Origin of the sequence: Mesorhizobium helmanticense (assembly GCF_003034915.1) — a bacterium.
Lineage (GTDB): Bacteria > Pseudomonadota > Alphaproteobacteria > Rhizobiales > Rhizobiaceae > Mesorhizobium > Mesorhizobium helmanticense.
This window is the reverse complement of sequence record NZ_PZJX01000039.1, coordinates 1-110,097: the sequence shown is the minus strand read 5'-3', so window position 1 is coordinate 110,097 and position 110,097 is coordinate 1. Positions and strand designations below refer to the sequence as shown.

The window sequence follows — 110,097 nt, the reverse complement described above, 5'->3', positions numbered from 1 at the left end:
GGGCAAGAGACGCACGGCGAACACCGCCGGGCGCGCTCATAGGAGGCTAATATGGATATCACCACAATACTGGTCATCGTTCTTATAGTTATACTGCTGGGCGGCGGCGGCTTCTACGGCCGGGGACGCTGGTACTAGCGCATCGGCCCGAAAATGGAATCGATTTTCGGAAAGCACGATGCATAGATTCAAAGTGCTAGAGCGTACTTGTGCGTCCGAATGGACGCACGTCGCTCTGAACGGCGTCGATAACCCATCAACTTGGCGCTGAGCGCCGGCCCATCCGAATCCCCATAGCTGCACTTCAGGATCGGCGCTTGTTTTAGCACCCGAAAGAGGCGGGTGGCATGCCGACCATACCCAAGATCGAGAAGGTCCGCATTTTCACGCCTTCCGAGATAAGGCTTTTTGGACGCGTGTTCGAGCGGGCGAAGCGGAAAGGCGAAACTGAAGCTCATCGAGAAGCACTGGCGTCGCGAATCGTCGCCAACTACATGGCCGGAATCACCGACGAGGCTGAACTTCTAGCGGTGTCGCGGCAGCCGCGTGGGCATTTCGATGCATCACATTAACCAACGCCAAGACTTCATGCATCGGGGCTCAAAAAACGCAAGCAGTCCAGTCTATCGAATAATTTTGTTTCGACTGGAACCAACCCTTCGATGCTATGTTAAATGACATACCGAACATCCCAAGCGTTCGGTCGTTAAAAGGCCCGCTTCCCGATCCCCCCTCCGGAATGCGGGTTTTTTGCGCGTTTCGCCCGGGACAGGTACGTCATTTGACATATGATGTTGGGCGGTACCCGGCTATAGGATCTATCGGAAAGCCTGCCGTCCGGAAATCGTCTCGATCCTGATCTGGTAGAACAGAGCGGGCGCCTTCAGCAGGTCCTTGAAGATGCCGTCAACAACGACGCTCGTCCATGATTGATCGCACCGACAGTCTGGCCTTCGCTGCGTCGGCGTTCTTCCACGCGGTGCGCTATTTCTGGACGTGAAAACGAACTACAGCCTTATTTTGCAGCCGCAAGCGGCGCTTTCTTGCGAGCCGGCGGCCGGCGGCGAATGCGGCGCTTGGCAGCGGCTTTCAGCGGGACCGGCGGATCGCTGGACAAGGCGCCCAGCACGGCATCGACCATGCCATAGGCCACAAAATCGGCATTGATGTCATTGGCCAATTTGGCGGCTGTTTCCTTGTTGGCGGTACCGTTTTCCGACCAGAACACGATGCCGACCCGCAGCGCCGTTTTGACACGTTTCAGCCGGCGGACCAGGAAACGGGCGTGTTTGACGGAGTCGCGGTTGAGGAATCCGACCACAACGGTGTCGACAGCGTCGAGTTCGAGCCGGCGAATGCTCGCCGGATCCATGTCGGCAAAGCTTGCCTTCGATATCGTTGCGCCCTGGACTTCGAGCACCTGCGCCAGCATGGCGGCGGCGGCATCATCGAGTTCACCGCGTCCGCCGGCACACAGCACCGCCATGTCCGTGCCATCAGGCAACTCGACATCGTCCTCACCCTCCCCCTCAGCCTCCTTGTTCTTGCGCGAGCCGGCTTCCTCGGCGGCAGCTGGATCTTCCTCCTCTGCTTCTTCCTGTGCGCTGTCGTCCAGGTTCGCCACCAGAGTCTGCGCACTGGCCGCCACCTGCCGTCTTTGCTCATCGCCCATCACACCCCGCATGCGGTCCTGCTCGCCGAGCAGAAGTGCGGGAATGGCGACCTTGTCGTAGAATTCGACCAGATATTTTTCTTCCAGAATCTCCTCGGCATGATCCGTGGCTTCATCGGGGTCGCCGGCCAGCAGCCTTTGGTAGAGCCGGGCATGCGGTTCGAGTACGGGTTCGTTGCCGAACAGGACGTCGAGGAATTCGAACTGCGGCACGTGCCTGCCGAGTACGACGAGACAGACCGTGAGCGGCGTCGACAGAACCAGACCCAGCGGGCCCCACAGCCAGGTCCAGAAGATCGCCGCGACAATGATGGCCAAAGGTGAAAGCCCGGTGCGCGAGCCGTAGAGCCAAGGTTCGACGACGTTGCCGGTGATCATTTCCATGACCACGAACAGCCCGGCGGTCCACAGCACAAGCGACCAGCCCGGCGCCACGGCCAGCGCCAGAAACAAAGGCAGCAGCGCGCCAATGACCGGGCCGATATAGGGAACGAATCGCAGTGCAAGCGCCAGCAATCCCCACAGCAGTGCGTTGGGTATGCCCAGAACCCAAAGCCCGAACGCAATCGGCACGGCATAGACGATGTTCACTACCAATTGCATGAGCAGATATCTGCCGACCCGCTTGCCGGCATCCTGGAGCGCCTCAGTGGTTCGATGAAGATCGCCATACCCGACGAGGCGTATGAAACGATCGCGCAGGTCCTCGCGCTCGAGCAGCATGAAGATGACGACGACGATGATCAGGCCGGCCGAAGCCAGCGGGCTGATCAGCGGGCCGATCAGGTTCTGGAGGACCTGGAGCGGTCTTTCACGCGCGACAATCTCGACAGGCACCGGCACGCGCTCGGGCTCATCCGCGGTGGGCTGTGAGGCTTCCTGCCTGTCGAGTTCCTGGCCAACGCGTTCGATCACCCCGCTCAGCCTGGCAATGATGCCGCCGCCGACGCCGGTTTCCTTCAGGGACCTGACCTTGGTCAGGATATTCGACTGGTAGAGCGGGATGTTCTGGGCCAGTTCGCTGACCTGCGTGGCGACAATGAAGGAGAACAGCGCAAGAACCGTGAATGCACCCAGCACGCTGGCGATGACCGCAGGAAGACGGGGAATGCCCACTCGTTTGAGCGCCGAAACCATGGGGGCAAGCGCAAAGGTGAGCAGCAGGGCGATTGCGATCGGCAGGAAAACCTCGCGCCCGAAATACAGGGCGGCGACCGCCGCCACGATTGTCGCGACGGTGGGCAACGACATGCGCGGATGGGCCGTAGCCGCTGACAGAATGCCCCCCAGCCCCGGATCTGAAGGGTGCGCACCGTTTCGACGATCAGCCGTCACTTTATGTCTCCACCCTGCCAACCGTCATGATCAGGCATATTTAGCTGGCGTGCAACTTCAGCACCTTCGCGCATCCGGAACCTTCGCCCGTCGCCGAAGGTTGATGTACCAGATTGGCGCGAAATCAGCCGAGCCGATCCGTCATGCGAGGCACAAATGGCTTACACGAACGGAGTGGAGGGCAAACCCCAAGACGAGCCTTACGGAGCAATCTACTTCGCAAAGAAGTACGGCTTCACGCTGAGAGACGCCAAGTTCATCATTGCTGCGAATGGACCATCGCGAAGGATGTGTGATGCAGCAGCTGCCGCTTTCGTGAGGAATAAAGCCGCGCGGTTCAAAAAATGGCTGCGCTGATATGCCAAGATCAGAGCACCGGCTTTGGCCGCCTTCCAAGTCCTTTCCGGTTTCAGAAACCAGCTATTCCTTCGGTGTCGAAGAAACAGATGTTGGCGGACGCTCATGCAAGAGGGATGTGCCGGTGAGGGCCAAGTTCAGATCTTGGGCAGCAGTGTCGCACCTGATCCGGGAAGGGCCAAAGTCCTTGGTGATCCGTCGCGCCTGGGCCTGTGTTATCCCGTGCTTCCTGGCGAAATAGGCGGCTTCATAGGGATTTTGCATCGGTACCTCGCTTCGCTCTTAACAAGCCGTGTGGCATACGGTGCTTGCCGCGATGGGTGAGAATCTGGACGGTCAAAATGATCTCTTCATGTAAGAGGCAGTCAGTTGGCAAGGGTGAGCCGGAACGTGCCGGTTGGCAGCGTGGGTGGCAACTGGTGTGCTGAAAGCTCGGTCCGTTCTGAGCAATCGGTTACCGTCGTCGCTACCCGGCCACCGGACCTACCGGAACGCCTGCCGTCCGGAAATTGTCTCGATCTTGATCTGGTAAAACAGATGGCTGTCAGCATTGACCGGCGTTCCGCCCAGATTGAACGAGCCGGGCTCCCACCAGTTGGCGTGCTTCTGCAGCAGCGACCAGGCAAATTCACGCTCATAGTCCGACACGGCCTGCTGGTCGATGGCCGGGGCCGTCGGATTCAGAGCGGGCGCCTTCGGCAGATCCTCGAAGACGCCGTCGACGACGACGCTCTTCCAGCCATGGACGCCTCCGACATCGTCGACCTGCAGGCAGACGCGCGGGTTGACCCGCATCCACTCGACCTTCTTGCCGAGCAGCGAGAAGCTGAAAATGAAATTGTCGCCGAAGGCAAAATGAATCGGCACCACGTAAGGCCGGCTGTTTCTGACACAGCCGAGGCGGCCAAGCCTGGCCGACTTCAACATGGCAGTGCATTCCTGTCGCGTCATCTCCCTGATGTTCATTGTGATTGTTCTTTCCGTTGGTATTCGTTTCCACCCAGTCAGGCATCCCGATGGAGTCGGGCACCCTGGTCGAGCCGCCGGATGGCCAGAACGGCCTCCATTTCGGCGACGCCGATCAGCGCATCGATGGCCTGAATCGTCTCGATATGACCACGGCTTGCCACCGTCTTGCGCAGGGCATGCAGGTCATCACGAATGTTGCAGAGCGTGGTTCGGACTGTGAGGGGCATGGGCCGCCTTCCTGCGACACAACAACCTGGGATGGTGATAGGTTCCGTTAGAGCTTCTCCGGCATGGATTGGACCATTCGCGACGAACCAACACTCTTGTGATAGCCGGTCACAGCGGTCTCGATCGAAATGAGTCGCTAAATTCTACCCCATAGCGTAGGAAGCCGAGGTCGCCGGCCACGTCTCGGGCACCGGCGCTTGAGAGCGTAGATCGTACTCCCGCCCTGCGGGAAAGCCATACGATGCAAGACGACACCAGCCCGGACGCTTTCATATCCGCTCTCGATCTCGACATCCTTAGAAATGCGTTCAGGTCATCGGTGGCCGAAGGGCTTATCGGTGAATCGCACTGGATTCAGCACGCCAAGGATCTGGTCCGCGAACTCACCGGGCGTGTAGATGCCGACGAAACCATCATCAGCAAGATCATCGGAAGATAGCTGGCAAGTTGCCGTCTGTGCCGATGTTCACATCATGGAATTACCTTTTTATTCCTGCCAAATTCATGACAGTCCTGCCTGGCACTGCCACCCTCGCCTCAACCGACCCTGACGACGAAGTGCTTGGTTACCGGCTCGATGATCTTCCACGTTCCCCTGAAATCGGCTTCGACTACAAAGGCATCGCCAGGACCGACTTCGACGGGCGTGCCGCCATCGGGCGTGATGACGATGCGGCCCGAGATCATGTGCACGAATTCGTAATCGGTATAGGTCGCGTGATAGGTGCCGGGGGTGGCCTGCCAGGTTCCCGACATGACCTTGCCGTCGGCTGTCGTATGCTGGACGGCGGTCTTCATTGTCGGCTTGCCCTCGACCACCACCCAGCCCGCCAGGTCGCCGGCCTCGGCGTTTTCGACGGCGCCGAATTTGAGGATGGTCATCTCTGTCATGATCGGGCTCCATTTGAACTCGCCGGCATTGGCTGCCGGTCAATAGCCGATGCCCCGGACATCGGCAACGCGGATGCCCTGCCCCTTCGCACTGGCGGCGGTCCGCTTGACTTTGCCGCCATCAGCGGGATAGGCCGCACGATCGACCCCAGCATTACCCACCGGCCCGATGGAAGACGTGACATGACAGACGCAATCGTCAAAGACAGCAATGGCACGCAGCTGAAGGAGGGCGATTCCGTCACCCTGATCAAGGATCTGAAGGTCAAGGGCACATCGGAGACGATCAAGCGCGGCACGCTGGTGAAGAACATCCGTCTCAATGGCAATCCCGGCGAGATCGAGTGCAACACCAGGCAGGTGAAAGGCCTTGTGCTGAAAACCGAGTTCCTGAAAAAGGCGTGATCGCGGAAGTTTTTGGCCCGATTCGCTTGGGCTTTGTCGACGCCGGGGGCACCTTCTTGAAGGCCGGTTGAAGCGTAATTACATCGATAGTTAAGCGTGCATTTGCACGCGAATATCGTGCTTTGTTCAAGCTTCATCTGTGGAGGTTGTCATGGCAAACCTGATGGAAGGAAAGAAGGCCCAGGATTGGATCAACCTGGTCCTTGCGATCTGCCTGTTCATCTCACCCTGGATCATCGGCTTCGTCACGGAAGCCAATCCTGCGTGGAACGCCTGGATTTCCGGCATTGTGCTGGGTGCCCTGGCGCTCGCCGCGCTCTCGGCGTTCGCCGAGTGGGAAGAGTGGCTGAACCTTGTTGTAGGGCTCTGGCTGATCGTCTCGCCCTGGTTGCTCGGCTTCGCCGCGAGCGCCAATGCAATGGGGACCCATGTGGTCCTCGGCGTGCTGGTCGTCGCCGCCTCGGCCTGGGCAGTCTGGGACTACCGTCACCCGCACGCGCACGCGTGATGGTGCGGGCCAAGGAGGAGCCCGGCGCGCGAGCGACTGGCTCCTCTAAGAGGCCGGACAGATATGCAGGTTGCGTCGGCCGGCGCTGCCCGAACTTCCCTTTATGTTGCACTGCGTTAGATTTGTTGCATTGCGGTATCGACACATAGAGTCGAGGTTCTGCAACGGGTGGGCTGTCAACGACCAACACGGGGGTTCGTCGTGTCAGCATCGTTCCGGCCTGATATCGAAGGGCTGCGGGCGCTCGCGGTATCGGGCGTCGTCGCGTTCCATTTCGGTCTGTCGGAGCTGCCGGGCGGCTTCACCGGCGTCGACATCTTCTTCGTCATCTCCGGCTATCTGATCACCGGCCAGTTGCTGCGGGAGATCGACGACACCGGCAGGCTGGACCTGTGGCGCTTCTATGCCCGGCGTGCCCGGCGCCTGCTGCCGGCCTCGCTGTTCGTCATCCTGGCCACGCTCGTCGCCGGCTATTTCATCCTGGCGCCGGAGGAACAGTCGCTCTATTCGAAAGGCGCTATGTTCGCGTCGGCCTATGCGATCAATTTCTGGCTGATTCGCTGGTCGTTCGACTATTTCGCCCCGGATGCGGCGAACAACCCCTTCATCCACTTCTGGTCGCTCTCGGTCGAGGAGCAGTTCTATCTCGCCTGGCCAGCGCTGCTGCTGCTTGCCGCATGGCTGCGCCCTGGCAGGCGCGCGGCGATCATGGTGATCGGCATCGCCGGCGCGGTGTCTTTCGCCGTCTGCGCCTGGCTGACTACGGTCTCGCAGCCCTGGGCCTTCTATTTCTCGCCGCTCAGGGCCTGGGAATTCGCGGCCGGCGGCCTGGCGACGATGGCGCCGGCAGGATTCTGGCGGCAGCGCCCGCAACTTGGCGCGGCAAGCGGATGGCTTGGCCTGGCGCTGATCGCCGGCGCCTATCTGACCTTCAGCGAGGACGCCCCCTTCCCCGGCGTGATGGCGCTGGTGCCTGTGGCCGGCGCCGTGCTGTTGCTGCTGAGCGGCTCCGGCAATATGCAAAAAGGGCCGAGCGCCGTGCTGTCGCTGCCGCCTCTGCAGTGGCTGGGAAGGCTGTCCTATTCGCTCTATCTCTGGCACTGGCCGGTCATCGTCTATGCCGCGATGATGGTTCCGGAGCTGTCGCTTGCCGATCGGCTCGGCTGCCTGGCGCTGACGCTGGTGCTGTCGATCTTCACCTATAATTTCATCGAGAACCCGATCCGCCGCAATGGCTGGCTGATGGCCAATGCGGCGCGGGCGCTGGTGCCGGCCGTCCTCCTGACCGGCACCGGCGTCGCAGCCGCTTACGCCAACGCGCGCCTAGCCGTGCACGATATCGCCCCCGAACAGCGCATCATCGCCGAAAGCGCCGCACTGCCCTCCACGGCGCGTGCCGGAGGCTGCATTATCGACTTCGAGGATGTCACGCCAAAACACTGCGTGTTCGGCGCCAAAAACGCCGAAGGCTCGATCGCGCTGTTCGGCGATTCGCATGCCGACCACTGGTCGACGCCGCTGATCGAGGCGGCGCAGAAGCACGACTACCGGGTCCTCACCTGGCTCAAATCCTCCTGCCGGGCCTCTCAATTGACGATCTGGGTCACCAAGCTGAAGCGCGACTACACCGAGTGCGACCTATGGCGCGCGCAGTCGATCAAGGAGATCATCGCCGCACGACCGAGCCTGGTGGTGATTTCGGAGATTGCGCTGGCGAGCTCGCGCAAGATGTCGCCCGACGCCAAAGTATCCGACAGCCAGGATGCGGAATGGCGCGCCGGCCTGCGCGCGACGATCGAGGCTTTCAGCCGGGCCGGGTTGAAGGTCGCCTTCATCCGCGACGTGCCCTTCAACGACGAGCAGGTCGACACCTGCGTGGCGCGCGCGCTGTGGCGAGGGCAGACACCGTCGCTGTGCGACCAGACGCGGGCCTACGCCGCCAACGACGCCGCTGCCGCGGTGGAGCGCGACATCGTGCGCTCGATACCGAACGCCACCTATGTCGACATGACCGACCAGTTCTGCGACGCCCAGACCTGCCATGTCTTCATCGGCGGCAGGCTGGCCTATCGCGACCGCCACCATTTGGCGACGCCCTTTGCGCAGACGCTTGAACGGCCTCTCGAGCGCGCGCTGTTCTCAACCGGGATGACCGCGGCCCTGAAGTGACCCAGGCGCCCCGCCGCCGCGGCAGGCTTTCTACGGCAGGTCTTCGTCGTCCGGCGTCTCGAGCAGCTCGATCAGCGCCGCCACCCTTGCCGAGGGCAGTTGTCGGCCTTCGTTCACCAGCGCCTCGTCGGCCCCGATCCAGGCAAAGGCCTCGCGCAGTTCCTCGATCGTCGCGCCGGTCGAGACGATGTCGGCGATGACGGCCTCGTCGACCGGCCCCAATACCGAAATGATGTCGTCGCGTGTCATGCTCACCTCCATGTGGGTCACCTCCACGGGACAGTGCCGGGAACCGGCATCCTGCAAGCTGGCAACACATGGAATCTGGGCCTGACGGCGCGGCTGGCAATAAGCGGAGCGAAATTGCCGGGCGGCGTGAGCGGATCGGCCAGAGGCTCGGCGGCGCGAACTGACCTCTGCTTGCCGAATTGCCGGACGGAAAATGGCGGAGCGAAGGCCCGCCATCTTCCGTGCCGGACCAGGCAGCAAACCGAAATCTGCGGGCACACACTTCACCGAATTGACGATCCCTGCTACGGGCGGCTTCCCGTTGTGGCCTGGAAATTCGCATGAAGCCTTTCAAATATCTGCTTGTGGCCTGTCTGCTGGCGCCGCCGGTTGCCCAGGCGCAGACGGCACAATGGAAGCCGGTCGAAAAGGTCGAGACCTACGCCATCTCGGGGCAGACCGGACCGGAACTCTATGCCTCGATCGGTGAGCGCGGCCCCACGATCGGCAAGAGCAAGCACCGCGTCATCGCGCATACCAATTTCAAGCTGACCTGGGTGAGGGACTATCAGCCGCGCGGCGGTGCCTGCGTGCTGGCTTCGGCACGGCCGAAGCTCATCATCACCTACACCTTGCCGAAGCCCTCCAAGCCGCTGTCGGCCGCGGTCCAGAAGAGCTGGAAGGTTTTCGCCGCCGGCATCGCAGCCCACGAAAGGGTGCATGGCGCCGCAATCGCCGACATGGTGCGCCAGATCGAGGCCGTGAGCGTCGGGCTGACCGTGGCCGCAGACCCCGGCTGCAAGAAAATCAGGACCGAGCTGACCAGCCGGCTCTCCGAACTCTCCCAGGCCCAGCGCCAGGCAAGCCGCGACTTCGACCGCGTCGAATTCGGCCAAGGCGGCAACATGCAGCGGCTGATCGTCGGGCTGCTGATGGGAAGGTAGTGGGGATGGAAACCGCAGCAAAGCTGGCGAAGGCGTTGATGACAGCCGATCTCCCCCCTTGTGGGGGAGATGTCCGGCAGGACAGAGGGGGGTGGGAAGGATCGCCGACTTTCGATTCCAAGCTTTCTGGAAGGAAACCGGTTTGAGGGCGTGGCTGCGATTGACTGACAGGCTGGAGGGACAGCACCCCCCTCTGCCTTGCCAGGCATCTCCCCCGCAAGGGGGGAGATCGGCCGTCACCACGATCTTCGCTAATCTCCAGCGTGGGGCTGTTTGATGGGTCACGATCTCGTTCCGAGGCGTCAGCGCAAGAACGCAAAATCCATGCGTCGCGTGATGACCGACGCCGAGTTGAAGCTGTGGAACGAGCTACGCGCGCATCGGCTAATGGGATTGAGCTTCCGCCGACAGGTACCAATAGGACCCTACATCGTCGACTTCGCCTGCCCGACCCATCGCCTGATCGTAGAGGTTGATGGCAGCCAGCACGCGTATGCCGAACAAGTTGAGCGCGACGCCGAACGGAGCGCTTATTTGAAAAGCAGCGGCTGGACCATCCTGCGCTTCTGGAACGACGATGTCCTGCGCGACATCGACAATGTCTGCCAGCACATAATCATCGAGGCCGGCGCCGACAGATGCTGATTTTTCACTCCGCCACCGGCGTCCACATCACATCCTCCACCTTGCCCGCCCCCGTCGCCAGCATCACCAGCCGGTCGAAACCGAGCGCCGAACCGCTGGCCTGCGGCATGATGGCCAAGGCGGCGAGGAAATCCTCGTCGATCGGATAGCGCTCGCCATAGATGCGCTGCTTCTCGTCCATCTCGATCTGGAAACGCCGGCGCTGCTCGGCGGCGTCGGTCAGTTCGCCGAAAGCGTTGGCGAGCTCGACGCCGCAGCAATAGAGCTCGAAGCGCTCGGCCACCCTTGCATCCTCCGCGCTCGGCCGGGCAAGGGCTGCCTCGGAGATCGGGTAGCCGTAAAGGATGGTGGCCCGCCCCTGCCCCAGCATCGGCTCGATCTTCTCCACCATCACCCGGCTGAACAGATCGGCCCAATTGTCGTCGGGCGCCGTGCGCAAGCCCGCCTCGACCAGCGCAGCACGCAGAGCCTCGCGATCGGTGCCGCCATCCGCCCCCACCGTCGCCAGCAGGTCGATGCCGGCATGGCGCGAAAAGGCCTCGGTGACGCTCAACCGTTCCGGCTCGGCGAACGGATCGGCCTCGCGGCCGCGAAAGGCAAAACGCCTGGCGCCCGCCTGCTCCGCGGCAAGAGCGACCAGCCCGGCGCAATCCGCCATCAGGCTCTCATAGGTCTCATCGGCCCGGTACCATTCGAGCATGGTGAAGGACGGATGGTGCAAGGGGCCGCGCTCGCGGTTGCGATAGACGGCGCCGAGGCTGAACAGCCGCTTCTCGCCTGCTGCGAGCAGCTTCTTGCAGGCGAATTCCGGCGAGGTGTGGAGATAGAGCGGCTGGCGGGCGCCATCCGGCCCGATCGCCTCGGTGGCGAAGGCCGACAGATGCGCCTCATTGCCGGGCGAGACCTGCAGGGCCGCCGCCTCCACCTCGACGAAATCGCGCCGCGCAAACCAGTCGCGCATGGCAGCCGTGATCAGGTTGCGCAGGATCAGCCGCGGCCGCCGATCGGCATGAACGTGCGGCGTCCACCAGGGCGAAGCGCCGGTCATGCGAGCCGGAATTGCACAGAAGGCTGGCGGTTCAAGCCAAGATGCGCTAGGGCGACGGCTCGCGCGGCCGATTTGCGCCGATCAACCGTTTCAGGCCGGCAAGGCCAACCAACCAGTGCAGGATTGAAAATCGTGGTGAAGGTCATCGCCAGTTCCCTACGCAAAGGCAACGTCGTCGATAAGGACGGCAAGCTTTATGTGATCCTCTTTGCCGAAAACATCCACCCTGGCAAGGGCACGCCGGTGACCCAGCTCGACATGCGCCGCATCGCCGACGGGGTGAAGGTTTCGGAGCGCTACCGCACCACCGAACAGGTCGAGCGCGCCTATGTCGAGGAGCGCGAGCACACCTTCCTTTACAGCGACGCCGAAGGCTTCCATTTCATGAACCCGGAAACCTACGACCAGGTGGCGGTGCCCGAAAGCGTGGTCGGCGACATGGCGCCCTATCTCTCCGAAGGCATGGCCGTGCAGGTCTCGCAGCACAATGGCATCGCCATCTCGCTGGTGCTGCCGCAGCGCGCCACCTTCGAAGTGGTCGAGACCGAGCCGGTGACCAAGGGCCAGACGGCATCTTCGTCCTACAAGCCCGCGCTACTCTCCAACGGCGTCCGCACCGCGGTGCCGCCGCACATCTCAGCCGGCACGCGGGTTGTGGTGATGACGGCGGATGGAGCTTATGTGGAGCGGGCGAAGGATTGACGTAGCGCGTAGTGCACCATTCGATATTACTCTTACCGACCCCAGCCAGTGCGGAGCTGCCCTTCAAGGAAGTGGCTATAGCCCTGCGGCCTTGCGCAGCGCTTCATTCATGCGCGACTGCCAACCAGGCCCGGCAGCCTTGAAGCGCTCGACAATATCGGCATCGAGACGCAGCGGCACATGCAGCTTCGGTCGAGGGCTTTTCGGGCGACCGCGCCTAGGCAAGGCATCAGTCAAAGGCTGCGCGTCGGGATCGGCTCTGGCGGCGGCAGCGATCGCCGCATCCTCCTCGTCGGTGATCGCTTCCAGCGCCGCCAAGGCGCGGCGGCGGGCGTCCGCCCTGTCAGAGATTTTCGACATATCTTCTGATCTCCTGTCTGGTTGCATAGCGTAGCGAAATGACACGAACGGCCTCGCCGCGTTCAGTATAAGCCATGGTGTAGACCCGGTCGCCGATTAGGCCGACAGCGACGAAGCGCACTTCACCGATGGCGTCCCGATCTTCATATTCGAGCGCGGTGGCAAACTCGAATTTTTCGGCCAGGTCGAACGATACGCCATGCTTGGCCCAGTTCGCCCTAGCCTTTTCGCCGTCCCATTCAAACGTCATTCCCTAGCCCCTCAACAATTATTGTGTACACAAAAATTCAGAAACGTCAACAATTATTGTGGATACAAAAAATAGATGAGCCTGTTAATGGGGACGATCGCCGTTCGTCCTTCCTACCCCACCCTCCGCGCCAGCATCATCCCGTAATGCACCGCCAACAAATCCAGCCCCACCTTCAGCAGCTTCGTCACCACATCCCTGCCCTCACCGGTCTCCTCGGCCACGCTTTTCACCGACTCACCCATGCAGCACACTTTCTGCACCACGCCGGCCACCTCCCAGTGCACCAGCGCCTTGCTGGCATTGGCGTGGGCGCGGCCGGCTGAGAGGATGCGGTCGGCGACACCGCCGCCGGTGCGGCCGCCATCGACACGCTCGGTCCAGGTCGTCGCCTTGACGCCATCCTGCTGCGAGATGCGGAAATCCTCGCGGTAGCGCAGGCCCGCCTCGCGCTGCTGATGCGTCAGCGAGGTGATGCCGGTGAGCGGGTCGATAGTGCGCACCCGCACGATGCCGCCGGTCGAGGTGTAGCCGTCGTTGGAGACCTCGTAGACGCGCCGCGCCTCGGCCGTGCCCGCCGCCAGCCGCTTGCGGCCGAACCTGTCGTCCTTCAGCGCAAAATCATGGCCGACTTCCTTGCGGATGCGCACCTGTTCGGCCTCGTCCCTGGGCAGCTTCGGCGGCTTGACCTTGGCCTTCTGGGCGGTCTTCTTGCTCATGGATTTTGTCCTCGTTGGATTTGCTGGATTGCAGAATCTGGATTCCTCGCCCCACGAAGTGGGGAGAGGTGGCTCGGCGAAGCCGAGACGGAGAGGGGAGCCACGCTGCGGCTGGCGGTCCCATTTGTTGAAAGGGCGGCCAACAGCGGTGAATTCGCGCGGTGTTCCTCATCCGGCTTTGGCTTCACGAAGGCCCCCTCTCCGTCTCGGCTTCGCCGAGCCACCTCTCCCCCGCAAAAGCGGGGGCGAGGAACCCAGGTTCTGCAAAGCCGCGCGCCTGGCGATCAGCTTGCACAGCGGGTGTCGATGCCGCGTCCGCCAGCAGCGTGCGGCGATGGTCGTGAAAACGCGCGGCGTGATGGGGGCAGTAGCTCTTCAGCGCCCGCGTGCGCAGGCCGCAGCACAGCATCTCGGTTCCCGGCCGGGCGCCGGGTGCGTCGTTTTCGGGGTCTTCCTCCAGCGTCAGGTCGAGCGGCGCGCGGCAGCGGTTGAACAGGCAATCGATGAAACGCATGGCCGCGACATGCGGCTGGGGCCCGGCGGGGCGCGGCGTCGGCGGCTTGACGGCGCCACTCCTCTGCGCCGGGTTGTCCCGCCCGCAGCGCTGCGGCAACCAAACCGGCGGCGCCAAGCGAACCGACTTGACGTGGCTTGCCGGCTTCAACGGCCTGACCGCTGTAAGCCCGCACTGTTCAGGCAGCTTTGCTTGCCCCGGCAGCTCCGCTTGCCCTCCGGACCTGGCTTGCTTTGCCGACTGGCCCGGCTTTGCCGCGTTCTTTCTCGGCCGCCCGCCGGACCTGCCGCCACCGGGATTGGCAAAGCCGATGGCACTTAGCGAGGCGTCGCGATGGACGATGCCGATGACGGCATTGCGCGAAACCGCGCTGCCGCGCAGGGCGCTCAGCCGGTCGGAGATCTTCAAGGCCGACAGCCCGTCCTTCAGCCAGCCGGCGATCGCTTCCAGTTCGGTGTCGGTATAGGAGGCCATTGTCTTGATCCGTGCAGCGTGTTGGACAGCCTCCGGCCAAGCCGGGAGACGCTCGAAAGGTTTGGTCATTCAGATCCGGCTAGAGGCCGTCAGAGGCGCCGACCGGAAGCGGTCAGCCTTCGGCCGGCGGGGCCGTGCTGGCCTGGCTGCCGATGCGGCCAAGCTTCGCCTCGGCCGCATCGCGGCTGGCGCCGGACACCGCCCTGCCCGTCCGCCGGTCCAGGGACGGTGCCGTCCTCGGTGCGGATGCACGATTTGCCTCCCGCATCGCGGATCGGCGAGCCGGCCCGCCCGTCGCGGAAATGCGTGGCCGGAGGCACGAGGCCTCCGGCCGTTCCGGTCGCCGGGGGAGACGGCGCCGGATCCGAGGCGTCAGCCTCGGGCTTCGTCCCGGCCGGGGAGGAGGACAGCCGGGACGGATGCGAAAGCGAAAGCGGTTGGTGCGACTTGTGCATGGCCATATAAAAGCATAACTCAAAAACTTATGCAAGTCATTCTTGCATGGACGAAACCGATTCTTATGTTTCAGATGGCGTCATGACGAAAACCCCATTGTCGATCAAGGTCGGAGCGGCGATCCGCAAGGCGCGCAAGCAGCGCGGCCTGGTGATGCGCCACATTGCCGAGCACAACGACACCGATGTCGCCGCCGTCGGCAATTGGGAAACCGGCCGCAACCTGCCCAAGACCGAGAACCTGCTGAAGACCGCCGCCTTCCTGCGCGTCGACCCGGTGGCGCTGGGCAAGGGCGAGGTCGTTTTCCTCGACGACGCCGACAATGTTGCCGACGCCGAGATCGTCACCGATCCCGCCCCCTTGCCCACCGGCCCGATGGACATCAAGATTTTCGGCGCCGCCGTTGGCGGCGACGACGGCGACTTCACCTTCAACGGCGAGACGGCCGGCTATGTCCAACGCCCGCCGGGCATAAAGCATCTGCAAAATGTGTTTGCGCTGCATGTGCTCAGCGATTCGATGGTGCCGCGCTACGAACCCGGCGACATGATCTATTGCGGCGGCCGCGACGCCGTGCCCGGCGACCATGTGGTGATCGAGACGCTGCCCGAGGAGGGCGAACGCAACGGCAAGGCCTTCGTCAAGAAGCTGGTCAAGCGCACCGCCGGCGAGCTGGTCGTCGAGCAATACAATCCGCCCAAGACGCTGACCTTCAACCGCTACGCGATCAAAAGCGTCTTCCGCGTCATCCCGCTCAAGGAACTGCTGGGGTATTGAGTGCGCCCTCTTCCTTCCCCCCGGTGGGAGAAGGTGGATCGGCGCGTCAGCGCCGAGACGGATGAGGGGTGCTGGACGGAATGAGGGCATGGCCGTCCGCCCGCCTTCGCTCCTCCGGCAGCAGGTCAAACGGCAAGCGTTGGCGATCCGTCCAACACCCCTCATCCGACCGAGCTTCGCTCGGCCACCTTCTCCCACAGGGGGAGAAGGGATCGCGTCCTTCAAGCCCGCCTGGATCTCTCCAGCGGCACCTCGCGCTCGTTACGTCTGCGCGCTTCCCTGCGCCGCCGCTCATGCTCTTCGATGAATGCCGCCTGGATCGACACCGCCCTGCCCGGCAGGCCGTCGGCGCGGCAGGCCGAGCAGCAAAGGCGCTCCGAAAGTGCCGCCAGCGGCGTCTGTCCGCTCACCCCGTGACGCCTGAGTTCGGCCGGCTTCCACCATCTGTTGCGACCGCAGTCGATGCATTCGACCGCAATCGAAACGACATCGGCGATCGTCGCCTCCTTGCCCGGCAATGTCATCGTCGCTTCGTCCCTGTGTTCCTGTTTTGTTCACAACAATATTGGTTTTTACCCGGGAGTCGAGTCGGCTCCGCTCAAGTCAGTATAAAAGTTTCGCTTGTGCATATTTTTGAGTTATGCTTATATTTGTGAAAGCCACCGTCGCGGCCGACACCGATGGGCGGCAGGCACGGCCGTCGGCATTGAGGACGTGACGATGGACGCCACCCAATTCGCCCGCGACTGCGGCTACACCGGCGACAGCCCGGCCATGCTGGCCGCGTTGTCGGCCATCCGCCTCGACGGCATAGCCAGGGCCCGGCAGGGCCATGACCAGCGCAAGGCGGTCGTCGACCGGCTGAAGCAGAGCGAGGCGCTGTTCCTGGCGGCGATCGGTCCGGCGCTGTCGGCGCAGGAGGCGATCGAGGACGCCGCCCGCTTCATCGCCTGTTATCGCAACATGCCGCGCTGGCGAAAGGAGCGGCGTATGCAGGATCTCGCCCGCGCCAAGCAGCAGCGTCTGCTGGCGCGCTTCTTCCGCCGCTACGGCCACCGCCTCTGGGCAAGGGAAGCCGCGTAAGCCGAGGCGGAAGCCCCCCGAACCAAAGTTGGTTCTAGAAGTCGGGCGCCGTGCGGCGTGTGTCGCCATGGGCCGCGACATAGTCGATGTCGGATCGACTGATGCCGATATCCCTAAGCATGAAATCAGGCATCGCCTCGAGATGGCGGCGGTCGCGGCGCGAGCGCCAGCCGCGCGCCATTCGCGCCAGCATGGCCAGCGCAAGACGCAGGAAGGGCGACGCGATGCGCTTTTGCACGAAGGCGGGCTCGCAGCTCGTCTTGATCATGGTGATGGTCCAAACCTTTTATCGGCCACTGCCGGCCTCCCTCGTAGAGAGGCCGGGTGCTGGTGCGATCTTCCTCGCGGATGTGAGACGGCCGGCTACATCCCCTTCATCGCGTCGCAGGACACGTTCGGATTCATGTCGGCGAACGTGCCGGTCGGGTTGTGTTTCCAGGCCCAGACATGCAGCTCGTAGAACGGTCCGAGACCGTAGCGGTTGGGTGCGCTGTTGAAGTTGAACAGCTGCCCTTCGAGCGAGGCCGGGCCTTTCGAGGTGATATATTCGACCGCTACCAGTTTCAGCGTGCCGTCGGCCATCGGCTCGTACATCACCGCCTCGGGCTTGCCGACATCGACCGCGTCATCCCTAAGATAGGTGGCATTGACATAGTGGATGCCCATGGCGCCGCCGGTCAGGCCGCTGGCGCAGGGGATCGGCGCATAGCCTTCGGAGGTCGCCGCCGACACGGTCTCGAAGCGGCTGTTGGCCGCCCGCACCTTGTCGGCCAGCGGGCTGGCGCCGTGGGCCTGGGTGGCGGTGGCCGCGATCGAAAGCAGGGATGAAGCGGCAAGGCGCCGCGTCCAAAGCGTGGTGGTCATTTTCTTTCCATTCGTTGGTGTTGGCGGAACGGACGCTGGCGCCGCGTTTGCCGCATGTCTCGATTTGATCTGCCCGATTCAATTTGCAGGGATCAGGCCCTATCTCATTGTGTGGGCGTGATCTTTCCGATCAAGGTTCGGCGCGCCTCAACTGGCCGTCGCGGGTCCGATGAACGCCGCGATCTCGGTCACCTTGTTGGCCGGGAAGCCGCCTTCGCGGGCATGCCGCTCGACGACAGCGGCGCTGTCGGCCTCATGGACGCAGTAGATCTTGTCGCCGGCGACATAGGAGGTCACCCATTTGTAGGGCGCGCCGAGCCCGGCCACGACCGCGTTGGACTTCGCTGAAATCTCCTTCAGCTCGGCTGGGCTGAGCTTGTCGGCGCCTGGAATCTCGCGTTCGATGATGAACGTTGGCATTGTCGGTCTCCATTGTTACGTTGTTGCGTTGACTTGTTGGGTCCACGGGGGCCTTGAAACCGGTCGCCGTTGGACCCGCTGCGCCGCGACGCCAAAAAAACGCGCGCGACCGGTCACACGCTTCGTCCCACGGTCGCCGCGCAAGGCTGTGGCGGTCGCTGTCGGATGGTGGAAAAGCGTGGGCGGGAAAATCAAACTCCTTGGCGAACCGGCGATCCTCGATGCCGCCGGGCAAAGCCAGCCGGTGCGCGGCCATCAGGCCTGGGCGCTGCTTGCCCGCCTGGCGCTGGCGCGCGCGCCGCTTGACCGGCGCAGCCTGGCGGCGGAGCTGTTTCCCGAAACCGTCGATCCGCTCGGCTCCCTGCGCTGGTGCCTGGCTTCGCTGCGCAAGGCGCTCAACGCGTCGGAATGCCTGAACGGCGATCCGGTCGAATGCCGCTTTGCCGCCGACATCGAGGTCGATGTCTGGAACCTCGACCGCGATGATTTCGATGTCGAGCAGGCCGGCCCGCTGCTGGGCAGCCTGGAGCCCCGCTGCAGCCCGGAATTCTCGACCTGGCTGCTGGTCGAGCGCGAACGCATTGCCGGCATCGTCGAAGCGCGGATCCGGCAGGAGACCATCCGGGCAATGTCCATCGAGGACCATGGCCGCGCCACGCGGCTGGCCGAGCTCGGCGTCAGGCGCAGCCCGTATGACGAAGGCGCCCATATCCTGCTGGTCAAAAGCCTGGCGCTGGCCGGGCGCTATGACGCCGCACTCGGCCAGGTCGAGGCGGCGGAAGCCGTGTTCCTGGCCGAGCTCGGCGAAAAGCCGTCGGCGGCACTGCGCAGTGCGGCTCGCCGCACCATTGCCTCGCCACCCGGCGGCATTTCGCCGGAAGCCTTCGTCAGGTCGCTGATGCAATCCGGCCTTGCCGCGCTCTCGGCCGGTGCGGCGGATGCAGGCATCGATTGCCTACGCCGCGCGGTTCGCGACGCCGAGAAGACCAATGACCCGCATCTTACGGCCACCGCCACCTTCGAGCTCGGCACCGCGCTGGTCCATTCGGTCAGGGGCTATGACGACGAGGGCTCGATCCTGCTTCGCCAAAGCACCGAGCTGGCCCGTCGGTCAGGCAGCGCCGGCGTCGCCTCGGCGGGCTTTCGCGAGCTTGGCTATGTCGAGGCGCTGGCCGGCCGCCGCCCGACCGCCGCCGCCTATCTGGCGCAGGCCGTCGAATTGGCCGAGGATAGCGATGCGCTCGCCGGCATCCACGGCGTCATCGGCTTCAACCTGGTCGACTGGGGCCGCATCGAAGAAGGGCTGGACAACTACGCCCTGTCCCTGGAGCACGCCCGCTCCGCCGGCAACCGCCGCCGCGAGATCTGGTCGCTGGGGCTGGGCGGCTGGGGCCTGCTTGCGGCGGACCGGCTGCCGGAAGCCGATAGCTGGCTCGGCGATTGCCTGGCGCTGGTCGAGGAACAGCGCTGGATTTCCTTCCGGCCGTGGCCGGTCGCGGTGCTGAGCGAATCCCGAACCCGCCAGCAGGCGAGCCCGCGGGAGCTGCGGCCAGGGCTGGAAGAAGCCTTTGCGCTGAGCTGCCAGATGAACGATCCCTGCTGGGAAGGCGCGGTGGCGCGTGCACTGGCGCTGACCTATGCCGCCCACGACGCACTGCCCGAAGCGATGGAGTGGCTTGGCGAGGCACACCGCCGCTGCGGTCGCGACACCGACGCTTATTCCGCGCTCCAGGTCGAGATCCTGGCCAGCCAGGTCGAAATCAGCTCGCGCCAAGGCCGTCCGGAGGTTGCCGACGCCATCGGCCGTGAATGGCTGGCTTTGGCCGCCCGCACGCACCGGGATGCGCATGTTGCGCGCGCGGCGGCGTTCATCGGCGGGCGACGGTAGCGCCAACAACGTCTTGACAATCCATCCCAAATGTTCCCTTTATGTTCACATCGAAACCACCTCAATACGGGGCGGCGCTCCACTGCCGCGGGCGGGCACGGATGGAAGCCAACATCCTCCACGCGGATCTCGACGCCTTCTATGCCTCGGTCGAGCAATTGCTTGACCCATCGCTTCGCGGCAAGCCGATCGCCGTCGGCGGCGGCGTCGTGCTGGCCGCCTCCTACGAGGCCAGGGCTTTCGGCGTGCGCGGCGGCATGCCGGGGCGGCGGGCGCGCGAACTCTGCCCCGGGCTGATCTTCGTTGGCGGCAATTTCAGGGAGTACCAGCGGCTGGGCGACGCGGCTATTCAAGTGCTTGGCGATTTCACGCCGGTGGTCGAGCGCATTTCCATCGACGAGGCCTTCGCCGACGTCGCCGGCTGCACCCATCTGTTCGGTCCGCCGGCCGAGATCGCCACGGCCATCCGCCGCCGCGTCAAGGCCGAACTCGGCCTGCCGATCTCGGTCGGCGTGGCGCGCACCAAGCATCTGGCCAAGATCGCCTCGCAAGTGGCCAAGCCCGACGGGCTGGTGGTGGTCGATCCGCGCCATGAGCTTGAGTTCCTGCACGATCTGCCGGTCGAGCTGATGTGGGGCGTCGGCCCGGTCACCAGGCAGCGGCTGGCCGGCATCGGCGTCAACACCATCGGCGAGCTGGCGAAGACGCCGGGGTGGTCGCTGGAGCGCCTGCTCGGCCCGGCGGCGGGCGAAAAGCTCAATGCGCTTGCGTGGAACCGCGATCCGCGCAAGCTCGAGACGCACCGCCGGGCGCGCTCGGCCGGCGCGCAATCGGCGCTCGGCAAGAAGCCCGCCGCCGAAAATGTCTTCGTGCCGGCGCTGCTGCATCTGGCCGACCGGGTCGCCACCCGGCTGCGGGCGAAATCGCGGCCCGGCCGCACGGTGACGGTGCGCGTCCGCTTCGCTGATCTGCGCTCGGTGACGCGCTCAATCACCCTCGACCAGCCGATTTCGGCGACCGCCATGCTGGCCGAGATCGCCGAGGCGCTGGTGCGCAAGGTGCTTGTCGATCATCCGCACGAAAAGACCATCTCGCTGCTGGCGATCGCCGTCTCGCACCTGGAGCAGCAGGCGGGCCTGCAACTGGAACTGCCGCTCGGCCTCGACGACGACCGGCGCCGCCCCGGCACGCGCAAGGGTGCCGCACGCTGGACCGCCGACCGCGCCATCGACAAGATCCGCGACCGTTTCGGCTGGGAAGCGGTCGGCTATGCCTCGGTGGCGCTCGGGCCGCGGCGGTCGGTTCCCGACGGCTTTCGCGAACTGGCGGAAAAGGAGCTCTGAGCCGGCGCTGGTTGATCGCTGTTTCGCCATCCACGCCCGGTTGACGAACCGCATCCGCCTGTGAATGATCCGCCGCGCCCGGGCCAGGCTGCTTTGCCAGACCTGACTCGAACCAGGGATTAGTCATGACAGGCAAGAACAAGCTGCGCGGCGTCATCGCCGCCATTCCAACCCCGTTCACCACGACCCCGGAACCCGACATCGACCGTTTCGTCAGCCTGGCCGGCAGGCTGCTCGACGAAGGCTGCGACGCGCTGAACATGTGCGGCACCACCGGCGAGGCGACCTCGATGAGCCTTGCCCAGCGCAAGGCGCTGATGTCCGCCGCCGCCAAGGCCTTGCCGCGCGACCGGCTGATGGTCGGCACCGGGGCCGCGTCCGTCACTGACGCGATCGAGCTCACCCGTCATGCCGGCGAACTCGGCCTCGCCGGCGCGCTGCTGCTGCCGCCCTTCTACTACAAGAACGTTGGCGATGACGGGGTGATCGCCTATTTCAGCGCCGTCGCGCAGATGACCGCGACGCAGGCGATCCCGCTCTACCTCTATCATTTCCCGGCCTTGTCGGGCGTTCCCTTCCATCCGGCGCTGGTGGCGGCGTTGCGGGAGCGGATCGGACCACGGCTCAGCGGTCTCAAGGATTCATCGGGCGACCTCGCCTATTCGCGCACGGTCGCGGCCGCTGTACCTGATTTCGATGTTTTTCCAAGCGATGAGGGATCGCTGATGGAGGCCAGGAGCGGCGCCTTCGCTGGCTGCATCTCGGCCACCGCCAATCTTTCGAGCAGGCTGTGCGCCGCCGCCTGGCGCGACGGCGATGCCGGCGCGCTCGCAACGGCGTCTGCCATTCGCAAGCGCGTGGCCTCGGGTCCGCTGATTCCCGGCATCAAGGCCATGATTGCCGAAATGATGGCCGACCCAGCCTATGCCTCGCCACTGCCGCCGCTGACGGCGCTGCCTGCCGCCGAGAGCGAAACGCTCAAGCACGATCTCAAGGGCATACTCAGCCGCGATATCGGCTTCTGATGCGCCAAAGCCGGACCGGCGACATGCCGTGTCGGAAGTGCGCGGCAGACCGACCGAGACCTGCGCTCCTGGCCCGGCCACGCGGATGCGCTTTGACCGAAGCTCCTATTGGGCCATTTGCCAGTCGTGCTCCTTCACCGCTTCGGCAAAAGCCGAGACAACAGGTGAAGGCAAGCGGTCGGTCACTGAAACGAGCGACACCTCGCGTATGATTTCAGGGTCGACGACGGGCCTGTGACAGACACCGGGATGGCTGGCCGAGTATTCCGCGATGAAGCAGACGCCCATGCCCGCGGCGATCATCGCCAGAATCCAATCCTCGCGCTCGCTGCGAAAGGCGCTGCGGATATCGAAGCCGATGTTCCGGCAGAGCCCGTCTATGTGATCGCCATATTCGCAATTGATGCGCTCGAGATAGGCTTCGCCGCGAACGTCGGCAAGATGAAGCGTATTGCGCATCTCGAAAGGATGACCGGTCGAGAAGGCGATACCGAAGCGCTCCCGGTAAACAGGATCCGCCTTCAGGCCATGGTCGAATGGTTCGGGTCTTGCCAGCAGGGCGACGTCAAGCTTGCCCTCGGTCAGAAGGTCGGTGAGATGGGTTGCCGCGCCCTCGATCACGGTCACTTCTATGCCTGGATAGCGCTCTCGAAAGGCATTGAGGAAACCGATGAAGCGCAGCGGGCCTATGGTGCACATCACACCGAGCGTCAGCGACGCTGTTTCCAGCGAGAGGAAGCTCCTGGCCGTCCTCTTCGCAGTCTCCGAACGCTGCAGTACTTCGTCCAGATGGGTCCGCATCAGACAGCCGAAATCGGTGAGCCGGACGCGGGTTTTCTCGCGATGGAAAAGATAGCCGCCAAGTTCCGCCTCCAGCTTCTGTATGGCCCGCGTCAGCGCAGGCTGGCCGACGTGAACGAGGTCCGCCGCGCGATGAAAGTTGAGAGTCTCGCTGGCCGCCAGAAAATAGCGGATTTCATGCATCTCCATAATAATCTCCGCCGATGTCCCGTCTGCATCGCCGCGATGATAATTCGGCATTATCCGCCTCCCTCACGCCCAAGTAAACTTCAGCAGCCTTTATGGCAGCTTGGCCGCTGCCGGAGCCGATCTGAATTGGGATCGGCGTCACCGAACGCGGTTGAGGAGATCCAGCCCAAAGGGAGATTCCGATGTCTGAAGCCAGTCAGGAAAAGTTGGACGCATTCTTGGGGAAAATGGTCGGTGATCTCGGTGCGATCGCTACGGGCGCGGGAGTCTTGCTGGGAGACAGGCTCGGCCTGTTCAAGGCACTGCGCGAAGGCGGCAAGATGACGGCCGCCGAACTTTCGACACGCACCGGCACCCAGGAACGCCTCGTGAGGGAATGGCTTTCCGGGCAGGCGGCTGCGGGCTACGTAGAGTACGATGAAGCCAAGGACGCGTTCTATCTCAACGCCGAGCAGGAACTGGTGTTTGCCGATGAAGATAGCCCGGCCTTCATGACTGGCGCATTCGAGGTCCTATCCTCGCTGTGGCTCGATGAAGAAAAGGTGAGGCAGGCATTCCAGTCCGGCAAGGGCGTCGCATGGCACGATCATAGCGCGTGTCTGTTTCGCGGCACGGAACGGTTCTTCCGTCCAGGCTATAACGCCAATCTGATCGGCTCCTGGCTGCCGGCTCTGGAGGGCGTTGTCGAGAAGCTCGAACGCGGCGCGGATGTCGCGGACGTCGGATGCGGTCATGGCGCATCGACGGTGCTCATGGCACGTGCTTTCCCCAATTCGCGCTTCGTCGGCTTCGACTATCACGCCCCTTCGATCGAGCGCGCCCGCAAGGCCGCCGAGGAAGCCGGCGTCGGCGCCAACACGCGCTTCGAGGTCGCAACCGCCAAGACCTATCCCGGCACCTATGACCTCGTCGCTTTCTTCGATTGCCTTCACGACATGGGCGACCCAGCGGGCGCCGCCGCCCATGTCCACGAATCGCTCAAACCGGATGGCACGTGGATGATAGTCGAGCCGTTCGCGCATGATCATCTGGCGGCGAACCTCAATCCCGTCGGACGCGTCTACTATGCCGCCTCCACGTTCGTGTGCACGCCCGCGTCCCTGTCGCAGGAAGTCGGGCTCGGGCTCGGCGCCCAGGCCGGCGAGGCGAGGCTGCGCAAGGTGGTGACCAGCGGCGGCTTCAAGCGATTCCGTCGCGCCGCGGAGACGCCGTTCAACATGGTGCTGGAGGCCCGCCCCTAGAGCATTTTGCAGCCAAGTGGAATCACTTGGCAGAATTTCCATGGTGTCGCCTATCCGTGATCAGGCTGCGGCCTAACGCACGTTGCAGCCTGTTCCGGATCAACTGGGAGGTAAACAACATGCATAGTTTTCAACGCAGAGAACTTCTTGTTCAAGGAGGCGCGGCACTTGCCGCTGTTGCTGCTCTCTACACCTCGCGTCGGGCTTACGCTTTCCCAAAACAGGCAGGCGAGGAAGTTGTTCCGTGGCTGGATCAGCCGACCGAAAATCCCAATCCGGAAGGTATCAAGACCCAGCTTGTGTGGGAGGATCTGGATAGCTGGATAACTCCAAACGACAAGTTTTTCAGCATCTCGCATTTCAATCGACCAACGATCGACGAGAAGACATGGTCGATGGAGATCGGAGGCCTGGTCAAGAAGCCCCTGGAATTGACACTCGCCGACATCAGGGCACGACCGCGGCAGGAGGTCGTCTTCACGGTGGAATGCTCGGGCAACCATGGGTTTCCCTTTTTCACCGGCGGCATCGGCAATGCCCGCTGGGCAGGGACGCCGCTCGCCCCGATCCTCGAGGAAGCCGGCGTGCTGGAGAAGGGCATCGAGGTCGTCTTTTTCGGAACTGACGAAAGCGAGATCCCGATACGCGACGTCAAGATGAAGCAGAACTTCGCTCGCAGCATGTCGCTCGCCGACGCTATGAACCCCGCCAATCTCCTCTGCTATGAAATGAACGGAGCCGCCTTGCCGGCCCCCAATGGTTTCCCGCTGCGGCTCATTGCTCCAGGCTGGTACGGGATCGCCAACGTCAAGTGGCTGAAGCGCATCGAGGTTCGTGATACGCGGTTCATGAGCCTTCTGATGGCCCGTGATTATGTCACCATCCGGGAGGAAGACCACAATGGCGAGACCGTGTGGACCGAGACTTCAGTCGGGCGAGCGCTGATAAAGTCCGCGCCTGCGAAGGTCACCCGGAAAGACTCGGATTACTCCATCATTGGAGCAGCCTGGGGGGCGCCGATCGACCGGGTCGAAGTGCAAATCGATCAAGGGCCTTGGGCACCAGCGGCCATCGACCACAGTGAGGAGGCCGAACACGCTTGGAAGATTTGGTCCCTGGGTTGGGCAAATGCCTCGCCTGGAGAACACACGGTGACCTCGCGCGCGATCAGCACCACGGGACAAATTCAACCGGCAATGGACGACCCCTTGATAGCCAGGAAACACACATACTGGGAAAGCAATGGCCAGGTGACGCGCCGCGTGCGTGTCTAGAGCGTTTTGCAGCCAAATGGAATCATTTGGCGTCCGCATAAATGCGGCGAAACACATAGTTGGAGCGAGTTGCCGGTTCCAGGAAAACCGGAACCGCTCCAAGAACTTATCGCCCATCCCAGCCCCCTCACTCCTCCATAGTGCAGATCTCCGCATCGACCAGGCACCAAGTTGCGTAGCGGAAGTCGCGGATCTCGATCACCCGCTCGCCCGACCATTCGACCAGCATGAAGCCGCGCACGGCGCCATCCGGCTCTCCAGGGTTGCGGATCAGGATCGCCGGCCGGCCGTCGACGAAGCCGAGCGACAGCGCCCAGTCGCTCGCGCGGTCGTAATTGCCGAAATAGGTCGAGACTTCCGCCTTGCCGCGCATGCGGGTGCGGTTGACGACTTCGAGCTGGATATCCTCGGCGATCAGTGCCCTGACCGCGTCGAAGTCGCGCGCGTTGAACAGGTCGACATAGCGGCGCAGGCGCCGCTCGTCCTCGGCATCGAGTTTTGGCACGGCGGCCTGTTCGGGCTCTGATGCCAAAAGGCGCAGCTGCGCCCGCCCGCGATGCAGCGCAGCCTTGGTCGCGGCCAGCGTCGCGCCTGAAACCTCGCAGGTTTCGTGCAGGGAAAGGCCAAGCACATCGACCAGGATCACGGCGCTACGCTGCGCCAGCGAAAGCCGTATGAAGCTGCGCAGGCCGGCAGCCGTGGCGAGCCGTGCGTCGGCACTGCCGGAGGGATCCTCGATCGTGGTCATGTCGGCCTCGGTGATGCGCGACCGCTCCCGCTGGCGCCGGCGCAGATGGTCCTGCGCGGCATTGTGGGCGATGCGAAACAGCCATTGCTCCGGCCGCTCGACCGCCGCACGGCCGTCGACCGCCTGCAGCGCCTTGAGCAGCGTCTCCTGCACGATGTCCTCGCCGTCGATCACCGAGCCGGCCATGCGGGCGCAGTAGCGATGCAGTTTCGGGCGCAAGCCCGGGAGCATCGCCTCCAGCGCCGGGCGGTCGAACTTTCCAGTGCTCATGGCATCCATTCTATCCGGCTTTCCCGGCCTCGAGGACATGGTAGTTGCCGATGATCCTGACAGGCGATCGCCGGACCGGGGTCGAGCGCCGCTCCGCATGGTTCTGCGTGAACGCCTCGAATGCGGCAAGCCCGGTCAGCCCAGATGCGTCATTGCCCTCGCCGACGACATGCCCCTCGACGATAATATGGATGAACTCGCCATCGTCGAGTTCGAGCACAAGATAGCGCACACCCTGCGGTGCCGTCTCGTCCAGCGCCTCGAACACCTTTGCCACCAGCGCGCGGTTCGCTTCCAGCTCGGTGTCCTTCACGCTGTAGCGGATAAGTTTGTAGCCCATGCTGCATCTCCTGAAATGGTTGACCTGGACTGAAGACGACCGGAGTTGCCGAAAAGATTCTCGGGCAAGGGCTGAATCTTTTTGGCCACCCGCATCGTCTTTTACCCGAGGGCGGCCCCTAGGCAGCCACCAAAGACAGGAGATTTCACCATGCATATCCAGTTTGCCGAACTGCCGGTATTCGACCAGGACCGCGCCAAGGCGTTTTACACAAGGCATCTCGCCTGCCAGGTCGCCGCCGACCAGCCAATGGGCGATAGCGGCTGGCGCTGGATCGAGCTGGCGTTTCCCGGCGCGGTGACGAACCTGCATTTGGTCAGGCGCGCCGACGACACGCCGAGCGCCGGACCGGTGCTGGTGCTGGTCGACGAAAATGTCGAAGCGACGAGCGCGGCCTTGAAGTCCGGAGGCGTCGAGATCATCACCGAACCGCAAGAGGCGCCATGGGACCCGGGCCGCACCGTGGCCGAGTTTCGCGACAGCGAGGGCAACCGCATGGTGCTCGCCAGCCGCTAGGCGGGCACCCGAACTTCGCCCCTCACCGCTCGAACAAATCAAGCCGCGCCACATTCAGCCGCTGCACGGTGCGCAGCACGTCGCGCAGATGCACCGCCATGCGCGCGCCTGCCTGTTTGACACCGCGGCGCCGGGATCACGGCGCGAATATGATCTGCCAGACTGCAACGCCCACGAGAATAAGTCCGGCGACGCCCTCGACGGTTCGGGAGACGGTTTCGAACAGGCGTGGCTTGCTGGCGAAAAAATCCACCAGACGTTCGCGAAACAGGATCGACAGGATCGCGACGCAGGACAGCGTCAGCGCCACCCCGACCATCATGGTGATTGCAAACAGAATGCCGGCGCCGGGAACGCCTCTGGAGATCGCGAAAGTCATCACGAAAAGCGTCAGCGGACATGGGATCAAGCCTGCCATGACGCCGACCGCCTCGCCCTCATGCCTGTGGTGATGGCCGTGGCTCAAGGCGCGCCAGAGCATCCAGAGACCGATCAGGCCGAGCAGCCCACGACTGATATCTTCCAGAAGCGGAGCACGGCCGACGCTGCCCAACGCAATGGAGACCAGCGGCAGGGAAAGGCCGGCAATCAGCACCGCGATCGTCACATGGGTAAGCGACAAGGTGACGGATACGAGCAGCCCGCGCGAAACCTTGGCATCTGAACCGGCAAGATAGGTCGCCAGCACCGCCTTGCTGTGACCCGGCGTCAGCGCGTGCGCGGCGCCGAAGACGACGCCCATCGGCAGGAAGGCCAGGAACGCCAGCCAGTCGCCTCCGGCCGAAAGCAGCTTGATCTGCTCGGCAAGCGCCAGATAGATCGTGCGCTGGAACTCGACGAGCGTCTGGAACATCACGGCAGCGTAGCAGAAACGAGCCGGCCGCAGCGACCGTTAGTGCTTGTGGCCGTCATGTTCGCCATGTCCATGGGAGGGCGGAAGGGCGTGCTGTTCATGCCCGGCCGAAAACCGGATATTGGCTGCCGCAAGCGCAGGCATGTGCTCGAACAGCTCGTCTTCCAGGGCTGTCGTGATCTTGTTCGCCTCGGACAATGGCAAGGTCTCGTCCGCAGCAATGGCAATGTCGGCGTGCAGTCTGTGACCGATCCATCGCGCCTTGGCATCGACAATGCGCGCTCCCGCCACATGTTGGGCGGCATGGTGGATTTCGCCGATGACGCCCGGCTCCACGCCATCCAGCATGCGGGTCAGCACCGCGCGAGCCGACTGCCAGACGATGCCGAAGATCGCAATTGTGATGAGCAGGCCGACAATCGGGTCGGCCAGCGGAAAGCCGAGCCAGACACCAAGCGCCCCGAGGACCACGGCAAGGCTGGTCAGGCCGTCGGTGCGGGCGTGGTAGCCGTCGGCAACGAGCGCGGCGCTGTTGATTTCCCGGCCGACCCGGATGCGGAACACCGCGACGGCCTCATTGCCGAGAAAACCGACAATACCGGCCGCCGTCAGCCAGCCGAGATGCGTCACCACTTGCGGATTTATCAAACGGTCGATCGCCTGGTAGCCAGCGACAATGGCGCTGAACAGGATGATAAGCACGATGACGATGCCGGCGAAGTCCTCGACCCGGCCGAGGCCGTAGGTGAACGTCGGCGATGGCTTGCGCCGGGCGAGCATGAACGCGATCCACAGCGGAATGGCGGTTGTCGCATCACCGATGTTGTGGATCGTGTCGGCCAGCAAGGCGACGCTGCTCGACAGAACCACCACGACCATCTGCAATACCGCCGTGATCGCCAGGATGACGAACGACCATTTTATGGCCCAGATCCCCCGGTCGGTCGTTGCGATGGTCGCATCGACGACCCCATGGGTATGGCCATGCGGCCCGCTGCCGTGGTTGTGGTGACCGTGACTGGAGGCGGCATGATCATGCGATCCGAAGCCTAACCAGTCGAGAATGCGTGCGCCTGGACCACTCACAGGTATTTCGCCAGTTGCTTGAGTTCCGCCAGGGAGTTGCCGCCCGTTTCCGCGGTGCCCGTTTCCGCGGTATCGCTCAGGCAATGCTCGATATGATCGTGGATCAGCTCCCGTTTGGCGCTGCTGATGGCGCTTTCAACGGCGTGGAGCTGCTGCGCCAGATCAACGCAGGGGCGATGCGCCTCGAACATGGACAGCACCGCCGCAAGGTGGCCCTGCGCGCGTTTCAGGCGCTTGATGATGGCTGGATGCGAATGGTGAATGCCTTCGGACATGCCTGTTTCGTATCCTCCCCCGGGGGATAGAGTCAATCTTTCGGACTGACCTTGCCGCAATCCCGCGACCGATGCCGTCGCCGGCCATCGCCCGCGCCGTATTATTTCGTGACCGTGTAGCGCTGGAACCTTCGCTTTCACCGCGCGTTCGGGCCGCTGTATTCGCGATGCCTTATATTTAGGCAGAAAGGGCAGACCCGAATACCTGGCGGGCGGGCACATCAGCACGGGTTGGGGAGGAGCACAGCATTATGTCGAACCGCGAAATTGGAACGTCCCACACGCTAAGTCTGCGCGTCGCCAATCTCAAAGCCAGGATGCAGGACGCCGATATCTCAAGGCACGAGATGAAGACCTTCCAGAAGGTCGCCGCCATCATGGGAGGAGGTGAAGGCTCGCTCCGGCTCGATGCCGACGACCTGATCGCCGCGTCTTTCGTTGTCGAGACGCTGAGCGATCCCGCGTCGAATTGACTTTTGTCGCGCTTGTCCTGCCGATCGGCCGATTGGATGCGGCGCCGCTATCGGGACAACGCGCCGCGCTAACATGAAGCGCACCTGAAACCTCTTCAGACGCGATGCACCTTCTGCACCGCGTCTGAAGGTGCAGATGCTGCATGCCCAAGACTGGCGACCGCTTTCCTGACACGCTGCAGATGTGCCTGTCGCTCGGCCGCCGAGACGGTGTCCATCCGGTAGAGCGCCAGGAATTTGGTCGAGCACAGCGGATGGCAGACGGAGCGGAAGCCGCGCAGCAGGGTTCGCCGGCCGGGCTGCCCCATGATCCAGCTCATCAGCGACGTCGCGCCGCATGTGGTCATCACCAGCACCCGGCGAATGTGCCGCAATTTCGGCCGCGGGCCGCGCTGCGCCGTCGGCATGTCGAAGGCGAAGCCCGGCACCAGCACCCGCTCCAGCCAGCCCTTTAGCATGGCAGGCAGCCCGTACCACCAGGTCGGGTAGATGAAGATGACCGTTTCCGCCCACAGCAATTCCTGCGCCCGGTCGATGACCGGTTCGAGGTTGCCTGCCTTGTCGCCATAGCCGCGCCACTCGTCGGCGCGCATGACCGGATCGAAGCCGGTCGCATAGAGGTCGAGGAGGTGAACCGCGTGGCCCCGTTCGGCAAGCGCCTCCAGCACGGTGTCGCGCACGGCGCCGTTGAAGCTGTCGGTACAAGGGTGGCAATAGACGACAAGGACTTTCATGCTGAACTCTGGGGTCTGTGGTGGTCTTCCACGGCGCTTGCCGTGTCGAAATATTCGCGCCACGACAGGATGCGCCCGTCGCTGTCGAGATCGATGAGTATGGCGTCCTCGGTCAGGCTGCGGGCGCCGTCGCGCCGCCGCGTCACCTCCCACAGCCATTCCAGCGCGATTCGCCTGCCATCGGCGGAGGCAAAGGCGGTGGTGACGGTGACGGAGAGATCGCCATAGTCGCGGTAAAAATCGGCGATGGTGCGCGCCAGCCTATGGTAGGGAACCCGGTTGCCCGGCGCCGTCAGCACCCCGTCCGGATGCCAGTCGGCGGCGGCGGCAGAGAAGTCGCCGGATTTCCACGCATCCGCCTGCCGCTCGAGCATGGCAAGCATGGCGGCGTCGCAATCGATCCTGGCGGCCGGGGCCAATATGCTCACAGCACCTCACCTCCAAATCCGAACAGCAGCCGGCCGGCCAGCGCCGCTGCAAAGACGGCGAAGCAGGCGCCGATCGCCAGGATTTCACCGGCCGACAGTTTCTCACGCGACGGGTGCAGGCTGGTGCGGTCGGCCGAGCCGCTGAACGCCTTCGCCTGCAGCGCGATCTCCATGAGCTGGGCCTTGGTCAGCGAGATCATGATCAGCGGCACCAGCATGCGGCCGAGCGCGATCAGCTTGCGCAGCATGCCGATGCCGTCGATGTCGATGCCGCGCAGCCGCTGTGCCTCCTTGATCCCCTCCAATTCCTGGAACAGCAGCGGCACGAAACGGAACGTCGTCGAAAACAGGAAGGCGATGCGATAGGGCACGCCGATCCGCACCAGCCCGAGCACGATGTCGTTGGGCTGGCTGGTCATGAACACGAGCTGAAACGCCAGCATCGGGATCAGCACGCGGCAGCACACCACCAGGCCGAACAGCAGGCCTTCGACATAAAAGATGTTGAGCGAGCCGATGAGCGGCACGCCAGCCGGCACGGTGAAGACCGGCGTCTTGCCGAACGGGCTCCAAAGGCCCTGGATCACCGTGATCAGCACCAGCGCCGGCAACACGATCAGAGTGAGCTTGCGGATGGTGGCGGCGGTGATGCCGGCCGAAACCATCAGCCCGATGATGACAGCGAGGAACGCTGCCTGCAGCACAATGCTGTTCCAGACGAAGATGAGCGAGCTTGCCAGCAGAAGCAGCGCGAACTTCACCCGCATGTCGGCCCGGGCGAAAATGGTCTCGGCCGGCAGCAGTTGAATGGCGTAGCTGACCATCTAGGCGACCTCCAGCCGGGCGCCGAGCATCGCCGCCAGGTCGTCCGGACCAAGCGGGCGGGCGACGCCAAGGGCCGGCACATGTCCGGCGAAGCGCACCGTCTGCGGCGGCACGAGACCGGCAGCTTGCATCGCCGAATTGTCGTAGAAGACGTCCCGCAGCGTCCCGTCGCCGACGATCCTGCCGCCATCCATGACGACGAGGCGGTCGACATAGCCCGGCAGCAGGTAGAGATGATGGGTGATGAGCACCACCGTCTTGCCCATCCGGTTCAGGGTCCGCAGCATGTCGAGGATGGCCAGCGATCCGCGCCAGTCCTGGCCGGTCGTCGGTTCGTCGAAGATCAAGATCTCAGGTTCGAGCGCCAGCACGGCGGCGATGACGACGCGCAGCCGGTCGCCGCGGCTGAGCGACATCGGATGTTGGTCGGCGGCCTGGGCAAGATCCATCGCCGCCAGCGAGCGGCTGACGGCGGCATCGATATCGCTCTTGGGCCGCTTCATCATTGACAGCGCGAAGCCGACTTCCTTGGCCACCGTGTCACAGAAGACCTGGGCATGCGCGTTCTGCGAGACATAGCCGATGCGCTGCGCGAGTTCGCTCACCTTGAGCGTCGAGACATCTTCGCCGGCAACGCGCACCGCGCCCGAGGCCGGCGAAAGCAGATGCAGGAAATGCCGCACCAGCGTGGACTTGCCGCTGCCATTGCGACCGACAATGCCGAGGAATTCGCCATTGGCAACGGTCAAATCGACGCCGCGCAGCGCCTGCGTGCCATCGGGATAGATATGGGTCAGCCCCTCGACCGTCAGCGCGACCCCGGCCTCCGATACATCGCGCCGCGTCTCCATTGGGGCGGTGGCCGGCAACGAGACAGTCAGCGGATATGCCTTGATGGCCGCTTCGGCCGCACTGAGCGTCACCGGCAGGGCGGGCGGTTTGCGGCGGCCAGGTGTACTAGAGTTTGTGGCATCACGGACAAGCACCTCGAAGCTGCGCACGATGTCGGGCGGGCGCACGCGATGCTCCGCCAGCATCTCCGTTGCGGCAAAGACCGTTTCGGGCGGCCCTTCGGCCGCTACCTTGCCGTCGGAGATGAGCAGCACGCGGTTGGCGATTTCGGCGAGTTCCTCGCTGGCGTGGCTGGCTATGACGACCGTCAGGCCGTTCTCGCGGTTCAATTTCAGCAGGATGGCGAAGACTTCCGCCGACGCGACGGGGTCGAGTTGCGAGGTCGGCTCGTCGAGCACGATGATGTCGGACGACAGCGCTAGCGCCGCGGCAATCGACAGCCGCTGCTTCTGGCCGCCCGACAGGTTCGCCGGGTGCCGGGTTTCCTGCCCGGCGAGACCGACCGCCTTCAGCGCCTCGCCGACACGACGGACGATTTCGGGCGTTGGCACTTTCAGGTTCTCCAGCGCGAAGGCCACCTCGCCCTCAACCGTGGTCGCGGTGATCTGCGTTTCGGGATCCTCGAACACCATGCCGACCAGTTGCGCCAACCGGCTGGTCGGCGTCTCGATGGCGTCGAGGCCGGCAATATGGACGCTGCCAAAGAATTCGCCGCCGAAGAATTGCGGCACGATCCCGTTCAGCGCCAGGCAGAACGTCGTCTTGCCGGCGCCGGTCGGGCCGATCACGCCGACGATCTCGCCGCGGCCGATCGTCAGGCTGATCTTGTCCAGCGCCGGTCGGTCGGCGCCGGGATAGCGGTAGCTGACATTGTCGAAGCGAATGAGCGGTGCTTCATCCGGGATGAGCGGTGCTTCGGCCCGCTCATCCCGGAGGATGGGCATTTGCCCATCCCGGATGGGCATTTGCCCATCCTCGCCAGGCACTGTCTTGGCCTGCGGCATCAGTAACCCGCCAGCTTCGCCTTTGCGATGGGAGACCGGCGAATGGCGGCGATGAGCGCGAAGGCGACCAGCGCGCCGACGGCGGTGAAGACGACGCGCTCCGCGAAGATGATGAAGACCAGCGGCGGCCATACTTCGGCCGGCCACGGATTGGTGGCGAAGGACGGCACCCAGTTGAGCTGGATGCCCGCCGTCGAGCCGAAGAAGAACACGACGAAATAGGCGCCATAGAGCGACAGGCTTGCCGCGCCATTGCGGATCTGGTCGATTGCCCAGTTCCTGATCTGCGGAATGGCGATGAGGATCAGCGCCACGTCGACCGTGAAGACATTGCTCAGCCACAGCCAGAAGCCGATGCCGAAGGACAGCGACTGCCAGAGGTAGATCAGGTTCGCCGCCAGCGTGATGATCCACGGCACATACCAGAGCGAGCGCTTTGGATACATGACCATGCCGACGGCAAAGGCGCTCATGGCGCCCATCAGCGGGCTCCAGGGTCCAAGATTGGTGTAGGGCGCGATGACATTGCCGATGACGATACCGACGACCGAAGCGATCGGTCCGGCAATCGGGCCGAGCAGCAGGCCGAGCAGCGGATGGATGACGTCGTGCAGCGGCCACCCTCCCCCCATGCCGCCGACCACGATTGAGGCCGGAATGAAGGCGAGCACGGCGACGAGTGCCGCCAGGATGGCGGTGTAGGATACGGGCGCGCCTCCGATCGAGACGCCTCCTGTCGTGACCAGACTGCGAGGTTGCGGAGCATCGGCTGTCATTGTTGTTCCCCTTTGTTTGAGCAGCGTTTTCGCTGGTCGCAACGCGTCGCCTGCGCGGCGTTGCTCTCTTTTTATGCAAGTCGTTGCCCCAAAACCGCTGCGCACTTCTGGGCGACATGCTTTGTGTTCCCATGGGGAATGTGACCGAAAATGCGTACGCCTCAAAGCATCAAAGAGCGCGCGCCCCGATGCCTAAAAGGCAACGGGGTATACGCTGGTCGCTCGTTTCACGATCCGCTCTGGCTGGCGATCAGGCCGCACAACCTTTCCAGCAGATGGCTGGGCAGCGGCGCCAGCCGGCCGCGGGCGCGATGCACGACGCTGAGCCGCTGGGTGAAGCGGGAAAGCTCGGCGATCGGGATGAAGCTGACCGCCCCCGACAGATGGCTGTGCAGCACGTCGATCCGGTTGAGGATGGCGACCCCCTGGTCGAGCAGCGCGAAATGCTTGAGCAGCTCGAAACTGTTGGATTCCAGCACCGGCTCCAGCGACAGGCCGGCGGTGGCGCAGGCATGGTCGAAATGGTCGCGCAGCATCACGCCCGGCGGCGGCATGATCAGCGGAAACCGCCCGAGGTCGCCGAGACGCAGCACGGCTTTCGAGGCAAGCGCATGGTCGGGCAGGACGACGGCGCCGCAAGGGCTCAGCATCGAGGCGGCCACCGTCAGATTGGGCGTTTCGGGAAGATCGAAGGCGAAACCCAGATCGATCTCGCCGGCGGCGACCTGCACGGCGATGTCATCCGCCGCCAGCACGCTGACGGAAAACCGCGTGAACGGCCGTTCGCGGCGATACTCGGCCAGCGCGTAGGACAGCATGTCGTTGGAGAGCCCGCCCACCGTGGCGATCGAGGCGCTGGCGAACCGCCCGTCCTTCAGCGTCTCGATCCGTTCGATCGCTTTCCGGTGATGCTTCAGCGTCTCCCTGGCGTGGGTGATCAGCACCTCGCCCGCCGCGGTCGGCCGCATCTGGCCGGGCAGGCGTTCGAAAAGCGGCGTTCCCAGTTGTTGCTCCAGCGCTATGATCTGCCGGTTGATCGCCGACGCCGCGACATTGAGCGTCACCGCCGCCTTGCGGATCGAGCCGCAGCGGGCCACTTCGTCGAGATAGCGAAGCAAACGAGAGTGTATCAAGCGATCTCCCGGCTGGCGTTGCGCTGCTTGCGGCGCAACGCATCAAGACGGAACGCCGTCGGTCGCGTCAAGGCCTGCTCGCTGGGACTGATGCCCTTCGTCGCCCCCTGTCCCGCCGGCCTTGCGGTTCTTCAGCCTCCCCTCGCCCGCCGCAGGAATCGACGAAGGCGGTGCTGGCGTCCGCTTCACAATCTTGTTGTGGTTCATTAGGGTTTGCTTAGTATCGCCGGATGAATCCACTTCCTTTCAAGCTGATTATCGTTACGGGCTGCATGAGAAGCGGGACTTCGCTGCTCCACAGATTGATTTCCACATCGCCCGATACCGGCGAACGTCTTGGTCCGGCCCGCTACATTGCGGATTTCTTGCAGCTCTCTCGGCGCTACCTCGGAGAGGACAGTCCCTTCGCTACGGACTATTTCCAGTCTTCGGACGATCTTGTCTCCGCGACGCGCCAATTTGTTGAGGCGCGTCTCCACGACGCCTGGGTGCATGCGGGAAGACCGACTTGCCTCGTGCTGCGCACGGTGGAGATAGCGCCGATGCTGCCGCTGGTGGCCGACTTGCTGCCCGAGGCAAAATTTGCGATCTCGGTTCGCGAGCCGAAAGACACCATCACCTCGATATTGAACGTCGGAGCCAAGCAGCGGATCCTGGGCATCAGGCGCAACGCGCTCGCGGCGAGCCGGGACATCCGCCGGCTCAGCAAGACCTACAACGGGGCCTATCTCGCCGTCTTCAGAAAGCAGCGTTCCGACGCGCTGTTCAGGGACAGGATCGTATTCGTTCGCTACGAAGACGCCGTCAGCAATTCGGCGGCGGCGCTGGACGATGTCTGGCAGCGTTTCGACCTGAGGCCTGGCTCGGGAACATTGCCGGCCGATCCGGTCACGCGTCCCAGCTTGGGCGAGATCTCAAACCACCGCTACTGGCGCTCCTATCGAACCAGCCTGTCGGAAGCACCCGTCTCCACACAGAGCGTCGGCAGCTATCGATCGGCGCTCAAGACCTCGGAAATATGGCATGTGAATTGGCGATGCCGATTGCTGCGCCGTGAATTCGGTTACGCTGGCCAAGCGACCCGCTATGAGGCCAGCCGATGACAGGCCGGGCAACCGACCTTGAGACGGCCATGATGACGGATGACCCCGCTTCGACAATTTCGGGGACAATTGCCGTCGTCGACCTCAGTTCAAAGTGCCGGGACGAGATGTTTCGCCTCTACGAGCGCTACTATGATGCCGCGGATCGGGATCGTTTTGAACACGACCTTGCCGAAAAGAAAACTGTCGTGCTTGTCCGTTCCGGGTCCGGCGACATCATCGGCTTCTCAACCATCTTCATCGGTCGCCAGAATGTAGACGGCGCTCTCGTGAACTACCTCTTTTCGGGGGACACCGTGCTGGACGCGTCGCGCTGGGGCGATCCCGTGTTGTTACGAGCCTGGTTCCGGGCGGCTGGCGCGGTCAAGGCGAGCCTTGGCGGCGGACAGTTGTTCTGGTTTTCGATCATGGGCGGACACAGGACTTTTCGTATTCTACCCAATTTCTTTCGACAGTTCTTTCCGGCCTTCGATGACCACGCCGCGCCGGACCTGGCGCGTGTGCGCGACCGCATCGCCGCCGCCCGCTACGGCGATCATTTCGACCCCGAGACGGGACTGGTCGATTTCGGCAGTTCGCAAGGCCATCTCAGGCAACAATGGGCAGGCGTCGAGGAAACGGCGGTGCGCAACCGGCATGCAGCGTTCTTCCTGAGGGCCAACCCGTTCTACTTCCGGGGGGTCGAACTTGCATGCATCGCCGAGTTCGATCTGCGCAATCTCAAGCGTTACGGCGCCACGAGTTTCGCCGAGGGCATGGCGCAGGATTAGTGACCCATCAGAAAGGCGACATATTCTTCGGACCGATCAGGAAGCCAACCGCAGTATGAGACGGTCGAGCCCCCGAAACGACGAATTGTCCAGCCATCTTGCTCCGCCCTTCACCGGCTCGATGGTCGACCAGCGCCTGAGCGCTGCGGTCAGCACCGAAACGGCTTCGATTTCGGCAAGCGCGCGGCCGATGCAGACATGAAGCCCGCGCCCGAAAGCCAGGTTCTGCGCCGGCGCCCTGTCAAGGATGAAACGGTCAGCCTCGGTGAACCGCAACGGATCGCGATTGGCGGCGCCGCAAAGCAGAACGACAAGCTGGCCTTTCTCCAGTACGTGTCCGCCCAGTTCCATCGTCCCGGTCGGCCAGCGGCAGATTTTCTGCACCGGACTCTCAAGCCTCAGCGTTTCCGCCAGGACTTGGGCTGCAAGGGCCGGATCGGCTCGCAGCTTCGCAAGCTGCTCGGGCGCATTGGCGAGGTGGAAAAACATGTTGCCGAGCAGATGCACCGTCGTTTCGTGGCCGGCAAAGGCAAGCAGCGCAAGATTGCTTCCGGCAACAACCAGTCCGACATTTTCGACAAGGGCCGGCAGCCCCGTCAGCAGCACGGGCAATTCGCTGCCTTCGAGAAGCTTTCGGGCGTGGTCGGTAAAATAGGCCGACATCTCGTCCACGGCGTTGAGGCGCGAATCGAAGGCATCGTCGAAACCGATATCGAGGAGTTCGCGGATGGAAGCCGACCATCCGGCGAGCAGCGGCAAGTCATCGACCGGCACGCCCAGCAGTCGCCCGATCACACGCTCCGGAATCGCGCGGGCAAACGCCGCGACGATCTCGGTCTCTCCGTCATGGGCGGCGCTTCCAATATGCAGGTCGATCGCTTCCTCCACATAAGGTCGCAGGGCGGACAGGCCCTTCGCCGCAAACGGTTTCTGGAGAGCGGCCTTTATTGCCGTGTGCGTGCCGCCTTCCTGATAGATCAGCCAGTTGCGCAATGCCGAGTTCGGCGCGATGTCGGCAGCAGTCGGCGGGGCATGCGACAGACGCCGGTTGGAAAGACATGCCGCGACGAGATCGTAGCGGGATACGTAGACATCGCCCCACGGCGCTTGCCAGACGGGAGCATCGCGGCGCATGTCGGCAAAGAGATTGTAAATGTCTTTCGATCCGTCGAAACTGCCTGACCGAATGCCGGTCCACTCGCTTTCGCCGCGCGGAGTCTGGTGCATATCTATCGCGGCTCAGTTCTTGGTATCGTCCCGGACATGACCGACATTAATCACCAAGGTCCCATCTATTATTTTTGCGCCGAAAAACACGCTTACACGATCGGCGTATTTCTCGAATATTATGAGAATCCGCTCAAGGGTGCCCTGCGTATAATTCCTTACGAGCAACTTGGAAAGCTGGGGCAGGTGACACCAGGCACATTCATTTTCACCGATTTCGAAAGGCTGTCTCCTGGGCAGTTGGAAACCGTGACCGCCCTGTGTGCGACAATCGCTAACCAGAATCCCGATCTGCTGCTGCTGAACGATCCGGCCACCACGGCCGGCCGCTTCGACCTTCTCAAACGCCTGAAAGCCGCCGGCATCAATCGGTTCGACGTACACCGGGTGGCCGAGCGCGCAGGGATAACCCGTTTTCCGGTGTTTCTTCGCTGGGCAAGCCAGCACGTTCCTCCCCTCTCCGGGCTGCTCGCTACCGCCGATGAGTTGGAGGGAGCACTTGCCAGGCTGCCCAGGCAGATCAGGGACGATAAGGATTTGATCATCGTCGAGTTTGGGGCAGCCCCCTCGGGCGACGGTCGATATCGGAAATATTCCGCATTCCGGGTCGGAGACACGATCTACGCCCAGCACTGCTTCATCAGTTCCGACTGGTACGTGAAGTTTTCCAACGCCGATCTCAGCGACGGGGACAAGGCCGAGCATCACGACTATGTCAGGCAAAATCCCCATGCGGCGGAACTGAGATCCATCTTCGAGCTTGCCGGCATCGACTACGGTCGTATCGACTACGGACTTGTCGAGGGGGAAATCCAGACCTACGAAATCAACACCAATCCCACAGTGAATTCGCGGCCCCCGCGCTGGAACCGGGACACGAATTATGCGCTTTACGCCGACCTGCACAGCCAGGCGATGCTTGGCCTGCTCGGCCCGGCGGCAGGCCCCCCGGTGAAGCTCGGTGACGGACATCGCACGGTACAGGATGTGCATGCCGAATGCCTGCGCCGCGTCAGGCGGCGTATCCGCAAGCTTCAGCTCAGCCGGCGTGTGCGCGCATTGAAGCAGCGGCTGGCGTGGTGGAGGTGAACCTCTGCTCAGCCCGCCCGCCGCAGGAAATCGGCGAAGGCGCGCAGGCCGGCCGGCATGTGGCGCTGCCTGGGATAGCAGAGATGCCAGCCGGGGAAGGTGCCGCTCCATTCTTCGAGCAGCGGCACCAGCCTGCCCGCCTCGATAAATGGCCGCAGCAGCGCCTCGGCCCAGAAGGCGATGCCGACGCCTTGCACGGCGGCGGCAATCGCCATGTCACGGCGCGAGACGATGAGCGGGCCGTTGACCGCGACCGAAAACCATTGGCCATCCCTGGCGAATTCCCAGGCGTAGGGTCCGGCACTGCCCGGCCGGCGCCAGTTGATGCAGCGATGCTGTAACAGATCGGCCGGCGTTTCGGGCCGTCCGCGGCGGCTGATATAGTCGGGCGAAGCCACCGCAAGCTGGCGCTGCTCGCCGCCCAGCCTGACGGCGACCATGTCAGCCTCGAGGAATTCGCCCAGCCTCGCCCCAATATCATAGCCGGCCGCGACGATGTCGGTGACGGTGTCGTCGATGGTGACGTCGAGCACGATATCCGGATAGGCCTCATGGAATCGCCCGAGCACCGGCTCGAGATAGGTGGCGGCGGCAACGCTTGGCATGTGCACGCGCAAAGTGCCGGCCGGCCTGTCGCGCAGGCCGATGGCGTCCTCGACCGCCGCTTCCATCTCGGCCATCGCCGGCTTGAAGCGCCCATGCAGGCGCTGACCCGCCTCGGTCAGCGACAGGCTACGCGTCGTGCGGTTGAGCAGGCGCACCCCAAGTCGCGCCTCCAGCGCGCGGATCGTCTGGCTGAGCGTCGAGGCGGAGATCCTGAGTTCGGCTGCCGCGCGCGCAAAATTGCCATGCGCGACCACCGCCGCGAAGGCCCTGAGTTCCGAATAGTCGCTGCCGCGCATTATGCCCCAAAATCCAATGAGTAAGCTTTATTTCTATACCATTATTCACACGGTGTCTGCGCCCTACCTGAGGATGGTTCAACACCTCACGGGAGCAAAGAGATGCTGACAGGAAAACTGAACGGAAAGATTGTGCTGGTGACAGGCGCCTCCTCCGGCATCGGCGAGGCCACCGCCTTGGCATTGGCCACCGACGGCGCCAAGGTGGCGATCGCCGCACGGCGCGCGGATCGCCTGGACGACCTGGCGAATCGCATCCGCCGAACGGGCGGCACGGCACTGCCCATCCCCGCTGATGTGACCGACGAAGCGCAGGCCTCGGCCATGGTCGAACAGGTGCTGCGGGAATACGGCCGGCTCGACATGCTGCTAGCCGTTGCCGGAGTCGGCGTCGCTGCCCCGTTCAAGAACACCGCGCCTGCCGAATACCGTCAGATGGTCGATGTGAATATTCTCGGGCTGCTGTATCCGATCCATACGGCATTGCCGACGATGCAGCGGCAAGGCGCCGGCCACATCGTCGTCGTGTCTTCCGGCGCCGGCCGCTATATCCACCCTTCGGTGGTCTATTCCGGCACCAAGCACGCGGTGAGCGCCATCGCGGAATCGCTACGGCGCGAAATCGGCAAGGACGGCATCCGCGTCACCTCGATCGAACCCGGCGCCGTCAGGACCGAGTTCACGCAGAATATGCGCGACGACGTGCGCCAGGCGGTCGAGCTGAGGTTGGGCGACATGGAGCAACTGGAAAGCGCCGACGTCGCCGCCGCCATCCTCTACGCGGTGACACAGCCGCCAGGGTCAATGTCAATATCCTGACGCTTTACCCGACCGAGCAGGCGTAAGCGAAGGCCGCCGGCGCCATTTGATCGCCTTAGTCGCATTCCTTCCGTGTCAGGACGCAAGGGCGAAATCCTTTCTTCTCAAGAGGATGTGCGCCAGAGGTGAATCTGTCTGAGAGGCAAGCCGCGCTCATGCTTCCTGCGGGGAACCGGTCCAGGCGCGTCCCACAATGGGCGGATCGCGGTTTGCCGACAGCCTTGTTCAATTGCGCGCAACGACGCATTGCGGTCGGGCGGCGCCGACGGGAACGATCTCATAGCCGACAGCGATCAGTTGGAGGCTCATCTCCTCGAAATGCCGCCTTGAGCCGCTTTCGATCGATTCAGGCGTGTAGTTCCAGCCATTGGCGGCGGCAATGGCCATGATGCCCGCATAGGCACGCATGCTGGCGATTTTCACGTCCGATTCCAGCACCTGCATGCATCCGCTTGCGAATGACGGCGCGGCGGGAACTGTGAAACAGGTGCATGCCAGCAAGACAAGAGCAATGCGCATGGAACGCTCCTTGGCTGATTGCAGCATGTAGATCTTGCAGCATCTGCGCTTGCCGTGGAATCGACCAGATGCGGTATTCGGCCTCCTGCATTTGTAGTATTCTTGACGCTACGGCATTCGAAAGCTTCGTGGGATGAGTTCGCCGTGGTGTCCAATGATGCTCTGAAAGCTCGGACGCTCGATGCCCTGTCCGGCCGCGAGCGCGCGGTCGCGGAAAAATTCGCGTCCGGCTTGACCTATCGCGAGATCGGCGAGGCGCTGTTCATCGCTCCCACCACCGTGCGCACCCACCTTGCAGCCGTTTATGAAAAACTCGGGGTGCGTAACAAGATTGGGCTCGCTGGCCACTTTGCAGGTCGTGCCGGTGCCGCGGAAAGGAGCGGCTTGCCGGTGCTGGCAGTGCTGCCGATCGAGAGCTATAGCCCGGACGGACAATGGTCGCGATTTGCCGACGGCCTCTCAGCCGACATCATCACCGATCTTGCTCGCTATTCCAAACTCTCGGTGATTGCCTTCCACACGATGAAGGCCTGCCGAGACAATGTTCGTCAAGGCAATCTCGGCGTTGCTGCAGTCAGTCGGGACTTGGGCGCCGACTATGTCCTGGAAGGTCAACTGCGCGCCGACGACCGGCGTATCCGGCTCACGGTCCAGCTTTCCGATGCGCGCAGCGGCGGCAGCCTGTGGAGCGAACGCTATGACCGCCCGGTCGAGGACATCTTCACGCTGCAGGACAGCCTGACCGAAAGCATTATCAATGTGCTGGCCGGCAGTTACGGTGCGCTCGCGACGGTGGGCCGCAACGCGGTTCGCCGCAAGCCGCCGGCAAGTTTGCGAGCCTATGACTGTTATCTGCTTGCCGTCGAGCAGCAGGACACATTCAGCCGCGCCGGCAATGCGGAGGCGATCCGCCTGCTTTCACGCGCTCTGGAGCTTGATCCGACCTTCGTCAGGGCGTGGACCGAACTTGCCTACGCCTATTCGATCGAGGCCTGCAGCGGTTACAGCGACGATGCGCAGCGTTCGATCCAGAACTGGCGGTCCGCGATTGAAACCGCCATTCAGTTCGATCCGACGGACAGCCACGCCTGTACCTGCCTTGGCGATCTCCTTGGATGCCTCGGCGATCTCGAAGGGGCGGAGCGCGCGCACCAGCGCGCCCTGGAATATGGCTATAACCATGCCGACACGCTGGCGCTGCTAGGCGGCAGCAAGGCTCTTGTTGCCGGCGATCCAGCCGAGGCGATCCCGCTCATCGAGCGCGCCATGCGCCTCAACCCCTTGGCGCCGCCCTGGTATTTCGGCATGCACGGCCGCATCCTGTTCGCCGCCGGCAGGCATCGCGAAGCCATTGCGGCGTTGCGCAGAAGTTCGCCGGACTCTTCGAACATGCTGATGTTCCTGGCGCTGGCGCATGCGGCGGTTGACGAAACCGACGAGGCCGCCAGCTTCGCGGTCCGCCTCAAGAAAGAATTTCCGGAGTTTTCCGTCGAAGGCTTCATCACGCATTATCCCGTGACCAATCCGGACGCCGCGCAGGCCATTCGCCAAGCCGCCAAGCTGGTGAAACTCAACTAGCTCACATTGAAATCGTGTTTCTTCTCAAAGCGATGCCGGCCAGATGTGAATCTGTTTGAGAGGCGAGCCGCGAGCGATTCTGTACACTCGTATACGAGAATCCACATATCCGCGCGAGCGCCTTTCTGCTAGTCAAAGCCGGCAGGACAGGGAGGCGTCGATTGCGTGGTCTCGGCGAAGGCTTGGTGCAGAAACCGCTGACGGTGGCGGAACAGGTGGCGAATGTGCTGCGCGAATCGATCGCCGACGGCAGCCTGGCGGCGGGCACGCCGCTGCGCCAGGACGACCTTGCCGAGCGCTTCGGCTTCAGCCGCATGCCTGTCCGCGATGCGCTGCGCCAGCTCGAGGCCGAGGGTATCGTTTCGATCCATCCGACCAAGGGTGCGCATGTTGCCAGGATGGACACGACCGAGATCAGGGAGATCTTCGCCGTCCGCGAATTGCTCGAAAGCGAAGCGCTGCGGCTCTCGGTCCCGAACCTCACCAGGGAGAAACTCGACGAGGCCGGCCATGTGCTCAACCAGATCGACGCCGAGCCGAATGTCGGCCGCTGGGGCACGCTGAACCGCGTCTTCCATCTGGCCCTCTACAGCGCCTGCGGCAACGCCCGGCTGCTTGGCCTGATCGAGGCCCATCACAATGCCGCCGACCGCTACGTGCGTGTTCTCCTGTCGAACCTCAACTATCGCAGCCAATCGCAGGAGGAGCACCGCGACCTGTTGACGACCTGTCGCCACCGCGATGCCGCCGCGGCCGTCCGCGTCCTGCGCAAGCATCTCGGCGACGGCATGGCAACGCTCGCCCAGGCCGGACCAGCGAGAAAGCCCTGATCCTTGCCGGGACGATCACGCAAGCCCATGACGCCGCGACCAAACAGCGGCCGACCGCGCCCCGACCCCGGAGGCAGCCCACCCGGAGCCAAGCCCCCGGGCGTGAGCCTTTGCCGGGCGCTGTCGAAGCTCGGCCTGTGCTCGCGCAAGCAGGCGGAGGTCCTGGTCGCCGAAGGGCGCGTCAAGGTCGCGGGCAAGATCGTGCGCAACGGCTCGATGCGCGTCGATCCCGGCCGCGACCGCATCGAGGTCGACGACAAGCGCGTCGTCGCCGAGCGCAAGGTCTATCTGATGCTCAACAAACCGCGCGGCCTGGTCACCACCCGCGACGACCCGCAGGATCGCGGCACCGTCTATGATTGCCTGGCCGGGCTCGACCTGCCTTTCGTCTCGCCGGTCGGCCGCCTCGACAAGGCCAGCGAAGGCCTGCTCCTGATGACCAACGACACGCGCTTTGCCCAGCGCCTGCTCGATCCCGCCTCGCACGTCGCCAAGATCTATCACGTGCAGGTCGGTGCCCTGCCCGACGCGGCCCTGTTGGCGCGGCTGCGCGCCGGCGTGACGGTCGATGGCGAGCTGTTGACGGCGCGCTCGATCGATATCCTGCGCAGCGGCACCAGCACCGCCTGGCTGGAAATCACGCTCGACGAGGGCCGCAACCGTCACATCCGCCGTATGCTGGACGCCTGCGATATCGAGGTGCTCCGCCTGCTGCGGGTGGCGATCGGCCGATTGCAACTCGGCGACCTCGCCAAGGGCAAGGCGCGCCATCTCACGGCCGAAGAGCTGGCGCTGTTTGCGGCGTGAGCGAAGATGCATCGCTCTCCCTTCTCCCCTTGTGGGAGAGGGTGGCCTCGCGAAACGAGGTCGGATGAGGGGTGTTCCAGCTTGGCACCAACAGTGATCCTTCCAACACCCCTCAACCGTCTTGGCGCTACGCGCCAATCCACCTTCTCCCACAAGGGGAGAAGGGCAGTCCTCACTTCGCGTCGTGGAAGATGATGCCGACGGTGTGGCGCATGCCGGAGCGCAACCTGCTGACGCCGTGCCTCAAATTGACCCTGTAACTGCCCTTGGTTCCCTGGACCGGGCGGTTGTGAACCGCGAAGGCCACCGCGTCGCCCTGGCTGAGCGGCACCACCTCGGCCCGGCTCTGCATGCGCGGCCGCTGTTCGGTCAGCACGAACTCGCCGCCGGTGAAATCCTTGCCCGGTTCGGACAAGAGGATCGCCACCTGCAGCGGAAAGGCAAGGTCGCCGTAGAGATCCTGGTGCAGGCAGTTGAAGTCGCCTGGGACATATTGCAAGAGCAGCGGTGTCGGCCGCGTCTGGCCCTCGTCGTGGCATCGCGCGATGAAGGCCGCGTGCTCGGCCGGGTAGCGCAGGGCGATGCCCATGCGTTCGTTCCAATCGTTGGCAATCGCGGCAAGGCGCGGATAGAGCGCGCTGCGCAAAGCCCCGATCAGGTCGGGCAAGGGATAACGGAAATAGCGATACTCGCCCTTGCCGAAGCCGTGCCGCGCCATGTGGACATGGCTGCGGAAATGGTTCTCCTGCGGATAGAGCCCCGCGATCTGCCGGCATTCCAGCGGCGTCAGCAGCTTTTCCATCACCGCGCAGCCGTAGGCGTCGAGTTCGCCGGCCAGCACGTCCCAATCATATGCGGCGACCCGCGTTTGCGCCGACCGGACCGCCGCTTTCGAATCTATCGAATGGATGGTCATGGCTTTGCCTCCAATGGCTTCTTCTGCCATCAGAGATGGGTGAAACAGTACGCGCGAACCACCCGTTTCCTGCCAACCGGCCGCGCCAAATGCGGGGCTCACAAACTCAAGCACCGGTGGCGCCGTTTGCAGGCACTGGCCTCACCGTTCCACCCCGCAAAGTGGTGAGCTGAGGACGGCGCCGGGCATGATCGTTGCCCCGAATGAAACTGCCGATCTCCGCGACGAGGGATCGGCAGCTCCGCGCGCCAGTTCTAAATCAGCTTCTCCAGCGTGATCGGCAGGTCCCTGATCCGCTTGCCGGTGGCATGGAAGACGGCGTTGGCGATCGCCGGCGCCACGCCGACGATGGCGAGTTCCCCAACTCCCTTGCCGCCAAGCGCGGAGGAATGCGGGTCGGGAATGCCGACCGAGATCACCTCGATGTCGGGAATGTCGGCATTGGTCGGCACGAGATAATCAGCCAGGTTGTTGTTGACGATGCGGCCATGGCGGCGGTCGACGATGCCTTCCTCCAGCAGCGCCTGGCCGATGCCCATGATGATGCCGCCCTTCCACTGGCTTTCGGCGAGCTTGGGATTGTAGAGCCGGCCCGAATCCAGCGCCGACACCACGCGCGACACCCTGACCGTGCCGAAATCCTCGTCGACCCGCACTTCGATGAAATGCGCGCACCAGCTGTAGCGCGAATAGTCGCCCTCGGTGTGGGGAAGCGCCATGGCGATGGTGGTGTAGTTCTTGTAGCGCTCCTCGGCCGTCGAATTGGCCGGCATGGTGTCGCCCTTGGCTTCGATCCGGTCGCGCCCGACGCTGGCCAGCAGCTCGGCGATCGAGACCTCAGGGCCTTCGCCGCGCGGCGAGGTGATGCGGCCATTGGCAACGACCAGCGTGTTGGCCTGCAGCGCATGGAACGGCGAGCGCTGATCCGAGATCGCGAGCCCCACCAGTTCGTCGAGCGCCGCACTCGCCGCCTTGTGCACCGCCCCGGTCATCACGCCGGCCAGCCGCGAGCCGCCGGTGACGCCCGCGCGGGCAAACCGGGAATCGCCGAGCTTGACCACGACGTTGTCTGCCGGCACGCCGAGCGTTTCGGCGGCGGTCTGCGCCAGGATCGTGTAGGTGCCCTGCCCCATATCGATCGACGAGCTTTCGACCTCGACCGAGCCGTCGGCGAGGATGCGCACCATGGCCTCGCCATAGGCGCGCCGCACCGGATAGGTGCCAGCGGCCACACCCCAGCCGATCAGCTGGTTGCCGTCGCGCATCGAGCGCGGCTCCGGGCTTCGCTTCGACCAGCCGAAGCGTTCGGCGCCGGCAGCATAGGCCTCGCGCAACTGCCGCGTCGACCACGCCTTCTTGGCGTGCGGATCCTGCTCGGCATAGTTCCGCAGCCGGATCTCCAGCGGATCGATGCCGACCTCGTAGGCGAGCTCGTCGATGGCGCTCTCGATGCCGAAGGCGCTCGGATTCTCGCCTGGTGCGCGCATCGCGCCGGGCACCACCGAATTCACCCGCACGACATTCTGCCGTGAGGAGAAATTGGGCGTCTGATACATGATCGAGGTGGTCGAGCCCAGCGGCTCGACCCACATGCCGTCGATGGATGTTTCATTGACGCCGCGATGCACGATCGACTGGATTATTCCATCGGCGTCGGCGCCGATCGTCACCGTCTGCCGCGTCGCCGCCCGGCCACCATAGCCGGTGAAGGTCTGCGGCCGTGTCATCACCAGTCTCACCGGCCGTTCCAGCATCCTTGCGGCAATCGCCGCCACCGCGCCATGGCCGAGCGCCAGCGCCTTGGAGCCGAAGCCGCCGCCAATATAGGGCGACACCAGCCGCACATTCTCGAACGGCACGCCGAACCATTCGGCATAGGTGCGCGCCATGCCGTCGAGCCACTGGCTCGGCTCCCACACAGTCAGTTGGTCACCTTCCCAGCGCGCGATCAGCCCGTGCGGCTCCATCGGCGCCTGGTATTCGCGCGGCGTGTTGTAGGCGGCGCAGATCCTGACCGGGGCGGCGGCGAAGGCCGTCGCCGCGTCGCCCCATTCCTTGGTCATCGCGTCGATCGGGATGCCGTCGCCGGCCTTGGCATCGCTGAGGTCGACGATGGCCGGCGTCTCGTCATAGCTGACCTTGACGAGTGCGGCCGCCGCGACGGCCTGCTCGAAAGTCTCGGCCACCACCGCCGCGACATGCTGGCCGCTGAAGGTGATGTCGTGCGCCAGCGGGCAGTAGGGCGCGTCCGGCGGCGGCGTGCCCAACCAGTCCGAGGCGGTTTTCAGCGGCGGGATATTGTCCCGCGTCAGCACTTTGAGCACGCCGGGCGCGGCTTGCGCAGCGTCCGTGTCGATCGAACGCACCTTGCCGGCGGCAATCGTGCTTTCGACCAGCACGGCATAGGCGAGACCGTCGAGCCGTTGCTCGACCGCGTATTTGGCCGCACCCGTGATCTTGGCCGGGCCGTCGACGCGCGACAGCCGGCCGCCGACGGCCTCCGTGCCGTCGGAAGCGTCACCATGTCTTTTCATGTGAACGGTCATGCCGTTTCTCCCAATTTGAGGATGGCGCGGGCGACGACACGCGGCGCCAATTCGATCTTGTAATGGTTGGCGCCATGGTCGACGGCGCCTTCGACGGCGAGCAGGCTGGCGCGCTTGACGGCATCCGCGTCCAGCACCTTGCCCTTCAGCGCCGCTTCCACACCGCGCGCCCGCCACGGTTTGGTGGCGACGCCGCCAAGCGCCACGCGCAGATCACGGATCGTGCGGCCGTCCGCCTCGAATTCGATACCGACAGCAGCGCTTGCGGCGGCAAATTCATAGGATTGCCGGTCGCGGACCTTGAGATAGGTCGAGCGTCTGGCAGCGGTGGAGCCGGGAATGCTGATCGCAGTAATCACCTCGCCCGGCTGGATCGCATGTTCACGCTCCGGCGCAGCACCCGGCAGCAGGAAGAAGTCGTCGACCGCGACCTGGCGGTCACCGAGATGCACCATTGCATCGAAGGCTACCAGTGCAACGGCGAGATCACCGGGATAGGTGGCGATGCAGGCTTCGCTGGTGCCGAGCACGGCATGGCCGCGCGTCACCCCGCCGATCGCCGAACAGCCGCTGCCGGGCCTGCGCTTGTTGCAGGCGGGGAAGTTTTCGCCATCGCGGAAATAGGGGCAGCGCGTGCGCTGCATCAGATTGCCGCCGATGGTCGCCATGTTGCGGATCTGTGCCGAGGCTGCCTGCCACAGCGCTTCCGAGACGGCGGGATACCGGCTCTTGATATCGGCGTGGTCGGCGATGCCGCTCATCTTCGCCAGCGCGCCGATGGTGGCGCCGCGGTCATCGACCGTGATTGCATCAAGCCCCTTAAGATGGGTGATATCGACCAGCGTATCAGGCTCGGCGACACCGCATTTGGCGAGATCGATGAGCGTGGTGCCACCGGCAAGCAGCATGGCGCCCGGCAGCGCCGAGGCCTGGCGTGCAGCGTCGACCGAACTGGCGCGCAGATAGGAAAAATCCCTCATGACGCGACCTCCAATGCCGCCTGGCGCACGGCGGCGACGATGTGCGGATAGGCGCCGCAACGGCACAGATTGCCGGCCATGTATTCGCGGATCTCGTCATCCGACCCGGCATGGCCTTCGCGGATGCAGGCGACAGCCGACATGATCTGTCCGGGCGTGCAATAGCCGCACTGGAAGGCGTCCTGTTCGAGGAAGGCCGCCTGCACCGCGTGCAGCGTGCCATCTGCCTCGGCCAGCCCTTCGATGGTGGTGACCGCCCTGCCCTCGGCCTGGACGGCAAGCGTCAGGCAGGCGAGCACGCGCTCACCGTCGACATGCACGGTGCAGGCGCCGCACTGACCCTGGTCGCAGCCCTTCTTGGTTCCAGTCAGGTCGAGATGATCTCGCAAGGCATCGAGCAGCGTAACGCGCGGCTCGACTTCCAATTCGTGGCGATGTCCGTTGATTTGAAGTTGGATGGGGATTCGGGTTTTGCTTGTCATGGGGCGTCTGGCTCCATTTGCTTGACGCTGAGGGGACGATTTGGTGCCTGGCCGGGAGGCGACAAGGTCACCAGATGGCTAGGTTGGAGTTCACAGGGAGATTGGCGGCTCCGCCGCCTTCGCCAATCTCCAGCGGAAAGAGAAGATCGTGGCCTGAAGGTTCGAAGGACGTGACATACCGGGTCCCCTGATTATATGATAAGGGTGCTCCACTAAAACGGAGGCGCCTCCGTTTATTACGTGGGGGCTGACCCGCATGGGTTCAAGCCCCATATTCGACAGTGGAGAAAAAATTGGCTTCGCAGCCGCCCGTGACAATTGAAGACAACCCCGACGCCGCAGCGACAAAAAAGCTGCGCGCCGATGCGCAGCGCAACCGCGACAGGCTGATCGAGATCGCGGCGGCCGCGTTTGCCGCGCATGGCGTCGATGCCTCGCTGGAGGAGATTGCCCGCCAGGCCGGCGTCGGCATCGGCACGCTCTACCGGCATTTTCCGACGCGCGAGCATCTGGTCGAGGTGGTTTATCGCCGCGAGGTGGAAGGGTTATGCCAGGCGGCCGAAGAGCTATCCCGCACCGAGGCGCCTGATGTCGCGCTGGAACAATGGATGCAGCGCTTCGTCGACTACATCGCCACCAAGCGCGGCCTGACGACGAGCCTTCGCATCCTGATGTCCACCAACTCGACGCTGTTTTCGGATATTTCGGGCCGGGTGACGCAGGCGCTGCGACGGCTGGTCGAGGCGGCGGTGGCCAACGGCTCTATCCGCGGCGATGTCGACGCCTCCGATGTCCTGCACGCGCTGGGCGGCATCTATTCGGCGCCCGACACCAAGGACTGGCGCGACCGCTCCCGCCGGCTGGTCAAGCTGCTGATGGATGGCTTGAGGTTCGGGGCTGGGAAGCCGGCCAAGGATGGATGAAGGGGCGGGCAACGCACCGCCCCTGCTCTTTGGCGCCGGATGCTCCGGCGCGCTTCAGCCGCCTTTGGTCTGCTCCGTAAGCAGGCACAAAGCCGAAATGCAGGCACCCACGCCGTGCCTATGACGCGGCGCGCAGGCTCGGACGGACGCGCCGCCTGCTGGTGGCGCGGGCCTTCTCCGCCACCACGCCGGCGATCTCGACCACGGTGTCTTCGCGCGACCTGGCGTTTGTCACCTTGTGGAGCCGCTCATAGGGCAACAGCTCCTTGACCCGGGCGTTGAGCGCCGCCACTTCGGCGCGCAGATCCTCGCATTCCTGCCTCTGGACATCGTGCTGAATCTGTTCGGAAGCCTGCTGCAGGGAAAGCTGCGAAAGGTTAGCGCTCACCGTCGAAAGGCTCATCTTGTCGTGCTCATTCTCCTTGATGAGCGCGGACAATTTCTGCTCCGCGATCTGCTTTTCGGCAACGGCATCGCTCCATTGAGCCTTGAGACTGGCGATCTCGCCGGCGGCTTCGCTGTTCTCGTGCGAGGCAAGCTGCAATCGCGATTGCAGGCCCTGGATTTCAGACCGCAGGCCGCTCATCTCGGCCAGGCTGCGTTGCAGTTCGGCTTCCTTGTCGCCTTCCCTGATACGCGCCGTTTCGGTCATTTCCGATAGTTTGGCTTGCGCGACATCGAGTGATTTCTGCAGCCGCATTTCCTCTTTTTCGCTTTTGCCGAGCGCAGCCAGCAGGTCGGCAAGCCGCGCCGCGTCATTGGCGTGGATAGTCGACAGTTCATCCAGCCTGTGCCGCGCCTCGGCTTCCCGCTTCAGCGCCTTGTCGAGGTCGATCGACAGGCTGACATGCTTTTCCCGCAGCATCTCGTTCTCGCGCGAGCGTCTGTCGACCTCGACCGTCTTGGCCGAAATCGTTTTGACGAGATCGCCGAACTCCGCCTCGCGTTTCGCGCTCGCATTGGCTGCCACGACCAGTTCCAGCCTGGCCGCGGCCAGCGCACCGCGAAGCGCCTCCTTGTCCTCGATCAGGCTTGTCTCGCGCTGCTGCAGGGCCTCGATGGCGCTATCGCGCTCGCGCTGCTTTTTGGTCGCATCGTGAAGCTGGTCCGACAGCGCTCTTTGCTGCGTGGTCAGGCTGGCATTTGTCAGTTCCAATTCGTTGGCGCGAAGAATGTCGCCGTGAAGAAGCTTCAAATATTCGCCTGTCAAATGATGTGAGGTCGCGATCTCCGACAGCTTCGCATTGATCTCCCCCATATAGTCCTGCGCATCGTGGAAGAGCTCGTCGACGGCATTCAATGCAGCCAGTCGCGTCTGGGCGTGGGAAGTCAGCCGCCGCGCGGTTTCGCCCGAATTGTCCTCTGGCAATGCATTGTCCTCAGACAGCGGATTGTACTCAAGCAGCGCGTTGTCATTCCTGGCCGCGAGATTCTCGTCCGAGATACCGACCGCGTCCTCCGGCGGCCACTCATCGTCCAAGTCGATACATTCATCGAACGCATTCGCCAGATCGGATTCGAGCTGCTCGAATGCTCCATCCACAACCTCGGCACGCTTGATCAGAGCTTTGAACTTCATAACCGGACTCCCTTCTCGTACAACGCCATCAGGAAGGGAGCTTTCAGGGTTTGATCCTCGCCTCCCATACAGGCCGGATACAAACTCAACCTCTCTCCCGATTGTGAGCGCATAGGGCCAAGTTAACGCTAGGGACAGGCTTGGCTACTGTCCTCGTCTGTTCGAATGACACAAACCGCGATACGACCATCACCTCGCCGATGGAAGCCGAATTGAAAAACGTAAGAATGCTGGGCACTTATTATAAAGCCGGCTAATCATTATGCCTCCAGTACAACTTCCTCGCGTAGGGCCGCGTGGCTTCTAGCCGAGAGAGGGCGACATTCTCCTCACGGGTTGGAGACGCCGAAGCCGGCAAGTGGCAATCATCGGGCCAGGTCTTGCTTCGGCAACAGCTATTTGCCCTCGAAGAAATGATGGATCGCGGCTTCCAGCTTCTCGTGAGATGACGGTTACGACTGCTGCCAGCCCAGATCAGGGCGTTCAGCCGCATCTCCTTGTTGAGAAATTCACTTTCCCGGATTCCAGCAAATATTCAGCGATCTCATAGTGCCGCCCTTGATGGCCTCGATGAGCGCGTTGTTTCGTTCTATCTTGCCCAAAGGGCCGAGAATCCCAGGGCAATTCTGATTACCGTGCGGCCTGCGCTGTTCGCACTCGTCGTAAAATGCTAGCTTTCATTTGACGCGAAACGGTGCAAAACGGACATGAAGCAACGCAAGCCTGACGATCCCCTGGCGATTGCGATTGTCGCAACGCCGGAGGCTGCCGCCTCGGTTGTCTACGGCATCTACGAAGTCATGTCCTCGGTAGGGCTTGCATGGCAGCTTTTGCACCGGCAGCACCCTGCCCCCGTTTTCAAGCCGGTTGTTCTCTCCATGGATGGCCAGCCATTGCGTACATTCAACGGTGCGACGATCCACCCGGACGGCCGTTTCGCCGATCATCCGTCGCCCGACATCGTGATCATACCGGATCTGGCGGTGATGCCGGGCGATCCAGTGCCCAACACCTATTCCGCTATCGCCGACTGGATCTGCGGAGCCCACGCCGAAGGCGCCATTGTGTGCTCCGTCTGTACGGGTTCGACCCTGCTTGCGATGACCGGCCTGCTGGACGGAGAAGATGCGACCACCCATTGGGCGTGGGAGAACGATTTTCGCAGCCGGTTTCCGCGGATCAAGCTGCGCAAGGAGCGCGTGCTGGTGCCGGCTGGCGAAGGCCACCGTGTCATCACGGCCGGCAGCACGACGTCCTGGCACGATCTGCTGCTTTATCTTATCGCGCGGGTCCACAGCCTGGAGGAGGCGCGTCGCATCGCAAAGTTCTTCCTGCTGCAGTGGCATGCAGACGGGCAGCTCCCCTTCGCCTCGCTCACCGTCACGCGCCAGCACAAGGACCCGCTGGTCGGCGCCGCGCAGTTGTGGGCAGGTGACAACTATGCAAGCGCGACCCCGGTCGCGGCGATGGTTGAGCAGAGCGGGCTTACCGAGCGCAGCTTCCTGCGTCGCTTTCGCGCTGCCACCGGCCAGTCCCCCATTGAATATGTCCAGACGCTGCGCATCGAGGAAGCCAAGCATCTGCTCGAAACCACCGACATGCCGCCGGACGACATAGCGGGCGAGGTCGGCTATGTCGAGGCGTCGAGTTTCCGTCGCCTGTTCAGGAAACTTGTCGGTCTTTCACCGGCCGCATACCGCCGCCGCATGCTTCCGCCTCCGGCCGCGTTCTTCCAGGCTGCCGCTGGATAGAAGATTGTACACGCCGCTTGCAGCTTGACATTGGCTTGCGCGCCAACCTGTCCGTTTCGGACCGTTTATTTCCAAAGCTGACCTGTTCCCTCAAGCTCCTCCCGCATAGACACCAGCCACCCAAGTGGAACCCGGCTCGCCGCTCAACGACACCAAGTGGAGGGCACGTCGGCAACCATCTGGAGACGACCAATCTGTCGATGCTGGCCCGCAGCCGTCCTCGAAAAAGGACGTGCCCGATCTCGTCGTCAGACTTCGCTCGAAGCCACTGAAAAGCTTCGGAATTTGACAAACCGGCCGAACCATCAGGTTCGCCCGAACCCGTTCGCCTGCCTTCAAGAGGGGGGTGAACCTGAAAGGAAACGATCATGAAACTGACCTACATCGCTGCAGCGTTCGCTGTTGCCTCTCTCGCCTTCGCAGCGCCGGCCAAAGCCCAGCAGATGCCGACGCCCGAACAGACTTATAGGGACGTCCAGGCTGCCTACGGCTTCGTGCCGGGCTACGTGAAGGCGTATCCTAAGAGCGCCGTCGCCGGTGCCTGGGCCATGAGCAAGGGCCTTGCAGCGGACCCGAGCAACAAGCTCGATCCGAAAGTCAAGTCGCTGATCAACCTCGCGGTCGCGGCGCAGATCCCCTGTCAGTACTGCATCTGGCTCGAAACCAGCCTCGCCAAGAAAGCAGGCGCGACGGACGAGGAAGTCGCCGAAGCCGTCGTGCAGGCGGCGTATGTGCGCCACTGGAGCACGGTGTTGAACGGTCTCCAGGTGGATTTCGAAACCTTCAAGGCCGATTTCGGCGGCGAGTAAGAGCAGGTCTCAACTGTTCTACCCAGGGCGGCGGCTTGCCGCCCTGGGTAGCGCCCCGGAAAGCAACGGGCCCGCCAACACCGGCAAAGGCGTCGCCGGAAGGACATGAACATGGAACTTTTGGTCAACTTTGCGAACATTCTGTATGTGATCGCGTATTTTACCATGGATATGCTGCGTCTGCGTCTCCTGACGATCGTGGCAGCCTGCTGCCTGGCAACATATTTCTATAGCCAGCCAGAGCCAATGCTTAACGTGGTCGCCTGGAACATGTTCTTCATCAGTCTGAACATGCTCCAGATCTTTCGCCTCCTCAAAAGCCGGTCGACGCCGATTGCGCGAAAATGATTGCTGGTCGCTTGGCGCCGGCGGTTGGCTGTAGTGGGAAGCGAGCTTACTTGCCCTCGAAGAAACTATGGATCGCGGCTTCCAGCTTTTCGATGAGGTGACGGTTACGGCTGCTGCCCGCCCAGATCAGGGCGTTCAGCCTCATCTCCTTGTTGAGAAAGTTCACTTTCCCCGATTCCAGCAAATATTCCGCGATCTCGTAGTGCCGGCCCTTGATGGCTTCGATGAGCGCGTTGTTTCGTCCTGTCTTGTCCGGCAGGTTTACGTCGGCACCATTCTCCAGAAGCAATTTGACGACATCCAGATGCCCGTTCTTTGCTGCTTCAATCAGCGCCGTTCTGCCATAGTAGTCGGCACGCGCATTGATCTCTATTTTGGGATGTTTTACGAGGGCCGAAACAGGGGCGTAATGGCCCCCGGCCGAAGCCAGGCTCAAAGGCGTGCTCTTCCATTTGTTCCTGGAGTTCACATCGATTGCCGGGTGTTCGATCAACGTTTCGACCACCGCGATGCGGGCATTGAGGGCGGCAAGATGAAGCGCCGACCAGCCGCCTTCGTCCATTTCGTTGATATCGGCGCCGGCCGCCAGTTCCGATCGGACGGCCTGCGCATCGCCTTTTTCCGCCGCGACCAGCAGGTTCGACCAACCCCTGGCGCCTTCGGCCTCCAAACTTGTTATCAATGCAGTCTCCTCCAGAACACACCCACAGAATATCACATCTTTGGCCGACATCCTCCGGATCCGGCTTTCCCTGGAAAATCACATTTTCCCTGGAAAACTCATCGAGCAAGCCACGTGCAGCAATGCCTCCTGCTTCTCGCTACCAGAAGCTTAGGTGGATCAGCCCCGTACCTCTTTGTCCTCACATTTGCCTGATAGCGACTCGCCTTGGCGGGCATTGAGACTAGATAGAGCGTGCGCCGGGCGGAACGATGGAGAAGGACCTGAACATGCCTGAACAGAATACCTTGAACAGACCCGAACAGATTGCCTTGAACGATGGGTCCGTCATTCCCCAGATCGGCCTTGGCGTGTGGCAGGTCGATCCAGCCGTCACGGCGCAAGTCGTGGGCTGGGGGATCGAGGCCGGCTACAGATTGATCGATACCGCCGAGGGCTATCAGAACGAGGAAGGGGTCGGACAGGCAATCCGCGCGGCCGGCGTGCCGAGACGCGAGCTGTTCATCACCTCGAAACTGCGCAATGGCGCGCATCAGCGTGACGCCGCCCTGCGGGCTTTCGACGAGACGATGAGCAAGCTCGGCATAGACCGGATCGATCTGTTCCTGATCCACTGGCCGGTGCCCAGCCAGGATAAATATGTCGAGGCATGGAAGACACTGATCGACCTCAGGCGAGCCGGCCGCATCAAGTCGATCGGCGTCTCGAATTTCAACCAGGACCATCTGGAGCGGATCATCGGCGAGACCGGTGTGACACCCACGGTCAACCAGATCGAACTGCATCCCCGCTTTCAGCAGCGCGACGTCAGGGAGTACCACTCTCGGCACGACATCCGCATCGAGAGCTGGAGCCCGCTGGGCAGCGGCCGGCTGTTAAACGACCCGACCCTTTCCGGCATCGCCAGGAAGCACGGCAAGTCGGTGGCCCAGATCATCATCCGGTGGCATCTTCAGGAAGGGCTGATCGTCATTCCGAAGTCTATCCATCAGGAGCGGATCGCCGCCAATTTCGACGTCTTCGATTTCGAGCTGGGACCGAACGACCTCGAGGCCATCCGCGGCATGGATTCGCCCGACGGCCGCAACGGCCCGAACCCCGCCACGGCGGCATTTTTGTTCTGAAAGTCAAGCCCGAAGAGCCGACGGCGACGCTGCTGATCTACCTCATATGGGAGATTGGCAGCGTCGCCCTCGGATGGACAAGGGATTGGATGGCCCCTACCGGGCGTGTCGGCCGGAAATCACCCTCAGCCATGGCGCCAGATGGAAGGCGCTCATCAAAAGATACATCGCCGCCATGCTGGTGAGTGGCGAAGCTTCTGGCGCGCCCATGCATAGCATCGCCGCATCGCCGCTGAAAATGGTGAGCAGCGCCATCAGGGCGAAGGTCGGTGCCGCGGCAAGGCACAGCCAATCGGCAATGCCAGGGGCTGCCGCGCCAGCCGCGTTTGCGTTTTCACCGGGGAGCGCGCTGCCGGCATCTGTATGGATCGTGCTCATGATCTGTCTCCTGCAATAGAGCGCTGGCGCGAGCCAATGGGAGCGGAGCTCCGGCGCCACGCGTGAACGGCGCCGGGCGCTCCCGCCAAATCCATCGCCTTAGCCGTCCTTGTCTCGGAACGCCGCCTCGCCGGCATCCGACACCTCGGCCCATTTCTTGTCGGGCGCGGCGTCGTAATTGTCGTGCCAGTTCCACCATTTGTAGGTCGGGGTCTGGGGGTAGCCTTCGGGCGAGTCCTCCCAGACCTCCTGGCGGCCGAGCGGCGTCGCGTCGAGATAGCTCCAGACGGTGCCCATCGCCTCGTCGCCGCGGCTGTTGATGAAATAGGTGCGGAAGATGCGGTCGCCGTCACGGATGAACACGTTGTGGCCGTGCCACTCATCGACACCGAAGTCGGCATCGAAGCTGTCGGTGATGGTGTACCAGGGCATCTCCCAGCCCATCCGCTTCTTCAGCCGCGCAATGTCGGCCTGCGGCGCGCGCGAGGCGTAGACGAGCGTGGTGTCGCGGGCGTTCAGATGGGCGAGATTGCCGACCTGATCGGCTCCCAGCGAACAGCCGCGGCAAGCATGATCGGGCCAGCCATGCACGCCCGGCTCGAAGAAGGCGCGGTAGACGATAAGCTGGCGGCGGCCCTCGAACAGGTCGAGCAAGCTCGCCTTCCCGTCAGGCCCCTCGAACGTATAGGCCTTTTCCACCGCCATCCACGGCATGCGCCGACGCTCGGCGGCAAGCGCGTCCTTGGCGCGCAGCGCGGCCTTTTCCTTCACCAGCAGCTCTTCGCGCGCGGCCTCCCACGCTTGTTGCGAAACGACAGGTGGTGTCTTCATTGCGGTGTGCTTGGTCATGGTCTTCTCCTTTGCCAGCCTGTGTCGTGCCACCGGCGCGACGTGTTGTTGCTTGCGGTTCGTGAGATAGAGTAGGCCCCTTGCGCTGAAAGGTGGGAGTTACAAGTGTGACGGGATTTGATGTGACTGAATGGACTCGCTGATCACGGCCGCGGCACTGGCGCTGGCGGCGGGTGATCCGCTCGGCGCGCTCGACCGCGTCGCCTTGCGCGAGGATGCCCCGGCCCTCGCCTTGCGCGGCATCGCCATGGCCCAGCTCGGCGACCTCGATCGCGCCAAGCTGCTGTTGCGGCGAGCCGTGCGCGCCTTCGGCCCGAAGGAAGCGGTGGCGCGCGCCAGATGCATCGTCGCAGAGGCCGAGATCGCGCTGGTCTCGCGTGACCTCGGCTGGCCGGCCAAGGCGCTCGACACTGCGCGGGCAACGCTGGAAAAGCATGGCGACCGGCTGAACGCCGCGCATGCCGGACACCTCGAAGTGCGGCGCCTGCTGCTGATCGGCCGGCTCGACGAGGCCGAGCATGTGCTGGCAGGGCTCGATCCGGGGCCGCTTCCACCGGCCTCCAGGGCCGCGCACGAACTGGCTGTCGCCGGCATCGCGATGCGGCGTCTCAAGACGAGAAAAGCCCGCACGGCGCTGGAGTGGGCACGCCATGCCGCGCGCCAGGCCGGCATCCCGGGCCTTATGGCGGAGGTCGACAGCGCATTCCTGGCGCTGGAGACGCCGGCGGCGCGGCTCATCGCACGGGGTGAGGAGCGCCCGCTGCTGCTTGAGGAAGTCGAGACGTTGCAGGCGTCGCCGGCGCTGGTCGTCGATACCTTCCGTTATGTCGCGCGCCGGCAGAAAACCACGGTCTCGCTGGCAACGCGCCCGGTGCTGTTTGCGCTGGCCCGCGCGCTGGCCGAGGCCTGGCCTGGAGATGTGTCGAGGGCGACGCTTATCGCGCGGGCCTTCGGCGGCAAGCACGCCGATGAATCGCATCGCGCGCGGCTGCGGGTCGAAATCGGCCGGCTGCGCGCCGAACTGCGGACGCTGGCCGACATCGGCGCGACGAGCCGGGGCTTTGCGCTGGCGCCGCGCCATGCCGGCGAGGTGGTGGTGTTGGCGCGGCCGATTGAAGAGCGGCACGCGACGGTGCTTGCCTTCCTTGCCGATGGTGAATCCTGGGCAAGCTCGGCGCTGGCGCTGGCGCTTGGCGCCGGCCAGCGCAGCGTGCAGCGCGCGCTTGAGCAACTCGCCGAGGCCGGCAAGGTGCAGTCGTTCGGGCACGGGCGGGCGCGCCGCTGGATGACGCCGCCAGTGGCCGGATTCACGACCACCTTGTTACTCCCGGCGCCGCTGCCGAATGGCTAATAAGGCGTGAGGACCATGATGAGGATAGTAACATGAAACATGCAGCGGCCGAAATCCTGCGCGAATACGGGCCCTTTCCGGGGGTGGAGAGCGTGCATGGGGTGAGCTTTGACGGAAACAAGGTCTGGTTTGCCTCGGGCGACAGACTGACCGCCTTCGACCCGGCGAGCGGTGAGACACTGCGCTCGATCGATGTCGCGGCACACGCCGGCACCGCCTATGACGGCCGGCACCTGTTCCAGCTCGCCAAGGACCGTATCCAGAAGATCGACCCCGACACCGGCCAGGTGCTGGCCACCATCCCGGCGCCTGGCGGCGGCGGCGATTCAGGGCTGACCTGGGCCGAGGGCACGCTCTGGGTCGGGCAGAACCGCGACCGCAAGATCCACCAGATCGACCCCGAGACAGGGGCGATCCTTCGCACCATAGAATCCAACCGCTTCGTTACCGGGGTGACATGGGTTGACGGCGAGTTGTGGCATGGCACCTGGGAAGGCGACCAGAGCGATGTGCGGCAGGTCGACCCGCGGACCGGCGAGGTTCTGCAGCGGCTGGACATGCCGGCCGGCAAAGGCGTGTCCGGGCTCGAATCCGATGGCGGCGATTGTTTCTTCTGCGGCGGCGGACCCGGCGGCATGGTGAGAGCGGTGCGTCGACCCAAGTGAGCCGCGGCGGCTCTCTCCTATCGCTCCATCTTGCCCGTTCGCCTCAAATCCCGGAGCCATCGAGCAGTGGCACGTCCTCGCCTTCCCAGGGTGAAGGCATCGACCCCCTGCTCAGATTGGCTGACGGCAGCGGCATCCAGCATTTCAGCTCCGGCTCGGCATATTCGACCACGCGTCCCGGCGAGGAGTCGGAGGCGCGCCAGCCCTCGGCGCCGAACTGGTCGGCCCGCGACCAGTAAGCCAGGTCGACTTCCGCCGGCCCCTGTTCAGACGGTCTGACCGTGACCAGGATCCGGCTGCCATCCCTTGGCGCGCTCGCCATGTGACGCCAACGATCGGGCTCGTCCATTGCATCTCTCCTGCGTCCTGCGCGTCCATCAAGGTGGAGTGTCGCTTTGCGCCCCGGAGCGGTCAACCCGAACTTTGCAAGGAAGCGCGATATCGTTGCAGGGAGTGCCCAGCGCGATGGGGTCTCGCGGTCAGCGGGCAACTTTGCCTCTGACTGCCCAGGCTCTCGTCTTCATGGGAATGGATCCGTCCTTGCCGCGCGGCAAGCTGTCGCGGAGGCTTTCCATCAATCTCTGGCGCGCTTCCGGCGCGAGGCTCATGCAGTAGCCGGGTGCCGGCCCCGCACCCAGGGTGAAGGGGTGCCAATAGTCCTCGAAATCCCTGAACACGGCCGGCATCTCGATCTTGGTGCAGTCGACGGCAACGAGGCCGGCCTTGCCTGCGAGATCGGTCAACCCGTCGGGCGTGCAGAATGGAAAGCGCCGGTCCTCGGTGAGATCGGCAGCAGCGGGGTCAAGCGCCTTTGCCGCAGTCCAGAAGGCGCGCATGAACTCCACGCCGCCGCCGGGATAATCCCATACATAAAATCCCACCGTCGCTCCGTTGCGGGCGACCCGCCGCATTTGGGCGAGCGCCCTCTCCTTCTCCGGGAGGAAGTTGAGCACGAGCGCAGAGACGACCATATCCTTGCTGTCGGATTCGATGAACAGGTCCTGCGCATCGCCTGCGAGAAATGCGACACGTCCATCCGCCACGTTTTTACGCGCCTTGGCGAGAAAGCCCTCCGATGGGTCCAGCGACACCAGGCTCCTGGGGTTGCAACGCGCCAGTATGGCTGCTGAAAGCGCTCCGGTCCCGCAACCCACCTCCAGCCAGTCCAGCCCCTCCGCCGGATCGAGCCAATCCAGGAACAGGGGAGCGATCTGACGGCTCCACCGCCCCATATAGAGGTCGTAGCTGTCCCCCGCCTGCCAGGCGTCGTGACGCGCTGCCTCAGCCATCGCCATCTCCTCCCCGAGACAATCTCAAACCATTGGATTGCGGCAAGGATACGCTCCCCTGCCTCCCTGGACCAGAGAGCCAGGAAAACAGGAGCCGGGTGGCGTTCGATGTCAGTGGGGGCACGACGAACTGAAGCGTATGACTGATCGGCTGGCTTCGTGCCGGCGCAGCGGCCGATCGCGGCCTATCGCAGCCCTACCGATCTGGGAAACTCGACCACGTCGGCGGCCGGCCGCGTGTACTGGGCCGCGACAATTGCCTCGATCAGAAGATCCAAAGCAGCACGAACCTCGCTGCTCGTCTCGTCGTCGCCGCGCAGGTAATGACAGGCTCGTTCAAGATGTAGGTGCGCGGCGGCAAAGTCGCTTTTCATGGCTTCTCCTTATTGCCCACCGTCCGGCAAGGATGGCGGGCTCGACTTACCCGAAAGCGAATATCCACAGCCGGACTTGAATCAAATTGTCGGTTAACCCGATCTTCACCGGCTCGCGGCGACCATTACTGTCGCGGCCATGTGTCGAGTTCCGCCTCAGGCAACAGACCCGCCCCGGAAAACCGGGGCGGGTTTTCTTTGAATAGTCGCTTGGGCTCACCAATCCGCCATCCCGAGCAGCACTTGACTCCATCAATTAATTTCTAAACATTAGAAAGTAATTGGGAGGAAGAATGGGCATCCATCACGGAGCGATCCTGCGCATTCTGAGGGATGACGGTCCCCAGTCGAGGGCGGAGCTGGCGCGCCGCACGGCGCTCTCGCCGACGGCGCTCACCCATCTGACGGCGCAGCTTCTCAGGGACGGCATCGTCACCGAGTTCACCCAGATAGCTGCGGGCGGCGCGCCAATAGGACGGCCCGCGGTAGACCTGGCGCTGGTGCCGGATGCCCACCATGTGGTCGGCGTGCACATTGGCGCCGGCACCATCCACGCCGCGATCACCGACCTGAAGGCATCGGCGAAAAAGCTTTCATCCTTTCACTTCGATACGGCCACAATCGAGCCGGCGACCGTGATCGCCAAGGTCGCCAGGATGGTCGACGACCTCATCAGGAAGACAGGTGCGGACCGATCGAAGATCCTCGGCATGGGTCTGGGTGTTCCCGGGCCTGTCGATGTCAAGCGGCGCCGCAATCTCCTGTCGATCAACTACGATTGGAAGAACGTGGCGTTCGCCGACGAACTGGAAGCGGCACTGCGGATGCCGGTTGTCGTCGAGCACAATGTCAGCGCGATGGCGCTGGCGGAATCGCGCTACGGCATCGGCCGCGAAGCATCCGCCCTGCTCTACATCTATCTGCGCACTGGCCTTGGCGCCGGCCTCGTGGTCGACGGCAAGCCGTTTCGGCCGGGCGGGTACGGCGCGGTGGAACTCGGCCATATCCAGGTGGTCGAGCATGGCGCACGCTGCGCCTGCGGCAGCACCGGCTGCCTGGAGACCTTCCTGTCCGAACGCGCGCTATCGCGCGCGGCCGGCATCGAGATCCCCCATCCGAAACGGCTGCTGGCCGCCGTGGAAAAGCATACCGAGGCGTGGAACGCGGCCATTCGTCATCTGACGACCGCAATCGCCAGCGCCACCAATCTGCTCAACCCGGATCTGATCGTCTTTGGCGGGCATCTGGCCGAGGCGCCGGAAAGCTTCATCGACGCCATCCGCGCAGGCGTGCCGCCACGCGTGCTGCCGCCCATGCGCGACATGCTGCGCTTCGAGCGCTCGAGCATCGGGCCAGGCGCCGGCGCTATCGGCGGCGCCGCGGTCGCGCTCGACCATCTGTTCTACTCCGGAGCGCCGCGATGAGCGCCGCCTCGGCAAAGCCGCGCACCGCATCGTCGGGCAAGGCCGAGCGGGGGCCGGCGATGGATTTCGCCAGCCTCGGGCTGAACATTGTAGGCGTGGCGGCCGGCGTGGCGATCTGGTGGGCGCTCACCGGCAGCGGCGTGGTCGGCCTGCCGAGGCCGCCCGAAGTGCTCGCCCGCTTCATCGAACTGCTTGGTAGCGGCCAGCTCCTGCGCGACACGGTGGCCAGCCTTGCGCGTGTGCTGACCGGCTTCCTGCTCGGCGTGCTGCTGGCCATCCCGGTCGGCTTCGCCATGGGCTGGTACAAGGTCGCGCGTGCTTTGGTCGAGCCCTATCTGCAGTTCTTCCGCATGATACCGCCGCTGGCCATAATTCCCCTCGCCATCGTCACCATGGGCATCGAGGAGACGCCGAAGATCTTCGTCATCTTCCTCGCCTCCTTCCTGGCCAGCGTCGTCGCCACCTATCAGGGCGTGATCAGCGTCGACCGCACCATGATCAACGCCGCGCGGGTTCTCGGCGCCAAGGACTTCACCATATTCCGGCGCGTCGTTGTGCCGGCCTCGACGCCCTTCATCCTGGTCGGCGTGCGCATCGGGCTGGGATCGGCCTGGGCCACCGTGGTCGCCGCCGAGCTCATCGCCGCCCAGTCCGGCCTCGGCTACCGCATGCAGCAGGCGCAGCTCTATTACGACCTGCCGACGATCTTCGTCAGCCTGTTCGCCATCGGCATTCTCGGCCTTGTCATGGACCGCATGCTGCAGGCGGTGGAGCGGCGCCTGACCATATGGCAGGAGCGGATATGACGCCGAAGATCGTTTTTGACAATGTCACACGCCGCTTCGATCTCAAGGGCGGCTCGTTCCTCGCGCTCGACCGTTTCTCGCTTGATGTCGCCGACGGCGAGTTCGTCACCGTGGTCGGCCCCTCGGGCTGCGGCAAATCCACTGCGCTCAACATCGCCGCTGGCCTACTCAAGGCCAGCGGCGGCGAGGTTACCGTCGACGGCAAGCCGGTCGAAGGCCCGGGGCCGGAACGCGGCATGATCTTCCAGCAATATGCGCTGTTTCCATGGCTCAGCGTGCGCGACAATGTCGAGTTCGGCCTACGCATCAAGGGCGAGCCACCGGCACGGCGGCGCGAGATCGCCGAGCGCTTCATCGATCTGGTCGGCCTCGGCCAGTTCGCCGACGCCCTTCCCAAGACCTTGTCGGGCGGCATGAAACAGCGCTGCGCTATCGCCCGCGCCTATGCCGTCGATCCCGTCATCCTGCTGATGGACGAGCCGTTCGGCGCGCTCGATGCCCTGACGCGCGTCCAGCTCCAGGATCAGTTGCTTGAAACCTGGAGCCGCGAGCGTCGCACGGTGATGTTCATCACCCACGACGTCGACGAGGCCGTCTATCTGGCGAACAGGGTTGTCGTCATGGCGGCCGGACCAGGGCGGCTGCAGGAGATCATCGAGGTCGACCTGCCCTATCCGCGCACCGAGGAAATCAGGCTGTCCCCCGAATTCACGGCCATCCGCAACCGCGTCTGGCATGCCGTCTACCACCAGCAGCCCGCGCAGTCGCACGGGTAACGACAAGGTTAGCAACAGGGAGAGAAGACATGACATTGAATAGACGTGACTTCGTCGTTTTGTCCGCCTCGGCCGCCGTCCTGGCGGCAGGCGCCGTCCCGGCCGGGGCGGCTGGGGATCCGGCCCGCATCGGCTACAATGGCGACTTCTGGGGCGCCAGCGTGGCCAGCATCGCCAACGCCAAGGAGCTCTGGGCAAAGCACGGCGTCGAGGCCGACACCAAGGTCTTCACCAACGGTCCGATCCAGGTCCAGGCGCTTGGCGCCAACAGCCTTGAATTCGGCTATCTCGGACCGGGCGCGCTGTGGCTGCCGGCCACCGGCAAGGCCAAGATCATCGCCGTCAACGATGTCGGCTTTTCCGACCGGGTCATCGCGCAAGCCGGCATCGCCTCGATCGCCGACCTCAAGGGCAAGAAGGTGGCGGTTCCAGCCGGCACTTCGGGCGACATGCTGCTGCGCCTTGCGCTGCGCAAGGCCGGCATGACGGTGGACGACATCGAAGTGGTGCCGATGGATCCGAGCACCGTGGTCGCTGCCTTCTCCTCCAAGCAGGTCGACGCTGCCGGCATCTGGTACCCGTTTGTCGGCATCATCCGCAAGACCGTGCCCGATCTCGTCGAAATCGCCAAGAATGACGATTTCTACCCGGCCACGACCTTCCCCAGCGTGTTCATCGCCCGCAACGACCTGGTCGAGAGCAACCCCGATCTGGTCAAGAAGGTGATCGGCGTCATCAAGGAGGCGCAGGACTATCGCGCCGCGCATCTCGACGAGGCGGTCGACATAACCGCCAAGCAGCTCGGCATCCCGGCAGAGCAGCTCAAGACCGAAGCCGGCTACGGCAAGCTGATGACGTCGGCCGAGCTTGCCAAGCTGACCACGGACGGCACCGTCGCCGGCTGGTTCAGCACCATGAACGAGCTGTTCAAGACCTTCGGCAAGTTCGACACCGCGCTCGATCCCAAGGACTACTACATGGCCGATCTCTATCTGGCGGCCTGAGCCCGCCCGACCGCCCCGGCATCCGGCCGGGGCGGCACGTCTCCAAGTTCATTTCCCAAAAGAGTACCCAATGACCGCCTCCCCCATGAACGTCCTTTACATCGACATCGACAGCCTGAGGCGCGACCATCTCGGCTGCTACGGCTACCACCGCAACACCTCGCCAATCATCGACAGCCTGGCCAGGGACGGCATCCGCTTTGAAAATGTCTATGTGTCGGACGTTCCGTGCCATCCCTCGCGCACGGCGCTGTGGAGCGGCCGCCACGGGATGAGGACCGGCGTCGTCGGCCATGGCGGCACCGCCTGCGAGCCGTTTCGCGAAGGCCCGGAGCGGGCCTGGGCCGGAACCTTTTACGAGGAAGGCTGGATGCGCGCGATGCGCGACCTCGGTTACCACACCACCACCATCTCCAGCTTCGGCGAGCGCCACGGCTGCTGGCACTGGTATGCCGGCTTCAATGAGATCATCAATCCGGGCAAGGCCGGCATGGAGAACGCCGACGAGGTCTCGGCCCTGGCGCTGGACTGGCTGAAGCGCAACGGCTCCGCGAAGAAGTGGTTCCTGCACGTCAACGTCTGGGATCCGCACACGCCCTACCGCGCGCCTGACGCCTTCGGCGACCCCTTCGCCGGCGAGCCGACGCCCGACTGGATGACTGGGGCGGTATTCGAGAAATTCCATGCCGGCTACGGCCCGCACAGCCCGCAGGAGCCGTCCGGATTCGATGTCGCCCCCGGCGGATCGAAGTGGCGCCGCATGCCGGCGCCGATCGCCGACATGGCCGACGTCAAGGGCTGGTTCGACGGCTATGACACCGGCATCCTTTATGCCGATCATCATCTCGGATTGATCATCGAGGAATTGAAGCGGCAGGACCTGTTCGACAAGACGATCATCGTCATCGGCGCCGATCACGGCGAGAATCTCGGCGAACTCAACATCTGGGGCGACCACCAGACCGCCGACGAATTCACTTGCAACGTGCCGCTCGTCATCCGTTGGCCCGGCGCCGAGGATCTTCGCGGCGTTAACAACGGGCTGCACTACCATTTCGACTGGGCAGCGACACTGATCGACCGCCTCGGCGGCACGGTGCCGGCGCCGTGGGACGGCCGTTCCTTCGCGGCAGCCTTGGAAAGCAAGGCGGATGGCGGACGCGAATTCCTGGTGCTCAGTCAGGGGGCCTGGGCCGTGCAGCGCGGCGTGCGCTTTCGCCTGGATGGCGCCGACTGGCTGATGCTGCGCACCTATCATGACGGCTACAAGGATTTCGGCCCTGTCAGCCTGTTCAACCTGAGCAAGGACCCGCATGAGCAGGATGATCTGTCCGCCTCGCATCCGCAGCTTGTCGCCCATGCGAACCGCCTGCTGGAGGACTGGCGCACCGAGATGGCCGTGAAAAGCGACACCGATGTCGATCCGCTGGTGACGGTCATGCGCGAAGGGGGGCCGTTCCATTGCCGCGGCGAGCTTCCGGGATACCTGGAACGTTTGCGGGCGACCGGCCGCGAGGCCGCTGCAACGGTGCTCGAGCAGCGTCACCCCGCGCCTTTGCCGCGCCGCAAATCCCTGAACTAATGCATGTCGCCCAAATGTGCGCGGCGGCTTTGGGCGACATGCACCAGCTTTTGCCCGCGGCCGAACCGCGGCTCATCACTCCAGCGGCTCGTGCTGGTAAAGCTCATCCATGCTCAGCGTCGCCAGCGCGGCGAAAGGTGCCTGCTTCTTCACCCGGCCGCCACTGAGGATCACCACGTCGTCGCAAAACGAGATGGTGCTGTGATGATGGCTGATGACTATGGTCGTGCGGCGGCCCGCCCTCGACTTCAGCGTCTCGACGATTGCCGCTTCAGACAATCCGTCCACAGCGTTGGTGGCCTCGTCGAGAATGAGGATATCGGGATCGCGCACCAGCGCTCTCGCCAGTGCGATCCGCTGCCTCTGTCCCGCTGAAAGATTGATGCCCCTGTAGCCAACCACCGTCTTGTAGCCTTGCGGCAGATGTTCGATGAACTCATGCGCTTCGGCCAGTCTTGCCGCGCGCTCGGCATCGGCGGCCGAGGCCGTCTCCTGCCCATAGATTATGTTTTCAAAAATGCTGCCATCAACAAGTTCCAGCTCCTGGCTGGCCAATGCAATCTGCTTCCTCCACTGGCTGGGATCGATCTGGTGCAGCGGTGAGCCGTCTACGAGAATTCTACCGGCGTCGGGCTCGACGAAGCGGCATAGAAGATTGACGATCGTCGTCTTGCCGGCGCCCGAGCGACCGATCAGCGCCGTCGAGCGGCCGCTGCGAATGTCGAACGTCGCCGCATGCAGCACGACCGCGCGCTGGTCCGTGCCAGAATAGGTAAAGGTCACGTCGTCGAAGCTGATTCCCTGATGCAGGCCGTGGAACGGTCCGCTCCCTTGCGGAGGCTCGGGCTTGTCGGACGGGTCCAGCATCCACTGAACCTCCTCAAGCGATCCACTCAAGCCCTGCAACTGGCTCCAGGACATCTGCAAGGCCCGCATATGGGGCTGCAGCCTGTAGAGCAGTATGACAAACGCGACGATCAGCGGGAAGCTCACGCCAGCGAACCAGGCGCCGATCACCACCGCCAGAAACAGCATCGCGTGCAGCACCTCGGTCAGCGGCGGCAACGCGCCCTGACGGGTGAGCAGGACGAAAGCAGCGCGGCGGACCCCGTCCGATGCCTTGTCGAACACCGCTTTCTCGCGCTCCTCCTGTCCGAAAATGCGGATCAGACGCCCGGCATGCACAAGGTGGAGCATCTGCGAGGCGAGATTGCTGTTGCGGGAGGCGACGCTGCGGCTGGGCGCTTTCAGATTGGCCGACAGCATGGCGTGGGCGATCTGGACCAGCGCCAGTCCCAGCGTGACCAAAAGTGTCATCTGCCACGAAAGCAGCAGCAGAAAAATAAGCAGGATGATTGCCGCCGATGCGCTGACGATCGCCGCCAGCATGATCTGGATCGCATCCGATGCCCGCCAGGATTCGTTGGAGATGATGTTGAGCAGCCGGCCAGGACTCTGCTGCAGGAAGAAGGGGTAACCGACCCGCAGCAGCCGCTCCGACAGCGCGCTGCGGATCGCATGACTGGCCTTGCCGTAGATGAAGGTCGTCAGCAGCGTGTTGGCGAAGGCGAAGACGTTCTTCAGCACGATCGAACCGAGGATGGCGACCGAAATGACGATCAGCCGTTCGCGCTCGCTCAGATCAGATCCGACGTGCTGGAAGACGGCGGAGAAGCCGGCCATTCCGGCTTGATCTCCCTGCCCCATGATGATGCCCAGCAAGGGGATGATCAGGCCTATGCCGAACCCTTCGAGGGCCGCGCTGACAAGGCCAAGCACGACCACGGCGGGAAGCAGGCGCAACTGCCTCTTTCCGAGCGCGCGGCACAGCATGGGCAGGCTTGGCGGCAACAGTTGCATTATGGCGTATTCACCCTTGCCTCGGCATTTGCTTGTTGATCCTGCCGCACTTGCGGCGCCTCTGGCCTTCTCGCCAGCAAAAGCACCGCGAATTTGGCCGCGCCGAGCATATTCATGACGACGATCGGCCAGTGCGATAGCTTGAGTTCGCCATCGAACTGAGGACCATTCACCAATTCCCTGAAGGCCGCCCGCGCGGCCCAGTAGAAATGGCGAAGCAGCCAGGGCGCCGCGCGAACATGTTTCAGGCACAGCCCGCCATTGCCCAGGCTGTAGTCCCGGTGGAGCTTTTCGATGGCTTTGCGATCGCGGCGGCCGTGATGATGGAAAATTGTCATGTCGGGCACATACTCGACCGGGATACCGAGCAGGACCGCACGCACAAGATAATCCGTATCCTCAGCGGAGCGCAGCGGACCGCCCGCGCCGAACCGTTCGTCGAAAAGCCCGATACGGGCCGCGACATCGCGGTGCATCGTCATGTTGCAGCCCAGGACAAAGCCGCCAGGATGGACATCGGGAGTCAGTCGCTCGCGGACCGGCGACCGCTTGATCGTGAACGGCAGATCCCTGGCATCGCCGATCTCGACGCGGCCTCCCCGGATGACCCGTTCCCCAGCCGCATAGTGTCGCTGCAAATCGCGGAGATAATCCTTGTGGACTGCGCAATCATCATCGACGAACACCAGCACACGGCCGCGCGCACGCGTCAGTCCGGCGTTGCGGGCGGCTGCCAATCCACGGCGTGGCTCGCAAACAGCCGTGAATGGGATGTCGGACATGTCGGCGATGCTGGCCAGTCGTTCCGCCGTGCGGTCGGTCGAGCCATTGTCGACAACCACCAGCTCGGCCGCGAAGGCGGGATGGGCGCGGCACGCGGACTGGATCGACTTGATGCAAGGCTCGAGCACGGCGACGCGGTTGCGCGTCGAGACGATGAAGCTGACCTCGGGCGCGGGTCCATGCTTCGCCCGGGGATCGACCGAAAGGGGCGCTAATGTCGTCGAGCGACTGTGCTGCAGAAGTTGGGGGGATTTGATGGTCATTCTAGGTCAACCGATAGGAAGGCAGAACCGCCGCGGCCGGCACGGACTGCAGATACCGCGACAAGGCGTCCACCTGCCTGGTGGCAGACATCGAGACGAGACTGAACCACGGCGCGTATGCGCTGGCACGCAATCCATAGCGCTCGCGGCGCCGAATGAGGTCCCATTTTGCAGTCCGCGTCAGGAATTCGTGCGTCAACAGCGGTTGCATCTCGTCGCCTATGAGTTGGTAAAGGAAATAGAACAGGTTCAACGTTCCGGCCTCGAAGCTTGGCCGCGTTTGCGCCGGCAGTCGGGAAATCCTCTCCTCCAGCGCCAGAAGCCATTCGGCGGCCCGGCGCACCGTCTCCGTCGAGACAGCATCGCCGATGTCGCGCAGGTCTCGCGTCCTTTGCTCAAGACCTTCCCGCTCGAGATTCTCCGCCACGATCTTCAAATGCGTCCTTCGCATTTCCTGCTTGTGCCGGTTGGTCACACTGTCGCCATGGATGCGATAGGCGATCAGGTTTTCGGGGATCATCGCCGCCGGATACCGGTCGGCAAGCCGCCTGAAGAGATCGAAATCTTCGGCATGTTTGTAGTTTTCATCATAATATAGAATATCTTCCTCTATGATATTCCTGTTGTAGACGACAGTAGGGTGCATGAATATCGTAAAGAACATCGACAATATGCGCAGCAGATTGTCCTTGAATACCGGGTCTGGCCGGCCCCTGATGATGCGGCTGCCAAGCAGGAAATCGACACCCGCGCCACACAAAGCGAGGTCAGGCTGCCGCTTGAAGACGTCCACCTGGCGCGACAGACGCCAGGGATAGGCGACATCATCGGCGTCCATCCGGGCAACCAGTTCGCCCCGCGCCACAGCCAACCCTTCATTCAGGGTTGCGATGAGGCCGCGGTTTTCTCGTGATATGATGGAGATGCGACTGTCAGATTTGCGGTAATTCTGCAGGATCTGCAGCGAATTGTCCGTCGAACCGTCATCGATCGCGATGATCTCCAGGCGATCGTAGTCCTGCCGCAGGATGCTGCCGAGCGCGGCCGCCAGGTAGGGTCCGGCATTGTAGATCGGCAGCAGAACTGACACCAAGGGCGTAACCATGGTCAGCTCCGATCCGTTCGTTGGAGATCGCGTGCCAGGGATGGTTTGCGGCCGTCAAGCGATCCATGGGGATACGCTCCTGCCGCGAGCCATCCGGCGTCGCTGGTGCCGACGCTGGCCCGAATGGCGGCGCCGGCTCCTGGAGCGACATAGGGAAAGTGATGCTTGAGACTGTTGAGCGGCCTTTCGAAAAGCAGCCACGAGACTGAAGCGACGATGACGGTCGCCGTTCCTGCCACCAGAAACCGTCCCGGCCCTTGCTCCGAGACATTGACAGGGATCCAGGGCTGGGACTTGACGGCAAGCGACAGGACGATGGGATGATAGAGATAGAGGCCATAGCTGACGCGGCCAAGGGCCAGCAGCGGCGGCAGGTCGAGAAGCTTCCCGCGATAACCGCCGAGACCCGGCGAACAGCTGGCGACGACCGCCACGAGCGGCGCGAGCGGGAGGACTTCCAACAGCAGCCAGCGGCCCCATTCCTGCACGGAATCCGCCGGCGTCGGGATAAACCATTGCAGGAAAAAAAACGCGGCCGCGAACGCCGGCCAGCCAAGTCGCAGCCACCGCGGCAATTGAGCGGTTCCGGTTCGGTGGACGGCAAGCAGCGCACCCGCAGCCAGCGCGTCCATCGACGCCGGCGGGAACAGGTCCCGCGCAAGGTTGGGAGCGCCAGTGACCGGCCAATAGAAGCGATAGGACAGCGACAACAGGATGACGCCGATGCAGATCGCCCCGAGGCGCCGGCGTGGCGCCAGCAGGACAATCAATGGCCAGACGATATAGAACTGCTCCTCGATGCTCAGGCTCCAGAGATGGGCAAGCACCCAGGGCGTCCATTCATTGCGCAATGCGAACCAGAAATTCGACAGATAAAGCGCGTGCCAGGCCAGCGACCCCCTGGACTGTTCCAGGTCCACCAGCCAGACGAAACCCAGCACGGCGAAATAAGGAGGGAATATCCGCAGCGCCCGCCTGACATAGAAGGACTTCAGAGCGGGCAAGGCTTCGAATTCAGCGGCCGCGCGCGCCTCCAGAAGCAGGCGCGTGATTAGAAAGCCACTCAGCACGAAGAACATTCGCACGCCGATGTGGCCCCAGAAGGAAGACCCTCCCGCCGCGAAGAAATGCGAATACATGACCATCGTCACGGCGATGGCCCGCAGCGCGTCCAGTTGCGTATCGCGTCCCATCAGCCGCGCCCGCCGGTGGGATAGCTCCTATGAAATCGGCAATTGCAGGCGGAGCGATCAAACAGCTCTCCGCCGTCCCCTTCCAGGGTGCCCGCCAAATGGCGGGAAAAATTGCGGACTGCGTCAACGCAACGCTTCACCAGACCTCCAGGCGACCAAACCTCCAGGCGAGAGGAAAGCCTCTTCCCGCAAATAATGCCCCCCGGCGAGAATAGGAGAACAATGGTGCACCGCAACACAAAATGTTAACGCCGTTGAAATAGTCGCGTGAGGCGCAGTCCGCGAAATGCGCGAAAACTGCCCGATTTGCGCGGGTTTTGACAGTTTTACGCCCAGACATTGCTCTGCTCTCCATTGACGCAAATGTGCTGCGATGCAGCACGCCGGCTGCCGATCAGGATGGGGAACTGAGGTCTGAGCACACGTCTGGCATTATTATTGGTGGCCGCCCGTTGCCGATCCTGACGATGTGGAAGAGGATTTGAGAACGGTCGGTTGCACCGCTTGCCGAGAGGGAGGAGACACCGATGGCAGCCTATCTTATCGCCGATGTCGATATCACCGACGCGGCCGTATTCGAACAATACAGGCGCGAGGTCCCGGCCACCGAGGAGCGCCATGGCGGCCGCTATCTTGCGCGTGGCGGCACAACCAGGGTGTTTGAAGGCGACTGGGAGCCGCATCGCCTGGTCATCATCGAATTTCCCGACATGGCTTCGCTGGCCGCCTGGTATGACTCACCGGAATATGAGCGCCTGAAGGCAATCCGCTTTCGCAGCGCCAACACGCGTATCATAGCAGTTGAAGGGATCGCTCCGGCGCCGGGGTAGTTGCTGAATGTCGTTCGTAGCGGCAGACGTCGCGGCCGCTTGCGATCCAAGCGGCCGCTTTCCACTCACCCTACGCCGGCTGCAGTTCCCTGCGTGGCAGCGGCGGGAAGGCAATCGCGATTCCCGCGGCGCCCAACCCGACGAGGGCAGAGCCGATGAACAGCCAGGAATAGTTGGCGTAGGCGTCGAACACCATGCCGCCGGCCAGAGGCCCGAAGGCCATGCCGAGGCTGGACAACATGGTTGCCGCGCCAAACACCGTGCCGAGGATGCGCTGGCCGAAATACTCGCGCGCCAGCACCGCATAGAGCGGCATCACGCCGCCATAGGTGGCGCCGAAGATGACGGCGAGCGTGTAGAACTGACCGAGCTCACTGACCGCGAGATAAGCCGCGATCACCACGGCCTGGATCGCCAGCCCCGCGATCAGCACCGGCTTGACGCCCAGCCGGTCGGCAAGCACGCCGTACAACAGCCTGCCGCCCAGGCCGGCCAGGCCTTCGACGCTGTAGATCGAGACCGCCGCCATCGGTGCCACGCCACACAGCATGGCATAACTCACCATGTGGAAGATCGGCCCTGAATGCGCGGCACAGCAGGCAAAGAAGGTCAGCCCCAGAACGATGAATTGCGGCGACAGCAGCGCCTGGCGCACCGACATGCCGGCGCCCTCCGCAGCCGGCCATGAGGCTTCGGTAGCAGCGGCAGGCACTGGCGGCTGGCGCACCAGAAGGACCGCCGGCAAAAGCAGCACCCACGCCATCACGCCGATGTCGAACATGGCGGTGCGCCAGTCATATGCCGTGATCAGCCATTGCGCGAAGGGCGAGATCGTCATTGGCGCCACGCCCATGCCGGCCGAGACCAACGAAACCGCAAGGCTGCGGTTGGTGTCGAACCAGGCGGTGGTCAGCGCGATCATCGGCGTGAAGAAGGCGCTTGCCGCCAGCCCGACGATCACGCCGTAGCTCAGCTGGAAGACGAGAAGCGAGCCGGCGCGGCTCGCCACCACCAGCGCCAGCCCGAGCAGCACTGCGCCGGCCAGCACCACGGGGCGGGCGCCGAGGCGGTCATAGACCGCGCCCCAGGCGAAGCCGCCGAGACCCATCACCAGGAAGTTCAGCGTCATGGCGCTCGATATGCCGGCGCGCGACCAGCCTGTGTCGAGCGCCATCGGTTCGAGGAAGATCGCCAGCGAAAACATCGCGCCGATCGCGACACAGGTCATCACGGCACCTGCCGCGACGATGACCCAACGATAGGAAAGGCTCATGCTTTTCTCCCGAGATCGTTTGGACACGGCGCGACTTTTTTTGAGCTTCGTCGCGCCGCTTGCGTCCGAAGGACGATGTCGCTGCATGAAATCCGACAATCCGGTTGCATTTTTTATCCAGTCGGCGAAGGCGCGATTCAATTGCTCCCCTTTGCATTGACGATGCACTGTTCAAAGCTAGATTTCCAATCTTTGCGATCAGGAGGCATCAGGCATGGAACTTCATCGCGGCCGTCTCATCGACCACCTCCAGCTGGTGGTCAGGGATCTCAAGGCCAGCCGCCGCTTCTACGAGGCGGTTCTCAAGGTGCTCGATATTCCGATCGGCGGCAGCGCCGAGGATTATTTCTGGGCCGACGAACTGTTCGTCTCGAGCCCCGACAGCCGGGCGGCCCTGGGCAAGCTGACCGGACGCCATCACCTTGCCTTCCAGGCCAGGGACCGCGCGATGGTCGACGCCTTCTATAAGGCCGGGCTCGAGGCCGGCGGCACGGGCAATGGCGCGCCAGGCGAGCGTCCCTACCACCCCGGCTATTATGCCGCCTTCCTGCTCGACCCCGACGGCAACAACATCGAGGCCGTTTTCCATGGGCCGGCAGCGCGCAGCGCCGCTTCGGTGAAGATCACGTTTTAATTGTTTTTGGCAGAGGCCGCCACGATGGCCGCCTGCAGCAGGACCCGCGCACCGGTGATTGCATGAGCCGGCTCGACATATTCGGCCTCATTATGGCTGAGCCCGTCGCGGCACGGCACGAAGATCATTGCAGCCGGCGCCACGCGGGCGATGAACAGCGCGTCGTGGAAAGCGCCCGATATCATCCGCTTGTGCGGTAGCCGCAGGGAATTGACGGCTTCTTCTACGACGTCGATCATATCAGGTGAAAACGCTGCCCCGGGCATATCGAACGACCGCGCGATCGCTGCCGTGCAGTTCCGGGCCTCGGCCTCCGCCCGGCAGACCTGGCGCACCTCGGTCTCAATGGCATCGAGCCGCTCCGGTTGCGGATGCCGCAGGTCGACGGTGAAGATCACCGATTGCGGTATCGCGTTTATCGACCCTGGCTGGGCTGTGATCCGGCCCACTGTCAGCCGTGCGTCGGCGTCGAGCGGCATGATCGTTGCCTGCAGGCTGTGCATCGCCGCAACGGCGGCAACCATCGGATCCCTGCGGTACGCAAGGCCGGTCGTGCCGGCGTGACCGGCAGACCCCTGAATGCAGACTTCCAGCCAGCGCGTACCCTGGACGGCCGTGACGACGCCGATCGGCATCCGCTCCTTTTCCAGCGACGGTCCCTGTTCGATATGGAGCTCGATATAGCCCGATATCGGCATGCCGATCGGCCGCTGGGCCGCCTCCGGCAATGCCGCGATCGTCGCATCGAGTTCCTCCGCGAGGGACGCGCCGTCGCTGCCGACAATCAATTTCCATGCAGCGGTATCGGCACCGGCGAATGCCATCGAGCCCATGACGCCTGGCGCGAAGCGGCTGCCCTCTTCATTGGTCCAGGCGACGACCTCGATCGGCATTCGGGTCTGCGCCTTCGCGTCCTCCAGCGCTTCGAGTGCTTCGAAGGCGGAAAGCGTACCGAGCGCTCCGTCGAAGCGCCCGCCGGTCGGCTGGCTGTCGAGGTGGCTACCGATCAGCAGCGGCGGCAGGGCGGTATCCGAGCCGTCTCTTCGGATGAAGAGGTTCGCCAGGCCGTCCTGAAAAACCCTGAAGCCGCGCTCAAGCGCCAATTCCGCCAGCAGACGCCGGGCGCTGCGATCCTCGACGCTCAACGCCTGCCGATTGACGCCCCCGGCCGGCGTCGCACCGATCCGGGCGAAGGCATCGAGCCGCCTGAGCAATCTTTCGCCGTCGATTTCCGGCTGCAAAGTCATCGCTTGATGTCGCGGATGAAGGCGTTCACCCGCTGCGGTTCAACCTGGTTCCACCAGACCCCGTCATATTTCAGCGAGCTGGCGACGATCACGCCGTCGACGATGTCGAGAATATCGTTGACGTTGTCGGGCGTCACGCCGCTGCCGACAAGCGTCGGCAATCCGGCTGCTTCCTTGATCATCCTGATATAGCCGAGGTCGGCGGCGTGGCCGGTCCGCTGGCCGGTGGCGATTATCGCATCGGCATCGAAGAACACCAGATCCTTGACCTGTTCCTCGACCGGCCGGTCGCCGACGATCGCATGGGCGCCATGCTTGACATGGGCATCGGCGAAAATGCGGATGCCGTTGGCGCGAAGCCTGGCGCGGAACCGCATGGCACGCGCCGCTTCGCCTTCGATAAAGCCCTCATTGGCGACATAGGCGTTGGCCCATTGATTGACGCGGACGAAGGCCGCACCCGAAGCGCTGGCGATCGACAGCGCGGGAATGGAGGCATTGGCGAGTACGTTGATGCCGATCGGCCGGCCGAGTTCGCGGCGGATGCGGTCGGAAACGACGGACATATAGGCGGAGGTTTCCGGCCCGATATCGTCCGGTTTGGCAAACGGCACGTCGCCATGGTTCTCGACGATCACGCCGTCGCAACCGCCATGCAGATAGGCCTTCGCGTCGTCGACGCCGCGTTGATAGATAGCCTCGACCGCCTCGCCATTGTAACGCGGCGCGCCCGGCAGCGGTGCGAGATGAACGACGCCGATCACCACCTTGTTCCTGCCGAAGATCGACCGCAGCGCGTCATCCGCGACCTGGCCGATCGGTTTGGAGCCAATTGGTTTGGAGCCGATGGATTTGGAGCCGATGGATTTGGGGGACTTTGTCATGCCGTTTCCGCTTCTGTCGTTTCCATGAGCATTTTCATCTCATGCCCGTCTGGGCAGGAGATGAGTGTGCCGGTGCGTCCAACCGAAATGCCGGCGGCACGTACCGCGATCCGCGCCGCGGCAGTGAGGTCGATTCCTGCTGCAAGGCAACCGGCGAGACAGCCGCAAAAAACATCACCAGCACCGCTGGTGTCGACCACGGCCACCTTGCGCGCCGCGATCTGTTCGACCCGTCCTTTGCTGTCGGCAACCAGGCAGCCATCAGCCCCAAGCGTCATGATCGCGGCGCCGGCGCCTTGACGGACCAGTTCCCGGACCGCAGCCTCAGGATCGCCGGCTCCGGTCAACTGCGCGGCCTCGCTCGCATTGGCGACGGCGAGGCTGACGACGCTCAAAGGCGGTGCATGGCCGGCATTCAGCGGACTCGGATTGAGGACCGTCATAGCACCGGCCGCGCGCGCCGCCCGCAGACAGGCCGTCGTTACATCGGGGTGAAGATTTCCTTGCATCACCACGATGTCGCCGCGTTCGATCGAAGGCGCAAAACCACCATCGGCCATGGGATCGAAAACGGCGGCGCAATTGGCGCCGGTGACGATGAGGTTCTCGCCGCGCGCATCGACCATGATCGTCGAACGGTCGCTGGGCAGCGGCAGCGTCGTCAGATGACGGACGTCGAGATCGCGGCTCAACTGTTCCCTTATCCATGCGCCGGCCGCGTCGTTGCCGATCGCCGCACGGAAACGGACATCCGCTCCGGTGCGCGCCGCGGCCACCGCCTGGTTCGCACCTTTGCCGCCAAGGCCGTCGTAATGTCCTGACGCGTTCAACGTCTCTCCCGCCGCCGGAAAGCGGTCGAGCCGAAACGTCGTATCGACGCAGACATTGCCGACGACATGGACGCGCATGGCTAGTCCCCGGCTGTCGCCCAGCCCAGCATCTGTTCGAACAGCGTCTTGTAGCCGCTCCAGGCGATGAAGCCCGGTGGCAGCCAGTGCGGGCCGACATCCGAGGTCCAGGCGACGGTGCGGCCCTTGCCATATTTGCCGGTCACCAGCAGCGGCAGGGAACGGTAGTCGGAAGACACGGTGGCGAGAACTTCCGCACCGTCCTTGACCGTGACCTCGTTGAAGCCGAGCAGGATCGGCCAATCCTTGCCCAGGCCCTTGAGGATCGGATGGCTCTGCGGGCCGACAACGACCGGCGCATAGCCCTCCGGAACCTCGACGCGGTCATCCACGGACAGGCAAGTGACCGGCAGAACATCTTCGACCGGCGTCTTGTGGTAGCGCGCGCCGCCATTGATGCCCTGGAAGCTGTAATAGCCGCCGAACATCAACAGGCCGCCGCCATTGCCGACATAGTCGCGTAGCAGGCGCAGCCGGTTGGGCGTCGGCCTGGAATGGATCCAGGTGTCGGGGTGAAGCAGCAGCGTGTTGGCGCCCAGATCGGAAAGCACGACCGCGTCATAGGCCGAAAGCGCTTCCATGGTCTGGGGAAAATTCCGCTGCGCCTCATGCGCCGGCATGAAGGTGACGTCGAACGGACCGTCCTTCAACGCGGCCAGAAGTTCATCGGCGCCGGTGTGATAGGTCACGGTCGGAAACTGGTCGAAGCCCTTGATGTGGGTCGCGGTCGAGACCCAGGACTCGCCTGCGAGAAGAACCTTCTTCCTGGACATGTTTACTCCTATGTCGAATTGATCCGCCGTTTAGAGGCTCGCGGCGAACACGGTCTTTGGGTTGTCGACGAGCATGCGGTCGATTGCCGGCTGCTCGACGCCGTGGCGCTTTAATCTCGGCACGAAATGCTTCAGAATGAAGCCGTAGCCGAAACCGCCGAAGCGCGTCAGCATGATCTTCAAAAAGACGTCCTGCGACAGCAGAAGCCGGTCGATCAGACCCATGTCGATCAGCGAGCGGATTGCTTGCGCATTCTGTTCGTCGGAAGGCGATTGCGCGTCCTGATCGGCGTAGTAGAAATCCATGCCGATCATGTCGTATTCCAGGAAGGCGCCGCGCGCGGCGAGGCTTTTCTGATAGGTGAGATCGTTGTGGCTCGGGTTCATATGGCACAGCACCGTATGCCTGAGATCGGCGCCTTCCGCCTCGACCACGTCGAGCACATCATGCGCCAGCCGTTCCCAGCCGGGCAGATGGATGGTTAGCGGCACACCGGTGATTTTCGCCGCGCGGGCCGAAGCGCGCAGCGACTTGCGCTCTTCATCGGTGAAATCCTTGCTGACACCGACCTCGCCGATGATGCCGGCCATTATGTCGGGCTGCGTCGTCCCGCCGCCGACATCGTTGACCAGGAATTCGGTTACCTCGTCGACGTCCATCGCCTTCAGCCAGTCGGGGTGGGTGTGCTGCAGATAAAAGCCTGTCCCCATGACGATCCGCAGTCCCGAGACGCGGGCGATGCGCGCCAGCTTCGCCGGATCGCGGCCAATGCCGATATTGGTCGCATCGACCACGGTATGGCCGCCGAGCGCCCGGTATTTCGCCAGTTCCGAAAGCGCCAGGTCGCTGTCGTCGAGCGAGACGTTGTCGCGGTTCATATAGGGGTTCATCCGCAACTCGCCGATGATCTCCATGCTGACCGGTTGCTCGGCGATCTTCTTCTCATCGGGATGGCAGGGGCATTTCCACGATGTCGCGCCGTCGAGCAGGATGTGCTCATGCATCAGCGTCACGCCCATATCGGCGATCGCAACCGGACCGGTGACGGTCATCACCATGCCGGAACGGACACCGATCGGCGCCCGTTCCCCCGGCTTGTCCTTGATTGGCTTGTCTTTGAACAGATGATCCATGTCAGCGGCTCCGCGTTGCGCCCTTGAACAGGCGGAAATTCAGCCAGATGGCAACGAGGATGATTGTGCCGGTGACGATCGGCGTGAGGAAGGGCGACATATGCGCCAGGATCAGGCCATTGCCGATGACCGCGACGGTTAACGCGCCGAGCACTGTGCCGATGATCGTGCCGCGCCCGCCGAACAGGCTGGTGCCGCCAAGCACCACGGCGGCGATGACATCGAGCTCGAAGCCCTGGCCGGCATTCGATGAGCCGGAGCCGAGTCGGGCTGCCAGAATGATGCCGGCCACCGCCGCCGCCATGCCGGACAGGATATAGACGAAGAGCATCATGAAGCGCGTGTCGACCCCGGCGCGGCGCACGGCCTCGGCATTGGCCCCAATGCCGGTCACATAGCGGCCGAACGGCGTCCGATTGAAAGCGAGATAGGCGATGATCAGAACGACAAGAGCGAGCAGTGCCGGCACCGGGACACCGAGAAACCAGGCCCTGCCGATGTTCACGAAGAAGCTGGTCGGCTCGACCGGGATCGAATAGCCGCCGGTGATCAGCAGCGCCACCCCGCGGATGACCGAGAGACCGGCCAGCGTGACGATGAAGGCCGGTATCCGCTCATAGGCGATGAAGAAGCCCTGCAATGCCCCGACCGCCGCGCCGAGCGCCAGCATGGCGATGACGACCAGCGGCCACGGCAGGCCGGCCTGCAGCAGGACGGCCGACAGTGTTGCCGTCAGCGCCAGCACGGAGCCGACCGAGAGATCGATGCCGCCCGCGGTGATGACGAAGGTCATCGCTGCTGCAACGATCAGCAGCGGCGCGGACTGGCGTACGATGTTCAGCAGATTGGGCGTCGTCAGGAAGGAGTTGGTGATCAGTGAGAAGACCACGCAGACGACAATGAAGAACAGCGCGATGGAGACAACGCTGCCATTGGCTATCGCCACATCCTTCCAGGTGCTGTTGTGGGCGCGTTTGGGCGGCAAGGCGCCGATATTCCCGGGCGATGAGGTGACGTTCATGGCTGTACTGCCTCATCGCGGCTGGCTCGCGCCGAACGCGCGACAAATTTGCGCCCGACGATCAGGTTGACGACCTCCTCGATGCTGGTGTCGCCGATCTTGCGCTCGGCGACATTGCGGCCCTCATACATGACCTGGATGCGGTCGCAGACCAGGAAAAGATCCTGCAGCCGATGGGTAATGAGGATGACGCTGACGCCGCGGGCGCTGACTGCGCGAATGAGATCCAGAACCGCCTCGACTTCCGCCACCGCGAGGGCTGCCGTCGGTTCGTCCATGATCAGCACGGACGGATCGAACGAGGCGGCGCGTCCAATGGCGATCGACTGGCGCTGCCCGCCGGAGAGGTTTTCGACCTTGAGCCTGGTGTCGGCAATGACGATGCCGAGCCGGTCGAGCATCTCGCGCGTCTCGTCATGCATGCGCCTGTTGTCGAGAAAGGGGATGCCAAGAACGCGGCGGCGCGGCTCGCGGCCAAGAAAGAGGTTGCCTGCGACATCCACCGTATCGCAGAGCGACAGATCCTGGTAGACCATCTCCACCCGAGCGGCTCGGGCATCAGCCGGCGACGAAAAGGATACGACCTTGCCGTCGATTTCGATGCTGCCGGAATCCGGGATGACCGCTCCGGACAGAACCTTGCTCAAGGTCGATTTGCCGGCGCCATTGTCGCCGACAAGGCCGAGCACCTCGCCAGGCTTCAGGTTCAGCGAAACATCGTCCAGTGTCTGGATAGGGCCGTACCGTTTGGAAATACCGGTCATCCTGACGCGGTAGGTCTCGCCATCGCTCATCATGGTTCCAGTTCTCTGGGCGACAAGTTCAATCGGTCGCCGGGCTGCGCAGGCAACCTTCAGGTCGCTGCGCAGCCCGGCGGTCTGGGAAGGATACTACTTGAACATGTCCTTGAACTGGCCGACATTTTCCTTGGTCACGATGGTGATCGGAACATTGATGATCGGCTCGATCTTCTCGCCCTTCTTGAGCTTGACGAAGGCTTCGATGGCAGCCTTGCCTTCACCGGCCGGATCCTGCTGGACGACGGCGACCACCCAACCTTCCTCGAGACCTTGCACCGCCGACTTGGTCAGATCCCAGCCGAACACCTTGACGTCGCCGGTGCGCGCCTGGCTGGTGACGGCGGAAACCGCGCCGAGCAGGGCCGGCTCGCCGGTGGCGTAAAGCGTCGTCATGTCGGGGTTGGCGGTCATCAGGTTTTCGGAGGCCGAAAGTGCTACGTCCTGGACGTTCTGGCCGTCGACCGTGTCGAGGAAGGTGACCTTCTGGCCGCTGTCGGCGACGGCCTTCTTGAAGCCGTCGAGGCGCTGGTTCTGGATGAACGAATTGAGCGCGCCGACGACGCCGATCTTGGCGGCGCCGCTCATATTGGCCTTGACGTAGTCGGCGTAGAACTTGCCGATATCCTCGCCGGCCTTGGTGTTGTCGACGCCGACGAAGGCGACGTTGTCGCCATCGGGAATTTGGGCGTCTATGGCAATCACCGGAATGCCGGCGGCTTTGGCCGCGGTGATTGCCGGCTTCACACCATTGACGTCGATGGCGACGAGGATGATGCCGTCGACCTTCTGGGTGATGTAGTTTTCGATCGCGTCGTTCTGCGCGCTCGGCACATTGTTGGCGTTGAAGATGACGAGGTCGACGCCAGCGGCCTTCGCGGCAGCCGTCGCACCGTCATTGATCTGGTTGAAGAACAGCGCCTGCTGGTTGATGGTGACGAGCGCATAGGTCTCGGCCATGGCGGAAGTGGAGCCGAGGGCGAGGGTCATGGCGATGGCTGCGGCGCAGCCTGAAAGGATCTTGGTAAGACGCATTCCGGTTCCCCTTGGTTTTGCGGAAAAGGCCCTTGATCGGGCTCACCTGGCGCCTGAGCGCCCAGCCATAATTCAAGATACTTGATTTCTTGTCAAGTCACTTGAATTAGCATCTACGAAGGGAACGGGACACTCGCCAAAATCAGAATGTCGCCGGCGTGTTCACCCAGAAAATGCTGGCGCGTACATCGCCGACATTGCGGTACCAGTGCGGCAGTTCGGAATTGAAAACGAAGGAATCGCCGGCAGACAGGCGAAACGTCTTTTCACCGACCATCAGCTCGATGGCGCCTTCGAGGAGATATCCGACTTCCTCGCCGGCATGCTGGATCGGGCCGGCACTTTCACCGCCCGCCTCGATATGGTGGATGTTGCATTGCAGGAGATGGCCCGGCGAATAGGGAATAACGCGCTCGAGCGAAATGCCCTCGCCGCGCCGCAGCGGATCGAGTGCTATCAACGGCCGCGTTCCGGCCCGGAAGACGATGCCTTCCTCACCGTCGGACTCCTCGAACATCCAGCCAATATTCGTGCCGAGCACCTCGACCAGCCTGTGGAGCATGGGAAGCGAGGGCGAGACCTTACCGTTCTCGACCTTGGAAAGCAGGCTTTCCGAGCAATTGGCAGCGGCGGCAAGCGCCTTCAAGGTCAGGCCACGCGTCTGCCGGGAGAGCTTCAATCGAGTGCCGAGCCGCAAAAGGCTGGTGGCGGTCGAGCGCTCGTCGCTACCCTTTTTCCTGATATCGACCTTGTTCATTGGGGCCGCGAATATCTCCGCTGGTTCGGCTCAAACCGTAAGACCGATCAAACGCGTTGTCCATCTTGTGAAAAATGGAACAACGCGTTGGGCCGGAATCGCGGCCCGGCAGGCAAGCGGGAGTGACTGCCTTTCAGGCCGGTTCGCGCTTCAGCGCCTGCGCCATGCAGTGGATGCCGCCGCCGGTCTTGGAGATCTCGCTCATGTCGACGGCCGCCACCTCGAAGCCGCGCGCCTTGAGCTGGCCGATCAGCGTCTGGCTCGAGGTCGGCGCGATCACCCGATCCTTGCCGAGCGACATGAAGTTGCAGCCGAGCGCCATCGTGTCCTGGAACGGCACGTCAATGATCTCGTGGCCCTTGCCCTTCAGCCAGTCGACGATGCCCGGCTCGGTGCAGGCGAGGCAGACGGCGGTCAGCTTCTCGGCGATCGGCACCACCATCAGGTCGATATGGACGTAATATTCGTCGATGAAGGCGATGCGGGTTTCCCAGCCCTCCTTGTCGAACCAGGCCTGCACCTGGCGCGCGCCCTCCTCCTGCGTGCGGGCGCCGCCGCAGCCGATCAGCACCACGCCCTCCTCGATGACGTTGAAGTCGCCGCCCTCGAAGGTGCCTGCGGTGACCATGTCGTAGATCGGGATACCGAGTTTTTCATAGGTGCGGATCGCCGCGTAGTTCTCGCCGCGCCGCCACCACTGGGACATCGCGGTGATGATGGCGCCGTAGGGCGTCATGACGCTGGAGTCGCGTGAGTAGACCTGCATCGGCAGTTCGGGCGTCGGCTCGTGCCAGTGGATGTTGACGCCAAAATGCTCGTAGGCGGCGACCAGATCCTTGTGCTGTGCCTGCGCGATCTGGACGTTGCAGGGCGCCTCGCGCAGATGCTTTCGCGACAGCGAGCTGGTCGAGAGATGACGCAGGAAATTGGGCGAGCCAAGCAGCACGTCGGTAAGCACGTCGGTCTCGTTGGCGAAACCCCAGCTGGTCAGCGGCGTGGTGCCGCCGGCCGGGTTGCGGCGCTGCAGCGAAAACGGTTCTGCGACGATGCGGTCATGGACGGTCATGGGTTTCTCCTCGTGAGGCAGCGTGGGGTGATTGGTTGCTTGGGATCCACCAGTCGCGTCCGCGCGAAGTGATGACATATTCCGGCCAGCGAAAGCCGATCGGCGGTTGGTAGTCGCAGAGCGGCGCGATCCAGTTCGACCCGCCGATGCCGCCGCCGGTGCGGCTGACGAATTCATCCATCGCCGCCTCGCGGGCGGCTTCGTCTTCCAGCAGGCGCAGTGCCGCGAGCGCGACGGTCTTCGCCGCGCAAGAGACCATCGGATCGATGGTCTCGGGAATGCCGCCCAGCGCATTCATCGCCCAGGCAGGATAGGCGTGACCGTTCTCCGAGTGCAGCGCCGGGCGGGCGACATAGAAGCGGGCTGTCGGCGTATGCCACGACATGTCGGTGTAATCGTCGGATGTCGAATTCACCTGCGACGGCGGCAGATCGCGGCGCAGGATCGCTTCCGCCTCACGCGGTTCGATCAGCCGCTCCAGTTCCTCGATAAAGGGCTCCTCGCTCGCCACCCCGCCGGCATTGATCTGGATTTCGCGGGCAATTGTCTTCGCGGTCTCGTCCCAGTGCGGCGGCCCGACGGCCGACAGCGCCTCATAGGCAATCGTCGCCATGGCATGGTTGGCAAGCCCCGGCCGCGACTTCGAGACCCAGTGCCGCTCGTGGCGGCAGCCGCTCATTTTCGCGGCCGCCTCGGCGTTGCGGTCGAGCACGGCGGTCACCTGCTCGGCCATGGCGAGCGTCGGCACGCGGATCATGTACTGGATCTCGGCGAGCCCCGCCGACAGATTGTCGGCCGTCGCCTGCCCGGCCGTCAGGATCGCCTCGCTGATCGACCAGCCGCCCTGATGCGGCAGCATGGAATCGCGCAACGACTTCGACATCATGTACATCGTGAAAAGCGCATCATTGGCGCCAGGCGCCCGCACCGCCGAATGCGCCTGCGGGATCGGCGCGCCATCGCTTGCGCGAACCCAATTTTCGGGTTCGTCGCAGATGAAGCGATAGATCATCGCATAGGCGGCGCCGCAATGCGTGTCCCAGCGCGCCGTGTTGCAGAGCGGCAGCATGTAGAAAGGATGGAAGGAGATCATGCCGGCAAGGCCGTTATAATAGCCCTTCGCCGCATGGATAGGCTTCGATCCCCGCACCTTTTCGGCCGGCTCGCCGGTGAAGCGTAGCGTGCCTGATATATCGTGGCGCTGCATCGCTGCCTTCACCGCCAGCAGACCGCCAAGGCTGGCGATGCCGAGGCCCGAATGTGGGTCGGTGTGGCCGCCGGCCTCGCCCCCGAGGCCGGGCCGTGGCCGTTTCACCGTCGTCGCATCCTGGCAATTGCCCGGCACCGCGTCATATTCGGCATACATGCCAATGGTCGGGCCGGCGCCGTTGGTCCAGTGGGCGCAGAAGGCGGTCGGCATGCCGCCCGAACCCTCCTCAACGGAAAAGCCCTCGTATTTCAGCCGCTCGACATACCAGGCGGCGGACTGGTATTCGCGCCATGCGGTCTCGCCGAAGTCGAAGATGATCCGCGTCCATGCCGACAGCAGCGGCTGGATGTCGTCCAGACAGGCAAGTGCGGTCGCTTGCGCCGGGGTCATCAGTCTCTCCATGATCAGAAGAAAGCAGTGAAGCGCCTCGCAAGAAAGTGATATGTTTTCCCGGCTTATGCAAATTCGGTTCACCTGAGGCCTCTTGCGAATACCCTCCACCCAGGCGCTGCGTGCCCTCGATAGCTTTGCCCGCCACGGCAGTGTCTGGCGCGCGGCGGACGAACTGCACCTCACCCGCAGCGCCGTCTCCCACCAGCTTCGCCTGCTCGAACGCGACCTCGGCTTCGATTTGCTCGAGCGCGTCGGCAAGGGCGTCGCGCTGACACCGCGCGGCCAGCGCTACGCCAGCGACGTGCGCAAGGCCCTCACCGTGCTGGGCGACGCAGTCAGCCGCCATGCCGGCACCGGTGTCGGCGGCTCGTTCAGCGTCAGTTGCACGCCGGGCTTCGCCTCGCTGTTTTTGTGCACCCATATCGGCGAGTTCCGGCAAATGTACCCCGATGTCGCGCTGCGCATCCTGACGCCCAGGCGCCTCGACGATGTCAGCAATGCCGATGCCGACGCCTTCATTGCTTTCGGCGTCGGCAACTGGCCGAACCGGGCGGCCGAGCTGTTGTGCGAAATCTCCTTCACGCCGCTCTGCAGCCCGACGCTGCTCAACAAGGTCGGCGGCTTTTCCAAGCCGGCCGACGTGCTGCGCGCCAATCTCCTGCATCTCGGCGACACCGAGGACTGGGCGCGCTGGCTGGCGCTGTCCAAGGTCGAGAACCCGGACCCGGAAAGCGGCATCTTCTTTTCCGACATGAACCTGGTCTTTTCGGCGGCGATCGCCGGCCAGGGCATCGCCATGGGCGACGAATTGACCAGCCGCCGGGCACTGAGCGAAGGCCGGCTGGTCAAGCCCTTCGAAGCGTCGGTCCCCTCACCACGCTCCTATTTCCTGGTCTTCGAGCATGCCAAGGCCAGCCATCCGGTGCTTAATGCCTTTAGCGACTGGCTAAGGGCGAAGCTGTCGGAGAACAGGCTGGCGACGTATTGAGGCGAGGCAGAGGCTAATACGCCGGAAGGTGTGTGACAGAGCGCCAACCTTCCGTTCGTCATCCTCGGGCTTGACCCGAGGATCCATACCGTGACGGTCGCCGAGGAATGCGGCAGACCAGAATTCTGCACCGTTGCAGCGTTCGAAGGTCATGGCATGGATCCTAGGGTCTGCGCCGCGTCGCTTCGCTCCTTGCTTCGCCCTAGGATGACGAAGACATGAGCGCTTTCGCTAGTCGTTGACACTTGTGATTGTATCGGCGTCAACGTTCGTAGAAGCGCCAGCCTTTCCACAACCCCGCCCAGACGTGAATCAAATTTGCCGATGCGGCGAAAACTATTCGGTTGCGGTGAAGGCGCGCCCTGCCCTACGATTTGCACCAAGCGTGAGGACAAAGGCAGGATGCAGCAACCCGGCCGGGCCGCAGAGATCAAGGCAATCGGGATCGGCAAGAGCTTCGGCTCGTTCCGTGCTCTGGACAATCTGACGCTCGATATCGGCCGTGGCGAGTTCCTGACCCTGCTTGGGCCGTCCGGTTCGGGCAAGACCACCTTCCTGATGATCCTGGCCGGTTTCGTGCAGCCGAGCGACGGCCGCCTGTTCAGCGACGGCGTCGACATCACCGAGCGGCCGGCCGAGCAGCGCGCCGCCGGCATGGTTTTCCAGGGCTATGCGCTGTTCCCGCATATGTCGGTCGAGGCCAACATCGCCTTCCCGCTCAAGGTGCGCAAGAAATCGGCCACCGAGATCAAGCGGCGCGTTGGCGAAATGATCGAGCGCGTCGGGCTGAAAGGCCATGAGAAGAAGCTGCCGGCCCAGCTTTCCGGCGGCCAGCAGCAGCGCGTGGCGCTGGCGCGTGCGCTGGTGTTCGAGCCGGGCGTGCTGTTGCTCGACGAGCCGTTCTCGGCGCTGGACAAGAGCCTGCGCGGCCAGATGCAGGCCGAGATGAAGCGGCTGCACCAGGAGACCGGCACGACCTTCGTCTTCGTCACCCACGACCAGAGCGAAGCGCTGGCGCTGTCGTCGCGCGTCGCCATCTTTGACCACGGCAAATTGCTGCAGGTAGGCAGGCCTGACGAGGTCTATGACCGGCCGGCCAACCGCTTCGTCGCCGAATTCCTCGGCGAGATCAACATGCTGCCGCTGAAAGGCGTCAAGCGCGCCGACAATGGCGCGACCGGCCTCTGCGAAGACCGCGCGGTCAGACTGCGCGGCAATGCCGACGCTGTCGGCGGCAACGCCATCCTGGCGATCCGGCCCGAGCATATGTCGATCGCGCGTGAAGCGGCGGTGGGCGAGAACGGCATCGCCGCCACGGCAATAGCCTCCACCTATCTCGGTGCTGCGACGCGGCTCGATCTGACGACGCGCCATGGCGCCAAGGTGACCGTATCGGTGCCGAACGAGGTCGCCGCGGCGGCACTCAGCAAGGGCAATTCCGTCTGGCTGACCTGGCCGGCCGAAAAAGGCTTCCTCCTTCCGGACGGAGGGCAATGACGATTTGCGAATCCTCAAGTGATGAGACCGGGATTCGCGCTAACTACCAGAACAATCAACGACAAAAAGGGGAACTGACATGACAAACGAAACCAAAAAACACTCCATCGAGATGCTGTCAGCCAGAGCGGCGCGCGGCGAGATCTCGCGCCGGCAGTTCACGCAGCTTGCCGCACTGGTTCTTGCTGGCACGCCGATGCTGCTGCGCTCAACCGGCGCCTTCGCGCAAGCCAAGGAGCTGGTGCTGGTCAACTGGGGCGGCGACGCCATCACCGCCTATGACGCCGCCTACGGCCAGGCCTTCACCAAGGACACCGGCATCACCGTCAAGATGGACGGTTCCGGTCCGACCGAGGGCGCGATTGCGGCGCAGTTCAAGAGCGGCGCGCCGACCTGGGACCTCGTCGACGTCGATCCGTTCTCGGCGATCACGCTCGGCGCCCAGGGCGCGCTGGAGCCGATCGACTACGCGGTCGTCGACAAGAAGAAGATGCGAAAGGGTTTTGGCTGGGAATACGCCGCCTCGACCTATTTCTTCTCCTATGTCATCGCCTACGATTCCGAGAAATACGGCAGCAACGCGCCGACCGGCATGGCCGATTTCTTCGACGTCGCAAAATTCCCCGGCAAGCGCTCGCTCTACAAATGGGGCGTGTCGAGCTGGGAAGCCGCCCTGCTCGCCGACGGCATTGCGCCTGCCTCGCTCTACCCGCTCGACCTCAAGCGCGCGCACGACAAGATCGCCGCCTTCAAGGAGAATGTCGTGGCCTATTGGGGCGGCGGCGCCGAGAGCCAGAGCGTGCTGCTCAATGGCGAGGCCTCTATGGCGATCGTCTGGTCGACCCGCGCCTCGCTGATCGAGCAGGATTCCGGCGGCAAGATCAAGTTCATCTGGGACCAGGGCCTGATCTCGCCCGGCGCGCTGGCCGTGCTCAAGAACAATCCCGGCGGCAAGGACGCGGCGATGAAGTTCATCGCCAGCGCCCAGGATCCGGAAAAACAGCTCATCATGTTCGACAAGCTCGGTCAGGGGCCGGCCAACCCGGCAGCGGATGCCCTGATCCCCGCCGACAAGAAGCGCATCAACCCGGTCGACCCCGAAAACATGAAGAAGCAGATCGCGCTCGACATGGATTGGTACGCCAAGAACTACGGCCCGGCGCTCGACGAGTACACCAAGATCATCTCCGCCTGACCGGGGCTGGGATAATCAGGCCGAAATGAGAGCGTATCTCTCCGAAAGGGTAGGCGCGGCGGTGCTGATGGCGCCGCTGCTCCTGTTTCTTGTCCTTGCCTATGCCTGGCCGTTCCTCGGCGTCGTCAAATGGAGCTTTACCCTGCCGACGCCGGGGCTCGGGCAATACAACGCGCTGCTCACCGACGGTCTGGTGCAGTCGGTGTTCATTCGCACGCTGCGCATCGCGGCCATCGTCACACTCGTTTCGGTGGCCGCCGCCTATGCCATCACCGTGGTCTGGGTGCGCGGCACGCCGGCGCAGCGCGTGATCGCCGAATTCTGCATTCTCGTCCCGTTCTGGATTTCGGTGCTGACGCGCGCCTTCGGCTGGGTGGCGCTTCTGTCCAATCGCGGCCTGATCAACACCTGGCTGCAATCGATCGGCTTCATCTCCGAACCGCTAGCGCTGGTCCGCAACGAGTTCGGCGTCATCGTCGGCATGACGCATTTCCTCATTCCCTTCGCCGTCTTCCCGCTGGCGTCCTCCATGCGCAGCCTCGACGACCGCGTGCTGCTCGCGGCGCGTGGCCTCGGGTCCAGCCGCATGCGTACCTTCTGGACGGTATTCGTGCCGATGACGCGATCCGGCATCATCGGCTCGGCGATGATCGTCTTCGTCTTCTCGCTGGGCTTCTTCGTCACGCCGGCGATTCTCGGCGGCGGCCGCAGCGTGATGATCGCCGAGCTGATCTATCTGCGCATCTTCCAGAGCCCGGACTGGGGCCTGGGTGCGGCGATCAGCGTGGTGCTGGTACTGTTCGTCGGCGCGCTGATGGCGCTGCTGTTTCGCTATGTCAGACCAAAGCAGTTGATCTGATGCCGACCTATCGCCCCGGTCCCGTCTCGCTGGCCCTCGCCGCCCTGGTGGCGCTGTTCCTGCTGCTGCCGCTGCTTGCCGTCATCCCGGTCTCGCTGACGCCAAGCCGCATGCTGGCGATGCCTTCAGGCGAATTGTCGCTGCGCCACTACCGGGCGCTGATCGAGGATCCGCGCTGGATCAACTCGATCCTGCTCTCGATCCGGATCGGCATTGTCAGCAGCGCGTTCTCGACCGTGCTGGCGCTCTGCTTCAGCCTCGGCGTCTGGATGTTCCAACCGCGCTTCACCGCCGCACTCGTCGGCTTCGTCCTGCTGCCGATGGTGGTGCCGCCTGTGGTCTCGGCGATCACGCTCTACTTCCTGCTCACCTCGATTTCGGGTTTCAGCTCGTTCTTCGGCTACGACACCTGGCTCGGCGTCGCCATGGCGCATGCGGTGATGACGGTGCCCTTCGCCACCGTGCTGATCCTGGTGTCGCTCAGCCAGCTCGACCGCCGCATCGACCTTGCCGCGCGTGGCCTGGGGGCCACGGTGTGGGAGCGCGCCACCCGCATCATCATGCCCAACATCAAGTTCGGCATCATCACCGCGGCACTCCTCTCCTTCGTGCTGTCCTGGGAAGAGATCGGCGTCACTCTGTTCATCACCTCGGTCAACGCCATCACCCTGCCCCGGCTGATGTGGATGGGCCTGCGCGACAACATCGACCCGGCGATCGCCGCGCTCTCGGTGATCCTGATCATCATCACCGTTCTGGTTCTGGCGGTGCGCAGCGTCGTGGTCAGGCTTCGTGGGGCGAACTAGACAATTCCAGGAAAGGAAAATCCTCGATAATCCCGACAGCCGTGTGAAAGGCGTCACGGAAGATCGGCGCCGCCTACATTACCCAGCGTCATGGGAAACCTGCCGCTTGTGACATTCGCCTTCATATCCATGCTGGGTATGGCGGTTCCAGGACCAGATGTCGTTCTCGCCATCACCAATGGCTCGCGCTATGGCGTCAGACATGCCTTCTTCGGCATGGCCGGCGTGGTGCTCTCGGACCTCGTCCTCATCTGCATGGTGGGGCTCGGCTTCGCAGCACTTCTCGTGGCTTCCGAATTCTATCTTTCCGCCGTGAGGATGGTCGGCGCCTTCTATCTGATCTTCATCGCCGTTGGTGTGCTTCGCGCTTCCGAAGCGCCCCGACATAGATTCGACCTAAGCCTGCCCGACAAAGGGCACTCGACCAAGGCACTCATTCTGCGCTGTTTCATGGTGGCGGTCACAAATCCAGGGGCCTGGCTGTTCTTCCCCGCCATCCTCCCATCTTTTATCGACACCAATGAGCCGATCGCGATTCAATACGCGGTTCTGGCCATCATTGCCGCAGTGGCGGATGTCTCTGTTTTGATGCTCTACGCTACTCTTGGTTCGCGGGCCGCGGCACTTCTGGCTGGCCCCAACGCCATGTGGATCGACCGGCTCTACGGTATCACGCTGCTTGGCCTTTCAAGCGTCCTGATCCTGCAATCCCTCGGGCATCTCTGAGGTATCCCGCAAAGTGCCGCAAGGGTGTCAGAATCCCAACTAGCAGTCGGCATGGCCTCACGCCGTGAAGAACTTTGAGAGGGCGACTGCCGTCTCAGTAGGGTTTTCCTCCGGGAAAAAGTGCCCACCCTTGACCGGGCGGCCTTCGACTTTGTCGGCCCATTGCCGCCAGATCGCCAGCGGCCCGCCCTCACCCGCATACCAGTTCTCCAATCCGCCCTCGCTGCTCCACAGCGCAAGCAGCGGGCAAGCGATGCGCCGGCTCTCAGCCTGACCCAGCGCGTCATGCTCGCGGTCGATAGTCGCGGCGGCGCGATACTCCTCGCAAATGGCGTGGACATGGGCGGGATCGCGCAGCGCCTCGATATAAGCCGCCCTGACTTCAGCGGGAAAAGCGTCCGCAGCCGAACCCCATTGCGAAATCGCATTGTCGACGATTGCATCAGGCGCGGCCGCCATCATGCGTTCCGGCAACGGCTCCGGCTGCGCGAGCAGGCTCCACGGCCAGAAGCCGAGTGCCAGCCTGGCATCGGCGCGATCCCAGGCGGCGGCGGTGGGAATGACATCGAGAACGGCGATCTTCGATACATGAGCGGGATGATCGAGCGCCAGCCGGTAGGTGACACGGCCGCCGCGGTCATGCCCGGCAATCATGAAGCGCTCGAAGCCCAGTCGGTTCATGACTTGCACCATGTCATTGGCCATGGCTCGTTTGGAATAAGGCGCATGATCGGCGGCGGATGCCGGGCAGCCGCTTTGCCCGTAGCCCCTGAGATCGGCCGCGACCACGGTAAAGCGCGGCGCGAGCGCGGCCGCAATATCCCGCCACATCGCGTGGGTTTCCGGAAAGCCATGGAGAAGCAGCACTGGCGGGCCTGTTCCGCCGACCTTGGCGAAGATCGAGGTTTCCTCCACCCTCACGCAGCGCGCCTCGAAGCCAGAGAACATCACACGTCCCCGATCTTTCCTCCGTCTTGCGGCCCTACCGTGCCGTGGCTGGAGCGGATACGCAGGACCTGCACGCTCATGGGCAGTTCGATCAGGAACTCCTTGTCCCGGTCCAGATGGTGGATGCTCTCCGGATCGCCGCCGGTAAATGCGGCCATCGCCTCGACGCTCTCCCAATAGGAGATCGTCATGAATTCCGAGTGCGTGGGCGTGTCCTCGCGAAACGTCTGGACCCCAAGCGCCTTGTCGATCAGCGGCTTGATGCCGGCTTCGTAATTGTAGCTCTCGTAAGCGTCGGCCTTCTCGGGCAGGGTTCTGCCGCGCCAGATGCGGGCGATGGTTGGAGTTTTCGGTGTCATCATCGATAAACAGTTTTCGGTGTCGTCACCGATAAACATCTGAACGCGGGCCATGTTCCATCATCGGCGGCGCCGCCGGGTGGAAGGCGACAACCATTTGGGGCAAGCTACCCCATCGCGTGGCGGATGGTCTTCGACAGGCGGGTCAGGAATGCCGGCCTCGACGAGGCGTCGAGCTTCCACGACAGCACCGCCGTGGCCATTCTCCGTGGCAGCACGCCGACCGACAGGAACCAGGCGGCAAGCACGGCGCGGCGGCGCAGAGACGCCGTCATTTCTAGGCTGGCGACGGCGCCCGCGGCGCCCAGCGCCAGCCGGGAATCGCCGGCCACCGGGTGCCGGCGCTGGTCCGCGCAGAGCGATGCCAGCCGCTCTTCAAGATGCACGGGATCATGGCGGACCGTATCCGACGGCACGATGGTCACGCCGACTTCGGACGCCTGCCCCGACAGCGCCTCCACGCGACGAAAATCGTGACTTACCCGCCAGCGCGCCCGCTCGGCGAGCTTCTCGCCGAACACCGAATGGTTGGCGCCGTGGATCCGGTAGGCGCCGACGCATTCGTCGAGCGACTGCACATGCCCGTAAAGCGGCGCCAGCGTCGCAAGATAGCCATCGGCGCCCTGGCGGAACTCCGGCTCCGGTATCGGCATGATTGTTTCGAGCGTCGTCCGGTCGAAGGCCAGCCCGCTGGTCACGGTCGTCTGGTAACGCCCCTTGTGCAAGAGCTTCGGCATGACGTCGCCACTGTCGAAAGGCAGTTCGGGCGGCGGAAAGACATCCTTGGTGCCTTCTTGCTTGATGCCCCCTCGCTCCATGCCTTGCCGTTCGTCGACGATATGCAGCCTTGATTGCACCTGCGCGGTTGCCGCGTCCCAGATGTCCACGATCGTCGAGACGGCGGTCGGATAGAGATAGTCGTCGGCATCGAGGAAGAGGACGATCTTGCCCGAGCTTGCGGCAAAGCCGGTGTTGAAGGCTGCGGCATGTCCACCATTCTTCTCCCGCGGGCAGGCAAGGATCCTGTCGCCGTAGGATTTCATGATTGTCGTCGAATTGTCCTGCGAGGCGTCGTCGACGACGATGACTTCGACATCGTCGTAGTCCTGCTCCAAGGCGCTGTCGATGCTGCGGTTGAGGAAACGCGCGTAGTTGTAGTTCGGGATGATGATGGATACCGGAATCCTGTTTTGGACAGACTGCATCGCATTTGACCTCGCATCTTGCCTTGGTTTCAGCAAACCCGCTCACGGGCCTGCTCCCTCTTCAAGCGCGTCCCACGAATTCCCTGGAGAAAGCCCTTCGCCTTCGGCCAGGACGGGTCACGTCTCTTGCTTTGCGACTTCATGCTGAGGCCGCCATCGCCTTCGAGAACTGCCGCCGGGTTGACGGTGGCAGGGGCTCCGACGGTCCGGCTGGGATGAGACGACAACCGAACCCGACGGCAAAGCTTCGGTCGCGATCAGGTCGGGATCGAAGCGGACGGGCACCTTGAAGGCATGGCGGATACTGACCCCCAAATGCGGCCGGAGCAAGCCCTTCGCCAAGAACAAGGCTCACAAGCCTGTTACGTATCAGGCCTGTTACGTCTCAGGCGGCATGCAGCGTTGGAATGGCGCTGACATCCACTTCGCGCTCCGCGTGCCAGGCATCATAAGCGGCCTGCATCCGGAGCCAGATCGCGGCGCCTTCGCCGATCATCTTGCCAAGGCGGGCGGCGACGCGGTCGCGGAACGGATCTTCGCTTTGTGCGTTTGCGGGCATAGATAAGTCGGTGTGGCGGGGAGATGTCCCTCGGGTCCTGTACGGGGGCTGAGATCCAAAATGCGCTCCGCGCAACTGGCACTGATGTCCGGGCGCTGGCGTGAAGTCGTCCCAAAAGAGGCACATGCATGCGCGCGTTCTCTATTTCATCGGATGGGAAACTTGCAATTACGGCAAGCGAGACCTCGTCGAAGAATGATTTCGACTATTTGATAGGTAAGTGGAGCATCAGAAATCGTACATTGAAAGAACATCTGACCGGCAGCGACGAGTGGGAGGAATTTGACGCGACCCAGGAACTCCGCCCCATATTGCTGGGGCTGGGCAATTTCGACATTTTCCATACGGAATTTGACGGAAAGCCATTCGAAGGTCTCACCGTGCGATTATTCAATCCGCAGACGCGCCTGTGGACGATCTACTGGGCTGACAGCAACGCAGTGAAACTCGACGGCGGAAAGGTTGGCTCGTTCGACGGCGACGAAGGTGAATTCTTTGGCCGTGAGGTTGTCGCCGGCAAAGACGTTATCGTGAAATTCCATTGGGATAAGCGCGACCCGGAAGCCCCGACTTATAGCCGGGCGTTCTCCGCTGATGCAGGCCGAACCTGGGAATGGAATTGGTACTCGAACTTTTCACGACGGTGATCGACCAAGTTGGCCCCAACGATCTCGCCCTATTCGAGTCGGGACGATCGTATTCCATATCGCGGAGCGCAGCGGACCTGCACTCAATCCCGAAGCCGGCGGCAAGCCGGCTCCGGGCTATGATCATGCACCCAACGATCAGGCGGGCTGCAAGCCGGGCAGCGACAGGTCGACTTCCTCCGGCAGGTCACCGGCCATCGCGGCGGCGAACTGGGCCTGGTCGAGCTCTCCTTCCCAGCGCGCCACGACCACGGTCGCCACCGCGTTGCCGATGAAGTTGGTCAGTGCCCGGCACTCCGACATGAAGCGGTCGACGCCGAGGATCAGCGCCATGCCGGCGACCGGCACGGTGGGGACCACCGAGAGCGTCGCGGCAAGCGTGATGAAGCCGGCGCCGGTGATGCCGGCGGCGCCCTTGGAACTCAGCATCGCGACGGCGAGCAGCAGGATCTGGTCGCCGAAGGTCAGCGGCGTGTCGGTCGCCTGGGCGATGAACAGGGCCGCCAGCGTCATGTAGATGTTGGTGCCGTCGAGATTGAAGGAATAACCGGTCGGGATGACCAGCCCGACCACCGAGCGATTGCAGCCGGCGCGCTCCATCTTGGCCATCAGGCCGGGCAGTGCGGCTTCCGAGGACGAGGTGCCGAGCACCAGCAGCAGCTCTTCCTTGATGTAGCGGATCAGCGCCAGGATCGAGAAGCCGTTGTAGCGGGCGACCGCACCCAGCACGACAAGCACGAACAGCAGCGCGGTCAGGTAGAAGGTGCCGATCAGCATCGCCAGGTTGGCGATCGAGCCGATGCCGTATTTGCCGATGGTGAAGGCCATGGCGCCAAAGGCGCCGATGGGTGCCGCCTTCATCAGGATGGCGACGAGGCGGAAGATCGGCGTCGTCAGCGCCTGCAGGAAATCGACGACCGGACGGCCGCGATCGCCGACCATGGCCAAGGCAACACCGAACAGCACCGAAAAGAACAGCACCTGCAGGATGTCGCCTTTCGCGAATGCGCCGGTGATGGTGTCGGGGATGATGTTCATCAGGAAGCCGACGATGGTGCTGTCATGCGCCTTCTCGGTAAAGGTCGCCACCTTGCTGGGGTCGAGCGTGGCCGGGTTGATGTGCATGCCGGCGCCCGGCTGGACGACATTCGAGACGACGAGGCCGACGACCAGCGCCAGTGTCGAGAACACCAGGAAGTAGATCATCGCCTTGCCGGCGACGCGGCCGACCTTCTGCAGGTCGGAAACGCCGGCAATGCCGGTCGCCACCGTCAGGAAGATAACCGGTGCGATCACCATCTTGACCAGCTTGATGAAGGCGTCGCCGAGCGGCTTCAGCGCCTCGCCTGTCTCGGGATAGAAATGACCGAGCAGCACGCCGGCGGCGATCGCCGCCAGCACCTGCACATAGAGATGCCGGTAGAAGGGAAGTTTGCCGCGCGGCTCGGCGGCAGCGAATGCTGTCTGCATGACGTCCTCCATGGCGCCCCGATCGAAAAGCTCGACTCCCCGGGGCAGTTGCTTTGACCTCCAGCAGCCTCGCGACTGCTGAATTCGTATTTGCAACTGCCGTGCCAAATGTGCGGAAGAGGGCTCCCATTTGATTTCATTGAATATTTTGGAACTCGAAAGGCCGTTTCACACGCAGCCTGTGCGGCCATCCGCATAGCTCGAATTGTGTTTTGTGCGAAATCATGCACAGATAGGCGATGCTGCAACGCCCCGCCGCTGCCCCATTTTCAACACCTGGGTCGTCGACGCCCGGAGAACTCCGCCGGCGGGCGCGCCGCGCCTGGCTGCTGTTCGCGGCCATCGCCATTGCGATCGCCGGAGCAGCGTTGTACGGCGCCGGCCTTTACGGCCGGACCGCCGAGATCGGCACATTGTCGGCGCAGGGGCGCACCGACGCCAATCTGAAGGTCGCGCTGCTGCGCGCCGTGCTGGAAAGCCCGCGCGCTCTCCCACTGCTCTTGTCCGAAGACCAGCAGGTGCGTGACGCGCTGTCGCAGAAAAACGCCGCTGCCAGCGATGTGCTCAACCGCAAGCTCGAAGGGCTGGTCTCCGGCACCAAGGCAGCGGTGCTCTATGTCATCGGCACCGACGGCTTCGCGATCGCCTCCAGCAACTGGCGCGAGCCGACCAGCTTCGTCGGCAACGATTACCGGTTTCGCGATTATTTCTCGGGCGCGATGCAGGCGGGGACCGCCGAATATTTCGCGCTCGGCAATGTCAGCAAGCGGCCCGGCCTCTACATCTCGCGCCGCGTCGGCGACGCCGCCACCTCACTCGGCGTCGTCGTCGTCAAGGCGGAATTCGACCAGCTCGAGGCCGACTGGCACGAGGCGAACCGCCCGGCCTATGTCAGCGACGAGCATGGCGTCGTGCTGATCACCAGCGTGCCGTCATGGCGCTTCATGACGACGGCGCCGCTGGCCGGCCCGGAGCTCGCAGCCATCCGTGGCAGCCAGCAGTTTGGCAACGCGCCGCTGGTGCCGCTGCCGATCACACGCCCTGAGGCGCTCAGCCCGGACGTGTCGATCGTTCACGCCGTGACGCCCGGCGGCAGCGATGCGGAATATCTGCGCCTCTCCACGCCGGTGCCTTCGACCCCCTGGCGGCTCGACTATCTCGTCCCGGCCGAGGCTCCGGTTACTGCTGCGGTTCGCGAAATGCGGCTTCTGGCGCTGGCTGTCGTCATTCCGCTGCTTGGTCTCGCCGCCTATCTCCTGTGGCGCCGACAGTCGGCGCAAATGCGCATCGCCGCCGAACAGTCGGCACGCGTCGAACTCGAACGCCGCGTCATCGAACGGACCGAGGATCTGAGCCGGGCCCGCGACCGGCTGCAGGCCGAGATTACTGACCACCGCGGCACCGAAGCAAAACTCCAGGTGGTGCAGCAGGAGCTGGTCCAGGCCAACCGTCTCGCCATCCTCGGTCAGGTCGCCGCCGGCGTCGCCCATGAGATCAACCAGCCGGTTGCCACCATCCGCGCCTATGCCGACAATGCCCGCACCTTCCTCGACCGCAAGCAGACGGCGCCCGCCGCGGAAAACCTCGGCGCCATCGCAGCACTGACCGAACGCATCGGCGCCATCACCGAGGAATTGAAGGCTTTCGCCCGCAAGGGCCGCACCGCGGCTGAACCGGTGGAATTGCGCGGCGTCATCGAGGGCGCGGTGGTGCTGTTGAGAAGCCGGTTTGCCGGCCGGCTCGACGCGCTAGAAATCGAGCTGCCGCCGCCGACCCTTAGGGTTATGGGCAACCGGGTCCGGCTCGAACAGGTGCTGATCAATCTCTTCCAGAACGCGCTCGAAGCGCTGGAAGGCCGCGACGATGCCAGGGTGCAGGTTTCGGTCGAGGAGACGGCAGACGGAGTGACAGTCGGCATCTCCGACAACGGACCGGGCATTCCGCCCGCGATCCTGAAGTCGTTGTTCACGCCGTTCAACACGTCCAAGGAAAAAGGCCTTGGCCTCGGCCTCGTCATCTCGAAGGACATCGTCGCCGACTACGGCGGACGCATCGAGGTTTCGAGCAGCGATAGCGGTACAAGCTTCACCATCCATCTTTCAAAGGCAGCGTAAGACAGCATGACGGACCACGATGCAGCGCCGGTCATCCTGATCGATGACGACAGCGACCTTCTCAAGGCCACCGCGCAGACGCTGGATCTGGCCGGTTTTTCGGTGTCGGCTTTTGCGGTGGCGGCCGAGGCGCTGGCCAGGCTTGACGCCGGTTTCGCCGGCGTCGTGGTGACCGATATCCGCATGCCGCAGATTGACGGCCTGCAGCTGTTCGACCGCATCCTGCGCCTGGATGCGGACATTCCTGTCATCCTCGTCACCGGGCACGGCGACATCGCGGTTGCCGTCAAGGCGATCAAGGACGGCGCCTATGATTTCATCACCAAACCCTTTGCGGCCGAGCGGCTGGTGCAGAGCGTGCGGCGTGCGGCCGAAAAGCGCCGGCTGGTGATGGAGAACCGGGCCTTGCGCGAGGCGGCCGGCGAGGCGCAGGACGGCCTGCCGCTGATCGGCCAGACACCGGCCATGGAGCGGCTGCGCCGCATGCTGCGGCAGATCGCCGACACCGATGTCGACGTGCTGGTGACCGGCGAGACCGGTTCCGGCAAGGAGGTGGTGGCGAGCCTTCTGCACCGCTGGAGCCGCCGCGCCAGGGGCAATTTCGTCGCCCTGAATTGCGGCACGCTGCCGAAAACCGTCATCGAGAGCGAATTGTTCGGCCATGAGGCAGGCGCCTTCACCGGCGCGCAGAAGAAGCGTATCGGCCGCATCGAGCATGCCAGCGGCGGCACGCTGTTCCTCGACGAGATCGAAAGCATGCCGGTCTCGACGCAGGTGCAGATGCTGCGCGTACTGGAAATGCGCGAGGTGACGCCGCTCGGCACCAACGAAGTGCGGCCGGTGGATCTGCGCGTCGTCGCCGCCGCCAAGGTCGACCTTGGCGATGCGCGCCAGCGCGGCTCGTTCCGCGAGGATCTCTATTACAGGCTGAACGTGGTGACGATTTCCATCCCGCCGCTGCGCGAGCGCCGCGACGACATCGCCTTGCTGTTCTTCTACTTCGCCGAGCGCGCCGCCGCCCGCTTCCGGCGTCCGGTGCCTTCTGTCCCGGCCTCGGTGCACCGCCACCTCAGGGAGCATGGCTGGCCGGGCAATGTGCGCGAGCTCGCGCATTTCGCCGAGCGTTTCGTGCTTGGACTGGAAGAGGAAGCGCAAGCGCAATCCCCTTCCCTTGCCCAGCCGGACACCGCCATGAAGCTTCCCGAGCGGCTGGAGCGCTACGAGGCCGACATCATCCGCGAGACGCTCGGCCGCAATGAGGGCGACGTCCGACGCACCATCGAGGCGCTGGGCATCCCGCGCAAGACTTTTTACGACAAGCTCCAGCGTCACGGCCTCGTGCGCAGCGAGTTTTCCAGGTAGCAGTACCGATCGCTCGGCGCCGCCCCTGCCCGTTCGAAAAAGGCCCGCTCGTCGGCGGGCCTTCGATTGCTGGCCGGTCTCAGCGGCTAAGGTCGAGTGCGGCGGTCAGATCGCCCATCGGCGGCTGATCATTGTTGCGCAGCGCCTTGTCGCGGGCGACGATGCCGGGGAGCACCGGCAGGTCGTAGCGCGCGGTAATGAAGCGCAGGATTGAGGTCGTGTCGTACTGCGTGTGGTCGACGGTTCCCGCCTTGGCATAGGGCGAGATGATGAAGGTGGGGATGCGGTTGCCCGGTCCCCAGCGGTCGGCCTTCGGCGGCGCGACATGATCCCAGAAGCCGCCATTCTCGTCATAGGTGACGACCACCAGCATATGGCTCCATTGCGGGCTCTTCTCCAGATGCGAGACGATGTCGGCCAGATGCTGGTCGCCGCTCGCGACGTCGGCATAGCCGCCATGCTCGTTGAGATTGCCTTGCGGCTTGTAGAAGCTCACCGCCGGCAGTTTGCCGTCGTCGATAGCCTTGATGAAGGCCTCGCCGTTCATGCCGCCGTCCCTGAGATGTTCGGCGCGGGCCGCGGTGCCCGGCGCATAGGCGGCGAAATAATTGTAGGGCTGGTGGTGGAACTGGAAATTCGGCACCGGTGTCGCGTTCTTGCCGTCGAGCGTGGCTTGCCAGGCGCCGGCATACCAGGCCCAGCCGATGCCCTTCAGCGACAAGAGGTCGCCGATGGTGATGTCATGCTGCGGCGGCAGCGTGGTTGCCGCCGCCGGGTCGGCCAAGGCCGGATCGCCGCCTTCGGCCGGCTTGTTGTTGCTCGGCTGATAGGGCGGCTGCATGGTGTTGACCGCATAGAAGTCTGGCGTGATGGCGCCGTCATTGACGAATTTCGGCACACCGCCGAGCGCCGAGGGCGGCGAGTTGTCGGCAACCTTCAGCGTCACGCCATCGGGCTCGACAACGGCGATCTGGTCCTTGATCGGGCTCTTGTCGGCATTCGGATAGACCGGCGCGCAGGCGCAGGCCAGCTGGAAATGGTTGAGGAAGGAACCGCCAAAGGCGCCCTGGAAGAAGTTGTCGGCCAGCACATACTTTTTCGCCACAGCCCACATCGGCAGCACCGAGCCGTCATAGTGGCCCATGACAAGGCCGCCGGAATCGGCCCAGGCAGCGAACTTGTCGTTGCGGCCGCCATCGATCTGCATCTGCTCCTCGTAGAAGCGGTGCCAGAGGTCGCGGGTGACGACGGAGGTCTTTTCGTTGAAGCCGTTGGGATCGTCGATAGAAAAGCTGGCATTGGCCAGGTGCGCCGATTGCGCCTCGGTAACCGGCGGCGTCACGCCCTTGGCGGTCAGGCCGCCCCAGGCCGGTGGCAGTTCCGCAAGCGGCTTGCCGTCGCGGTCGAGCTGGCGCGCCTGATCCACAGTTACATTCGACAGGCCGTTGGCGCCGGGAAAGCGGCCATAGAGATTATCGAAGCTGCGGTTCTCGGCATAGATGACGACGACGGTGTCGATCTTGTCGTAGCCGGCGGGCGCGGCACCTGCCGCCGTGGCGAATGAAGCCAGGGCCGGGCCGGCCAGATAAAGCGAATTGAGGAGCTTGAGCCTCGTCATAGTAGAAAAACCTCGTGGCTGGGAACAGTGGCTGGAGGAGCGGTGCGTTGGCCACGACAAGGCGAAGCTTCCGCGTGGCATGGCAGACTAGTGCCGACGCCTTGTCACCTTTGTGACATTTTCCACGCTTGCGAACACGGTTGCGTGAGCGAGCGAACCGGTCATCAATCCGTTGCACCGGCTACTTATTTCCGAAGCGGAAACCGGACTGAAGCCTATGATAGCGAGACGACGGAAAGGCCAGGTGATCGCGATCGCCGCGGCATCGATGCTGGGCCTCGCCGCGCCCTCGAACGCGGTCCTTGCCGGTGCGGAGGGCGTCCATCCCGGACCAATGTCGCGCCCGCAAGCCTACGCCAGGGCGGCAGCGCTGAGCGGGCTTGGCCGCAAGATGTTCTTCGATCCGGCGCTGTCGGCTTCCGGCCTGCAGGCCTGTTCTTCCTGCCATGATCCGCACCGTGCCTTCGGCCCCGCCTCGGCCGGGCCGGTCGAGATGGGTGGCCCGCACATGGACCAGCCCGGGCTGCGCGCCGTGCCTTCGTTGCGCTACCTCCAGGCCGTCCCGGCCTTCACCGAGCATTTCCACGATTCCGACGACGAAGGCGACGAGAGCGTCGACAACGGGCCGACCGGAGGGCTGACCTGGGACGGCCGCGCCGATCATGGACAGGACCAGGCGCGCATCCCGCTACTTTCGCCTTTCGAGATGGCCAACAAGGATGTCGGCGAGGTTGTCGCGGCGCTCGCCAGGGCGGCCTATGCCGACGAGTTCAAGGCGGTCTTCGGCGACGCCGTGTTCGACCACCCGGACCAGGCTTTCGAAGCCACCGTCGAGGCGCTCGGCACCTTCGAGCAGAGCGCGCCCGACTTCTATCCCTATTCCAGCCGCTACGACGCCTTCCTCGCCGGCAAGGCGACGCTGACCGCGAGCGAATTGCACGGACGCCAGCTGTTCGAGGATCCGCTGAAGGGCAATTGCGCGAGCTGCCACCTCAGCGAGCCCGCCAATGACGGCGAGCCGCCGCAATTCACCGATTTTGGTTTCCTTGGCCTTGGCGTGCCGCGCAACCCGGCTATTCCCGCCAATGCCGATCCGAATTATTTCGATCTCGGCCTGTGTGGCCCGCAGAGGAGCGACCTCAAGGGCCGGAGCGAATATTGCGGCCTGTTCCGCACCCCGACGCTGCGCAACGTGGCGCTGAAGAAGAGCTTCTTCCACAATGGCTATTTCCATTCGCTGCGCGACGCGGTCGCCTTTTACGCCAGCCGCGACAGCGATCCCGGCCGCTGGTACCCGAGGAACGCCGACGGCACGATTCGACAAAATGACGATTTGCCAAAGGCTTACTGGGCCAATCTCAACCAGGACCCGCCCTTCGGCAAAAAGCCCGGCGACAAACCGGCGTTGACCGACCCCGAGATCGACGACATCGTCGCCTTCCTCGGGACGCTCACCGACGCCGACCAGCAAGATCAAGCGACGCACTAAGGTCTTGAGCGGTGGCAGATGCGGACAGAACCGCGTCGGACATCGATGGCTGTCCTCTCGCGCCTGCTGCAGCGCTGATTGACGCTGTGCCAACGTTTCTGCATTGTCGTGTTGCGACACTGCTTCGAGGTTCTGCCCCATGAAGCGCGGTCTTGCTTTCGCTGCGATTGCCGGCGTTGCCTTGCTCTGCGGCGCCGCATTCCTGATTGCTGGTCAGGCGGCCGTCTCGCCAGAGGCAATCCAGTCATCCGTGACCCGTACCCCTGAATTGATCGACACCGCCTGGAGGCTGCCCGTGGCCGCCACCTTCAATGCCGACGTCAAATGGCAATCGAACGGATCACGGTGCGGTCCGGCCAGCGTCGCCAATACATTCCGCTCGATCGGCGAAGAGGAAACAACAGAAGCGGACGTCCTCGAAGGGACGGGAAAGTGCTGGACCGGCTTCTGCATCATCGGTCTCACGCTCGACGAGGTCGCCGAGGTCGCTCGAACGAAAACCGGGCGGAAAGTCTCCGTGCTTCGGAATCTGACGTCAGAGGAATTTCGCGAACACATGAAGCGCGCCAATGATCCCGGCCGCCGCTACATCATCAACTTTACCCGCGAGAAGATCTTCGGCGCCGGCGTTGGCCATTTTTCGCCGATCGGCGGGTATCTGGAGGCGCAGGACATGGTTTTCGTCCTCGATGTCAACGAACACTACAAACCATGGTTGATCGAGCGCGAACGCCTGTTCTCGGCCATGGACACAATCGATAGCGATGGAGACCAAAAGCGCGGTCTGCTTCTGATCGAATGAAAACGAGACTGATGCGAGGCGCGCCGTCGCCATAGCGGCAAATCTGTTACATGGGTTCAGGCTTGGCCGCCCATTTGTCAGGATGATTGCGCGACCAATTTCAGTCGTCCCGTCCCTGCGTTAGTCTGGCCCCAACTGCAACCGGACCGCCCTGCCCATGATCGTTCAAGCCTGCATCAATGGCGCGCGCAGCGCCGATTTCCATCCGCGGTTGCCGCTTGATCCCGACGCCATGGCGCGCGACGGCGCGGCCTGCGTCGCCGCTGGGGCAGCCGAGCTGCATGTCCATGCGCGCGGACCGGACGGCCACGAAAGCCTGGCGCCAGCGGCAATGGACGCAACCGTGCTCGCGCTCCGCCGCGCCTGCCCGGGAACACTTATCGGCGTCTCCACCGGCGCCTGGATCGAGAATGACGATGAGCGCACGCTTGTGGCCATCGCCAGTTGGCACGAATTGCCGGACTATGCCTCGGTCAATCTCAGCGAGACGGCGGCGCCGCTGGTGATGGAGAGCTTGCGTCAACGCGGCATCGGCATCGAGGCCGGGCTTGCCTCGATCGCCGACGCGGAGCGCCTTGTCAGCCTCGACCATGGCGGACGGGTGCTGCGCATTCTGATCGAGATTTCCGAGCAGACGCTGGACGAGGCTTTCACTGTTTCGGATGGCATCGAAACGGTGCTGGAGCACGCCGGCATCCGCCGCAGCATCCTACTGCATGGCGAGAACGCCACCATGTGGCCTTTCGTGGAGCGGGCAGCGGGGCGCAACTGGTCGACGCGTGTCGGACTGGAGGACGGGAAGGCGCTTCCCGACGGAACGATGGCGTCCGGCAATGCCGCGCTGACGTCCGCGGCGGCGGCGATCCTCCGGGCCGGCCGCTGATCATCCCATAGGTTCCAGGCTCCTTGCCTGACCACGATCTCTTCGAGGTCTGCGTCAGGCCACGTCCCGCAAGGTCGAACGCGATGTCTCCGACCTGACGGTTGCGCCGGCGCCGTCCTGATGGAGGGCGAAGCCCGTGGCGCCCGGGTCGCCCAGTTCGGGGCGGAGCTGCATGCTCGGGATGTGGTAGTCCCCGCCATTCTGCTGCCGATAGGGAATGGGCTGGATCGTCTCGAGCGTCCGCATCCGTTCGCGCAGCCGCTCCGCGACAGGCTCGAAATCGGCCTCATCGAAACGGTCCACTCTGTAGACCACGAACGGCGGCAGCACGTCGTAGCCCGGATAATAGAGGATCCCGTGATTGATCGGGAACAGCAGGTCATCGATCGGGCCGTTGACGCCGCGGGCCGAGTAATGCTCCTCCCAGCCGCCGGTGGTCACGATCAGCATCGCGCGCTTGCCAGCGAGGGTCCCTTCCCCAAAGCGGTCGCCCCACCGCTTGTCGCTGTGCTCGCCGACGCCATAGGCGAAGCCGTAGGCATACACCCGATCGACCCAGCCCTTGAGGATCGCCGGCATGGTGTACCACCAGAGCGGGAACTGGAGGATCAGCGTGTCGGCCCACATCAGCTTGTCGATTTCCGCTTTGACGTCGTCGGTCAGTGTGTTGGTCGCAAAAGCTTTTTTGGAGGCCCCGGCCGGCAGGAAGCGTGCTTCGGCGGCCCACGACGGAAAGTCGGCACGGTCCACCTCGGATTTCCAGCCGTCGGCGTAAAGGTCCGACACCCGCACCTCATGGCCCTGGGCCTCGAGTTCCCTGATGGCGACGTCACGCAGGGCGCCGTTGAGCGACCGCGGTTCAGGATGAGCGAAAACAAGCAGGACGTTCATGGGGTCAGCTCCGATCATGGAAGATAGACGCTCAAGCTAGCCAGTCCCGGTCTGATCCGCTACATGTAGACAATGCATAAGATTATGCCGAATAATGGATAGGTCGGACGTCACACTCGAGCGCATGCGCACCTTCGTTCGCGTCGCCGAGCGCGGCAGCCTGTCGGCCGTCGCGCGCGAGTTCGGCGTTGGGCAGTCGACGGTCACGCGGCATTTGCGGGAGCTCGAGGAAGCCGTCGGCGTGCCCTTGCTCAGCAGGACCACCAGGCGTGTCACGATGACCGATGAAGGCAGCCATTACTATGCCGACTGCATCCAGATCCTGCGTCTTGTTGAGCAGGCCAACGACGAGGCACGGGGCACGCGCGGCGCGTCGGCCGGCACGATCCGGATATCCTGCACGGCAGCGCTCGGGGTCTTGCACGTCAGCCGGTTGATCTTCGCCTTTCAAGATCGCTATCCCGACATCGGGATCGATCTCAGCCTCACCGACGAGCGCATCGACCTTGTACGGGAGGGCGTCGACATCGCGCTTCGCCTCGGTCCGCTCAGCGACAGCTCGATAAAGCTGCGGGCGCTCGGCCAGTCGCGGCGTCTGCTGGTGGCGGCGCCGGCCTATCTGGCGGCGCGGGGCCGGCCGGCTGTCCCGCAGGATCTGCCTGGCCATGAAGGCATCCGGATGTCGAACATCGCGGGAAGCGATACGCTCGCCCTGCAGGGGCCGGACGGCGAACGCCACACAGTGCCTTTTGGCGGCCGATTTCGGGTCGACCATGGGCTTGCCGCGCGCGAAGCCCTCGTCGCCGGCCGCGGTATCGCACCTGCTCATCACTGGCTGGTCGACGATCTCCTGACGACCGGCCGGCTGGAAGTGGTCCTGCCGGACTACGCCCCGCCTCCCATACCGCTGAGCATGCTGATCGTCCCCGAGCGCGCGGGCATCGCCCGGGTCCGGCTGCTGGTCGACTTTCTCGCCGAGCGAATCGGCGGCATTCCTGGGATCGGGAAGCCCCGCTAGCCGGCATGCCCTCGGTCGACCACCTGCAAAGCCCGCCGCCTTCAGGGATTCACACCATCCGGCCTTATTAACAGGCAGCCGAACGCTCTTGCGATTTCAAAAGATACCGCCTAGGTTGTTTTCATATCAGAAAGAAAACTCTACAAATTCTTTCCTTTTATGAAAGTACGAGCGTTTGCGGGAACATCTCGATCACACCGACCGGCGACTGGTCAAACTGCTGTCGCAGGATGCTCAGCCCGGCATCAACCGCCTCGCCGAAACAATGGCGATCTCGGTGCCGACGGTGCGCACGCGGCTGCGCAATTTGCTCGACCGCAACCTGCTCAAGATCGTCGGGCTGCTTAACCTGACCGAGCGCCCCGAGCTGATCTCGGCCATCGTCGGCATCAATGCCCAGGGGCGCGGCCGTGCTCGCGAGCTGGCGCAGCGCATTTCCGAACTGCCCTTTGTCAATTCGGCCGCCGTGGTCACCGGACGCTTCGACATCATCGTCGATGTGACCGTGGCCGGCGATGTCGCCGATCTCTACCGCGTCACCAGCGAGCTGATCCCCGGCGCCGGCGAACCGGGCGAAGTCGTGCGCAGTGAGACTTTCGTCGTCATGGCCTCCTGCAACAAATGGGTGAGCCTGCCGGAAGGCTGCTGGTCGGAAGACGTTGCGCGCAAGGAGCAGGCATGAAGATCGCGGTTCTCGGCGGCCTCGGCCTGCAAGGCCGGGCGGCGATCGCCGATCTCGTCGCCAGCGACGGCGTCGAGGAAGTCGTCTGCGTCGATACCGCGCCGGACGGGGCTGCCCGGCTTGGCGGCCTGACCGATCTCACCCACGTGCGTTTCGTCGTGCCCGAAGGCGCGATCGGCCCGGCCCTGGCCAATGTGCTGGCTGATGTCGACGCCGTCATCGACCTGTTGCCGCAGCCGCTGATGCGCGATGCCGTGCAAGCGGCGATCGGGACGCGCACGCCGCTGGTCACCACCAATTACGGCAAGGCGATCGCCGACCTCGCTCCTGCCGCCGAGCAGGCCGGCGTCTCGATCATGACCGAGTGCGGGCTCGACCCCGGCATCGACCTTGTCCTCTACACCCATGCCGCCCGGCAGTTCGACACCATCACCGCGAT

General features: G+C 63.6%; 116 protein-coding genes and 1 pseudogene. 54 read left to right on the top strand and 63 right to left on the bottom strand.

Annotation, left to right across the window (positions count from 1 at the left end):
* Positions 1-347 precede the first annotated feature (347 nt).
* Positions 348-572 (top strand): hypothetical protein, encoded by a 225-nt coding sequence (locus C9427_RS21220; RefSeq protein ID WP_107651042.1) that lies wholly within the window; start codon positions 348-350, stop codon positions 570-572.
* A gap of 443 nt (positions 573-1,015) precedes the next feature.
* Here the strand turns inward: C9427_RS21220 and C9427_RS21215 are convergent, their stop codons facing one another.
* Positions 1,016-2,923: an AI-2E family transporter gene (locus tag C9427_RS21215; protein ID WP_245437128.1), complete on the bottom strand. Its 1,908-nt coding sequence runs from the start codon at positions 2,921-2,923 to the stop codon at positions 1,016-1,018.
* A gap of 240 nt (positions 2,924-3,163) precedes the next feature.
* Here C9427_RS21215 and C9427_RS21210 point away from each other — a divergent pair, with 240 nt between their 5' ends.
* The gene (locus C9427_RS21210) at positions 3,164-3,364 is read left to right on the top strand and encodes a hypothetical protein (RefSeq protein WP_107651040.1); all 201 of its coding nucleotides are present in this window, start codon (positions 3,164-3,166) and stop codon (positions 3,362-3,364) included.
* A 483-nt stretch (positions 3,365-3,847) separates the two neighbouring features.
* On the opposite strand, the gene C9427_RS21200 is transcribed toward C9427_RS21210, so the two are convergent.
* Together C9427_RS21200 and C9427_RS21195 are read right to left on the bottom strand one after the other, a co-directional pair.
* Positions 3,848-4,330 carry a pyridoxamine 5'-phosphate oxidase family protein gene (locus C9427_RS21200; RefSeq protein WP_107651038.1) on the bottom strand — a complete coding sequence of 161 codons (483 nt, stop codon included), beginning with the start codon at positions 4,328-4,330 and terminating at the stop codon, positions 3,848-3,850.
* A gap of 38 nt (positions 4,331-4,368) precedes the next feature.
* A complete protein-coding gene (locus tag C9427_RS21195; RefSeq protein ID WP_107651037.1) occupies positions 4,369-4,560 on the bottom strand; it encodes a hypothetical protein in 192 nt (63 codons plus the stop codon).
* A 242-nt stretch (positions 4,561-4,802) separates the two neighbouring features.
* Here C9427_RS21195 and C9427_RS21190 point away from each other — a divergent pair, with 242 nt between their 5' ends.
* Positions 4,803-5,000, top strand: coding sequence for a hypothetical protein (locus tag C9427_RS21190; protein ID WP_107651036.1), 198 nt, complete (start codon positions 4,803-4,805; stop codon positions 4,998-5,000).
* Positions 5,001-5,098: 98 nt separating this feature from the next.
* Here C9427_RS21190 and C9427_RS21185 read toward each other — a convergent pair whose 3' ends face one another.
* The gene (locus C9427_RS21185) at positions 5,099-5,452 is read right to left on the bottom strand and encodes a cupin domain-containing protein (RefSeq protein WP_107651035.1); all 354 of its coding nucleotides are present in this window, start codon (positions 5,450-5,452) and stop codon (positions 5,099-5,101) included.
* A gap of 183 nt (positions 5,453-5,635) precedes the next feature.
* On the opposite strand from C9427_RS21185, the gene C9427_RS21180 reads away from it, so the two are divergent.
* The 3 genes from C9427_RS21180 to C9427_RS21170 all read left to right on the top strand — a co-directional run bounded on the left by C9427_RS21180 (position 5,636) and on the right by C9427_RS21170 (position 8,534).
* The gene (locus C9427_RS21180) at positions 5,636-5,857 is read left to right on the top strand and encodes an alkylphosphonate utilization protein (RefSeq protein ID WP_107651034.1); all 222 of its coding nucleotides are present in this window, start codon (positions 5,636-5,638) and stop codon (positions 5,855-5,857) included.
* A 151-nt stretch (positions 5,858-6,008) separates the two neighbouring features.
* Positions 6,009-6,365 carry an SPW repeat protein gene (locus C9427_RS21175; protein WP_107651085.1) on the top strand — a complete coding sequence of 119 codons (357 nt, stop codon included), beginning with the start codon at positions 6,009-6,011 and terminating at the stop codon, positions 6,363-6,365.
* 201 nt (positions 6,366-6,566) lie between these two features.
* Entirely contained in the window at positions 6,567-8,534 is a 1,968-nt protein-coding gene (locus tag C9427_RS21170; protein ID WP_107651033.1) for an acyltransferase family protein, read from the top strand.
* Positions 8,535-8,564: 30 nt separating this feature from the next.
* Here the strand turns inward: C9427_RS21170 and C9427_RS21165 are convergent, their stop codons facing one another.
* On the bottom strand, positions 8,565-8,783 hold the full coding sequence (locus C9427_RS21165; protein ID WP_107651084.1) for an RNA-binding protein: 219 nt from the start codon (positions 8,781-8,783) through the stop codon (positions 8,565-8,567).
* A 320-nt stretch (positions 8,784-9,103) separates the two neighbouring features.
* Here C9427_RS21165 and C9427_RS21160 point away from each other — a divergent pair, with 320 nt between their 5' ends.
* Positions 9,104-9,706, top strand: a complete 603-nt coding sequence (locus C9427_RS21160) for a DUF922 domain-containing Zn-dependent protease (RefSeq protein ID WP_107651032.1) — start codon at positions 9,104-9,106, stop codon at positions 9,704-9,706.
* Between the two features lie 276 nt (positions 9,707-9,982).
* Positions 9,983-10,351 carry an endonuclease domain-containing protein gene (locus C9427_RS21155; protein WP_107651031.1) on the top strand — a complete coding sequence of 123 codons (369 nt, stop codon included), beginning with the start codon at positions 9,983-9,985 and terminating at the stop codon, positions 10,349-10,351.
* Positions 10,352-10,355: 4 nt separating this feature from the next.
* On the opposite strand, the gene epmA is transcribed toward C9427_RS21155, so the two are convergent.
* Entirely contained in the window at positions 10,356-11,399 is a 1,044-nt protein-coding gene (epmA, locus tag C9427_RS21150; RefSeq protein WP_107651030.1) for an EF-P lysine aminoacylase EpmA, read from the bottom strand.
* Between the two features lie 135 nt (positions 11,400-11,534).
* Between epmA and efp the strand changes: the two genes are divergently transcribed.
* Positions 11,535-12,101 (top strand): elongation factor P, encoded by a 567-nt coding sequence (efp, locus tag C9427_RS21145; RefSeq protein ID WP_167434428.1) that lies wholly within the window; start codon positions 11,535-11,537, stop codon positions 12,099-12,101.
* Positions 12,102-12,176: 75 nt separating this feature from the next.
* Here efp and C9427_RS35255 read toward each other — a convergent pair whose 3' ends face one another.
* From C9427_RS35255 to C9427_RS21125, 4 genes are all read right to left on the bottom strand, one after another.
* Positions 12,177-12,461 (bottom strand): BrnA antitoxin family protein, encoded by a 285-nt coding sequence (locus C9427_RS35255; protein WP_107651029.1) that lies wholly within the window; start codon positions 12,459-12,461, stop codon positions 12,177-12,179.
* On the bottom strand, positions 12,445-12,711 hold the full coding sequence (locus tag C9427_RS21135; protein ID WP_107651028.1) for a BrnT family toxin: 267 nt from the start codon (positions 12,709-12,711) through the stop codon (positions 12,445-12,447). Before C9427_RS21135 ends, C9427_RS35255 begins: the two co-directional genes overlap by 17 nt.
* Positions 12,712-12,824: 113 nt before the next feature.
* Entirely contained in the window at positions 12,825-13,430 is a 606-nt protein-coding gene (locus C9427_RS21130) for a DUF6456 domain-containing protein (protein WP_107651027.1), read from the bottom strand.
* 184 nt (positions 13,431-13,614) lie between these two features.
* The gene (locus tag C9427_RS21125) at positions 13,615-14,418 is read right to left on the bottom strand and encodes a GcrA cell cycle regulator (protein ID WP_107651082.1); all 804 of its coding nucleotides are present in this window, start codon (positions 14,416-14,418) and stop codon (positions 13,615-13,617) included.
* Between the two features lie 537 nt (positions 14,419-14,955).
* Between C9427_RS21125 and C9427_RS21115 the strand changes: the two genes are divergently transcribed.
* A complete protein-coding gene (locus C9427_RS21115; RefSeq protein ID WP_107651081.1) occupies positions 14,956-15,651 on the top strand; it encodes an XRE family transcriptional regulator in 696 nt (231 codons plus the stop codon).
* Between the two features lie 221 nt (positions 15,652-15,872).
* On the opposite strand, the gene C9427_RS21110 is transcribed toward C9427_RS21115, so the two are convergent.
* Entirely contained in the window at positions 15,873-16,175 is a 303-nt protein-coding gene (locus C9427_RS21110; protein WP_107651026.1) for a hypothetical protein, read from the bottom strand.
* Between the two features lie 196 nt (positions 16,176-16,371).
* On the opposite strand from C9427_RS21110, the gene C9427_RS21105 reads away from it, so the two are divergent.
* Positions 16,372-16,734, top strand: a complete 363-nt coding sequence (locus tag C9427_RS21105; RefSeq protein ID WP_107651025.1) for a hypothetical protein — start codon at positions 16,372-16,374, stop codon at positions 16,732-16,734.
* Between the two features lie 34 nt (positions 16,735-16,768).
* On the opposite strand, the gene C9427_RS21100 is transcribed toward C9427_RS21105, so the two are convergent.
* From C9427_RS21100 to C9427_RS21090, 3 genes are all read right to left on the bottom strand, one after another.
* On the bottom strand, positions 16,769-17,002 hold the full coding sequence (locus C9427_RS21100) for a DUF1127 domain-containing protein (RefSeq protein ID WP_107651024.1): 234 nt from the start codon (positions 17,000-17,002) through the stop codon (positions 16,769-16,771).
* A gap of 95 nt (positions 17,003-17,097) precedes the next feature.
* Complete coding sequence (locus C9427_RS21095; RefSeq protein ID WP_107651023.1) at positions 17,098-17,598, bottom strand: hypothetical protein; 501 nt, start codon at positions 17,596-17,598, stop codon at positions 17,098-17,100.
* A 147-nt stretch (positions 17,599-17,745) separates the two neighbouring features.
* A complete protein-coding gene (locus C9427_RS21090) occupies positions 17,746-18,018 on the bottom strand; it encodes a DUF4242 domain-containing protein (RefSeq protein WP_107651080.1) in 273 nt (90 codons plus the stop codon).
* 178 nt (positions 18,019-18,196) lie between these two features.
* Here C9427_RS21090 and C9427_RS21085 point away from each other — a divergent pair, with 178 nt between their 5' ends.
* The 3 genes from C9427_RS21085 to C9427_RS21075 all read left to right on the top strand — a co-directional run bounded on the left by C9427_RS21085 (position 18,197) and on the right by C9427_RS21075 (position 22,274).
* The gene (locus tag C9427_RS21085) at positions 18,197-19,906 is read left to right on the top strand and encodes an AfsR/SARP family transcriptional regulator (protein WP_167434424.1); all 1,710 of its coding nucleotides are present in this window, start codon (positions 18,197-18,199) and stop codon (positions 19,904-19,906) included.
* Between the two features lie 101 nt (positions 19,907-20,007).
* A complete protein-coding gene (dinB, locus tag C9427_RS21080) occupies positions 20,008-21,249 on the top strand; it encodes a DNA polymerase IV (protein WP_107651021.1) in 1,242 nt (413 codons plus the stop codon).
* Positions 21,250-21,374: 125 nt separating this feature from the next.
* Positions 21,375-22,274, top strand: coding sequence for a dihydrodipicolinate synthase family protein (locus C9427_RS21075; RefSeq protein WP_107651020.1), 900 nt, complete (start codon positions 21,375-21,377; stop codon positions 22,272-22,274).
* Between the two features lie 105 nt (positions 22,275-22,379).
* Here the strand turns inward: C9427_RS21075 and C9427_RS21070 are convergent, their stop codons facing one another.
* Complete coding sequence (locus tag C9427_RS21070) at positions 22,380-23,264, bottom strand: LysR family transcriptional regulator (protein ID WP_107651079.1); 885 nt, start codon at positions 23,262-23,264, stop codon at positions 22,380-22,382.
* A gap of 182 nt (positions 23,265-23,446) precedes the next feature.
* Between C9427_RS21070 and C9427_RS21065 the strand changes: the two genes are divergently transcribed.
* Both C9427_RS21065 and C9427_RS21060 read left to right on the top strand, forming a co-directional pair.
* Positions 23,447-24,505, top strand: coding sequence for a class I SAM-dependent methyltransferase (locus tag C9427_RS21065; RefSeq protein ID WP_107651019.1), 1,059 nt, complete (start codon positions 23,447-23,449; stop codon positions 24,503-24,505).
* Between the two features lie 119 nt (positions 24,506-24,624).
* The gene (locus C9427_RS21060) at positions 24,625-25,779 is read left to right on the top strand and encodes a sulfite oxidase (RefSeq protein ID WP_107651078.1); all 1,155 of its coding nucleotides are present in this window, start codon (positions 24,625-24,627) and stop codon (positions 25,777-25,779) included.
* A 127-nt stretch (positions 25,780-25,906) separates the two neighbouring features.
* On the opposite strand, the gene C9427_RS21055 is transcribed toward C9427_RS21060, so the two are convergent.
* On the bottom strand, positions 25,907-26,797 hold the full coding sequence (locus tag C9427_RS21055; protein ID WP_167434423.1) for a sigma-70 family RNA polymerase sigma factor: 891 nt from the start codon (positions 26,795-26,797) through the stop codon (positions 25,907-25,909).
* A gap of 10 nt (positions 26,798-26,807) precedes the next feature.
* A complete protein-coding gene (locus C9427_RS21050) occupies positions 26,808-27,137 on the bottom strand; it encodes a hypothetical protein (protein WP_245437127.1) in 330 nt (109 codons plus the stop codon).
* 150 nt (positions 27,138-27,287) lie between these two features.
* Here C9427_RS21050 and C9427_RS21045 point away from each other — a divergent pair, with 150 nt between their 5' ends.
* Positions 27,288-27,653 carry a VOC family protein gene (locus C9427_RS21045; protein WP_107651017.1) on the top strand — a complete coding sequence of 122 codons (366 nt, stop codon included), beginning with the start codon at positions 27,288-27,290 and terminating at the stop codon, positions 27,651-27,653.
* A gap of 136 nt (positions 27,654-27,789) precedes the next feature.
* On the opposite strand, the gene C9427_RS21040 is transcribed toward C9427_RS21045, so the two are convergent.
* Genes C9427_RS21040 through C9427_RS21030 form a run of 3 tightly spaced genes read right to left on the bottom strand, consistent with a single transcriptional unit; the run spans position 27,790 to position 29,867 of the window.
* Positions 27,790-28,506, bottom strand: a complete 717-nt coding sequence (locus tag C9427_RS21040; RefSeq protein ID WP_107651016.1) for a nickel/cobalt transporter — start codon at positions 28,504-28,506, stop codon at positions 27,790-27,792.
* Positions 28,507-28,545: 39 nt separating this feature from the next.
* Positions 28,546-29,592, bottom strand: a complete 1,047-nt coding sequence (locus tag C9427_RS21035) for a cation diffusion facilitator family transporter (RefSeq protein WP_245437126.1) — start codon at positions 29,590-29,592, stop codon at positions 28,546-28,548.
* Positions 29,589-29,867: a metal-sensing transcriptional repressor gene (locus C9427_RS21030; protein WP_107651015.1), complete on the bottom strand. Its 279-nt coding sequence runs from the start codon at positions 29,865-29,867 to the stop codon at positions 29,589-29,591. The genes C9427_RS21035 and C9427_RS21030 overlap by 4 nt, the downstream gene beginning before the upstream one ends.
* 251 nt (positions 29,868-30,118) lie before the next feature.
* On the opposite strand from C9427_RS21030, the gene C9427_RS21025 reads away from it, so the two are divergent.
* Positions 30,119-30,340, top strand: coding sequence for a hypothetical protein (locus C9427_RS21025; protein ID WP_097572505.1), 222 nt, complete (start codon positions 30,119-30,121; stop codon positions 30,338-30,340).
* Positions 30,341-30,435: 95 nt separating this feature from the next.
* Here the strand turns inward: C9427_RS21025 and C9427_RS21020 are convergent, their stop codons facing one another.
* The 6 genes from C9427_RS21020 to C9427_RS20995 all read right to left on the bottom strand — a co-directional run bounded on the left by C9427_RS21020 (position 30,436) and on the right by C9427_RS20995 (position 36,092).
* Positions 30,436-31,074, bottom strand: coding sequence for an NAD(P)H-dependent oxidoreductase (locus C9427_RS21020; RefSeq protein WP_107651014.1), 639 nt, complete (start codon positions 31,072-31,074; stop codon positions 30,436-30,438).
* On the bottom strand, positions 31,071-31,502 hold the full coding sequence (locus C9427_RS21015; protein WP_245437125.1) for a nuclear transport factor 2 family protein: 432 nt from the start codon (positions 31,500-31,502) through the stop codon (positions 31,071-31,073). Before C9427_RS21015 ends, C9427_RS21020 begins: the two co-directional genes overlap by 4 nt.
* Entirely contained in the window at positions 31,499-32,326 is an 828-nt protein-coding gene (locus tag C9427_RS21010) for an energy-coupling factor transporter transmembrane component T family protein (protein ID WP_107651013.1), read from the bottom strand. Before C9427_RS21010 ends, C9427_RS21015 begins: the two co-directional genes overlap by 4 nt.
* Positions 32,327-34,123: an ABC transporter ATP-binding protein gene (locus C9427_RS21005; protein WP_245437124.1), complete on the bottom strand. Its 1,797-nt coding sequence runs from the start codon at positions 34,121-34,123 to the stop codon at positions 32,327-32,329.
* 59 nt (positions 34,124-34,182) lie between these two features.
* On the bottom strand, positions 34,183-34,959 hold the full coding sequence (locus tag C9427_RS21000) for an ECF transporter S component (RefSeq protein ID WP_097572509.1): 777 nt from the start codon (positions 34,957-34,959) through the stop codon (positions 34,183-34,185).
* A gap of 227 nt (positions 34,960-35,186) precedes the next feature.
* A complete protein-coding gene (locus C9427_RS20995; RefSeq protein WP_107651011.1) occupies positions 35,187-36,092 on the bottom strand; it encodes a LysR family transcriptional regulator in 906 nt (301 codons plus the stop codon).
* Between the two features lie 230 nt (positions 36,093-36,322).
* Here C9427_RS20995 and C9427_RS20990 point away from each other — a divergent pair, with 230 nt between their 5' ends.
* The gene (locus C9427_RS20990; protein ID WP_107651010.1) at positions 36,323-37,195 is read left to right on the top strand and encodes a sulfotransferase family protein; all 873 of its coding nucleotides are present in this window, start codon (positions 36,323-36,325) and stop codon (positions 37,193-37,195) included.
* On the top strand, positions 37,192-37,965 hold the full coding sequence (locus tag C9427_RS20985; protein WP_107651009.1) for a hypothetical protein: 774 nt from the start codon (positions 37,192-37,194) through the stop codon (positions 37,963-37,965). Before C9427_RS20990 ends, C9427_RS20985 begins: the two co-directional genes overlap by 4 nt.
* Positions 37,966-38,001: 36 nt before the next feature.
* Here the strand turns inward: C9427_RS20985 and C9427_RS20980 are convergent, their stop codons facing one another.
* Complete coding sequence (locus C9427_RS20980) at positions 38,002-39,192, bottom strand: cytochrome P450 (protein WP_107651008.1); 1,191 nt, start codon at positions 39,190-39,192, stop codon at positions 38,002-38,004.
* Between C9427_RS20980 and C9427_RS20975 the strand changes: the two genes are divergently transcribed.
* Positions 39,187-40,281 (top strand): sugar ABC transporter substrate-binding protein, encoded by a 1,095-nt coding sequence (locus C9427_RS20975; protein WP_107651007.1) that lies wholly within the window; start codon positions 39,187-39,189, stop codon positions 40,279-40,281. The two genes, C9427_RS20980 and C9427_RS20975, sit on opposite strands and share 6 nt — an antisense overlap.
* Positions 40,282-40,289: 8 nt before the next feature.
* On the opposite strand, the gene C9427_RS20970 is transcribed toward C9427_RS20975, so the two are convergent.
* Positions 40,290-41,183 (bottom strand): LysR family transcriptional regulator, encoded by an 894-nt coding sequence (locus C9427_RS20970; protein WP_107651006.1) that lies wholly within the window; start codon positions 41,181-41,183, stop codon positions 40,290-40,292.
* 102 nt (positions 41,184-41,285) lie between these two features.
* On the opposite strand from C9427_RS20970, the gene C9427_RS20965 reads away from it, so the two are divergent.
* On the top strand, positions 41,286-42,002 hold the full coding sequence (locus tag C9427_RS20965) for an SDR family oxidoreductase (RefSeq protein ID WP_245437123.1): 717 nt from the start codon (positions 41,286-41,288) through the stop codon (positions 42,000-42,002).
* A gap of 225 nt (positions 42,003-42,227) precedes the next feature.
* On the opposite strand, the gene C9427_RS33840 is transcribed toward C9427_RS20965, so the two are convergent.
* Positions 42,228-42,425 carry a hypothetical protein gene (locus tag C9427_RS33840; protein ID WP_146172567.1) on the bottom strand — a complete coding sequence of 66 codons (198 nt, stop codon included), beginning with the start codon at positions 42,423-42,425 and terminating at the stop codon, positions 42,228-42,230.
* A 243-nt stretch (positions 42,426-42,668) separates the two neighbouring features.
* Between C9427_RS33840 and C9427_RS20955 the strand changes: the two genes are divergently transcribed.
* The 3 genes from C9427_RS20955 (at position 42,669) to C9427_RS20945 (ending at position 45,736) form a co-directional block, all read left to right on the top strand.
* Complete coding sequence (locus tag C9427_RS20955; RefSeq protein ID WP_245437122.1) at positions 42,669-44,099, top strand: LuxR C-terminal-related transcriptional regulator; 1,431 nt, start codon at positions 42,669-42,671, stop codon at positions 44,097-44,099.
* A 161-nt stretch (positions 44,100-44,260) separates the two neighbouring features.
* Positions 44,261-44,929, top strand: coding sequence for a GntR family transcriptional regulator (locus tag C9427_RS20950; RefSeq protein WP_167434421.1), 669 nt, complete (start codon positions 44,261-44,263; stop codon positions 44,927-44,929).
* A 27-nt stretch (positions 44,930-44,956) separates the two neighbouring features.
* A complete protein-coding gene (locus tag C9427_RS20945; protein ID WP_425351668.1) occupies positions 44,957-45,736 on the top strand; it encodes a pseudouridine synthase in 780 nt (259 codons plus the stop codon).
* A 172-nt stretch (positions 45,737-45,908) separates the two neighbouring features.
* Here the strand turns inward: C9427_RS20945 and C9427_RS20940 are convergent, their stop codons facing one another.
* The 4 genes from C9427_RS20940 to C9427_RS20925 all read right to left on the bottom strand — a co-directional run bounded on the left by C9427_RS20940 (position 45,909) and on the right by C9427_RS20925 (position 50,660).
* A complete protein-coding gene (locus C9427_RS20940) occupies positions 45,909-46,652 on the bottom strand; it encodes a 2OG-Fe(II) oxygenase (RefSeq protein ID WP_107651072.1) in 744 nt (247 codons plus the stop codon).
* Positions 46,653-46,906: 254 nt separating this feature from the next.
* The gene (locus tag C9427_RS20935; protein ID WP_107651003.1) at positions 46,907-49,198 is read right to left on the bottom strand and encodes a xanthine dehydrogenase family protein molybdopterin-binding subunit; all 2,292 of its coding nucleotides are present in this window, start codon (positions 49,196-49,198) and stop codon (positions 46,907-46,909) included.
* Entirely contained in the window at positions 49,195-50,178 is a 984-nt protein-coding gene (locus C9427_RS20930) for an FAD binding domain-containing protein (protein ID WP_107651002.1), read from the bottom strand. Before C9427_RS20930 ends, C9427_RS20935 begins: the two co-directional genes overlap by 4 nt.
* A complete protein-coding gene (locus tag C9427_RS20925) occupies positions 50,175-50,660 on the bottom strand; it encodes a (2Fe-2S)-binding protein (RefSeq protein WP_107651001.1) in 486 nt (161 codons plus the stop codon). Before C9427_RS20925 ends, C9427_RS20930 begins: the two co-directional genes overlap by 4 nt.
* 293 nt (positions 50,661-50,953) lie before the next feature.
* Between C9427_RS20925 and C9427_RS20920 the strand changes: the two genes are divergently transcribed.
* Complete coding sequence (locus C9427_RS20920; RefSeq protein ID WP_107651071.1) at positions 50,954-51,583, top strand: TetR/AcrR family transcriptional regulator; 630 nt, start codon at positions 50,954-50,956, stop codon at positions 51,581-51,583.
* A 118-nt stretch (positions 51,584-51,701) separates the two neighbouring features.
* Here the strand turns inward: C9427_RS20920 and C9427_RS20915 are convergent, their stop codons facing one another.
* Positions 51,702-53,162, bottom strand: a complete 1,461-nt coding sequence (locus C9427_RS20915) for a coiled-coil domain-containing protein (protein ID WP_107651000.1) — start codon at positions 53,160-53,162, stop codon at positions 51,702-51,704.
* A gap of 707 nt (positions 53,163-53,869) precedes the next feature.
* Here C9427_RS20915 and C9427_RS20905 point away from each other — a divergent pair.
* The 3 genes from C9427_RS20905 to C9427_RS20895 all read left to right on the top strand — a co-directional run bounded on the left by C9427_RS20905 (position 53,870) and on the right by C9427_RS20895 (position 56,070).
* Complete coding sequence (locus tag C9427_RS20905) at positions 53,870-54,913, top strand: GlxA family transcriptional regulator (protein ID WP_107650999.1); 1,044 nt, start codon at positions 53,870-53,872, stop codon at positions 54,911-54,913.
* A 368-nt stretch (positions 54,914-55,281) separates the two neighbouring features.
* Positions 55,282-55,722 carry a carboxymuconolactone decarboxylase family protein gene (locus C9427_RS20900; protein WP_107650998.1) on the top strand — a complete coding sequence of 147 codons (441 nt, stop codon included), beginning with the start codon at positions 55,282-55,284 and terminating at the stop codon, positions 55,720-55,722.
* Between the two features lie 111 nt (positions 55,723-55,833).
* The gene (locus tag C9427_RS20895) at positions 55,834-56,070 is read left to right on the top strand and encodes a YgjV family protein (RefSeq protein ID WP_167434420.1); all 237 of its coding nucleotides are present in this window, start codon (positions 55,834-55,836) and stop codon (positions 56,068-56,070) included.
* A 46-nt stretch (positions 56,071-56,116) separates the two neighbouring features.
* Here C9427_RS20895 and C9427_RS20890 read toward each other — a convergent pair whose 3' ends face one another.
* A complete protein-coding gene (locus tag C9427_RS20890) occupies positions 56,117-56,803 on the bottom strand; it encodes an ankyrin repeat domain-containing protein (RefSeq protein ID WP_245437121.1) in 687 nt (228 codons plus the stop codon).
* A 218-nt stretch (positions 56,804-57,021) separates the two neighbouring features.
* Here C9427_RS20890 and C9427_RS20885 point away from each other — a divergent pair, with 218 nt between their 5' ends.
* A complete protein-coding gene (locus tag C9427_RS20885; RefSeq protein ID WP_107651070.1) occupies positions 57,022-57,876 on the top strand; it encodes an aldo/keto reductase in 855 nt (284 codons plus the stop codon).
* 96 nt (positions 57,877-57,972) lie between these two features.
* On the opposite strand, the gene C9427_RS20880 is transcribed toward C9427_RS20885, so the two are convergent.
* Positions 57,973-58,254 (bottom strand): hypothetical protein, encoded by a 282-nt coding sequence (locus tag C9427_RS20880; RefSeq protein ID WP_107651069.1) that lies wholly within the window; start codon positions 58,252-58,254, stop codon positions 57,973-57,975.
* Between the two features lie 99 nt (positions 58,255-58,353).
* Positions 58,354-59,103, bottom strand: a complete 750-nt coding sequence (locus C9427_RS20875; protein ID WP_107650995.1) for a DUF899 domain-containing protein — start codon at positions 59,101-59,103, stop codon at positions 58,354-58,356.
* A 130-nt stretch (positions 59,104-59,233) separates the two neighbouring features.
* Here C9427_RS20875 and C9427_RS20870 point away from each other — a divergent pair, with 130 nt between their 5' ends.
* Together C9427_RS20870 and C9427_RS20865 are read left to right on the top strand one after the other, a co-directional pair.
* Positions 59,234-60,454: a helix-turn-helix domain-containing protein gene (locus C9427_RS20870; protein ID WP_107650994.1), complete on the top strand. Its 1,221-nt coding sequence runs from the start codon at positions 59,234-59,236 to the stop codon at positions 60,452-60,454.
* A 32-nt stretch (positions 60,455-60,486) separates the two neighbouring features.
* On the top strand, positions 60,487-61,119 hold the full coding sequence (locus C9427_RS20865; RefSeq protein ID WP_107650993.1) for a Vgb family protein: 633 nt from the start codon (positions 60,487-60,489) through the stop codon (positions 61,117-61,119).
* Positions 61,120-61,162: 43 nt separating this feature from the next.
* Here the strand turns inward: C9427_RS20865 and C9427_RS20860 are convergent, their stop codons facing one another.
* The 3 genes from C9427_RS20860 to C9427_RS20850 form a co-directional block, all read right to left on the bottom strand.
* Positions 61,163-61,468 (bottom strand): hypothetical protein, encoded by a 306-nt coding sequence (locus C9427_RS20860; RefSeq protein WP_107650992.1) that lies wholly within the window; start codon positions 61,466-61,468, stop codon positions 61,163-61,165.
* 130 nt (positions 61,469-61,598) lie between these two features.
* Positions 61,599-62,408 (bottom strand): class I SAM-dependent methyltransferase, encoded by an 810-nt coding sequence (locus C9427_RS20855; protein WP_107651068.1) that lies wholly within the window; start codon positions 62,406-62,408, stop codon positions 61,599-61,601.
* A 185-nt stretch (positions 62,409-62,593) separates the two neighbouring features.
* Entirely contained in the window at positions 62,594-62,782 is a 189-nt protein-coding gene (locus C9427_RS20850) for a hypothetical protein (protein WP_107650991.1), read from the bottom strand.
* A 293-nt stretch (positions 62,783-63,075) separates the two neighbouring features.
* On the opposite strand from C9427_RS20850, the gene C9427_RS20845 reads away from it, so the two are divergent.
* The 5 genes from C9427_RS20845 to C9427_RS20825 all read left to right on the top strand — a co-directional run bounded on the left by C9427_RS20845 (position 63,076) and on the right by C9427_RS20825 (position 68,374).
* Complete coding sequence (locus C9427_RS20845) at positions 63,076-64,206, top strand: ROK family transcriptional regulator (protein WP_107650990.1); 1,131 nt, start codon at positions 63,076-63,078, stop codon at positions 64,204-64,206.
* A 59-nt stretch (positions 64,207-64,265) separates the two neighbouring features.
* Positions 64,266-65,012: an ABC transporter permease gene (locus C9427_RS20840; protein ID WP_245437131.1), complete on the top strand. Its 747-nt coding sequence runs from the start codon at positions 64,266-64,268 to the stop codon at positions 65,010-65,012.
* Positions 65,009-65,788 carry an ABC transporter ATP-binding protein gene (locus C9427_RS20835; RefSeq protein WP_107650988.1) on the top strand — a complete coding sequence of 260 codons (780 nt, stop codon included), beginning with the start codon at positions 65,009-65,011 and terminating at the stop codon, positions 65,786-65,788. The genes C9427_RS20840 and C9427_RS20835 overlap by 4 nt, the downstream gene beginning before the upstream one ends.
* 35 nt (positions 65,789-65,823) lie before the next feature.
* Positions 65,824-66,792, top strand: a complete 969-nt coding sequence (locus C9427_RS20830; RefSeq protein ID WP_425351669.1) for an aliphatic sulfonate ABC transporter substrate-binding protein — start codon at positions 65,824-65,826, stop codon at positions 66,790-66,792.
* Positions 66,793-66,877: 85 nt separating this feature from the next.
* Positions 66,878-68,374 carry a sulfatase family protein gene (locus C9427_RS20825; RefSeq protein WP_107650986.1) on the top strand — a complete coding sequence of 499 codons (1,497 nt, stop codon included), beginning with the start codon at positions 66,878-66,880 and terminating at the stop codon, positions 68,372-68,374.
* A 75-nt stretch (positions 68,375-68,449) separates the two neighbouring features.
* On the opposite strand, the gene C9427_RS20820 is transcribed toward C9427_RS20825, so the two are convergent.
* From C9427_RS20820 to C9427_RS20805, 4 genes are read right to left on the bottom strand one after another with little or no spacing between them, the layout of a single operon-like run.
* The gene (locus C9427_RS20820) at positions 68,450-70,234 is read right to left on the bottom strand and encodes an ABC transporter ATP-binding protein (RefSeq protein ID WP_107650985.1); all 1,785 of its coding nucleotides are present in this window, start codon (positions 70,232-70,234) and stop codon (positions 68,450-68,452) included.
* Positions 70,234-71,280, bottom strand: coding sequence for a glycosyltransferase family 2 protein (locus C9427_RS20815; protein WP_107650984.1), 1,047 nt, complete (start codon positions 71,278-71,280; stop codon positions 70,234-70,236). The genes C9427_RS20820 and C9427_RS20815 overlap by 1 nt, the downstream gene beginning before the upstream one ends.
* 1 nt (position 71,281) lies before the next feature.
* A complete protein-coding gene (locus C9427_RS20810; RefSeq protein ID WP_107650983.1) occupies positions 71,282-72,385 on the bottom strand; it encodes a glycosyltransferase family 2 protein in 1,104 nt (367 codons plus the stop codon).
* Positions 72,386-72,387: 2 nt separating this feature from the next.
* A complete protein-coding gene (locus C9427_RS20805; RefSeq protein WP_107650982.1) occupies positions 72,388-73,578 on the bottom strand; it encodes an acyltransferase family protein in 1,191 nt (396 codons plus the stop codon).
* Positions 73,579-74,105: 527 nt separating this feature from the next.
* On the opposite strand from C9427_RS20805, the gene C9427_RS20800 reads away from it, so the two are divergent.
* Complete coding sequence (locus C9427_RS20800; protein WP_107650981.1) at positions 74,106-74,408, top strand: DUF1330 domain-containing protein; 303 nt, start codon at positions 74,106-74,108, stop codon at positions 74,406-74,408.
* Positions 74,409-74,478: 70 nt separating this feature from the next.
* Here C9427_RS20800 and C9427_RS20795 read toward each other — a convergent pair whose 3' ends face one another.
* Positions 74,479-75,681 carry an MFS transporter gene (locus tag C9427_RS20795; protein WP_107651067.1) on the bottom strand — a complete coding sequence of 401 codons (1,203 nt, stop codon included), beginning with the start codon at positions 75,679-75,681 and terminating at the stop codon, positions 74,479-74,481.
* Positions 75,682-75,895: 214 nt separating this feature from the next.
* Here C9427_RS20795 and C9427_RS20790 point away from each other — a divergent pair, with 214 nt between their 5' ends.
* A complete protein-coding gene (locus C9427_RS20790) occupies positions 75,896-76,315 on the top strand; it encodes a VOC family protein (RefSeq protein WP_107650980.1) in 420 nt (139 codons plus the stop codon).
* Here the strand turns inward: C9427_RS20790 and C9427_RS20785 are convergent.
* The 11 genes from C9427_RS20785 to C9427_RS20735 all read right to left on the bottom strand — a co-directional run bounded on the left by C9427_RS20785 (position 76,312) and on the right by C9427_RS20735 (position 87,537).
* Complete coding sequence (locus tag C9427_RS20785; protein WP_107650979.1) at positions 76,312-77,562, bottom strand: Zn-dependent hydrolase; 1,251 nt, start codon at positions 77,560-77,562, stop codon at positions 76,312-76,314. The two genes, C9427_RS20790 and C9427_RS20785, sit on opposite strands and share 4 nt — an antisense overlap.
* Complete coding sequence (locus tag C9427_RS20780) at positions 77,559-78,446, bottom strand: BtpA/SgcQ family protein (protein ID WP_107650978.1); 888 nt, start codon at positions 78,444-78,446, stop codon at positions 77,559-77,561. Before C9427_RS20780 ends, C9427_RS20785 begins: the two co-directional genes overlap by 4 nt.
* Positions 78,443-79,354 carry a ribokinase gene (locus C9427_RS20775; protein WP_107650977.1) on the bottom strand — a complete coding sequence of 304 codons (912 nt, stop codon included), beginning with the start codon at positions 79,352-79,354 and terminating at the stop codon, positions 78,443-78,445. The genes C9427_RS20780 and C9427_RS20775 overlap by 4 nt, the downstream gene beginning before the upstream one ends.
* A 2-nt stretch (positions 79,355-79,356) precedes the next feature.
* Complete coding sequence (locus C9427_RS20770; protein ID WP_107650976.1) at positions 79,357-80,127, bottom strand: glutamine amidotransferase; 771 nt, start codon at positions 80,125-80,127, stop codon at positions 79,357-79,359.
* 30 nt (positions 80,128-80,157) lie between these two features.
* Positions 80,158-81,261: a phosphotriesterase family protein gene (locus tag C9427_RS20765; protein ID WP_107650975.1), complete on the bottom strand. Its 1,104-nt coding sequence runs from the start codon at positions 81,259-81,261 to the stop codon at positions 80,158-80,160.
* Between the two features lies 1 nt (position 81,262).
* A complete protein-coding gene (locus tag C9427_RS20760) occupies positions 81,263-82,282 on the bottom strand; it encodes an ABC transporter permease (RefSeq protein WP_107650974.1) in 1,020 nt (339 codons plus the stop codon).
* Positions 82,279-83,079 (bottom strand): ATP-binding cassette domain-containing protein, encoded by an 801-nt coding sequence (locus tag C9427_RS20755; RefSeq protein ID WP_425351667.1) that lies wholly within the window; start codon positions 83,077-83,079, stop codon positions 82,279-82,281. Before C9427_RS20755 ends, C9427_RS20760 begins: the two co-directional genes overlap by 4 nt.
* Before the next feature lie 93 nt (positions 83,080-83,172).
* Positions 83,173-84,114, bottom strand: coding sequence for an ABC transporter substrate-binding protein (locus tag C9427_RS20750; RefSeq protein ID WP_107650973.1), 942 nt, complete (start codon positions 84,112-84,114; stop codon positions 83,173-83,175).
* A gap of 142 nt (positions 84,115-84,256) precedes the next feature.
* Positions 84,257-84,871 carry a cupin domain-containing protein gene (locus C9427_RS20745; RefSeq protein WP_107650972.1) on the bottom strand — a complete coding sequence of 205 codons (615 nt, stop codon included), beginning with the start codon at positions 84,869-84,871 and terminating at the stop codon, positions 84,257-84,259.
* 133 nt (positions 84,872-85,004) lie between these two features.
* Positions 85,005-85,937 (bottom strand): dimethylarginine dimethylaminohydrolase family protein, encoded by a 933-nt coding sequence (locus tag C9427_RS20740; protein ID WP_107650971.1) that lies wholly within the window; start codon positions 85,935-85,937, stop codon positions 85,005-85,007.
* Positions 85,924-87,537, bottom strand: coding sequence for an amidohydrolase (locus C9427_RS20735; protein WP_167434419.1), 1,614 nt, complete (start codon positions 87,535-87,537; stop codon positions 85,924-85,926). The genes C9427_RS20740 and C9427_RS20735 overlap by 14 nt, the downstream gene beginning before the upstream one ends.
* 94 nt (positions 87,538-87,631) lie before the next feature.
* On the opposite strand from C9427_RS20735, the gene C9427_RS20730 reads away from it, so the two are divergent.
* The 6 genes from C9427_RS20730 (at position 87,632) to C9427_RS20705 (ending at position 93,611) form a co-directional block, all read left to right on the top strand.
* Entirely contained in the window at positions 87,632-88,528 is an 897-nt protein-coding gene (locus tag C9427_RS20730; protein ID WP_107650970.1) for a LysR substrate-binding domain-containing protein, read from the top strand.
* A gap of 402 nt (positions 88,529-88,930) precedes the next feature.
* Positions 88,931-90,025 carry an ABC transporter ATP-binding protein gene (locus C9427_RS20725; protein WP_107650969.1) on the top strand — a complete coding sequence of 365 codons (1,095 nt, stop codon included), beginning with the start codon at positions 88,931-88,933 and terminating at the stop codon, positions 90,023-90,025.
* 79 nt (positions 90,026-90,104) lie between these two features.
* Complete coding sequence (locus C9427_RS20720; RefSeq protein WP_107650968.1) at positions 90,105-91,220, top strand: ABC transporter substrate-binding protein; 1,116 nt, start codon at positions 90,105-90,107, stop codon at positions 91,218-91,220.
* A 25-nt stretch (positions 91,221-91,245) separates the two neighbouring features.
* A complete protein-coding gene (locus C9427_RS20715; protein WP_107650967.1) occupies positions 91,246-92,079 on the top strand; it encodes an ABC transporter permease in 834 nt (277 codons plus the stop codon).
* Positions 92,079-92,885 carry an ABC transporter permease gene (locus C9427_RS20710; protein ID WP_107650966.1) on the top strand — a complete coding sequence of 269 codons (807 nt, stop codon included), beginning with the start codon at positions 92,079-92,081 and terminating at the stop codon, positions 92,883-92,885. The genes C9427_RS20715 and C9427_RS20710 overlap by 1 nt, the downstream gene beginning before the upstream one ends.
* Positions 92,886-92,993: 108 nt before the next feature.
* A complete protein-coding gene (locus tag C9427_RS20705; protein WP_167434418.1) occupies positions 92,994-93,611 on the top strand; it encodes a LysE family translocator in 618 nt (205 codons plus the stop codon).
* A 57-nt stretch (positions 93,612-93,668) separates the two neighbouring features.
* Here C9427_RS20705 and C9427_RS20700 read toward each other — a convergent pair whose 3' ends face one another.
* The 4 genes and pseudogenes from C9427_RS20700 to C9427_RS20680 form a co-directional block, all read right to left on the bottom strand.
* A complete protein-coding gene (locus tag C9427_RS20700) occupies positions 93,669-94,559 on the bottom strand; it encodes an alpha/beta fold hydrolase (RefSeq protein ID WP_208636393.1) in 891 nt (296 codons plus the stop codon).
* The gene (locus C9427_RS20695; RefSeq protein ID WP_107651064.1) at positions 94,559-94,918 is read right to left on the bottom strand and encodes an antibiotic biosynthesis monooxygenase family protein; all 360 of its coding nucleotides are present in this window, start codon (positions 94,916-94,918) and stop codon (positions 94,559-94,561) included. The genes C9427_RS20700 and C9427_RS20695 overlap by 1 nt, the downstream gene beginning before the upstream one ends.
* 107 nt (positions 94,919-95,025) lie before the next feature.
* On the bottom strand, positions 95,026-96,123 hold the full coding sequence (locus tag C9427_RS20690; protein WP_107650963.1) for a glycosyltransferase family 2 protein: 1,098 nt from the start codon (positions 96,121-96,123) through the stop codon (positions 95,026-95,028).
* 385 nt (positions 96,124-96,508) lie between these two features.
* Positions 96,509-96,646, bottom strand: a pseudogene (locus C9427_RS20680) (helix-turn-helix domain-containing protein); the annotation flags it as partial.
* A 164-nt stretch (positions 96,647-96,810) separates the two neighbouring features.
* Between C9427_RS20680 and C9427_RS20675 the strand changes: the two are divergent.
* Positions 96,811-97,329: a hypothetical protein gene (locus tag C9427_RS20675; RefSeq protein ID WP_245437120.1), complete on the top strand. Its 519-nt coding sequence runs from the start codon at positions 96,811-96,813 to the stop codon at positions 97,327-97,329.
* 138 nt (positions 97,330-97,467) lie between these two features.
* On the opposite strand, the gene C9427_RS20670 is transcribed toward C9427_RS20675, so the two are convergent.
* Positions 97,468-98,799 (bottom strand): dicarboxylate/amino acid:cation symporter, encoded by a 1,332-nt coding sequence (locus C9427_RS20670; RefSeq protein ID WP_167434417.1) that lies wholly within the window; start codon positions 98,797-98,799, stop codon positions 97,468-97,470.
* A gap of 239 nt (positions 98,800-99,038) precedes the next feature.
* Here C9427_RS20670 and C9427_RS20665 point away from each other — a divergent pair, with 239 nt between their 5' ends.
* Together C9427_RS20665 and C9427_RS20660 are read left to right on the top strand one after the other, a co-directional pair.
* Entirely contained in the window at positions 99,039-100,913 is a 1,875-nt protein-coding gene (locus C9427_RS20665) for a sensor histidine kinase (RefSeq protein WP_107650960.1), read from the top strand.
* Between the two features lie 6 nt (positions 100,914-100,919).
* Positions 100,920-102,275, top strand: coding sequence for a sigma-54-dependent transcriptional regulator (locus C9427_RS20660; protein ID WP_107650959.1), 1,356 nt, complete (start codon positions 100,920-100,922; stop codon positions 102,273-102,275).
* Between the two features lie 79 nt (positions 102,276-102,354).
* On the opposite strand, the gene C9427_RS20655 is transcribed toward C9427_RS20660, so the two are convergent.
* Positions 102,355-103,893 carry an acid phosphatase gene (locus tag C9427_RS20655; RefSeq protein WP_107650958.1) on the bottom strand — a complete coding sequence of 513 codons (1,539 nt, stop codon included), beginning with the start codon at positions 103,891-103,893 and terminating at the stop codon, positions 102,355-102,357.
* Positions 103,894-104,161: 268 nt separating this feature from the next.
* Here C9427_RS20655 and C9427_RS20650 point away from each other — a divergent pair, with 268 nt between their 5' ends.
* The 3 genes from C9427_RS20650 to C9427_RS20640 all read left to right on the top strand — a co-directional run bounded on the left by C9427_RS20650 (position 104,162) and on the right by C9427_RS20640 (position 107,067).
* On the top strand, positions 104,162-105,382 hold the full coding sequence (locus C9427_RS20650) for a cytochrome-c peroxidase (RefSeq protein ID WP_245437130.1): 1,221 nt from the start codon (positions 104,162-104,164) through the stop codon (positions 105,380-105,382).
* A gap of 139 nt (positions 105,383-105,521) precedes the next feature.
* On the top strand, positions 105,522-106,184 hold the full coding sequence (locus tag C9427_RS20645; RefSeq protein ID WP_107650956.1) for a phytochelatin synthase family protein: 663 nt from the start codon (positions 105,522-105,524) through the stop codon (positions 106,182-106,184).
* A 157-nt stretch (positions 106,185-106,341) separates the two neighbouring features.
* Positions 106,342-107,067, top strand: a complete 726-nt coding sequence (locus C9427_RS20640; protein WP_107650955.1) for a 3-keto-5-aminohexanoate cleavage protein — start codon at positions 106,342-106,344, stop codon at positions 107,065-107,067.
* 54 nt (positions 107,068-107,121) lie between these two features.
* Here the strand turns inward: C9427_RS20640 and C9427_RS20635 are convergent, their stop codons facing one another.
* On the bottom strand, positions 107,122-107,958 hold the full coding sequence (locus C9427_RS20635) for an NAD(P)H-dependent oxidoreductase (protein ID WP_107650954.1): 837 nt from the start codon (positions 107,956-107,958) through the stop codon (positions 107,122-107,124).
* A 94-nt stretch (positions 107,959-108,052) separates the two neighbouring features.
* On the opposite strand from C9427_RS20635, the gene C9427_RS20630 reads away from it, so the two are divergent.
* From C9427_RS20630 to C9427_RS20620, 3 genes are all read left to right on the top strand, one after another.
* On the top strand, positions 108,053-108,976 hold the full coding sequence (locus C9427_RS20630; RefSeq protein ID WP_107650953.1) for a LysR family transcriptional regulator: 924 nt from the start codon (positions 108,053-108,055) through the stop codon (positions 108,974-108,976).
* 175 nt (positions 108,977-109,151) lie between these two features.
* Positions 109,152-109,658 carry an Lrp/AsnC family transcriptional regulator gene (locus C9427_RS20625; RefSeq protein ID WP_107650952.1) on the top strand — a complete coding sequence of 169 codons (507 nt, stop codon included), beginning with the start codon at positions 109,152-109,154 and terminating at the stop codon, positions 109,656-109,658.
* A partial coding sequence (locus tag C9427_RS20620; protein WP_208636392.1) for a saccharopine dehydrogenase NADP-binding domain-containing protein occupies positions 109,655-110,097 on the top strand: 443 nt, incomplete at its 3' end. The genes C9427_RS20625 and C9427_RS20620, both read left to right, overlap by 4 nt.

What these genes read in the sequence shown, in the direction of transcription:
- C9427_RS20945 (WP_425351668.1), top strand. Translation starts at nt 44,957, where the DNA reads ATGACGCCGCGACCAAACAGCGGCCGACCGCGCCCCGACCCCGGAGGC.
- C9427_RS20700 (WP_208636393.1), bottom strand. Translation starts at nt 94,559, where the DNA reads ATGTTCTCTGGCTTCGAGGCGCGCTGCGTGAGGGTGGAGGAAACCTCG.
- C9427_RS20630 (WP_107650953.1), top strand. Translation starts at nt 108,053, where the DNA reads ATGGATAGGTCGGACGTCACACTCGAGCGCATGCGCACCTTCGTTCGC.
- C9427_RS20810 (WP_107650983.1), bottom strand. Translation starts at nt 72,385, where the DNA reads ATGGTTACGCCCTTGGTGTCAGTTCTGCTGCCGATCTACAATGCCGGA.
- C9427_RS21125 (WP_107651082.1), bottom strand. Translation starts at nt 14,418, where the DNA reads ATGGCCTCCTATACCGACACCGAACTGGAAGCGATCGCCGGCTGGCTG.
- C9427_RS21105 (WP_107651025.1), top strand. Translation starts at nt 16,372, where the DNA reads ATGGACGCCACCCAATTCGCCCGCGACTGCGGCTACACCGGCGACAGC.
- C9427_RS20805 (WP_107650982.1), bottom strand. Translation starts at nt 73,578, where the DNA reads ATGGGACGCGATACGCAACTGGACGCGCTGCGGGCCATCGCCGTGACG.
- C9427_RS20885 (WP_107651070.1), top strand. Translation starts at nt 57,022, where the DNA reads ATGCCTGAACAGAATACCTTGAACAGACCCGAACAGATTGCCTTGAAC.
- C9427_RS20750 (WP_107650973.1), bottom strand. Translation starts at nt 84,114, where the DNA reads ATGCGTCTTACCAAGATCCTTTCAGGCTGCGCCGCAGCCATCGCCATG.
- C9427_RS35255 (WP_107651029.1), bottom strand. Translation starts at nt 12,461, where the DNA reads ATGTCGAAAATCTCTGACAGGGCGGACGCCCGCCGCCGCGCCTTGGCG.
- C9427_RS21160 (WP_107651032.1), top strand. Translation starts at nt 9,104, where the DNA reads ATGAAGCCTTTCAAATATCTGCTTGTGGCCTGTCTGCTGGCGCCGCCG.
- C9427_RS20865 (WP_107650993.1), top strand. Translation starts at nt 60,487, where the DNA reads ATGAAACATGCAGCGGCCGAAATCCTGCGCGAATACGGGCCCTTTCCG.
- C9427_RS20725 (WP_107650969.1), top strand. Translation starts at nt 88,931, where the DNA reads ATGCAGCAACCCGGCCGGGCCGCAGAGATCAAGGCAATCGGGATCGGC.
- C9427_RS20800 (WP_107650981.1), top strand. Translation starts at nt 74,106, where the DNA reads ATGGCAGCCTATCTTATCGCCGATGTCGATATCACCGACGCGGCCGTA.
- C9427_RS21130 (WP_107651027.1), bottom strand. Translation starts at nt 13,430, where the DNA reads ATGAGCAAGAAGACCGCCCAGAAGGCCAAGGTCAAGCCGCCGAAGCTG.
- C9427_RS21000 (WP_097572509.1), bottom strand. Translation starts at nt 34,959, where the DNA reads ATGACAGCCGATGCTCCGCAACCTCGCAGTCTGGTCACGACAGGAGGC.
- C9427_RS20860 (WP_107650992.1), bottom strand. Translation starts at nt 61,468, where the DNA reads ATGGACGAGCCCGATCGTTGGCGTCACATGGCGAGCGCGCCAAGGGAT.
- C9427_RS20670 (WP_167434417.1), bottom strand. Translation starts at nt 98,799, where the DNA reads ATGCAGACAGCATTCGCTGCCGCCGAGCCGCGCGGCAAACTTCCCTTC.
- C9427_RS20690 (WP_107650963.1), bottom strand. Translation starts at nt 96,123, where the DNA reads ATGCAGTCTGTCCAAAACAGGATTCCGGTATCCATCATCATCCCGAAC.
- C9427_RS20855 (WP_107651068.1), bottom strand. Translation starts at nt 62,408, where the DNA reads ATGGCTGAGGCAGCGCGTCACGACGCCTGGCAGGCGGGGGACAGCTAC.
- C9427_RS20925 (WP_107651001.1), bottom strand. Translation starts at nt 50,660, where the DNA reads ATGACAAGCAAAACCCGAATCCCCATCCAACTTCAAATCAACGGACAT.
- C9427_RS21135 (WP_107651028.1), bottom strand. Translation starts at nt 12,711, where the DNA reads ATGACGTTTGAATGGGACGGCGAAAAGGCTAGGGCGAACTGGGCCAAG.
- C9427_RS20895 (WP_167434420.1), top strand. Translation starts at nt 55,834, where the DNA reads ATGGAACTTTTGGTCAACTTTGCGAACATTCTGTATGTGATCGCGTAT.
- C9427_RS21040 (WP_107651016.1), bottom strand. Translation starts at nt 28,506, where the DNA reads ATGTTCCAGACGCTCGTCGAGTTCCAGCGCACGATCTATCTGGCGCTT.
- C9427_RS20985 (WP_107651009.1), top strand. Translation starts at nt 37,192, where the DNA reads ATGACAGGCCGGGCAACCGACCTTGAGACGGCCATGATGACGGATGAC.
- C9427_RS21210 (WP_107651040.1), top strand. Translation starts at nt 3,164, where the DNA reads ATGGCTTACACGAACGGAGTGGAGGGCAAACCCCAAGACGAGCCTTAC.
- C9427_RS20850 (WP_107650991.1), bottom strand. Translation starts at nt 62,782, where the DNA reads ATGAAAAGCGACTTTGCCGCCGCGCACCTACATCTTGAACGAGCCTGT.
- C9427_RS21025 (WP_097572505.1), top strand. Translation starts at nt 30,119, where the DNA reads ATGTCGAACCGCGAAATTGGAACGTCCCACACGCTAAGTCTGCGCGTC.
- C9427_RS21095 (WP_107651023.1), bottom strand. Translation starts at nt 17,598, where the DNA reads ATGACCACCACGCTTTGGACGCGGCGCCTTGCCGCTTCATCCCTGCTT.
- C9427_RS20780 (WP_107650978.1), bottom strand. Translation starts at nt 78,446, where the DNA reads ATGACAAAGTCCCCCAAATCCATCGGCTCCAAATCCATCGGCTCCAAA.
- C9427_RS20645 (WP_107650956.1), top strand. Translation starts at nt 105,522, where the DNA reads ATGAAGCGCGGTCTTGCTTTCGCTGCGATTGCCGGCGTTGCCTTGCTC.
- C9427_RS21055 (WP_167434423.1), bottom strand. Translation starts at nt 26,797, where the DNA reads ATGAGCACTGGAAAGTTCGACCGCCCGGCGCTGGAGGCGATGCTCCCG.
- C9427_RS20770 (WP_107650976.1), bottom strand. Translation starts at nt 80,127, where the DNA reads ATGTCCAGGAAGAAGGTTCTTCTCGCAGGCGAGTCCTGGGTCTCGACC.
- C9427_RS21100 (WP_107651024.1), bottom strand. Translation starts at nt 17,002, where the DNA reads ATGATCAAGACGAGCTGCGAGCCCGCCTTCGTGCAAAAGCGCATCGCG.
- C9427_RS20820 (WP_107650985.1), bottom strand. Translation starts at nt 70,234, where the DNA reads ATGCAACTGTTGCCGCCAAGCCTGCCCATGCTGTGCCGCGCGCTCGGA.
- C9427_RS20835 (WP_107650988.1), top strand. Translation starts at nt 65,009, where the DNA reads ATGACGCCGAAGATCGTTTTTGACAATGTCACACGCCGCTTCGATCTC.
- C9427_RS20965 (WP_245437123.1), top strand. Translation starts at nt 41,286, where the DNA reads ATGCTGACAGGAAAACTGAACGGAAAGATTGTGCTGGTGACAGGCGCC.
- C9427_RS20695 (WP_107651064.1), bottom strand. Translation starts at nt 94,918, where the DNA reads ATGACACCGAAAACTCCAACCATCGCCCGCATCTGGCGCGGCAGAACC.
- C9427_RS20655 (WP_107650958.1), bottom strand. Translation starts at nt 103,893, where the DNA reads ATGACGAGGCTCAAGCTCCTCAATTCGCTTTATCTGGCCGGCCCGGCC.
- C9427_RS21020 (WP_107651014.1), bottom strand. Translation starts at nt 31,074, where the DNA reads ATGAAAGTCCTTGTCGTCTATTGCCACCCTTGTACCGACAGCTTCAAC.
- C9427_RS20870 (WP_107650994.1), top strand. Translation starts at nt 59,234, where the DNA reads ATGGACTCGCTGATCACGGCCGCGGCACTGGCGCTGGCGGCGGGTGAT.
- C9427_RS20815 (WP_107650984.1), bottom strand. Translation starts at nt 71,280, where the DNA reads ATGACCATCAAATCCCCCCAACTTCTGCAGCACAGTCGCTCGACGACA.
- C9427_RS20720 (WP_107650968.1), top strand. Translation starts at nt 90,105, where the DNA reads ATGACAAACGAAACCAAAAAACACTCCATCGAGATGCTGTCAGCCAGA.
- C9427_RS21195 (WP_107651037.1), bottom strand. Translation starts at nt 4,560, where the DNA reads ATGCCCCTCACAGTCCGAACCACGCTCTGCAACATTCGTGATGACCTG.
- C9427_RS21030 (WP_107651015.1), bottom strand. Translation starts at nt 29,867, where the DNA reads ATGTCCGAAGGCATTCACCATTCGCATCCAGCCATCATCAAGCGCCTG.
- C9427_RS21050 (WP_245437127.1), bottom strand. Translation starts at nt 27,137, where the DNA reads ATGGGCTACAAACTTATCCGCTACAGCGTGAAGGACACCGAGCTGGAA.
- C9427_RS20745 (WP_107650972.1), bottom strand. Translation starts at nt 84,871, where the DNA reads ATGAACAAGGTCGATATCAGGAAAAAGGGTAGCGACGAGCGCTCGACC.
- C9427_RS20875 (WP_107650995.1), bottom strand. Translation starts at nt 59,103, where the DNA reads ATGACCAAGCACACCGCAATGAAGACACCACCTGTCGTTTCGCAACAA.
- C9427_RS20990 (WP_107651010.1), top strand. Translation starts at nt 36,323, where the DNA reads ATGAATCCACTTCCTTTCAAGCTGATTATCGTTACGGGCTGCATGAGA.
- C9427_RS20825 (WP_107650986.1), top strand. Translation starts at nt 66,878, where the DNA reads ATGAACGTCCTTTACATCGACATCGACAGCCTGAGGCGCGACCATCTC.
- C9427_RS20755 (WP_425351667.1), bottom strand. Translation starts at nt 83,079, where the DNA reads ATGATGAGCGATGGCGAGACCTACCGCGTCAGGATGACCGGTATTTCC.
- C9427_RS21220 (WP_107651042.1), top strand. Translation starts at nt 348, where the DNA reads ATGCCGACCATACCCAAGATCGAGAAGGTCCGCATTTTCACGCCTTCC.
- C9427_RS21075 (WP_107651020.1), top strand. Translation starts at nt 21,375, where the DNA reads ATGACAGGCAAGAACAAGCTGCGCGGCGTCATCGCCGCCATTCCAACC.
- C9427_RS20970 (WP_107651006.1), bottom strand. Translation starts at nt 41,183, where the DNA reads ATGCGCGGCAGCGACTATTCGGAACTCAGGGCCTTCGCGGCGGTGGTC.
- C9427_RS21155 (WP_107651031.1), top strand. Translation starts at nt 9,983, where the DNA reads ATGGGTCACGATCTCGTTCCGAGGCGTCAGCGCAAGAACGCAAAATCC.
- C9427_RS20790 (WP_107650980.1), top strand. Translation starts at nt 75,896, where the DNA reads ATGGAACTTCATCGCGGCCGTCTCATCGACCACCTCCAGCTGGTGGTC.
- C9427_RS21045 (WP_107651017.1), top strand. Translation starts at nt 27,288, where the DNA reads ATGCATATCCAGTTTGCCGAACTGCCGGTATTCGACCAGGACCGCGCC.
- C9427_RS20795 (WP_107651067.1), bottom strand. Translation starts at nt 75,681, where the DNA reads ATGAGCCTTTCCTATCGTTGGGTCATCGTCGCGGCAGGTGCCGTGATG.
- C9427_RS20660 (WP_107650959.1), top strand. Translation starts at nt 100,920, where the DNA reads ATGACGGACCACGATGCAGCGCCGGTCATCCTGATCGATGACGACAGC.
- C9427_RS20710 (WP_107650966.1), top strand. Translation starts at nt 92,079, where the DNA reads ATGCCGACCTATCGCCCCGGTCCCGTCTCGCTGGCCCTCGCCGCCCTG.
- C9427_RS21190 (WP_107651036.1), top strand. Translation starts at nt 4,803, where the DNA reads ATGCAAGACGACACCAGCCCGGACGCTTTCATATCCGCTCTCGATCTC.
- C9427_RS21070 (WP_107651079.1), bottom strand. Translation starts at nt 23,264, where the DNA reads ATGGAGATGCATGAAATCCGCTATTTTCTGGCGGCCAGCGAGACTCTC.
- C9427_RS20760 (WP_107650974.1), bottom strand. Translation starts at nt 82,282, where the DNA reads ATGAACGTCACCTCATCGCCCGGGAATATCGGCGCCTTGCCGCCCAAA.
- C9427_RS20650 (WP_245437130.1), top strand. Translation starts at nt 104,162, where the DNA reads ATGCTGGGCCTCGCCGCGCCCTCGAACGCGGTCCTTGCCGGTGCGGAG.
- C9427_RS20635 (WP_107650954.1), bottom strand. Translation starts at nt 107,958, where the DNA reads ATGAACGTCCTGCTTGTTTTCGCTCATCCTGAACCGCGGTCGCTCAAC.
- C9427_RS20735 (WP_167434419.1), bottom strand. Translation starts at nt 87,537, where the DNA reads ATGACCCCGGCGCAAGCGACCGCACTTGCCTGTCTGGACGACATCCAG.
- C9427_RS21185 (WP_107651035.1), bottom strand. Translation starts at nt 5,452, where the DNA reads ATGACAGAGATGACCATCCTCAAATTCGGCGCCGTCGAAAACGCCGAG.
- C9427_RS21215 (WP_245437128.1), bottom strand. Translation starts at nt 2,923, where the DNA reads ATGTCGTTGCCCACCGTCGCGACAATCGTGGCGGCGGTCGCCGCCCTG.
- C9427_RS20740 (WP_107650971.1), bottom strand. Translation starts at nt 85,937, where the DNA reads ATGACCGTCCATGACCGCATCGTCGCAGAACCGTTTTCGCTGCAGCGC.
- C9427_RS21175 (WP_107651085.1), top strand. Translation starts at nt 6,009, where the DNA reads ATGGCAAACCTGATGGAAGGAAAGAAGGCCCAGGATTGGATCAACCTG.
- C9427_RS21110 (WP_107651026.1), bottom strand. Translation starts at nt 16,175, where the DNA reads ATGACATTGCCGGGCAAGGAGGCGACGATCGCCGATGTCGTTTCGATT.
- C9427_RS20765 (WP_107650975.1), bottom strand. Translation starts at nt 81,261, where the DNA reads ATGGATCATCTGTTCAAAGACAAGCCAATCAAGGACAAGCCGGGGGAA.
- dinB (WP_107651021.1), top strand. Translation starts at nt 20,008, where the DNA reads ATGGAAGCCAACATCCTCCACGCGGATCTCGACGCCTTCTATGCCTCG.
- C9427_RS21005 (WP_245437124.1), bottom strand. Translation starts at nt 34,123, where the DNA reads ATGCCCATCCTCCGGGATGAGCGGGCCGAAGCACCGCTCATCCCGGAT.
- C9427_RS20890 (WP_245437121.1), bottom strand. Translation starts at nt 56,803, where the DNA reads ATGTCGGCCAAAGATGTGATATTCTGTGGGTGTGTTCTGGAGGAGACT.
- C9427_RS20785 (WP_107650979.1), bottom strand. Translation starts at nt 77,562, where the DNA reads ATGACTTTGCAGCCGGAAATCGACGGCGAAAGATTGCTCAGGCGGCTC.
- C9427_RS20840 (WP_245437131.1), top strand. Translation starts at nt 64,266, where the DNA reads ATGGATTTCGCCAGCCTCGGGCTGAACATTGTAGGCGTGGCGGCCGGC.
- C9427_RS20905 (WP_107650999.1), top strand. Translation starts at nt 53,870, where the DNA reads ATGAAGCAACGCAAGCCTGACGATCCCCTGGCGATTGCGATTGTCGCA.
- C9427_RS21165 (WP_107651084.1), bottom strand. Translation starts at nt 8,783, where the DNA reads ATGACACGCGACGACATCATTTCGGTATTGGGGCCGGTCGACGAGGCC.
- C9427_RS20880 (WP_107651069.1), bottom strand. Translation starts at nt 58,254, where the DNA reads ATGAGCACGATCCATACAGATGCCGGCAGCGCGCTCCCCGGTGAAAAC.
- C9427_RS21060 (WP_107651078.1), top strand. Translation starts at nt 24,625, where the DNA reads ATGCATAGTTTTCAACGCAGAGAACTTCTTGTTCAAGGAGGCGCGGCA.
- C9427_RS20715 (WP_107650967.1), top strand. Translation starts at nt 91,246, where the DNA reads ATGAGAGCGTATCTCTCCGAAAGGGTAGGCGCGGCGGTGCTGATGGCG.
- C9427_RS21090 (WP_107651080.1), bottom strand. Translation starts at nt 18,018, where the DNA reads ATGCCAACGTTCATCATCGAACGCGAGATTCCAGGCGCCGACAAGCTC.
- epmA (WP_107651030.1), bottom strand. Translation starts at nt 11,399, where the DNA reads ATGACCGGCGCTTCGCCCTGGTGGACGCCGCACGTTCATGCCGATCGG.
- C9427_RS21010 (WP_107651013.1), bottom strand. Translation starts at nt 32,326, where the DNA reads ATGGTCAGCTACGCCATTCAACTGCTGCCGGCCGAGACCATTTTCGCC.
- C9427_RS20935 (WP_107651003.1), bottom strand. Translation starts at nt 49,198, where the DNA reads ATGACCGTTCACATGAAAAGACATGGTGACGCTTCCGACGGCACGGAG.
- C9427_RS20930 (WP_107651002.1), bottom strand. Translation starts at nt 50,178, where the DNA reads ATGAGGGATTTTTCCTATCTGCGCGCCAGTTCGGTCGACGCTGCACGC.
- C9427_RS20900 (WP_107650998.1), top strand. Translation starts at nt 55,282, where the DNA reads ATGAAACTGACCTACATCGCTGCAGCGTTCGCTGTTGCCTCTCTCGCC.
- C9427_RS21200 (WP_107651038.1), bottom strand. Translation starts at nt 4,330, where the DNA reads ATGAACATCAGGGAGATGACGCGACAGGAATGCACTGCCATGTTGAAG.
- C9427_RS21115 (WP_107651081.1), top strand. Translation starts at nt 14,956, where the DNA reads ATGACGAAAACCCCATTGTCGATCAAGGTCGGAGCGGCGATCCGCAAG.
- C9427_RS20640 (WP_107650955.1), top strand. Translation starts at nt 106,342, where the DNA reads ATGATCGTTCAAGCCTGCATCAATGGCGCGCGCAGCGCCGATTTCCAT.
- C9427_RS20940 (WP_107651072.1), bottom strand. Translation starts at nt 46,652, where the DNA reads ATGACCATCCATTCGATAGATTCGAAAGCGGCGGTCCGGTCGGCGCAA.
- C9427_RS20845 (WP_107650990.1), top strand. Translation starts at nt 63,076, where the DNA reads ATGGGCATCCATCACGGAGCGATCCTGCGCATTCTGAGGGATGACGGT.
- C9427_RS20980 (WP_107651008.1), bottom strand. Translation starts at nt 39,192, where the DNA reads ATGCACCAGACTCCGCGCGGCGAAAGCGAGTGGACCGGCATTCGGTCA.
- C9427_RS20675 (WP_245437120.1), top strand. Translation starts at nt 96,811, where the DNA reads ATGCGCGCGTTCTCTATTTCATCGGATGGGAAACTTGCAATTACGGCA.
- C9427_RS21180 (WP_107651034.1), top strand. Translation starts at nt 5,636, where the DNA reads ATGACAGACGCAATCGTCAAAGACAGCAATGGCACGCAGCTGAAGGAG.
- C9427_RS20775 (WP_107650977.1), bottom strand. Translation starts at nt 79,354, where the DNA reads ATGCGCGTCCATGTCGTCGGCAATGTCTGCGTCGATACGACGTTTCGG.
- C9427_RS20915 (WP_107651000.1), bottom strand. Translation starts at nt 53,162, where the DNA reads ATGAAGTTCAAAGCTCTGATCAAGCGTGCCGAGGTTGTGGATGGAGCA.
- C9427_RS21065 (WP_107651019.1), top strand. Translation starts at nt 23,447, where the DNA reads ATGTCTGAAGCCAGTCAGGAAAAGTTGGACGCATTCTTGGGGAAAATG.
- C9427_RS20665 (WP_107650960.1), top strand. Translation starts at nt 99,039, where the DNA reads ATGCTGCAACGCCCCGCCGCTGCCCCATTTTCAACACCTGGGTCGTCG.